This is a genomic window from Mycolicibacterium pulveris (assembly GCF_010725725.1).
Taxonomy (GTDB): domain Bacteria; phylum Actinomycetota; class Actinomycetes; order Mycobacteriales; family Mycobacteriaceae; genus Mycobacterium; species Mycobacterium pulveris.
The window spans coordinates 3,914,165-4,026,299 of the sequence record NZ_AP022599.1; the positions used below are offsets into that span (position 1 = coordinate 3,914,165).

Below are 112,135 nucleotides of genomic sequence, written 5' to 3' on the forward strand. Positions count from 1 at the left end.
CCCTGCCTGATCCGCGCGCGCGTCGCGTCCAGCGTGTTGTCTGCGGTGTAGACGTAGTCGATCCACCAGGTGGCACCCGCATCGGCGCACTGCCGAACCGTGGCGGTGTCGGACGGGCCAGCGGTCTGACCGAACGAAATGATATCGAAATTCGTTGTGGCATTCCGCTGTTGCTGAATATAGGTGCGCATGTCGTTGAGGTCGTCGGGCTCGACCTCGAGGCCGTACGGCCCGGTTGAAACCACGCCGTCCCAGCGCGCCGCGCGACGCAGCGGCTTCTTCGACGGCCACGTGGCCGCAACCCACACCGGGACTCTGGGCTTCTGCAGCGGTGGCTGAAACGCATCACATTCCACGTGGTAGTGGGTGCCCTGGTGGCTCACGGGGGCTCCGGCCCACAGCGACGTGAGCACGTCAAGCGCCTCATCGAGTTTGGCGGCCCGGCGCGTTGCGTCGCCATCGTCGCCGAACGCGGTGTAATCCGGTAGGTGTGGGTAACCCGCACCCACCCCCAGCACAATGCGCCCGCCCGAGAGGTGGTCGAGGGTGATCACCTCGCGAGCCAACTTGGTGATGTGCCGTCGCGGCACCGGGGTGACCAGCGGACCGAGCACGATGCGCTCCGTTCGCATCGCCATCGCGGTCAACGCGATCCATGGGTCGGCGGTCGGCTCTTCGAACTGAAGGTGGTCCCAGATGAAGAAGCCGTCCCAGCCGGCTTGTTCGGCGTCGAAGGCAAGCTCCGACAGGACTCGGGCGTCTCCGCAGAAGCCGAAGTTGGGTGTGTAGAAGCCGAACTTCATCGTTAGGCAGCATAATGTGAACGCAATTGCCGTGCGGGCCATATGCGTTATCTGGGGGTTGGCGCCCATAGCTGTGTCGGAGACGCACGGCCCCGCAGCAGCACCTCGTAACCCTGCGTCGTCCAATGGCGTTGCTCGTCTCGGCTGGCGCGCTGAAACACCGCGCCCGAACACAACACCCGGCCGTCGTACTCCTTGGCGAGATCGGCCAGCCGAGCCGCCTCGTTGACCGCATCGCCGACGACGGTGTACTCGTAGCGGTTCTCCGCGCCGATGTTCCCCGCGAACACCGGTCCTGCGGATACCCCGATACCGAAGTCGACTGGCAGCCTGCGCAGCTGTTGCCGCAGGGCGCGCGCGGTCGCCAGACCGGTCGTCGCCGGATCGTCGATCCGCAGCGGCGCGCCGAACACGGCGAGCGCGGCGTCGCCCTGAAACTTGTTGATCAGCCCGTGATGGGAGTCGACCTCGGCGACCACGATCCGGAAGAAGTCGTTGAGCACCTCGGCGACCTCGTGTGGTTCGCGCGACGCCGCCAACCGCGTCGACTCCACCAGATCGACGAACAGCACAGTGACGTCGCGCTCGTCGCCTGAATGCGAGTCGGTGTCGTCGAGGGCACGGCGCGCCACTTCCTCGCCGACGTGACGGCCGAACAGATCTCGCAGCCGGTCCCGTTCGCGAAGCCCGGCGACCATGGCGTTGAAACCTCGCTGCAGCCGGCCGATCTCCGACCACTCATAGACGTCGACCGTGTGGTCGATGCGTCCGCGCTCGACTTCGGCCATCGCGTCGACGACCTCTCCCACCGGGTCCGAGATCGACATCGACACCAGGATCATCGCGCGCAGCCCGAGCACGACGGCGACGAGCGCCAGCACCAACAGCGCCAGGTCGATCGAAGTGCTCTGCGCGATGATCCAGCCGCGAGACCGCATGATCAGCAACAACGCGATCGCCAAGCCCGGCAACGCCGTACAGACCGTCCACATCAGCACCAGCCGGGCACGGACACCGGGGGCTTTCAGTCCCCGTAACTCCGGATCCGGTGACACGCTGGCCAATATCGGACGCAGCGTGCGCAGCGTGAAGAGGAACCCGGTGGCCACGGTGGCGACGGCGCCGAACAGGATGGCCGATGCGATGACCACCTGCACCTCGGTTCCCGCGTCGAGGTTCAGCGGGATCAACACCGCCGCGGTGAGCACCCATGGCGCCACGGTGATCGCCGACTGACGCTGCAGTGTCTTGAGCGCCGTTTGCCGTTCGGGCTCGGTGGGCGCCCGCCCGGTGCTCAGCCAGCGCAGGGTGGGCGCGACGATGAGCACGGCACCCACGGCGGTGGTGGCCGTCCCGATGCAGATGAGCACCGCCGCGGTGACGATGTTCTCGGCGGTGGCGGCGCTTCCACCGCTGAGCGCCAAGACGATCGCGATGACCTCGGCGACCGTCAGCAGATAAGCCGACGCAAGGCCTGCCGCGTAGCGGGCGAGCAGGCGGCGTGGCCTCACAAGGTGGAAGGTATCAGTCGCTCGCGGGTAGCGGCTTGGCTTCCTTGAGAGACAACGGTGTGGTCCCCACGCTCAGCGTGCCCGCACCGGCCTTGGTGACGAGCACCTCGGCCCCGTTGTCGTCGACGTATCGCTTGCCCATCGCGTTGCCGTCCGCGAAGGCGGGGTCGAGGGTGGCGTTGGGATCCTTTTCGCCATCCAGCGGCACCATCGGTACTCCGCCGGCACGGAGATCGTCGAGGCTGTCGGCACTGCGCACCACGATCACCTGGGTGTCGCAGACCTGGCTCTGCAGCCGTGTGCCGTTCTTGATCATGTTCGGCTCCTTAGTTTTTCGCGCTTGTCCGCGAGAGTTCGTCGATCAGCTCGCGGCGCAGCACCTTGCCCGTCGCGTTGGTGGGCAGTTCGCTCCGGAAGACCACCCGGTCCGGGGTGCGGGATCCACGCAGCTGGCGTCGGACGAACTCGCGCAACTCCTCGGGATCCGGGTTCTCGCCTGAAGTATCGGTGGGCACCACCACCGCAACGATGATCTGACCCCACTCGGGATCCTCGGGCCCCACCACCACGCAGTCGCGCACCAACGGATGCTCGACGAGGACGTCTTCGATCTCGGCCGGAGCGATGTTCTCCCCGCCGCGGATGATGGTGTCGTCGGAGCGCCCGCCGATGAATAGGTAGCCGTCCTCGTCGACCATGGCGATGTCCTTGGTGGGGAACCAGCCGTCTTCGTCGAGCACCGAGCCGATCTCGGCGTAGCGGCCCGACACCTGATCGCCGCGGACGAACAACTCGCCCGTCTCGCCCGGCCCGAGCACATCGCCGGTCTCGCTGCGGATCTGCACCTCGATGCCCGGCACGGGTTGGCCGACCGAGCCGAGCCGGCGCGCGACGGCGGCGTCCGCGTCGAGGGCGGCGCGGTGGTCGTCGGGGGAGAGCACCGCGATTGTCGAGCTGGTCTCCGTGAGGCCATAGGCGTTGACGAATCCGACATTGGGAAGCAACCCAAGTGCCTTGCGCACCAACGGAAGCGCAACCTTCGAGCCACCGTAGGCCAGGTTGCGGAGGGTGGGCAGGTCGACGGGGTCGGTTTCGAGCGCCGTCACGATGCGGTCCAGCATCGTCGGCACCACCGTCGCAGTCGTGACGCCCTCGTCGCGCACCAGCCGCACCCACTCGGTCGGGTTGAATTGGCGCAGGTAGACCATCTTGCGGCCCGCGTACAGGTTCGACAGCGCAGCGCCCACGCCGGCGATGTGGTAGGGCGGCACGCAGATCAGCGCGGCGTCACCGGGTTCGGCCGACGCGAACTCCACGGTGCCGGTGACGTAGCTCGTCAGGTTATTATGTGTCAGCTCAACGGCTTTGGGCCGTGACGTCGTTCCCGAGGTGAAAAGCACGACGCCGACGTCGTCGGGATCGGGGAACGCAAGGATATCGGGGGCAGGTGCTATGGTGCGGGCGGCGGCGGCGAATTCCTCCGCGTCGATCACCTGCTTGCCCGCGCCGGCGATCACGTCGAGGTACTCACCGTCGGCCACCACCAGCGGTGCGGGCAACCGGTCGATCAGCTCGCGCAGGCCGTCGCCGCTGAGCCGGTAGTTCAGCGGCGTGAACGCGACGCCTGCTCGCGCCGAGGCGAACAGCAGCAGCGGCAACATGAAGCCGCCGGTGCCGACGTAGGCCACGTGGGATGCGCCCGACGCCGCGATCGCGCCCGCGCCACCGTCGGCGAGCGAGCTCAGTTCGGTTGTGGTCAGGCGAACTTCGTCGGAGACCACCGCCGTCCGATCGGGATCGCTCGAGGACGCCATCTCGAGCAGCAAAGAGATGCTCATTTGTCGACGAAGATATCAAGGATGGGATCGTTCCCGCCGCCGTAGGGGGACAGGTCGGTGACGCCGGCCTCGGCGAGCAGAGCGGAGTCGATGTAGCACTGACCGTTGACGTCGGCCGGCGGCCGCGACAGGATCTCGACGGCCGCATCGCCCATGATCTGCGGATCGCGCGATCGCGCCGCCAGGCTCGCGCCGTCGGCCAGGTTCGTCACCGCCGCCGTCGCGATATAGGTCTCGGGCCACAGGCAGGCGAAACCGATGGAGTCGTACTCCGCGGCCCACCCCAGCGACAACAGGGTCATCCCGTACTTCGACAGCGTGTAGGACGGGTGCGCGCCCAGCCAGTGCGGGTTCATGTTCAGCGGCGGCGCCAGGGTCACCACGTGGGCGTTGGCCGACGTGCGCAGATGCGGCAGCGCCGCCTTGGTGAGCAGAAACGTGCCCCGCACGTTGATGTCCATCATCAGGTCGAACTTCTTGGCGCTCAGCTGCTCGGTCGGTTCGGTGGCGATGGCGCTGGCGTTGTTGACGACGACGTCGACGCCGCCGAAGCGCTCGACGGCGGTGTCCACCGCGCGTTGCACGTCTTCTTCCTTGCGCACGTCGCCCACCACGGCGACGCCCTTGCCGCCCGCCGCCTCCACCTCGGCGACAGCGGTGTGCACGGTGCCGGGCAGTTTGGGATGGGGTTCGGCCGTCTTGGCCAGCAACACCACGTTGGCGCCGCGTTTGGCCGCGGCGGTCGCGATCGCCAAACCGATGCCGCGACTGCCGCCGGACACGACGAGCGTGCGGTCAGAGAGGGTGGACATGGACCTCCTCGGGATGGCCGCCTCGATGCTACGCGACGGGCTAACCCGGCGGTAGTGACGTTCTCATTTTACGCAAGTGCCATAACCGCTGTGTACGGGGTCGGCACTGCTCGCGGAACCCTGGACTGTCGGCCCCACTCCGTGCGTGTTTGCAGTGTTCGGTATTGGCATTCTCATTTTTTGCAAGTACGTTATCCAGTGATGAGCGAGCCAGTACAGACCCCGTCGGGGATCCCGCTCCAACCCGTCTACGGACCCGACGACCGGGCGGCCGACCCGCCTGCGCCGGGTACCTACCCGTTCACCCGCGGCAACTTCGCGAGCGGCTACCGCGGCAAGACATGGACGTTTCGGCAGTACTCGGGGTTCGGCACGGCTGAGGAGTCCAACCGCCGCTACCGCTATCTGCTCGAGCAGGGCGGCACCGGGCTCTCGGTGGCGTTGGACCTGCCGACCCAGTGCGGCTACGACTCCGATGACCCGGAGTACGGCGAGGAGGTCGGTCGCGTCGGTGTCGCCGTCGACACGCTGGCCGACGCCGAGATCCTGTTCGACGGCATCCCCCTGGACCAGATCAGCACGAGCTTCACCATCAACGGCACGGCCGCGATCCTGTTGGCGTTCTACGTCGCCGCCGCGGAGAAGAGCGGTGTGCCGCGCGAGAAGCTCACCGGCACCATCCAGAACGACATCCTCAAGGAGTACGCCTCGCGCGGCACTTGGATCTGGCCGCCGGAGCCGTCGTTGCGCCTGATCGCCGACACCATCGAGTTCTGCGCCGCCGAGGTGCCCAGATTCAACGCGATCTCGGTGGCCGGAGCGCACTTCCGCGACGCGGGCGCAAACGCCGTGCAGGAAATGGCGTTCACGCTCGCCGACGGGGTGACGTACTGCGACACGGTGATCGAGCGCGGTCGGATGACGATCGACAAGTTCGCACCCCAGGTTTCGTTCTTCTTCTACACCCACGGCGACTTCTTCGAGGAGATCGCCAAATACCGTGCCGGTCGGCGGCGTTGGGCCACCATCGTGCGCGAACGCTACGGCGCCACCACCGACAAGGCCTCGATGTTCCGCTTCGGCTGTGTGTCGGGCGGAGCTTCGCTGTACGCGCCGCAGGCAAGGAACAACCTGGTGCGGGTCGCCTACGAGGCGATGGCGTCGGTGCTGGGCGGCGTGCAGTCGATGTTCACCGCGGCATGGGATGAGCCGTTCGCGCTGCCCAGCGAGGAGTCGGCGACGCTGGCGCTGCGCACCCAGCAGATCCTCGCCTACGAGACCGGGGTGACCAAGGTGGCAGACCCGCTGGGCGGGTCCTACTTCGTCGAGGCACTCACCGACGCCACCGAGGAGAAGATCATCGAGATCATGCACGATCTCGAACAGCACGGCGGCATGGTGCGCTGCATCGAGGACGGCTATCTGCAGGGCCTGATCGCCGACGAGGCGTTCAAGCTGCACCAGGAGATCGAGTCCGGCGTGCGCCCCGTCGTCGGTGTCAACAAGTTCGTCACCGACGAACCGCCCCCGGAGATCGCCACCTACGAGCTCGACGCGGAGGGACGTGATCTCCAACTCAAACGGCTGAGCCAGGTGAAGGCGGACCGCAGTGACGTGGCGGTGAAGCAGGCCCTTGCCGCGCTTGCCAAATCGGCGGAAGGTGACGACAACCTGATGCACAAGCTGATCGACTGCGCCAACGCCTATTGCACCGTCGGCGAGATGGTGTCCACGCTCAAGTCGGTGTGGGGCGAGTTCCAGCAGCCGGTGGTGTTCTGATGGCCTCGGCTTCGGACAGCCCGGTGCGGGTGTTGGTCGCCAAACCCGGCCTGGACGGCCACGACCGCGGCGCCAAGATCGTCGCCCGCACGCTCCGCGATGCCGGGTTCGAGGTGATCTACACCGGGATCCGGCAGCGCATCGAGGACATCGTGTCGATCGCCCTGCAGGAAGACGTTGCGCTGGTTGGGTTGTCGATTCTCTCGGGCGCGCACGTCGCGTTGACCACCCGCACCATCGACGCGTTGCGTGCCGCGGATGCCGGTGACATCGCGGTCGTCGTCGGCGGCACCATTCCGCAGGGCGACGTGCCCAAGCTGCTCGACGCTGGTGCGGCCGCGGTCTTTCCCACCGGGACACCGCTGGACACGCTGGTCGACGAGGTGCGCAAACTGACGTCCCCCTTGCGCGAGGAGACGTGAAAACCCCTCGAAGTCGGCATTTTCGGGGGTTTTCACGATCCCCAGCTCTCGCGTGGGCCCAGCTCGCCGGGGGTGTTACATCACAACGCGATCGGGAGAGGGCCAAATGCGGCTGGGCGTGATGATCGGGGCCGAACGCGGCGACATGGCGCGCAAGGTCAAGAAGCTGCTCGACGACATCGAGTGGGCCGAGGCCGCCGGGATGGACACGGCATGGATGCCGCAGGTGCCCAACGATTTCGACTGCCTGACCATGGTCACCCTGATGGGTACCCGCACGTCGCGCATCGAACTGGGCACCGCCGTCGTTCCGCTGCAGGCTCAGCATCCCATCGCGCTGGCCCGCCAGGCGCTGTCGGTGCACGCCGGTACCGGCGGACGGCTGGCGTTGGGTGTCGGCCCGTCGCACCACTGGATCGTGCGCGACATGCTGGGCATTCCGTACGAGCGGCCGGCCGCCTATACCCGCGACTACCTCGAGGTGCTCAACGCGGCGCTGGCCGGGCCGGGTGACGTCGACGTCGAGAACGACACGTTCACCGTGCACAACCCCACGGTCCTCGGCGCCGCGTCACCGATGCCGGTGCTGGTGGCCGCGCTCGGACCGGTGATGCTGCGGATCGCCGGTGAACACGCCGACGGCACCGTGCTGTGGATGGCCGACGAAAAGGCCATCGGCGAGCACATCGCGCCGAAGATCAACAAGGCGGCCGCGGAGGCCGGCCGCCCCGCTCCGCGTATCGTCGCCGGCATTCCGGTGTGCCTGTGCGCGAACTCGGAGATCGACGCGGCCAAAGAGCGCGCCAATCGGATTCTCGCCGAAGCGGAAACGTCCCCGAACTATCAGCGACTGCTCGACCGCGGTGAGGCACGCAACGTCGGCGACCTCTGCGCGGCGGGCGACGAAGACGCCATCCTCGCGCGGTTCAAGAAGTTCGCCGACGCCGGGGTCACCGACCTGTCGGTGCGGCTGCTGCCCATCGGCGACAACCGCGACGAGCTGGTTGCCTCCAAATACCGGACACGTGAAGTCATCGCCGAGCTCGCCAAGGCGGTGCGGTGACACCTCCGCTGGACCCTGTTAGCGGCCCGCCGCTGGCTGGCATCCGCATTCTCGAGGTCGGGGTCATGCTGGCCGGGCCGTACGCGACGATGCTGCTGGCCGACCTCGGCGCGGAAGTGATCAAGATCGAGCCGCCCGGCGGTGAGATCTCGCGCCAGGTGTCCGACAGCTACTTCGCCAGTCTGAACCGCAACAAACAAAGCGTCGTACTGGATCTACGCTCGGACTCCGGACGCGAGCGGTTGGGGGAGCTGGTCGCGAGTTCGCATGCGCTGCTGGTGAATATGAAACCGTCGGCGATCAAACGGCTGGGCCTGACCTACGAGTCGTTGCGGCGGTTCAACGAGCGGATCGTGTGTGTGGCGATGACGGGCTTCGGTCTGGAAGGCGGCGACGACCCGGCGTTCGACTACGTCATCCAGGCGGCCACCGGGGTCGCGATGATGACGGGCGACCCGGCCGGCCCGCCGACGCTGCCCGGCTATTCGTCGGCGGACAATTCCACCGGGCTGGCCGCGGCGCTGGGCCTGCTGGCGCAGATCGTGTCGGGTCGCGGCGGCCAGGTGGACGTGTCGCTGCGCGATGTGATGCTGTCGCAGTTGAACTACCGCGCGTCGGCCTATCTCAACGACGGTGCGCCACCACTGCGCTATCCGATGGGTGCACATTCGTATTACGTTCCGGCGCAACTGTTCCAGACCGCCGACGGCTACCTGGCGCTGTTCATCACCCACGACGCGTTCTGGCAGTCCTTCTGCGCGGAGGCCGGCATCGAGGGATTTCCGACCATGGCCGAGCGCGCGGCCAAACGTGACGAGGTGCTGGCGGTCGTGTCGGCTGCCTTGGCCACCGACACCGCCACCGGATGGGAGGCGCGGTTGCGGCCCCTCGGCATTCCGGTGGCAGCGGTGCGCACGCTCCCCGAAGCGCTGGAGGCGACACCGGAGGCGGTCGTCACGGCCGGAGACTTCCGATTGGTGGGCAGCCCCATTCGAATCGGCGGCTACGAACCGGACTACCGGCCACCGCCACGGGTCGACGAGCACGGCAGCACGGGGCCGCTGGCGGCTCACTCGTCGTAGCTGACGCTTACCGACGGAGTCTCGGGAACGGCTTGGCAGGTCAGAATGTATCCCTCTTCGACCTCATCGGGTTCCAGCGCGTCATTCGCCCGCATGGTGGCGCGGCCCGCGAGCAACTTGCCCATGCAGGTGCCGCAGTTGCCCGCCTCGCACGAGAACGGTGGCGAGAGGCCGGCGCGGCGCGCGCTCTCCAAGAGGGTTTCGTTCGCCATCCGCGGCACCGAGACCTTCTTGCGCTCGAGGACGATCGTCACCTGTCCGTCGCCGTCGTCGGCGGGTGGGACAGGCATCGGATCTGCCGTCATCGAACCTCTCCTGGCACATGGATTCTAACTGGACGAGAATAGCATTCTCGTTAAATGATACGCTATTCTCCAAACATCGTAGAACTCGGAAGCGGCCAGTGAGGACAGGGTGTGAGTGAGGCGACCGCGCTCGTTTTCGAGGAGCGCGAGTACACCCTGCCGCAACTCGACGAGCTGGCCGCCGGACTGGCACGCACGCTGGAACGTCGCGGGGTTACGGCGGGCCAGCGCGTCGCGCTGATGTCGTCGAACCGGCCCGAGTTCGTCGTCGCGTTGCGCGCCATCTGGGGGCTCGGCGCCGCGGCCGTTCTGCTCAGCCCGGCATGGCGGCGCACGGAGGTCGAACATGCGCTGGCACTGACGACGCCGTCGCACGCCGTCGGCGACCATCCGGTGCTCGACGAGTTGATGCCGATGCTGCACCTGGATGAGCCGCTGACCCCGGAGCGGCATGCGCTTCCGCCGCCCGACCCCGATGCCGACGCGTTGTTCGTGTTCAGTTCAGGCACCACGGGGATGCCCAAGGCGGTGCGCCACACCCATCGCGGCTTCGCCGTCGCGGTGCGGCACTGGCGCGATGCCCTCGGGCTGTCGCCGGCCGACCGGATGCAGATCATGACGCCGCCGTCGCACATTCTGGGCCTTCTGAACATCGTGATGGCGCTGGAGACCGGGGCGTGGATCAGGCTGCACCGCCGATTCGACATCGATGCGATGCTGCAGCACATCGAAACCGACCGAATCACCATCGAGATGGCTGTCGCGCCGATCGCGCTGGCGCTGGCGGGCCATCCGAAGCTCGAGTCCTACGACCTGTCGTCGCTGCGCTACATCATGTGGTGCGCGACACCGGTCACCCGGAGCGTCGCCGAAACCGTCACCGACAGGGTCGGGGTGAACTGGGTCACCGCCTACGGCACCAGCGAATTACCGGTGATTTCATGCAACTCGCTGCACGGGGCGCGACTGGACACCGTGGGCCGGCCGGTTCCCGGGGTGAGCGTGCGCATCGTGTCGCTGGAGGACGGCGCGGTGCTGCCCCCCGATGGGGCGGGGGAGATTCAGGTCAGGGCCGACTCGGTGATGGGTGGTTACCTGCCGGACTCGGCGACGGCGCAGGCGTTCGCGGACGGCTGGTACCGCACCGGCGACGTCGGCTACCTCGACGACGACGGCTGGTTGCGCATCACCGATCGGGCCAAGGAGATGATCAAGGTCCGCGGCTTTCAGATCGCCCCCGCCGAGATCGAGGCGGTCCTGCACGGGCACCCCGGCGTGACGGACTGCGCGGTGTTCGCCGTCCCGCATCCCGTGGACGGCGAAGCAGTGGTCGCCGCGGTCGCGACCCGGGACGAGCTCGACACCCAGGAGCTGTGCGACCTTGTCGGCGAACGGCTGGCGTCCTACAAGCGGCTGAGCCGGGTGGTGGTCGTTCCGGAGATTCCCCGCTTACCTTCCGGGAAGGTATTGCGCCGAGTGCTGAAGGAGCAGCATGGATGTTCGACTGACGGCTGAACAGCAGCAGCTGCGAGAGGCCGCGGCCAAACTCGCCGACGACCTCGGTCCTGGCTCGGTGGCCGAACTCGAAGACGCGGACCGGCTTGCCCGGCTGGAGAAAGCGGTGGACGCCACCGGCTTTCGCGCGCTGCGTTCCGACGGCGGCTCCGGTGTCGAGGTGGCGATCGTCGCGGAGGAGTTCGCCCGCGGGCTCGTCGATGTGCCGTTCGCCGGGCCGGTGCTGGCCGATGACCTCAGCCGCCGACTCGGCCGCGAATACACGCCGATCGCCGCGCCGCCGGACGGCGTCGATCTGACGAAAGCGCTTGCGGGGGTGGTGGAGTCACCCGTCGAGCTTCGGGAATTGAGCGACGACGACGCCACCCGGTGGCGCGCGTTGGCGCTCACCGTGACCTGTGCGGACCTGGTGGGTGCCGCGCGCGGAACGCAGAACCTGGCGGTGGAATACGCCAAGGTCCGCGAGCAGTACGGCGCGACGATCGGGTCGTATCAGGCAGTGGGGCACATGCTGGCCGAAGGGCTCGCGCTCATCGAGGGCTCGATCAGCGTGCTGCGCCACGCGGCATGGGCGGTCGACGAGTTGCCCGCCGCCGCGGCGGTCGAGGCTGCCCGGGTTGCCAAGATCTATTGTGCGCGTGCGGCGCTGACGGTCTGCGAGACGTCCATCCAGGTGCATGGCGGCATCGGCAACACCTGGGAATGCCTTGCGCACGTGTACCTGCGGCGGGTGCTGACCGCCACCGAGACATGGCCCGTCAAGTTGGAGGAGCTGTCCATTGGACTTTCGTGATTCGCCGGAGGAGGCCGCGTTCCGCGCCCGGTTGCGCGACTGGCTGACCGAGCACAAGGGCAAGTTCCCGACGTCGGGGGACGAGTACTGGGCCGCTCAAGGCGCCTGGCATCAGGCGTTGTACGAGGCCGGGTTCTTCGGCACGTCATGGCCGAAGAAATACGGCGGACAGGATCTTCCGCCGGTGTACGACGTGATCGTGGACGAGGAGATCGCGAAGGCCGGGGCACCGGCCCGGCCGAGCCTGGGCTATCTGGTCGTCGGGCTGTCGCACCACGGCAGCGAGGAGTTGCGGCAGCGCTTCCTGCCCGGGATGATCAACGGCACCGAGCGGTGGTGTCAGGGCTTCTCGGAGCCCGGCGCGGGTTCCGACCTGGCGTCGCTGACCACCACCGCGACCCGCGAGGGCGACGAGTACGTCATCTCCGGCCACAAGATCTGGACCAGCTATTCCGATGTGGCCGACTGGTGTCTGCTGCTGGCCCGCACGGACAAGGACGTCCCCAAGCATAAGGGCATTTCGGCGTTCATCGTCTCCATGCATCAGCCGGGCATCGAGCAGCGGCCGTTGAAGATGATCAGCGGTGTCACCAAGGAGTTCGGCCAGGTGTCATTCGACGGCGCGCGGGTGCCGGCCGGCCAGATGGTGGGCCGGCCCGGTGAAGGTTGGAAGTTGGCGATGACCGTCGTCAGCCATGAGCGGGAGCCGTCGACGCTGGGCTTTTCGGCCCGGTATGGAAAGCTGGTGCGACAGCTGGCTTCTCAGGTAGAAGGCGTGACACCGCAGGAGCTGTCGTGGGCGTGGGTGCAGACCGAGATGCTGCGGTTGCACGTACGCAGGCGGTTGTCGGAGCAGCTCGACGGCATCACCCACGGCCCACAGGGCTCGCTCGACAAGCTGCTCATGACGTGGGTCGAGCAGTCCGTCGGACACGCGGCGCTGGCGACGGTCGGGACCAGCGACCCGGAGTTGTTTGGCGCCTACATGTACAGTCGCGCACAAAGTGTCATGGGCGGCACGTCACAGATTCAGAAGAACATCATCGCCTCACGGATTCTCGGGTTAGGAGCCTGATTTGTACGACCTGCCACCGGAAATCGACGTTCAAGCCGACGGCGCACTGCGCATCATCACGCTGAACCGGCCCGATGACCTGAACGCGGTCAACGACGCCCTGCACGTCGGGCTGGCGCGGCTCTGGGACGCGCTCAACGAGGACGCCGACGCGCGCGCGGCGGTGATCACCGGTGCCGGAAGGGCATTCTCGGCGGGTGGTGACTTCAATTACCTCGACGAGTTGCGCAACGACGAAGCGTTGCGCCAGAAGACGATCAAGCACGGTCGCGACATCGTGATCGGGATGGTGCGCTGTCGTATTCCGGTGGTCGCCGCGGTCAACGGCCCGGCCGTCGGACTGGGCTGCAGCCTCGCGGCGCTTTCGGATGTCGTCTACATCGCCGAACACGCGTTCTTCGCCGACCCGCACGTCACTATCGGGCTGGTCGCGGCCGACGGTGGTCCGCTGGTGTGGGGTTCACAGATCAGCCTGCTGCAGGCCAAGGAGTTCGCGCTCACCGGTGTGCGGATCAAGGCCCAGCGCGCTGTCGAACTCGGACTGGCCAACCATGTGGTCGAGGACCCGCTGGCCGAGGCCATCGCGTGCGCCAAGAAGCTCATCGAGCTTCCGCAGCAAGCCGTGGAGGCGACAAAGCGCCTGATGAACCTGCAGCTGGAGAAGGCTGTGCTGGCATCGCTGGATTACGCGAACCTCGCAGAATACGTGTCGTTCGGTACCGCCGATTTCAACAAGATCGTCGACGGGCTGATCGACAAGAAATAAGCGTGCTCGCGGACCGCCGAGATAGCGGCCATGGCTGCTGTGCAGTGAAAGCCGCGACCGGGAACGCTATTTCGCGGGAATGGGAGGGCGTGCGCTCGCCGACAACGTTGGTCAGAAGGTGAGGGCCTCGGAGCGCTGGATCGTGCCGGTGACGCCGCCGGCGTCCTGTTGGGCCAGTCGCACCGCGGCGTTGGCCATCGCCTCCGGCGGCTCGACCATCTCGGGCGGCACCTGCATCCCCCCGCCGCCTGCCTGCCAACCCTCGGTCAGCACCACCCGCGACGGGGACAGGCAGTTCACGGCGATGTTGTCGGGCCGCAGATCGTGTGCCAACCCCCGATACAGCCGCTCGACCCCCGCTTTGGACACCCAGTAGGCGTTGGAACCGTGTTCGATCATGTCGACGCCGGTGGTGGTGATCGCGATCAGCGAGCCACCACCGCGGGCGCGCACGTGCGGAATCACCGCCTTGGTCACCAGGAACACGCCGGTCAGGTTCACGTTGAGGCACAGCTGCCAGCGCTTGAGCGGTGTCGACTCGATCGGCCCCAGCCACAGCACGCCCGCGTTGGCGACCAGGACGTCTATCCCGCCGAATTCGGAAACCGTTGCGGCGACGGCGTTCTCGACCGACTCCTCGCTGGTGACGTCGCACGGCACCGGAAGCGCACGCCCACCTGCTGACGTGATGCGTTCGGCGACAGCATGAATGGTCCCGGGAACCTTGCCCTCTTGTTCCGAACGCGCCGCGACGGCGACTGCCGCGCCTTCACGAGCCAGCGCGGCCGCCACCGTCGCGCCGATGCCGCGGCTGGCACCGGCGACGAACGCGACCTTGCCCGTCAGCGTCACGGCCGGATCATTTCGGGGGGAACCGCAACGCTCCATCCAGGCGAATGATCTCACCGTTGAGGTAGTCGTTTTCGACGATGCTCTGCGCCAGCTGCGCGTACTCCGTCGACCGGCCCATCCGTTTGGGGAACGGCACCTGCGGACCCCAGTACTGCTCCAGCTGATCGGCCGCCTGGCCGTAGGCGGGCGTGTTGATGGTGCCCGGCGCGATCGTGACGACGCGGATGCCCAGCGGCGACAGGTCACGGGCCGCGTTCAGCGTCATGCCGATGACACCGCCCTTGGCGGCGGCGTACGGCAACTGACCGATCTGGCCTTCGTAGCCGGCGATCGAGGCGGTGTTCACGATGACGCCGCGCCCGCCCTCCTCCAGCGGTTCGGTCCTGCCGATCGCCGCCGCGCTGAGCCGCATCACGTTGAACACCGCGGTCAGGTAGTACTTGATCGTGGTCTCGAAGGCGTCGAGGCCCAGCGGTGAGCCGTCCTTGCCGACCAGCCGGCCACCGCCGGCGGGGCCGCCGTGGGTGTCCACCGCGATGCGCAGCGGGCCGAGGGCCTCCGCTTCGGCGATCGCCGCGAGCACCGACTCCTCGGAGGTGGCATCGGTGGGCACGTAGCGCACACCGAGTTCCTTCTCGAGCGCCTTGCCCTTGTCGTCGGCGAGGTCGGCGACCACGACCTTGGCCCCCGCACCCTGCAGGCGCCGAACCGTTGCTTCGCCAAGGCCGCCTGCGCCGCCCACCACGATCGCCGCGTTACCTGCGATTTGCATATGGTTCCCCTTCTTGCAACTGGCACTCTCGAACTGAGAGAATAACATTCTCGCCCTCGTTTGGAACGGAGACACCTATGCCTGAAGCCGTGATCGTTTCGGCGCTTCGCACGCCCATCGGCACCGCCATGAAGGGCACGCTTCGCGACACCGACGCCTATCAGCTCGCCGAGCACGTGGTGGGCGCCGCGGTCGGCGAGTTGGGCTCGCACCCGGTCGATGACGTGGTGCTGGGCGAGGGCCTGTACGGCGGCGGCGTCGTGGCTCGGCATGCAGCGATCACCGCGGGGCTGACCGCGGTTCCGGGGCTTGCCGTGAACCGGCACTGCGCGGCGGGGCAGGCCGCGGTGCAGGGTGCGGCCGCCAGCATCCGCGCGGGCATGGACCAGTTGATCATCGCCGGCGGGGTCAACTCCGCGTCCACGTCACCGCGGTTCAAGCGTCGGGCGGGGGAGGGCGCCGAACAAGACTGGGTCGACTGGTTTCCGCCCACCCATCCCGACCGGCCGGACGCACCGAACATGGACATGTCGATCACCGTGGGCTGGAACGCCGCGGTCAAGGCCGGGATCAGCCGCGCCGAGATGGACGAGTGGGCACTGGGCTCGCACCGCAAGGCGATCGCGGCCATCGACGAAGGCCGGTTCAAGCACGAGATCGTGCCGATCGAGACGCCGCACGGTCTGTTCGACACCGACGAGCACCCTCGCCGCGACACCAGCATCGAGAAGCTGGCAGCCCTCAAGCCGTTGCACCCCGAGATCGAAGGGTTCTCGATCACCGCGGGCAACGCGTGCGGCGCGAACGACGGCGCCGCGGTGCTCGCGATCGCCAGCGACCGCCTGGGGCTTCCCGCCCTGGCCACCGTGCGCTCATGGGCGTCGGTGGGGGTCGATCCGGCGTCGACCGGGCTGGCGCCCGTGGAGGCGATTCCGAAAGCGCTTGCCCGGGCCCGTCTTTCCCTTTCCGATGTGGACGTGTTCGAGATCAACGAGGCGTTCGCGTCGATGTGTGTGGCCACCATCAAGTTGCTCGACATCGACCCCGAACGCGTCAACGTCAGCGGTAGCGGCTGCTCGCTCGGCCATCCCGTGGCCGCCACCGGCGCGCGGATGATCGTCACGCTCGTGCACGAGCTGCGCAGGCGTGGCGGCGGCATCGGCGTGGCCGCGATGTGCGCGGGCGGCGGAATGGGATCGGCCACGGTGATCGAGGTCGCCGCACCGTAGACTGCGGAAGCGATGACCATCGACGAGCTCATTGCGGCGGCGCGCAGCGGATCCACCAGGGCTGCCGGTCGCCTGTTGACTCTGGTCGAAAGCCCCCGGCGCAACGAAGTTCTCGACGCGCTCGGCGCGGTCACCCCGCCACGTATCGTCGGCGTCACCGGCCCGCCGGGCGCCGGTAAGTCGACGACGGTTGGCGTGCTCGTCGGCGCCTACCGGGAGAAGGGCATGCGGGTCGCGGTGCTCGCCGTCGACCCGTCGTCGCCGTACAGCGGCGGCGCCCTGCTGGGCGACCGAATCCGAATGGCCGCGCATATCAACGACTCCGATGTGCTCATCCGCTCGGTGGCCGCGCGAGGTCACCTTGGCGGGTTGGCCGCGGCGGTTCCGGCCGCGATCAGATTGCTCGCCGCGCTGTCCTACGACCTGATCGTGCTGGAGACCGTCGGTGTCGGACAGTCGGAAATCGAGATCGCAGCCGTCGCCGACCCGACGGTCGTCATCCTCAATCCCGGTGGCGGTGACGCCGTTCAGGCAGCCAAGGCCGGGGTGCTGGAAGTCGCCGACATCGTGGTCATCAACAAGGCAGACCGCGAAGGCGCTGATCAAACCGTCCGCGACCTGCGCGGTGAGACCAGCGTGCCGATCCTGAAAATCGTTGCCACTCAGGGGCAGGGGATCGCCGAGTTGGTCGAGGCCGTCGAGGCCCATCACCGCGCGGACAATCCCGAACGACGCACTGCACGGGCCCGCGCACAGATTCTGTCGCTCGCCCAGACCCTGCTGCGTAACCATCCGGACCTGGACCGGCTCGCGCAGTCCGTCGCCGACGGTAGCGGCGACGCGTACACCGCGGCCGAGCGGTTGTTCGCCCTTGCCGTCGAGCGTTAGCGCCCGTCAGCCGATCGTCGGCGCGTCCGCGGGGAACGGCATTGCGGTCACCGCGCCGTCGGCGTTCCTGAGCAGCGCGTCGTAGCGGCGGCGCATGATGAGCCAGGTGTCGCCCCGGCGCCTGTACTCGTCGTGGTACACGCCCGCGATGTTCAGGCAGGTGCCTTCGCGGCGCTGGCCGATCTCCTGGACGAACCAGCGACCGGTCGCCCGATCGGGATCGGCGGGGTCAAGGACGACCACGCCAGACATCAGACCCTGAAGAAACGCGTTCCAGCCGCGCAGCATCGAGGTGAAGAAGGCCAGCATCGAGTCGCGGCCTTTGTATTCTCCCAACTCCGGCGACTGCCAGACCCCATCAACCGTGAAAGTTGCTGCGACTGCGGCGGGATCGCGACGCGACGCGGCATCGGCATACCGGTGGACTAGAGCGTGGATCGCGTGCTCGTTCGCCACGGTGTCGGGGCTCATCGGGAAAGCCCCAGCATCCGACGGGTCATCTGCTTCAACTGCGTGCGCAACGTCTCGTCGTCCAGATCGCCAAGGAGGGGATGCATGACGGCGACGCTGATCGCGCTCGAGAGTACCGCGGCGTGTAACCGCGCTTCGATGCCGGCCTGCTTACCCAGCAGCGCCCCATAGAGCCGTTCGATGAACTGCTGAAACGGTTCGTATTCGGCCTGCAGCCTGATGATGACGGGGTCGAACTGCAGCGCGCTGACGATGCCGCGGCGTTCGATGGCCTGGTCGATCATCCGGTCGAGCAACATGTCCCGCGCTCGCGGTCCGTGCCCCTCGGCCTCCTCCAAAGCGTCTTCCAGCGTGGCCATCTCGCGTTCGGTGATCGCGATGACGATCTCTTCCTTGGTCTTGAACTGGCGGTAGACGGCCGCCTTCGTCACACCTATCTCATCGGCGATCATCTGCAGCGACGTGCCGCTCACCCCGTGCTCGGCGATCAGCCTCAGCGCCGCGTCCATCACGCGGGTCTGCGCGGCGGTGCGGGTGATCTCGCTGAAGAGGCGGGGTTTCTGGATGGACGTCACAGCGACGAGGGTAGCCCAGTATTGACCGCAAAGTAGCCGATCGGCTACCGTGCGAGTTGCCGATCGGCAACCACGGCATCGGAGAGGAATCCGACGATGAGAAAAACCGATGGGGAGCTGATCCTCTTTTGGACTCTGCCTGCGGTGGCAGTCATCTGGATATCGGCGTTCTTCCTGTTTCCCGGCTTCGCTCACCCGATGTCGCCGACGATGCCCGTGGAGGAGGTCGCCGCGTTCTACCGTGATGAGACCGCGCGGATCCGCTACAGCATGATCCTGTTCAACTGGTTCGGCGTCGGGTTGATCCCCATCGTGATGCTCTTGGTGATGCAGGTGCGTCGCATGGCCCATCGCACGCCGATCCTGTCGTACAGCCTGATCGCTTGCGCCGCAGGGCCTCCCACGCTCTTTCTCATCGCCAACATGTTCTGGCTTCTCGGGGCGTTCCGCCCTGAGCGCGCCCCAGAGCTCACCCAGTTGTTCAACGACCTCGCGTGGATCACCTTCACCATCCTGGTGCCGTACATGATCGCCCAGTGCCTGCTGCTGGCGCTGGCCATCTACTGGGATCACCAGGAGCGGCCGATCTTCAAACCGTGGGTGGCGCACCTCAACATCCTGGTCGCGGTCGCGCTGATGCCCGCGGCGTTCACCGCGCTGTCCTTCGACGGGCCGATCGCCTGGGACGGCCTGCTGTCGTTCTGGGTCAAGAACATCGCGATCGCGGTATGGATCGTGGTGATGGGAGTCGTACTCGGCCAGACGATCCGGCGCCAACGGGCCCAGCAGCGGGTCACCGCATGAGCGCAGCCACCACGGAGCAGTCCGCGATGCCGCAGCCGCCCACCGGTTCGTCGGTGAGCCGCTTCATTTGGAACTTCCGCCACCACCCCAAGCGCGAGTTGTGGTTCGCGTGGTGGGTGATGGTGGTGTTCTACCAGCTCTACGGTGTGCTGTTCTTTCTGGTCACCCGGGTGCAGCCGCCGCCGAGCCCGGCATGGGACACCCCGTTGGTCGTCCAGTGGTTCAGCGAGCGGCACCTGGGCATCCTCGCCGGGTTCGGCGTCGTGTTCCTGATCACCGGCATGTGCGCGCCGATGAACGCGCTGCTTGCCTATTCGATGCGACGCATGTCGGTCAGCCCCATCTTCGGCTATTCCTACCTGGCCATGTACGCGCTCAGCGCCATACCCGGGATGCTCGTGATGGCCATCGCGATGACCGTCGCCGCGTATCGCCCCGACCGGGATCCCGCGCTGATCCAATGGCTTTACGACTTCGCGTTCCTGTCGTTCAGCGGCACCATGGGCGTCTTCCTGATCGGATCCCTGGTGTGGATGGTCGCGATCCTCATCGACAAGAACCGGGTCTTTCCGAAGTGGTTCGGGTACCTGGGTCTGTGCAATGCGCTGACCGAAGTCGTCGTCGCACCGGCATGGATCTTCCAACGCGGTGTCTTCGCCTGGAACGGCGCGATCGCCTGGTGGGTGAACATGTTCGTGTTTGTCACCTACACCGCCGTGTTCATCGTGTTGCTGCGCAAGATGATCGAACGCGAGGACTTCGGAACCGGCCCGCTGCCCGAGCTGCCGGACCGACACACCGAAGTTGTGGTGGGGGCGGCCCGATGACGAACCTTGCGGGCACCACGACGCGAAACACCGCTGAGCGGACGGTCAAGTCCGTGCCGGGACAACCCGACATGTGGTTCTTCGTCCTGTTCGAGATGGCTCTGTTCACCGCGTACTTCTCCGTCTATCTGGTCCAGCGCGCCCTCAACCCGGAGCTCTACCTTCAGTCCCAGGCCAACCTCGATCTGCGTACCGGTGTTCTCAACACCGTTGCGCTGTTGCTGAGTTCGTTGACGCTCGCGCGCTGCGTGCAGGCTTCGCGTGCCGGCGCAAACCGGCCTGCGTTGACAAACGCTTACCTGACGATCTTCTTCGGCCTGGTGTTCCTCGTATCCAAGGTGATCGAGTGGATCCGCGAGATCCGGATGGGTAACACCTTCACCAGCGACGAGTTCTTCCAGCACTATTACTTCTTGACTTCGATCCACTGCATACACGTGCTCATCGGATTTGTGGTGTTGGGCGTGGTGGTCTATCAACTGTGGAGTCCTGCCCGTCGTTCCCAGCAGATTGTCGAGACAGGAGCGACTTTCTGGCACAACGTCGACCTGCTGTGGATCGTGATCTTCGCGCTGCTCTACGTGGTGAGGTGAGCCGTGAGGGTGACATTCGGTAAGCGATTGTGGGTCGTGTGGTTGGTGCTTACGGCGATGACGCTGGTCTATGTCTGGATGGACACCACGACGGCCCAGAACGGGACGTTGAAGGCCAGCACAGTCGTCACGGTCAGCGCGATCGGAATCGCGCTCGTCAAGGTGCGCATCGTCTTTCGGGAGTTCATGGAGGTGCGCCACGCTCCGGCACTGTTGCGCCGCCTCACCGACGGGTGGGTGGTGTTGATCGGGGCGTGCCTGCTGGGCAGCTACTTCGTCGGCTCAGCGGTCGCCGGCTAGGAACGCGCCGAGACCGCCCGCCCCGCGCGGTACCCGAACACCATTGCCGGGCCCAGTGTTCCGCCCGCACCGCCGTACGCCTTGCCGGTGGCGCCCGCCATCGCATTGCCTGCGGCGTACAAGCCGGTGATCACCGAACCGTTGACGTGCAGGACCCGGCCGTCGCGGTCGGTACGCGGACCGCCCTTGGTGCCCATCGCCCCGATCGACACCGGCACCGCGTAATACGGTGGCGTATCGATGGGCCCCAGCGTCTTGCCCGCCGTCGTCGTTGCCTTGTCGTCACCCCAGTATCCGTCGTAAGCGCTTGCCCCACGGCCGAACTCCGGATCGACCTCCTGGGCGACGTGGTCGTTCCACGCGCGAAGCGTGTGTGCCAGGCCCTCGGCGTCGATACCGGTCTTGGCTTCGAGCTCCGCCAAGTCGGCCGACGGTGAGAACCAGTCCGGGGCCTGCCCGCCCGGCTCGATGCCGAGGAAGCCATACCGCTTGAGGTGTTGCGCGTCGAACACAATCCAGGCCGGGTCGTTGGCGTAGCCATGTTTCGGGTCGAGGTAGTGGAACGGCCCCGCCATCGAGTTGTACTCGCCTGCTTCGTTGACAAACCGCTTGCCCGCGCGGTTGACGATGATGCTTCGGGGCCGGGTGCGCTCCAGCCGGACACTGCGACTGCGGGGATGGCCCTGAAACGAGTCACCGGGCAACTGCACGATCGGCACCCACCAGGCCTCACCCATGTTGGCCAGATCCGCACCGTGCGCCATCGCCATGCGCAGGCCGTCGCCGGTATTGTTCGGCGGTGACACCGCGCCCCGCATCGGCCCGCGGAGATATGCGTCGACCAGCTTGGGATCCCACTCGAAACCACCGGTGCCCAGCACGACGCCGCGGCGGGCGCGTACGTCGATCTCCTTGCCGGCCTGGATGATTCGCACGCCGGTGATGCCCAGTGCGTCGGAGACCAGCTCGACGGCCCTGGCATTGGTCTGCGGCACCACACCACGGTCGAGCAGCCCTTTGAGCAAGCCGGCGATCAGCGCCGTGCCCGCCACGCAGTAATCACCCGAGTCGTCGTCCACCGACGCATGGATCCGGGCCCTGGTCTCGGCGTCGATACCGACGTTGCTGAAGTCGGCCGGAAACGAGGTGATGCGGTCACGCCACTGGTCGATCCGCGACAAGTCGAAGGGTTTGGCGTTCAAAGAGCGCCCACCGCCCGGCCGGCCTCCGGGCAGCTCGGGCTTGTAATCCGGGAAACCCTCGGCGATCTCGAAGCGCAACTCGCTGTTGGCCTCGACGAAGTCCAGCATCTCCGGACCGGTGCGCACGAACGTCTCCACCAGTTCGTCGTCCATGACCCCGAGCGACTGCGCCCGCAGGTAGGCCATCGCGTCCTCGACGGTCAATTCGCCGTCGGCGGAACGGGAATGTGCCGGAATCCAGATGATGCCACCGGAAACCGCCGTCGTACCGCCGACCGTCGTCGCCTTCTCGTAGACCTCCACCGACGCGCCGTTGGCCGCGGCGGTCAGCGCCGACGTCAATCCCGCGGCGCCACTGCCGAGGACGACCACGTCGACTTCATGGTCCCAGTCCGCCATCGGTAGCTCCTTTCGGCTGCCGCGGTCCTCAACCGAGGATCGCGGAGAGTTCGTTGGCCGCCCTGACAACTGCGTCCTTGCTGCCGATCAGGACGTCTTCGCGATGAGAGATGAGGTTGATGCAGGTGGGTGGCGACGGCGGCTGTCGTCGCACCGGAACGGCCAGACCGTACGTGTTGGGCTCGATCTCGCCGTGGGTGATCACCCAGCCCTGCTTGCGGGCCAGCGGAACGAGATCGCGTTCCCCCGGTCGCGGCGGCATGCTGGCCAGCAGCGCGATCCCGGCGGCGCCGCGCTCGAGCGGATAGCGACTGCCCTCGTGGAACGAGAGCTGGTAGAAGACGTTGGTCGGCACGATCACCGCGATCGCGACTTGTTGGTCGCCCTCGGCGACGAGCAGTGAAACGGTGCTGCCGAGTTCGTCGGCCAGCGCACGGAGCGTCGGCAGGCAGAGTTGGCGCAGGTTGTTGTCGAAGGACGCCCCCAGCACGGCGAGGGCCGCGCCCCCCCGATAGCGCCCGTCCTCGCCCTTGGCCACCAGCCGGAACTGCGACAGCGTGGCGAGCAGCCGGTACACGATCGTCCGGTGCACGCCGATGCTGTCGGCCACCTCCTGCGCGGTCAGCCCGGCCCGCGCGGTCGCGACCAACTGCAGCGCGGCCAACCCGCGGGCCAATGTCTGCGAGCCAGGGGCGTTGGGCACACCAGAACCGGGCTCCGCCTTACGGCTTCCCCCGCCCTTTTGTCGGGCTTCGCCCTGACCCGGCGCCATTACGGCCCCCTCCTGGGTTTCCCTTGACATTCGCCACTCGTGAGAGTGATGCTCTGACTATAGTGCACGTAGATGTGCGATAAATGAGCAAAGTGCTTACAAATTACGAGAATTCGACTTTCCCGGAGAGAGGGCCACGCGTGTCGGAGTTCGAGAGCATCTGGAGCGATCTTCAGGGCGTCCCGTTCTCGCAGGGCTACCTCGACGCCGGGGGAGTGCGCACCCGCTATCTGCACGCGGGCGACCCCGGCAAGCCCGCGGTGATGTTCCTGCACGGCTCCGGTGGCCATGCCGAGGCCTATGTCCGCAACCTCGAGGCGCACGCCGAGCACTTCTCGACGTGGTCGATCGACATGCTCGGCCACGGGTACACCGACAAGCCCGGGCATCCGCTCGAGGTCCACCACTATGTGAACCATCTGATCGCGGTGCTGGACGCGCTCGGCGTCGAGCGGGCCCACATCAGCGGTGAGTCACTCGGCGGGTGGGTGGCCGCCAGGGCGGCGGTCGACCACCCCGAGCGTGTCGACAAGTTGGTGCTCAACACCGCGGGCGGTTCGCAAGCCGATCCCGAGGTGATGAAGCGCATCATCACGTTGTCGATGGCGGCCGCGGAGAACCCGACCTGGGAGACCGTGCAGGCCCGCATCAAGTGGTTGATGGCCGACAAGACCAAGGATTACGACGACATCGTCGCGAGCCGGCAGCGCGTGTACCGGCAACCGGGCTTCGCCGCGGCGATGAAAGACATCATGGCGCTGCAGGATCCGGAAATCCGTGCCCGCAACCTGCTCGGGCCCCAAGAGTACGGGTCGATCACCGCGCCGACGATGGTGGTGTGGACAAGTGACGATCCGACGGCCGACGTCGACGAGGGGCGGCGCATCGCCTCGATGATTCCCGGCGCGCGGTTCGAGCTGATACCCGGCTGCGGACACTGGCCGCAATACGAGGACCCCAAGGCCTTCAACCGCCTGCACCTCGACTTCCTTCTGGGGCGACAGGGATGACCGAACAGGTGGATGTCGTGATCGTCGGCGCCGGCCCCTCGGGCTTGACGCTCGCCAACATCCTTGGGCTGCAGGGCGTTCGAACGCTCGTCGTCGAGGAGCGCGACACGCTCATCGACTATCCCCGCGGTGTTGGCCTGGACGACGAGGCGCTTCGCACCTTCCAGTCGATCGGGCTGGTCGACCGGGTGCTGCCCCACACCGTGCCGAACCAGATCCTGCGGTTCTTCGATACCAACCGGCGGCTGCTGGCCGAGATGGCCCCGCCCGATGCCCGGTTCGGGTGGCCCAAACGCAACGGCTTCGTGCAACCGATGGTCGACGCCGAATTGTTCGGCGGGCTGGCGCGTTTCGATCACGTAGATGTGCGATTCGGGCATCAGATGCAGACCTGTGTGGAGACCGACGACGGGGTCACGGTGAAGTTCGCGGGCGGGCAGGACGACGTGCACGCCCGCTACGTGGTCGGGTGCGACGGCGGCCGCAGCGCGACACGCCACCTGATGAGTGTGTCGTTCGACGGCACCACGTCCTCGACCCGTTGGCTGGTCGTGGACGTCGCCAACGACCCGCTCGGTCACCCGAACAGCGAGGTCGGCGCCGACCCGGCCCGGCCCTACGTCTCGATCTCCATCGCGCACGGCATCCGGCGTTTCGAGTTCATGATCCACCCCGACGAGACCGACGAGCAGGCCGACGATCCAGCTTTCGTCAGACGCATGCTGGCACAACGGGTTCCGTACCCGGACCGGGTCGACATCATTCGGCACCGGGTGTACACACACCACTCGCGCATCGCGGGGTCGTTCCGCAAGGGGCGTCTGCTGCTGGCCGGGGACGCGGCGCACCTCATGCCGGTGTGGCAGGGGCAGGGCTACAACAGTGGCATCCGCGACGCGGCCAACCTCGGATGGAAGCTGGCCGCGGTGGTGACCGGGCAGGCCGACGACGGGCTTCTCGACACCTACGATGTCGAGCGCCGCAAACACGCCAGGGCGATGATCGACCTGTCCACCATGGTGGGTCGGGTGATCTCGCCGACGAACCGGCGGGTGGCAGGCCTGCGCGATCGCCTCATCCACGCGGCGTCGGTGCTGCCCGCGCTCAAGCGCTACGTGCTCGAGATGAGGTTCAAGCCGATGCCGCGGTACCAACAGGGCGCGGTGTTCCACGACCCCAACCAAGCGGAGAACTCCCCGACGGGCACCCTGTTCATCCAACCCCGTGTCGACACCCGCGACCAGCAGAACGTGCTGCTCGACGACGTGATCGGCCCGGGCTTCGCGGTGCTGTGCTGGAGCAACAACCTGCGTGCCGTGCTCGGCGACAACGCCTTCGGCCGTTGGAAAGCGCTGGGCGCCAAGTTCATCGAAGCGCGCCCGATGACCCAGCTGTACTGGCCGGGTCACGACGATGCCGATGTGGTGGTGGTCGGCGACAAGACCGGCGCACTGAAAGGGTGGTTTGACACCTACACCGACGCGGTGCTGTTCCTGCGCCCTGACCGTTGCATCGCGGCCGCTTGCATCGCCCAACGTGCGGCCGAGACCAGCAGTTCGCTCTTCGAGGTCTTACGCCTGACACCGGAAGGAGGTTCAGGTTCGCATGACAACACTGGCTCTGTGCTGTATGTCGCACAGCCCGCTGCTGAATCTTCCGGGACCGTCGCGGGATCTCCTTGATGAGGTCGAATCCGCACTGGCAGACGCGCGACAGTTCGTCACGGACTACGATCCGGAACTGGTCGTCATCTTCTCGCCCGATCACTACAACGGGTTCTTCTACCGGACGATGCCGCCCTTCTGCATCGGCACCGCCGCACAGGGGGTGGGCGACTATGGCACCCACGCCGGCCCGCTCGACGTACCCGCCGATATCGCCAACGACTGTGCCCGAGCGGTTCTCGAGTCCGGCATCGACATCGCGATCTCCGCGAGCATGGACGTCGATCACGGCACGGTACAGCCGTTGCAGAAACTTTTCGGCGAGGCGACGGCGCGCCCGGTGATCCCCATCTTCATCAACTCGGTCGCCACCCCGCTGGGGCCGCTGCGACGCGTCCGCGCGCTGGGCGCCGCGATGGGCACGTACCTCGCGACCCTGGGTAAGCGGGTGTTGGTCGTCGGATCCGGTGGCCTTTCCCATGATCCGCCGGTTCCCACGTTGGCGAGCGCACCGCCCGCGGCGCTGGAACGCATCGTGCACGGTGCGCCGATGACCGCCGAGCAGCGCCACGCCCGCCAGGTCGCGGTGATGGACGCGGCCCAGACATTCGCTCACGGTGACAGCCCGTTGCAGCCGCTCAATCCCGACTGGGACGCCGCGTTTCTCGAGCTGATCGACGCCAACCGGCTCGCCGAGGTGGACGGTTGGTCAAACGACTGGATCGAAAAGCAAGCCGGTCACTCCGCACACGAAATCCGCACCTGGGTAGCGGCTTTCGCAGCGCTGTCCGCGCACGGTCCCTACCGGACCGGGCATCGGTTCTACCGTGCGGCACCCGAGTTGATCGCCGGCTTCGCGGTCAGGACGGCGGTGCCCGATGCCTGATCTGTTCGACCACTCGGTCGACGTGCTTGTCGTCGGGTCTGGCGGCGGCGGGATGACCGCCGCGTTGGCCGCCGACGCGTTCGGCCTCGACACGTTGGTGGTGGAGAAGTCAGCGCACTACGGTGGCTCCACCGCGTTGTCGGGCGGCGGAATCTGGGTGCCGGGGGCACCGTCGCAACGCAAGGAGGGCTATCACCCGGATCCGGACGGTGTCGTGCAATACCTGCGGCAGATCACCGGCGGCCTGGTCAGCGACGAGCGACTGCGCCAGTACGTGCACTCCGCGCCGGAGATGATGGAGTTCCTCGAAAAGCTCAGCCCCTGGTTCGAATTCGTCTGGAAACCCGGCTACGCCGACTACTACCCGGAACTCCCAGGCGGCTCCGCGCTGGGCAGCACCATCAACGTGCCCGCCATCGACCTGCGTAAGCTCGGTGACGAAGAGCAGAACCTGCTGCAACCCCTGGCGCTGGCGCCGAAAGGAATCTGGTTCGCGCCCAAGGACCTTCGACTGTTCTATCAGGTGCGCCAGAACTGGCGGGGCAAGGCCGTGCTGGTGAAACTGATCTGGCGGATGTTCCGGGCACGGGTGTTCGGAGATCGGATGGCCGCGATCGGGCAGTCACTCGCCGCCCGCATGCGGCTGGCCCTCAAGCAGCAGGACATCCCGCTGTGGCTCAACGCACCCATGACCGAACTGATCACCGACGCCGACGGCGCCGTGACGGGTGCGGTGATCGAACGTGACGGCCGCGCGCAGCGGATCGGTGCACGACGCGGCGTGATCCTGGCCGCCGGCGGCTTCGACCACGACATGCATTGGCGACGACAGCATTTGCCGGCGCTTGACCGCGTCCGCGAACTCTCCGGCGAGGGGAAAGACTGGAGCTTCGGCAATCCGGCCAACATGGGCGATGGGATCCGGGCAGGGGAGAAGGTGGGTGCGGCCACCGAACTGCTCGACGAGGCATGGTGGTTCCCCGCCATCTGCTGGCCGGACGGCCGGTTGCAGTTCATGCTCAACGAACGGATGATGCCGTCGCAGTTCGTGGTCAACGGCGCCGGCAAGCGGTTCATCAACGAGGCAGCGCCGTACATGGATTTCGCACACGCGATGATCGAAGGCCAAGAGTCCGGGATCACCCACATCCCGTGCTGGCTGATCACCGACATCCGCTCGTTTCACCGCTATGTCGTCGCAGGCCATTTGCCGATACCGAAGATTCCGTTCGCGCCGGTGCCCACCGGGTGGAAGGTACCCAAGGCGTGGTTGGAGTCCGGCGTCGTACACGAAGGCGCCAGTTGGGAAGAACTGGCAGACAAGATCGGTGTCCCGAGGGCACAGCTGCGCGAGACCGCGGAACGGTTCAACGAGCTGGCCCGCAACGGCCACGACGACGACTTCAACCGCGGTGATTCCGCCTACGACAACTACTACGGTGACCCGACGCTGCCCAACCCGAACCTGCACCCGTTGGGTAAACCGCCCTACTACGCGTTCCAGATCATCCTCGGTGACCTCGGGACGTCCGGCGGTTTGCGCACCGACGAGCACGCCAGGGTGCTGCGCGGTGACGACAGCGTCGTGAAGAACCTCTACGCGGTGGGTAACACGTCGGCGGCGGTGATGGGCCGCAGCTACGCCGGGGCGGGTGCGACCATCGGGCCCGCAATGACATTCGGCTACGTGGCGGCCAAACACATCGCCAACTCATCGACCGGCACCGGCATCCCGCCAGGAGCCAAGACCGATTCGACCGTCGACAAAGATCGAAAGGTAACCAAATGAAGATCTCGCTGTTCTACGAATTCCCGCTGCCGCGGCCGTGGAGTGACGACGACGAATACCAGCTTTTCCAAGACGGCCTCGACGAGGTCGAGCTTGCCGACAAGGCCGGCTTTTCGACCGTGTGGCTCACCGAGCATCACTTCCTCGAGGAGTACTGCCACTCCACCGCGCCGGAGATCTTCCTGTCGGCGGCGAGCCAGCGCACCAAGAACATCCGGCTCGGCTTCGGCATCATGCACCTGCCTCCGGTCGTCAACCACCCGGCCCGCGTCGCCGAGCGCGTCGCCACCCTCGACCTCGTCTCGAACGGCCGCGTGGAGTTCGGCACCGGCGAGTCCTCGTCGGTCGGCGAACTGGGTGGATTCGGCATCGATCCCGCCGACAAGCGCGCCATGTGGGAAGAGGCGCTTGAGGTGTCGATCCGCTGCATGATCGAGGAGCCGTTTACCGGATTCGAGGGTCAGCACGTCCAGATGCCGGCGCGCAACGTGGTGCCCAAGCCGCGGCAGAAGCCGCACCCGCCGGTATGGGTGGCCTGCACCCGGCCCGCGTCGGTCGCGATGGCGGCGCAGAAAGGCCTCGGCGCGCTGAGCTTCGCCTACACCGGCCCCGGACCGCTGGCCGAGCGGGTCGCCGGATATTACAAGGAGTTCGAGGAGAACGCCGTACCGGTGACCCCGCAGATGAACCCGAACATCCTTGCCATCGGCGGCGATCTGTCGATGATGGTGGCCCCGACCGATGAGCAGGCCATCGAGCGGCTCGGCAAGGGCGGCGGATTCTTCGCGTTCGGCATCATGCACTACTACATGACCGGTATGCACACGCCGGGCCGCACCGGTGTCTGGAAGCGCCACCTCGAGGAGATCGAGAAGGACCCGAGCATCGTCTACGGCCCCGGCCGCGGACCCATCGGCAGCCCTGCCACCGTGCGCGAGTTCCTACGCGGCTACGAGGAGAGCGGGGTCGACGAACTCATCCTGCTGCTGACCCCGCGCCGGCACGAGGAGACGATGGAGTCCATCGAGCTGATGGGCAAGGAGGTGCTGCCCGAGTTCATCGAGCGGGACGAAAAGGCCCGTGCGGAGAAGGCCAAACGTCTTGAGCCCGTCTTCGAGAAGGCGGAGGCCCGGCGGCCCGAGTCCACAGCGCCGGTGTTCGACGAGAGCTACGCGTTCGGCGGGCTGCCCACCGGCCGCCAGAACTACACGGCCAACGAAGTCGCGCTGGCGATGGACGAGATGACCGAGGGCATCGAGGAAGCGGCCAAGAAACTCAAGTCGGGAGAAGGGTGGGCCAGCCGCAACCCGGCTGCCGATCAAAGCTGATCCATGGCCGCGATTGACGACTTGTGGCGCTACGATGGCCGCCGAGTCGTGGTCACCGGCTGCTCGTCGGGCATCGGTGAGCAGGTCGCCCGCCAGGTCGCCGAACTCGGCGGCGAGGTGATCGGACTCGATATCCGCCCGCCCGCAGTGCGATCCGGTGAGTTCGTGGAGCTCGACCTGTCCGATCCGGCCTCGATCGACGCTGCGGTCGCGTCGATCGGTGGCCGGGTCGACGCACTGTTCAACGTCGCCGGGGTGTCGTCGGGCATCGGTGACCCGCTGCGGGTGGTCCGGATCAACTTTCTCGGCACCCGCCAGTTCACCGAGGCGTTGGTACCGGCGATGCCGCCCGGGTCGGCGATTGCGAACGTGTCGTCGCTTGCCGCGTCGGGCTACCGGGAGAACGCCGACGTCACCGCCGGGCTGGTCGCCACCGGCACGGTTGCTGACGGAATCGAGTGGTGCAAGGGCCATCCCGACGCGCTTGCCGACGGCGGCGGCTACCGGTTGTCCAAGGAGGCGATCATCCTCTACGGGATGGCCAACGTCACCGCGCTGGGGGCCAAGGGAATCCGGATCAACTGCACGGCGCCCGGCGTGACCGACACGCCGATCCTCGACCAGCTACGCAGCGCCTACGGCCAGGAGTTCCTGGATTCCTTCCGGACCCCGCTGGGCCGCACCGCCACACCGGACGAACAGGCCAGCGTGCTGGTTTTCTTGAACAGCCGCGCCGCCGGCTACATCACCGGTCAGGTGATCTGGGTGGATGGTGGCACAATCGGCGAAACCGACCTCGCCGGGTCGGTACCGCGACGATGAGCACGAGGGACGAGTAATGGCCACCATGAAGGACTTTCGGCGCGTCGCCGACGACGTCCGCAACTGGGGACGATGGGGCGACGACGACGAGCTGGGCACGCTGAACTTCATCACGCCCGAAAAAGTCGCCGAAGCGGCCGCCACGGTCAAGCAGGGCAAGGTCATCTCCCTCGGTGGTGACTTCGGCTCCTCGGGTCCTCAGGGTGCTTTCAAGTTCCGGCACAACCCTATTCATGTGATGACCGTCGATGGCGGCGATGCGAACACCCTGTGCCAGTACGCGCCCCAATGGCTGCGCAACTCCGTCGCTCGCGAGCTCAGCGCATACTTCGCCGACAACCCGTTCCGTTTCAACGACGACATGATCGTGATGCCGCTGCAGGCAGGCACCCAGTGGGACGCCCTGTCCCACGTCTACTACGAGGACAAGCTCTACAACGGCTTCCCGGCGGACTCGGTGACCAGCTTCGGTGCCTTCCACTGCGGCATCGACAAGGTCGACGTCAAAGGCATCACCTCGCGCGGTGTGTTGCTCGACGTGGTGGCGCACCGCGGTGCCGAGGTGTTCTGTGAACCCGGAAACCCCATCACCCCTGCTGAACTCGACGACATCGCGGCCAAGCAAGGGGTTCAGATCAAGCGCGGCGACATCGTCGTCGTGCACACCGGGTGGTGGACGCGGTTTCTGTCCACCGGCGACGGCGGAGAACCGGGCTCGGGTCTGCACTGGACGTGCGCGTCGTGGCTGCACGACCACGAGGTGGCCGCCGTCGCGGCCGACAACCTCATGGTGGAGGACCCCGACCCGGCCAACGGTGTGGAGGGCACATTCCTGCCGATGCACATGCTGTGCCTGCGCGACATGGGCCTGATGCTCGGCGAGTACTGGGACCTCACCGGCCTCGCCGCCGACTGCGCCGCTGACGGTGTCTACGAATTCCAGCTGATCGCACCGCCATTGAAGGTGGTGGGTGCGGTCGGCGCACCTGTCAGTCCGATCGCGATCAAGTAGGTGAGGTGATGACCGTAACTGCAACCGGCGGGGCACCGTTCGTCGTGGGCCTCGGTGGAACGCTGAGGGCCAACTCCTCGACCGAACGAGCCCTTCGCTACTGTCTGGGCGCGGTGGCGCGCCAGGGCGGGCGGACCAGGCTGTTCTTCGGTGAAGACCTCAACCTGCCGATGTACGCCCCGCATGAGCTGGAACGCACACCCGCTGCGCGCGAACTGGTCGGCGCGCTGCGCGACGGGGAGTTGGCCGATTCCGGGGTGCGGAGCCAGCTCGACATGCTCGCGACTCAGCTTATCGCGTTCGCCCGCGCTACGTGGGAGACCGCGTGACGGCCTTCGAGCGCAAGACCGTACTTGTCGACGGGCTGCTGACCAGCTATCTCGAAGCCGGGCAGGGTGATCCGGTGATCTTGCTGCACGGCGGGGAGTTCGGGGTCAGCGCGGAATTGGGCTGGGAACGCAACATCGCCGCGTTGGCCCGACACCACCGCGTGCTGGCGCCCGACATGCTCGGCTTCGGCGGAACGGCCAAGGTCATCGACTTCAACGACGGCCGCGGCATGCGGATCCGTCACATCGCGAGGTTCTGCGCGGAGATGGGTGTCGACTCCGCGCACTTCGTCGGCAATTCGATGGGCGCGGTCAACCTGTTCGTCGACACCACCTCGGACTCGCCGCGACTGCCGGTGCGCAGCATGGTGACGATCTGCGGCGGCGGCGAGATCCAACCCAACGAGTTCTCCGCGGCGCTATACGACTACGACGCCACGCTGGAGGGGATGCGCCGCATCGTCGGTGCGCTCTTTTACAGCCCGGCCTATCCCGCCGACGAGGCCTATGTGCAGCGGCGCTACCAGTCCAGCATCGCGCCGGGGGCCTGGGAGGCGTTGGCGGCGGCAAGGTTTCGGCGCCCCGGCCTGGAGCCGCCGCCGCTGCCGTCGAGCAGGCGTGCGTACGACCGCATCGCGGTGCCGACGCTGGTGGTGGAGGGCGGCGGTGACAAGCTGCTACCGCCCGGCTGGGCCGCCGAGATCGCCGGCCAGATCCGCGGTGCCCGCTCGGCCGTCGTGGCCGATGCGGGACACTGCCCACAGATCGAACAGGCCGACATCGTCAACGAGCTGCTGCTGGAGTTCTTGGCCGAGCACAAGGTCGCGTCCGGATGACTCTGACGTTGGCGCCGAGATCGATGTTTTGGCGAGATTCCTCGCACTTTGTGTGCGAAATGTCCCTTTGGGCGGAACACAACGAGGAGGGTCATGACGGGTGAGCTGCAGGGCAAGGTCGCGGTCGTCACCGGCGGCGCGTCGGGCCTCGGCGAGGGCTTGGCCCGCCGCTTCGTCGCCGAGGGTGCCAAGGTCCTGATCGGCGACATCGACCGCGAGGCCGGCGCCGCCCTGGCCGCCGACCTCGGGGCCGACGCACACTTCGTCGAGGCCGACGTCGCCGACATCGAGCAGGTCAGCGCCCTGGTGTCGACGGCCATCGACCGATTCGGCGGCCTGCACGTGATGGTCAACAACGCGGGCGTGTCGGGCACCATGCACCGTCGCTTCCTCGACGATGACCTGGCCGACTTCGACCACGTGATGAGGATCAACGTGCGCGCCGTCATGGCGGGCACCCGCGACGCCGCCCGGCACATGTCGCAGCACGGCGGCGGATCGATCATCAACCTGACCTCGATCGGCGGTATCCAGGCCGGCGGCGGTGTCATGACTTACCGGGCGTCCAAAGCCGCCGTCATCCAGTTCACCAAATCCGCGGCAATCGAGTTGGCCCACTACGAAATCCGTGTCAACGCCATCGCGCCGGGAAACATCCGCACCGCGATCGTGCGCAAGTCGGCCACAGGGGAGGACCTGCAGAAGCTCGAGCAGTTCGAGGCCGCGATCCGCGAGCAGATGCGCAACGACCGCCCGCTCAAGCGTGAAGGCACGATAGAGGACGTCGCCGAAGCGGCACTCTACTTCGCCACGGACCGATCGCGCTACGTCACCGGGACCGTGCTCCCGATCGACGGCGGCACCGTCGCGGGGAAAGCCATCGTGCGCAAACCGAAATCCGAAAAACCGAACTAGCCGAGCCGAGCATCGGCACGGTCGGTGTGCTCTCGAACCAGCCGCGGGAACCTGGCGCGATCCGGCCGGAAGATGTCATGCGGCGAGTCATCGAACTCGACGAGCCGTGCGTCCGGGAACTCTCGCCGATAGCGGGCCCACTGCGCGTCGGTGACCAGAAAGCGTTCACCGCTGCGCACCGCCAGCAGCGGAACATGCAGCCGGGCAAGCTCTTTCCAGAACGAGCGCGCACGGGCGGACCGAAACGTCCTCATCGCGGCCTGGCAGTCGAGGCGCTCCCGAACAGGAGTTCCGCGCCAACGTCCGTCGAGCAGGCGACGTGGCGCGCCATCCGGCAGCAGTCGTTCCTCGGGGATGTAGTCACCGATCGCAAGCGAGCGGACCCGCGCGGAATTGCGCAATGCCCAGTCCACCCCGTACGACGTGCCCCGCGAGAACGTCATCAGGTGTACGGGCCCGCGCGTCACCGCATCGACCACCGCCCCCACATCGGAGCTCAACGCGGCCAGGTCGTACCCGTCGGCCGGCGCGTCGCTGCGGCCGTGACCGCGAAGCTCAGCGACCACGGTCCGGCGGCCGAAGAGCGGCAGCACCTCGGCGTAATCCTCGGCGACGCAGGTCATTCCGGGCACGAACACGATCGGTGCGGCCCCGTCGTCACCACCCGAGTCAAGAAAGTGCAGGCGGACGTCGCCGTTGTCGGTGAAGCGGGATACCACCACGAGAACCGCACTCTAAGCGCTCGCCCTGGGTCTCGCACAGCGCAGCCGTCGCCATTGTGCGCATTCATACGCATCAACCGGTGCGTCGGGTACGAAACGGCACAGTCGCGGCGCGATCCGCAGGCATTTAAATCAATCGCTTGACTTAACGACGGCGTCGGGGTTGACTTGGTGACCGTGACCACAGCCCGCAGTGTTCGCGCCGAACGCGCCAGCGGCACGCGCGAGGCGATCCTGGCCGCGGCCGAACGGCTGTTCGCCGAGCACGGTGTGTACGCCGTGTCGAACCGCCAGGTCAGCGAGGCCGCCGGGCAGGGCAACAACGCCGCGGTCGGCTACCACTTCGGCACCAAGCTCGACCTGGTGCGGGCGATCGAGCAGAAACACCGCGTGTCGATCGAGCAGCTGCTCGAGCGGATGGTCGCCGAGACCGCGGACTCCACCGAGCTGCGCGACTGGATCGCCTGCCTGGTGTGCTCGCTCACCGAGCACCTCGACCAGCTGGGCAATCCCACGTGGTACGCGCGGTTCGCGGCGCAGGCCCTGGCCGACCCGGCCTACCAGAAGATCGTCGTGAAGGACGCGCTCGCATCGCCTGCGCTGCAGCGGGTGGTCGACGGCATCACCCGATGCCTGCCCAACCTGCCGATGGCCGTGGTCACCGAACGAAACATCATGGTGCGCAACCTGATGATGCACACCTGCGCGGACTTCGAGCGGGCGTTCGCCGAGGGTGCCGACATGTCGCGGACGAATTGGAGCTCGGTGGCGTCGGGCCTGATCGACGCGATCGTCGGGCTGTGGCGTGCGCCCATCACCGGGCGGGTCTGACATGAAGATCGTCGTCGACCAAGACAAGTGTGTGTCCTCCGGGCAGTGCGTGCTCAACGCCGCCGACGTCTTCGACCAGCGTGACGAAGACGGCGTCGTCGTGCTGCTTGACGCCAATCCCGTTGGCGGTCACGCCGAGAGCGTCCGCAAGGCCGCGGCCGCCTGTCCTGCACTAGCGATCCGAATCGAGGAGTGACGAGAGAGGCTTATGTCCGACACGTTGACCACAGGCGCGGCCGAAACGGCAGCCGACATCCCCGAGTACCCGATGGAGCGAGACGCGCGGTGCCCGTTCGCCCCGCCGCCTCAGATGCTCAAGATGAACGAATCCAGGCCGTTGTCCCGCGTTCGGATCTGGAATGGCACCACTCCCTGGCTGGTCACCGGTCACGCGGTGGCGCGCGAGTTGTTCGCCGACTCACGGGTCAGCGTCGACGACCGCCGCGACGGCTTCCCGCACTGGAACGAGCACATGCTCTCGACGGTATACAAGCGGCCCCGGTCGGTGTTCACCTCCGACGCCGAGGAGCACACCCGGTTCCGCCGGATGCTGTCCAAGCCGTTCACCTTCAAGCGGGTCGAGGGGCTGCGCCCGGCGATCCAGGAGGTGACCGACGAGTGCATCGACAACATCCTGGGCGGTGTGCAACCCGCCGACATCGTCGCCAAGCTGGCGTTGCCGGTGCCGACGCGTGTCATCAGCGAGATGCTCGGTGTGCCATACGAAGACCACGAGTTCTTCCAGCACCACGCCAACGTCGGGCTGGCCCGCTATGCCACCGCCGAACAGGGCCAGAAGGGCGCGATGAGCCTCGCGGGGTATTTGATCGACCTGATCAGGAAGAAGATGGAGAACCCGGCCGAGGACGCGGTGTCCGACCTCGCCGAGCGGGTCAACGCCGGCGAGATCAGCGTCAAGGAGGCCGCGCAGCTGGGCACCGGGTTGTTGATCGCCGGGCACGAGACCACCGCCAATATGATCGGCATCGGCGTGCTGGCGCTGCTGGAGAACCCCGAACAGGCTGCGGCGCTGAGGGATTCCGACGACCCGAAGTTCATCGCCAACGCGGTCGAGGAACTGATGCGTTACCTGTCGATCATCCAGAACGGGCAGCGCCGCGTCGCGATCGAGGACATCGAGATCGCCGGCGAGACCATCCGGGCCGGTGAGGGCATCATCCTCGATCTCGCCCCGGCGAACTGGGATGCCGCCGTCTACCCCGAACCCGACAGGCTCGACCTCAGCCGTGACGCGGGCCAGCAGCTGGGCTTCGGTTACGGTCGGCATCAGTGCGTCGGCCAGCAGTTGGCCCGCGCCGAACTGCAGATCGTGTTCCACACCCTGCTGCGTCGCATCCCGACGCTGCGCCTCGCCGTGCCGATCGAGGAGGTGCCGTTCAAACACGATCGCCTCGCCTACGGCGTCTACGAACTTCCGGTGGCCTGGTAGTCAGGTCCATCTCTCAGCCCGATTGGAGTGTCAACGATGTCAGCACCCACAGCTCTCTACCCGCCCGAAGGTTTCGGTGCGCCCAAGCACCGCAAGGGTCACGCCCGAGAGGGAGGCGTGACCGGACTCCCGAAGGGCACCGAGATCTTCTCGGCCGACAATCACATCTCGGTGGCCGACGACATCTTCTACGAGCGTTTCCCCGAGGAGCTCAAGGGCGCCGCACCCCGGATCTGGTACGAGGACGGCGCGTACATGGTGGGGATGAAGGGAAAGGCCTGGACCGGTGGTGATTTCGGCCGGGTACTGATGCAGTACGACGACCTGGCCGGCGCCACGAGCAACAACATCGAGGCCCGCGTCCGCGAGCTCAAAGAAGACGGCATCGACAAGGAGTTGGCCTTCCCGAACGCCGTGCTGGCGCTGTTCCACTACCCCGACAAGGCGTTGCGTGAGCGCGTATTCCGCATCTACAACGAGCACATCGCCGATCTGCAGGAACGCAGCAAGGGGCACTTCTACGGTGTCGGGCTGATCAACTGGTGGGACCCCAAGGGCACCAGGAGCACGCTGGAACAGCTGAAGTCGTTGGGCCTGAAGACCTTCCTGTTGCCGTTGAACCCCGGCAAGGACGACGACGGCAACATCTACGACTACGGCAGCACCGACATGGACGCGGTCTGGGACGAGATCGAGGATGCCGGGTTGCCGGTCAGCCACCACATCGGTGAGACACCGCCGAAGACGCCCTGCCAGCACAACAGCGTCGTGGTCGGGATGATGGTCAACGTGGACTCGTTCCGCGAACAGTTCGCCAAGTACCTCTTCTCCGGTATCCTCGACCGCCACCCCAAGCTCAAGATCGGCTGGTTCGAGGGTGGAATCGCCTGGGTGCCCACGGCTCTGCAGGACGCCGAGCACATGCTCGCCTCCTACCGGCACATGTTCAACCACGAACTCAGCCACCCGATTCGGCACTACTGGGACAACCACATGAGCGCGTCGTTCATGGTCGACCCGCTCGGCCTGCGGCTCATCGACAAAATCGGCGTGGACAACGTGATGTGGTCCTCGGACTACCCGCACAACGAATCCACCTTCGGCTACTCGGAGAAATCGCTGCAGACCGTCGTCGATGCGGTCGGCCCAGAGGACGCCGTCAAGATCGTCAGCACCAACATCAAGAACTTCCTGGGGATCGCGTGACCACCTTCGCATCACAGTCCACGCTGATCGACATCCCGGAGTTTCCGGACCGCGCCAGGATGTACCGCGAGTGCGGGGCCAGGTTGCGCGACTCGATGCGCGAAAAGGGCGTCGACGCACTGGTTCTGATCGGCAACGGCAATGTCGTCTACGCGACCGGGGTCAGCTGGCCGCTGCTCGACGCGGGCCTGTCCCATGTGGAGCGGCCGGTGGCGATCGTGCTCGCCGACGACCCGCACCCGCACCTGTTCATGCCGCTGCGTGAGGGGTCGTCGTCGCCATGCGAGGTGCCCGACGACCACGTGCACCCCGCGCTTTACCTCGAATTCGACGAGGGTGTACAGCAGTTCGCCAAGGTGCTGGCCGAACTGGTGCCCGCGGGCAGCACGGTCGCCGTCGACGAAATGACCGGCGCGATGCGCCGCGCGTCCAAGACCCTGTTTCCGTCCGGCCCGCCGTCGGACGCCGCGCAGGTGGTGGGCCCGGCCAAGCTGGTCAAGACGCCCGACCAGATCTCGTGTGTCCGCAACGCCTGCCGCATCACCGAAGAAGCCATGGTCGACGTGCAGAAGGCGCTCGCCCCGGGCGTCAGGCAGATCGACCTCTCGGCGGAGTTCGCGCGTCGCGCCTTCGAACTGGGCGCCACCGCCAGCATGCTCGAGGCCATCTGGCAGGTGATGCCCACGACGAAAACCAGTGGTTCAGTCTGGACCACCCACGGGGATCTCGCCTTGCCGCTGTTGACCACCGAACGCAAACTCGAACGCGGCGACGTGCTGTGGACCGATGTCAGCATCACCTACCAGGGTTACTGCTCCGACTTCGGCCGCACCTGGCTGGTCGGCGACGAACCGTCCGATCGCCAGCACGCCCAGTTCGAGAAATGGCAGGAAATCCTGTCCGCGGTGCTGGCGGTCACCAAGGCCGGTGCGACCAACGGCGACCTCGCGCGTGCGGCGATCGCGGCCAACGGGGGAACCAAGCCCTGGCTGCCGCACTTCTATCTCGGCCACGGAATCGGCACCAACGCCGCCGAGATGCCCATGATCGGAACCGATCTCGGCCAGGAACACGACGACAGCTTCGTCTACCCCGCGGGCATGCTGCTGGTGCTCGAACCGGTGGTCTGGGAGGACGGTACCGGCGGTTATCGAAGCGAGGAGATCGTGGTGATCACCGAGGACGGCTACCAATCCCTCACCGACTATCCCTACGCGCCCTACGGACGGAACTAAATGGCACTCGAGATCCTGCCCGACGCAGCCGATTTGCGCCGCGGTCGCCGCGAGCGGGCATTGACCCAGATGGAAGCCCACGACATCGACATCCTGGTGTTGGGCCGCCAGGCCAACGTGCGGTATGTGACCGGCGCCCCGCAGCTCTGGGTCGCGGGCACCCGGCCGTTCGGACCGATCTGTGAGGTTCTCAGGTCGGGGGAGATCTATCTCAACAGCACCTGGGATGAAGGCATCCCGGATGAGATCCCCCACGAGAACCTCTACGGGCTGGCGTGGAACCCGATGACGCTCATCGAGGTGCTCAAAGGGCTGCCCGGTGCCGACACCGTCAAACGGGTCGGGACCGACGCGCTGACACCGACATTCGCTCAGCTGCTGCCGATGGCTTTCCCCAACGCCGAGCTCGTCGACGCCGAGCCCGCGCTGCGGGCGGCGCGCCGGATCAAGACCCCCGACGAGATCGCGGTGCTACGCGGTGCGCTGTCGGTGGCCGAGAAGGCCCTCGACACCGCACGTTCCGAGCTGAGGGCCGGGGTCAGCGAGCGGTCCTTGACCGGGGCGTTGTTCGAGGCCATGGCCGCGGGCGGGGTGACCACACCGGCCACCCAGGACGGGGCGTGGGCGACGAGCAAGGACCATCCGTGGCGCCGGGCCCGCAGCGGTGGCGAGATCGAAAGCGGTGACCTGGTGGCGTTTTCGGCGGGGGTCTTGGCCGACGGTTACGTCGGTGAGGTGGGACGCACCTGGCCGGTCGGCGAGGTCGACGGGTCGGCGGCGCTCTTCGACCGCTGGCACGCTTTGCGGGACCGATTGATCGCGGCCTGCCGGCCAGGCTCGCCGGCCGGTGATCTGCTGGCGGTCTATGAGGCGGCTGGTGAGCAGCTGCCGGTGATGCAGGTCGCCCACGGCCTCGGTCTGGGATTCGACCCGCCGGTGGTGACCCCGCAGCTGAAAGCTACCTGCGCACGCGAGATCCTCGAACCTGGAATGGTGCTCGCGGTCACCAGCTATGTGTGGGAGAACGGGGTGGGCGCGGTGTTCGGACGCGACGCGGTGCATATCACCGCCGACGGGCCAGAGGTACTGACCAGCAGCCCTACGGCGATCGGCGCTCGGGCCGACAGCACGGGCAAGAACGCCGGCGTTGGTATCGGCTGAAGGGATATACATGTCTGAGAACGGGAATCGGCCCAAGCCCGAGGAGCTGATCCTCTACAGCAAGGACCCGAAGACCAAGATCGCCACCATCACGTTCAACCGGCCGGAATTCCTGAACGCGCCGACATCCGGGGCGCGGCTGCGGTACGCGGACCTGTTGCGGGCCGCCACGGTCGACAACGACGTCAAGGTGGTGGTGATCCGCGGTGTCGGCGACAACCTCGGCAGCGGCGCTGACCTTCCGGAGTTCATGGAGGGCAACGACAACACCGACCTGAGGCTGGCCGAATTGCGCCTCGAGGACGAGGGCGTCGGCGAGGTCACCTATCCGCCCAAGGGTTCGTTCCGGCACGGGGCGACGATCAGCGCCTGGTATGCCAATGTGCAGGCGGGCAACCGCCCGCTGCAGGAGCTCAAGAAGATCAGCATCGTCGAGGCCAAGGGCTACTGCTACGGCTGGCACTTCTACCAGTGCGCCGACGCGGATCTGGTGATCTCCTCTGACGACGCCCTGTTCGGCCACCCGTCGTTCCGGTACTACGGCTGGGGTCCGCGGATGTGGACCTGGGTGCAGATGATGGGGCTGCGCAAGTTCCAGGAGATGGTGTTCACCGGAAGGCCGTTCACCGCCGAGGAGATGTATGAGTGCAACTTCCTCAACAAGGTGGTGTCACGAGACCAGCTCGAGGCCGAGGTCGACAAGTACGCGCGGGCATGCGCCCGAAACCGGCCGGTGGACACCGTGTTTCAACAGAAGATCTTCTTCGAGGTGTTCAAGCAGTACCAGGGTGAATACATGGGTAGCCTGCTGTCGGCCTTCTTCGAGTCGATGGGCAGCGGCGTGGCCAACGACGACACCGACGACCTGGACATGTACGAAGCCATCGACAGCGGGCTGGCCGACGCGGTCAACGACAACGACATGAGGTTCCCGCCCGAGTTCCGGCTGAGCAAGTCCAACCGCAAGAAGAAGGACTAGTGGCAGCACCCGACCCGCCGCTGAACGGATACGTCGTCGTCGACCTCTCCACCGGCATCGCCGGTGCCTACTGCACCAAGCTGCTGGCCGACGGCGGCGCCCAGGTGATCAAAGTCGAACCCGCCGAAGGTGATTGGCTGCGCAGATGGTCCGCGTCCGGCGCGGTGATCCCACCGGGTGAGGACGGTGCGCTGTTCAGCTTCCTCGCCGGCGGCAAGCACAGCGTGGTCGCCGACCCGGACACCGGTATCGACTTCCTGAACGGGTTGCTTTCCGAGGCCGACGCGGTGGTGTGGTCGCGGGGCTCGTCGGTGGCCGAACACGTGCTGTGCACCCCGGCCGCCATCCGGTCGTCGCATCCGCATCTGACCGTCACCTCGATCACCCCGTTTGGGCTGCACGGCCCATGGAGCGACCGTCCCGCAACGGAATTCACCCTGCAGGCGTGGTCGGGAGGCATTGTCGGGCTGGGCCGCGGCTCCGCTGACCGCGCCCCGGTCTTCGTCGGCGGACAGGTCGGCGAGTATCTCGCCGGGGCGTACGCGAGTGCGGCGACGCTGGCGTCCCGCATGCGGGGCGGCGCCGAACTCGTCGACGTGTCGATGCTGGAAACCCAGATCCTCGGCCTCACTTACTACCCGGTGTCCTACTACGAGATGCTGGGCCGACCGTGGCGCGACGCCAGGCGGTTGACGGTGCCCGGGATCGCGCGCGCGAAAGACGGGCTGATCGACATCGGCTGCGGGACCGCCCAGCAGTGGTTCGACCTGTGCGCGATGACCGGCCACGACGACTGGATCGACGAGGAGTCCCCGCTGTCGATCACCGAGCAGGCCAACGAGAAGGCCGACGAGCTCTACACGTGGGTGCAGAGCCACACCGTCGACGACATCCGCGATCTGGCGACTGCGTTCCGAATCCCCAACGCCCCGGTGGCCAACGGTGCCAACGCCGCCGAGTTGGACCATTTCCGCGAACGCGGCTCGTTCGTGACCAACCCCCGCGACGGTTTTGTCCAGCCCTGCCCGCCGTATCGCATGCAGCCGGCCGTGCTGCGCGCACCCGCGGCCGCGCCCCGTCTCGGCGAGCACACCGCGTACTACCGTTCGCGAGAGAGAAGCCACGGTCGTGAGAAGGGCGAATTTGCGACCCCCAATGCTATTTCGGCGAGACTGCCGTTCGAGGGGCTGCGCGTGCTCGACATGACGACCTTCTGGGCCGGCCCGTCGTGCACCCACCTGCTGGCGATGTTGGGCGCCGACGTCATCCACGTCGAGTCGACCCGACGACCCGACGGCACCCGGCTGATCGCCGGAATCCCGGTCACCGAGGATCAGTGGTGGGAGAAGTCGCCGATCTTCTCGGGGCTCAACACCAACAAGCGGGGCGTGACGATCGATCTGCAGAGCACCGCCGGGCGCGAGCTGCTCAACCGCTTCATCGCCACCGCGGACGTGATCGTCGAGAACTTCACCCCCCGGGTGCTCGACCAGATCGGGCTGGACTTCGCTGCGGTGCAAGCCGTTCGGTCCGACGTCGTAATGCTGCGCATGCCCGGCTTCGGGCTGGACGGCCCGTGGCGGGACAACCCGGCATTCGCCTACGTCATCGAAGCGGCGTCGGGCATCAGCTGGCTGACCGGATACCCCGACCGCAACCCGTACGAGCCGTACTCGGTGGGCGACCCCAACGCCGGCATCCACGCGCTCAACGCGCTGGCGCTGGCGCTGGAACACCGTCGCCGCACTGGGCAGGGCGTGCTGGTGGAGGCCGCGATGGTCGACGCCGCGCTCAACGTCGCGGCCGAACAGGTCATCGAGTACTCCGCGTACGGGGCCCTGCTGCAGCGCGACGGCAACCGCGGCCCGACCGCCGCGCCGCAGAACCTCTACCGCACCAACGAGATCGACGAGTTCGGCCGCGAGGACTGCTGGGTCGCGGTTGCGGTGGCCGACGACCGGCAGTGGGCCGGCCTCCGCGCAGCGCTCGGCCACCCCGAATGGGCGTCGCACCAGGACCTCGACACCGCGGCCGGCCGTCGTGCCCGCCACGACACCATCGACGAGCATCTCGCGGCGTGGTGTTCCCAACGCACCGGCGACGACATCGTCGAAACCCTCTGGGGCCACGGCGTTCCGGTGGCCAAGGTGATGCAACCGCATCGCCAGACCGAACTGCCCCAACTGGCAGCCCGCGGCTTCTTCGAGGACGTCGGGCATCCGGTCAACGCCCGAACCCCGCACAGCACCCTGCCGTTCAAGCTGTCGCGTGGACCCGAGCGGGTCCACGTGCAACCCGCCCCGCTGCTCGGACAGCACAACCACGAGCTGCTGTCCGAACTCGGGCTGAGCGACCAGGAGATCGCCGACCTGCAGGCCGGCGGCGTCATTGGCGACGCCCCGGCGATGGGCCCGAGCAAGGCCAAGGCGTGACGGGATAACCTCAGACGTGGCCATCGATCCGTCCGACATCCTGCTCACCGGGCGCGTCGCCGTGGTGACCGGCGGGGGAGAAGGTATCGGCAGGGGCATCGCCGAAGGGCTCGCGGCCTTCGGGGCGTCGGTGGCGCTCTGGGAACGCAACCCCGACACGTGCGCCGCCGCCGCCGAAAGCATCGCCGGCGCGCTCGGCGTCGTCACCGACGTGCGCGACAGCGACCAGGTCGACGCCGCGCTGGCCCGCACCGAGAACGAACTCGGCGAGGTGTCGATCCTCGTCAACAACGCCGGCGGCACGTTCCACTCCCCGCTGCTGGACACCACGGAGAACGGCTGGGATGCGCTGTACAAGAGCAACCTGCGCCACGTCCTGTTGTGTACGCAGCGGATCGCGCGCCGTCTGGTCGACGCGCGACGGCCCGGCAGCATCATCAACGTGACGTCGATCGAGGGCGTGCGCGCGGCGCCGGGCTACGCCGCCTACGCCGCCGCCAAGGCCGGCGTCATCAACTACACCCAGACCGCGGCGTTCGAATTGTCGCCGCACAACATTCGGGTCAACGCGATCGCGCCGGACCTGACGCTGACCGAGGGCCTGATGCAGATGTCCGGGGGGACGTTGCAGGCCGACCACGCACCGGGTATTCCCATGGGCCGGCCCGGGCACGTCGACGAGATCGCCGGTGCTGCGGTGTTTCTCGCATCGCAGATGGCTTCCTACATCACCGGGCAGACGATCCACGTCGACGGCGGCACCCACGCCGCGGGCGGCTGGTATCACCACCCCCGGACCGGCAGGCCGACGCTGGGACCGCCGGCTCAGTGAGTCCAGCCCTGCGCGATCTGATCCTCGAACGTGCGGTCGATGCGCGCGAAGCGGCGCCGGATCGACTCCCGTGATGCCTTGTGCGGCAGCACATACAGCCGGTTGGCCAGTATCGCGTCGGCGGTGAGCCGGGCGACATCGTCGACGTTGAGCACCGAGTCGTCGTCGGGGGCCGACGCCAACTGCGCCACGGTCGACGCCGGCGACGGAGTCGGCGGGCCGTAATCCTCGCTGCGCACGCGTTCGGTGTTGGCCAGCAGGTTGGTCTCCACGATCATCGGGCACAGCACGGTCACACCGATGCCGTCGGCGCGCACCTCACGGGACAGGGTCTCGGCGAGCGCGACGACACCGTATTTGGCGACGCAGTACGGGCCCAGCCCGACGTTGGGGATCAGCCCGGCGAACGACGACGTGAACGCGATGTGGCTGTCGGCTTCCTGCGCGATCAGGCGTGGCAGAAACGCCTCGACCCCGTGGATCGGGCCCCACAGGTCCACGTCGATGACGAAACGCCAATCGTCGTGGCTGGTCTGCGCGATCGGGCCGGCATAGGCGATGCCGGCGTTGTTGAACACCAGGTGTACGTCGCCGAACACGCCGAACGCCTCGTCGGCCAGCCGGGTGACATCGTCGAGCTTGCGCACGTCGCAGGGCACGCCGTGGGCGTCGACGCCCTCGCCGCGCAGAATCCCCACCGCCTCGTCCAACGCGCTTTGGTCGATGTCGGCGAGCATGAGCCGGGCGCCGCGCCGGGCGAATTCTCGTGCGCAGGCGAAACCGATACCGCTGGCGCCTCCGGTGATGACGGCGGCGTGTCCCTCGTAACTGTCCACGGCGCGACCCTATGCGGTCAGGGTCGGTCGCGCGGCCGATCCCAGGCGGGATCGCCCATCTCGCGGCGGATCGCTCCCCACGGATCGGCGTATCGCCCGGGTTGTTTCCAGTAAGCCCCGCGGCGCTTCATCACCTCTCGCGCCAGCGGCGCGATCAGGCGGCCCGGATAGCGTTTCCACCCGGCCTGCGCCCGTATCTCCGCGAGCATGTCGGGCCACGAGTAGTGCTGGAACTGCAGGGCTTCCTGCGCGCGGGTGGTGTCCATCCAGTCGGTGACGAACCAGTCCTCGTCGCTGTCGGGGTCACCGAGCCGGCCCGGGGGCAGCGCGCCGGGTACCCCGACCGCTTCGGCCAGGCTCGGGCCGACATCGCCCTGACGCAGATGATGAGAGTCGTCACCGGCGATGAGCAGGATCTCACCCACGACGTCGGCCGTCGTCGCCGCCGCGCACGCCCACGCGACATCACGCACGTCGACGGTCTGCAGCCGCCCGTCGGTGGGCAACGCGCTCTCGAAGAACAACGCGTCGGAGCTGAACGGCAACGCCGACAGGTCGGTGCTGAGCACGCCGCCGAACCGCAACACCACCCAGTCCAGATCCGAGGACCGCACGATCTCCTCGCCCTCGGCCTTCTGTCCGCTGTAGACGTCGCAGGGCCGCATCGGGTCGTCGACCGTCAGCGGCGGCGTGGTGCGGTGCGGGTTGCGGGCGCCGAAGACCGCATTGCTCGAGGCGTGTACGAACCTCGGCGGGGCGGGTTGCGCCTCGGCCAGACGCACGAGGGTAGCCGTGGCATCCACGTTGACGCGGCGAGCCAGCTTCGGGTTGCGGTAGATCGGCGGGGCGATGATCGCGGCGAGGTGAATGATCGACTCGGGCGCGATGTCGGAAACCAGGAGCTGAGCCTGGGCGGGATCGGTCAGGTCGGCCCAGCGGACCTCGATCCCGGTAGGAAGCTTCGCCGTCGCTTTGCGGTTGGCGGGCGTGTCGAGATCGGTGGCCACCACGCGCCGACCCGACTCGGCGAGCCGGCGCACGGTCGCGGATCCGACGAGGCCGAACGCTCCGGTGACGAGCACCGCGTCGGACATGAAACTCCTGAAGGGTTATCGCATTCTCTTTTCCGGAAAGTACCATATTCAGTGGTGGCGCCCCGGCGCCTGCGAGGTTTGACCGGCCAGGAGAAGCGGGAACCAAACGACATGGCAAGCGACAGGCCGGCAAACGCAGAGCTCACCAAGTGGGATCCGGTGTTCACCCGGCGCATCACGAACTTGGTCGGCCCGATCGTCCGGCGCTACTTCCGCGCGGAGGTTCGCGGTCTGGCGTCGATGCCGCCGGCAGGCGGCGCGCTGGTGGTGTCCAACCACTCCGGCGGCATGTTCACCCCCGACGTGATGATCTTCGCGCCCGAGTTCTACGACAAGTTCGGCTACGACCGGCCGCTGTACACCCTGGCGCACTACGGTGTGTTCCTCGGCAACGTCGGTGACTGGCTGCGCCGCTCCGGCGTGATCGAGGCGAGCCGTGAAAACGCCGCTGCGGCACTGCGATCCGGCGGCGTCGTGCTGGTGTTTCCCGGCGGGGACTACGACGCGTACCGGCCCACCGTCACCGGGAACGTGATCGACTTCAACGGCAGAACGGGATATATCCGCACGGCCATCGAGACCGGGGTGCCGATCGTGCCGATGGTGTCGATCGGCGGGCAGGAAACCCAATTGTTCCTTGCCCGTGGCGATTCGATCGCACGCCTGCTGGGCCTGACCCGGGCACGCATGGAGATCCTCCCGCTGAGCGTGGGCTTTCCGTTCGGCATGTCCGTGATCTTCCCGCCGAACCTGCCGCTGCCCGCCAAGATCGTCATGCGCGTGCTCGATCCGATCGACGTGGTGGCGGAATTCGGCAGCGACCCCGACATCGAGGCGGTCGACCTGCATGTGCGTGCGGTGATGCAGGCTGCGCTCGACGAACTGGCCGCCGAGCGCCGGTTCCCGGTGTTGGGCTGAGGATTACGCCCGCTAGGCGATGGTGTCGAGGGCCGCTCGGGTGTCGAGGTCGACGAACGCCGCGGCGTAGCGTTGCGCCAACGCCAGGCAGACGTCGGCGCCCTGCCAGGCGTCCCCACCCGACAGCGTCGCCATCCAAATCGCCAACCCGTGCGCGACGGAGGCCCGGTAGCGCAACCAGATCTCGTCGGCCGTAGGCAGTTCGGTCGACGGCAGCGTCAGCGCGTCGCGGTACTCGCCAAGCAGGTCGCGCTCGGCGCGTCTGCGGTCTTCGATCGTCAACGCGCCCTGCAAGAAGTAGCCCACGTCCAGCGACCAGTTGCCGCGACGCACCATCTGCCAATCCAGAAAGCCGACGTCGTCACCGGGTAGCACGTAGGTGTTGCCGATGTGCGGATCACCGTGCAGCAGTGTCTGGTCCGAGTTGGTGAGCGTTCCGATGTAGCGCGCCCAGATGTCGACGAACAGTTCGGTGCCGCTGAGGGCGGGAACCTCGGCGGGAACCGAGTCGCCCAACCGTTCGTGGGCGATGTGCAGCGGCGCGTACTCGAGCCCTTCGAACGCGACGAACGGTTCGACCCAGCCCAGCGCGGGGTTGGTCGTCAGGCGCTCACCCCAGTACCGGCTGTGCATGCGCGCCAGCCCGCGTATTCCGTTGGCCGCCTGCTCGATTGTCATCGGCCGTGTGGAGTCACGAGGGTCGGCGCCGCGGGCGACGACGTCCTCCATGATCATCACGAAGTTGCGGGCATCCTCGTCGATGAGGGCGGTGTGGACCGCCGGGTGATCCAGCGGCAACTCGATCCCCGACGTGAACAGCCGGGGCTCGTGGTACAGCCCGCTGGTGAGCTCGACGAGATCGGCGTGCTCCGGGTCGACGGCCTTGGCGAACACGGTCGCCGGCCCCGAACCCGCCGAGTACGTCAACGCCAACCGGGCACGCCGGTTGGTGCCGTCGTCGCGAAGCGCCACGGTCACCGCGTCGACGACGGCACCCGGATGATCACGCGCCAGCGCGGCCGTCATCCAATCCGGGGTGATCTCTTCCCACTCCCGCGGCAGCGACAGCTCCGCGACCGTCACGGCCGGTCCTACTTCAGGCAGCTGCCGCCGTCGACCGGCAGCGTCACGCCGGTGACGAAGCGCGCCTCGTCGGACGCCAGGAACAGCACGGCGTTGGCGATGTCCTCGGGCTCGACCCAACCGATCGGCAGCGTGTGCATCATCTGGGCGACGACCTTCATGTCGTCGGGACCGGGGTTCTCCAGATCGGGGCGGAACAGCTTCATGGTGCCCTCGTTCATGAACAGCGGGGTGTTGACGTTCGTCGGGTGCACCGAGTTGACGCGGATGTTCTGGGCTCCGAGCTCGACGGCGAACGTCCGCATCAGGCCCACCACACCGTGTTTGGCGGCGACGTAGTGGCCGGTGTGCGGGTAGGCCTTCAGCCCGCCGACCGAGCTGGTGAGGATGATCGAACCGCCGCGACCGCCCTCGATGATGTGCGGAACCCCGGCCTTGACCGTCTTCCACACGCCGGCCAAGTTGACGTCGATCATTGCGGTCCAGTCGGTTTCGCTGGTCTTGTCCAGTGTCTGACCGCCGTTGCCGATACCGGCGTTGGCCACGATGATGTCGAGCCGACCCAGCTGTTCGACCCCGGTGTCGACCGCTGCCTTGAGCGCATCGAAGTCACGGACGTCGACCTCGGCGGTGTAGATCCGGCGGTTGAGGCCCTTTACCAGGTCCGCGGTTTCGGCGAGGTCTTCCGGGGTGGACGGCGCGATCAGCTCCACCGTGTCGACCTTCTTGCAGATGTCGACCGCGATGATGTCGGCGCCCTCCTGCGCCAACCGCACCGCGTGCGCACGTCCCTGCCCACGCGCGGCGCCGGTGATGAAAGCGACCTTGCCTTCAACGCGTCCAGTCATCGATTACCTCAATTCGTTGTCGTTGCCAAAGATTTCATGGGACTTCTCAAGAGATGAACGTGGGCATGGCTTCCCAGCCCCGCACCGCCGTGGTCTGCGACGGACGTGCGTTCTCCCAGTCGACCTCCCACGTCGGGAACCTCTTGAGGACCTCCTCGAGCGCGATCTTGCCCTCGAGACGGGCCAGCGCGTTGCCCATGCAGAAGTGTGTCCCCGCACCGAACGTCATGTGCGAGCGCTGTTCTCGGTGGATGTCGAACACATCGCCGTCTGGCGGGAAGCGGCGATGGTCGCGGTTCGCGGACCCGACCAGCATCAGCATCGCCGAGCCCTCGGGCACGGTCTGACCGTAGTACTGCACGTCGCGGGTGACATAGCGCGCGATCTGCAACGCCGGCGGTTCCCAGCGCAGGATCTCCTCGATGGCCTGGGGGATCAGGCTGGGGTCGGCCACCAACTCTGCCCGCTGATCGGGGTAGTCGGCGAGTGTCTTTCCCGCCCAACCAATCAGGCGCGTCGTCGTCTCACTGCCCGCGGTGGCGATCACGGTCAAATACATCAGCAGTTCATCGCGGCGAAGCTTGCGCCAGGTGCCGGTTTCGTCCTCGAACTCCGCGTTGAGCAGGTCGGTCATGATGTCGTCCGAGGGGTGTTCGGTGCGGTAGTCGATGAACTCGGCGAACACCTCACCGGTGGCCATCAGGTCGACCGTGTCGCTCTGCAGGGTGGCCTCACCGTGGTCGGTCACCCGGCGCTGATCTTCTTCGGGAATACCCAGGAGCATGCCGATGACCCGCATCGGCATCTGCTCACCGAGATCGTTGACGAAGTCGAACTTGTCCGAGCCGACCACCGGATCCAGGCAGCGCGCGGTGAACTCGCGAATCTGCGGTTCCAGCGCGAGCACCTTGCGCGGGGTGAACACCCGCGACAACAGGTTGCGGTGAATGTTGTGTATCGGCGGGTCCTCGAAAATCAGTGTGCCCGGCGGGATCTCCATCCCCGACTTGATGATCTCGAGCAGCGCGCCGCGCCCGGAGATGAAGGTCTCGTGGTCGATGACGGCCTTGTTGACGTCTTCGAACCGGCTCAACGCGTAGAAGTCGTGCTTGTCGTTGTAGTACAGCGGCGCCTCTTCGCGAAGGCGGGCGAACACCGCGTACGGGTTCATGTTGAGGTCGATGTTGTACGGGTCGTAATACAACTCGACGTCCGTGTCCGCTTTGTGGACGCCGGGGTTTTCAGCACTGATCGTCACGGGTTCGCCTCTCGCTGGACCAGGATTGCGTAAGACATCGCGCTGGATTTTGTCTCACAACTTTGGCATTCACCGTGCGCGGGTGTCAACCAGCCAATCGTTTTGAGCAATTTATACTCTCCGCTTAGTAGAACGTCCTTCTCGGTGGCGTTCGGGGAAGCGGAGCAGTGCCTCCTGGGCATAGGACGCCACCAGCGCGCCCTCGCGTGTCAGCACGTCACCGCGGCCGAAGCTGCGGCCGTGCGCCGACAGCGGGCTGTGTTGCCGCAGCAGCAGCCAGTCGTCGGTGCGGAAGGGCCGGTGAAACCACACGGTGTGTGAGGTGACGGCGGAGGTGAAGTCGGTGCCGTTGCCGCGTTGACCGACGCCCTCGATCGGGCGCAGCGCCGTGCCGATGAGGGTCAGATCCGTGGCGTAGGCGGTCAGTGCCGGCGCCAGGGCGGCTTCCGTCTTGGGTGTTCTCATCCAGAACTCGAACGACGGCGGCCCGGTCGCGGTGGTGTTGAGATCGACCGTCGCGCGCGTCTCCCAGGGGATCAGGTCGAGCTTCAGGTCGTGCTCGGGGCCGAGCACGGGCGGTACCGATTCGATCTCCTGATGCTGGGGCCCGGTTTCGTTGGCGTGCATGGAGATCGACGACGTCACCACCACGCCGTGCTGCTGGGTGGCAGTGATCGTCAAGGCGGCAAAGGAACGGCCCTCATGGTGGGGTTTCGCCAGAAACGCGATCGGCTCGTCGGCGCGGCCCTCGCTGGTGAACACCGCATGCTGGGACTTGATCGCCTTGTCCGGGTAGGTCAGCGATGCGATGCGGACGAACTGGGCAAGCAGTTGACCGCCGAACACCCGGTGATAGTTCAGCTGCTGGTTGCGGCCCTGATAGCCGACCCCGCCGTACTGGGACGGGGGCGCGACGCTCGGGGTGACATCCAGACACGCGAGCAGATCGCGCCAGAGATCGGGCACCCGATGAGTGTAAGTCAGGTTCTCGACGACGAGAACGCAATTCTCACGAGAACGTGGTTCTCAGGTTACGAGGCGGCAAAGCCGTGGGCGCAGAAGTCCCATACCTCGTCGGCCGTGATGGGGTGCGCGGTGCCGCTCTCGTCGGATTCGCCGCTGGACTGCGCGACGAACATCACGGTCTGCATGGTCATCGCGGCCATCCGCTTGGGGTTGATCCCCTCGCGCAGCTGTCCGGCGGCGGCGGCCTCCTCCATCAGCTCGGTGAGCAGCGCGAGCAGGGGAGCGTGGGCGATCTTGACCTCTGACGGATGGGAGACCAGCAGGCGCGGGGCGAAGTCGGTGAACAGCGGGCGCTTTGCGGTCGGATCGGGACGCGAGGACTCGAAGAGCAGCTGGACCGCGACCTTCAGGCGTTCGATCGGTTCGTCCTCGGTCGTGGTGGCCGCGCGGATCTGGTCCGCGGAGCGGCTCAACGCATCCTCGAACAGCGCGAGCAGAAGCTCGTGCTTGCCGTCGAACTGCAGGTAGAAGCTGCGCAGCGACTGCCGCGAGCGGTCGACGACCTCTTGGACCGTGAAGTCGGTGCTGCCCTTTTCGATGATGATCGCCTGGGCCGCGTCCAGGAAGCGCTGCACGCGTTGCGCGGCCCGCAGCTTCGCGGTTTTTATCGATCGCTCGACCGCGCGCTGCTTCCAGGCTGGTTCCTCGCTGGGGCTGGTCACCGGCGGCTCAGATGCGTGCCGATTCGGGAGAACATGGACTGACTGTACCGGAGAACGCCTTGCCATTGCGGTCCTCGACCCCCTCGCGGCCAACGTGTCAGAGATTGTAACTTTCTCACGATGAGAATAGTATTCTCATTTCGGAGATAACAGTAGGCCTTACCAAAAATTTGATCCAGCGGGAGTGCTGTGCAGCTCACCTTCGATGCTGACGTCGAGGCGTTCCGGGCTGAGTTCAGCGCGTTTCTCGACGAACATCTCCCGTCCGACGCCGACGCGCTCGCGCGGTCGTACTCCAGCAGTGACGTCCCTGGCTGGGCGCGCGACTGGCAGCGCCTCATGTTCGACAACGGCTGGCTGCTGCCCGGCTATCCACCCGAGTTCGGCGGCCGCAACGCCACGTTGTTGCAGCAGTACGTGCACCAGCTCGAGCTGGCGCGCCGACGCGTCTATCTGACCTTCAACCCGCAGGGCGTCGGGATCGTCTCGGCGTCGCTGATCACGTTCGGCACACCCGAGCAACAGCGGCGCTGGGCGGTGCCGATCCTGCGCGCCGAGATCACCGCCTCGCTGGGCATGAGCGAGCCCGGCGCCGGATCCGACCTCGCCTCCCTGCGCACGCGCGCCGAGTTCGTCCCCGACGCGGACGGCGGCCATTTCGTGGTCAACGGGCAGAAGGTGTGGACATCGGGCGCCCACGACGCGGACGTGCTGCTGACCTTCGTGCGCACCGATCCCGATGCGCCCAAACACAAGGGGATCAGCGTGCTGGTGATCCCGACCGACCTGCCCGGTGTGGTGCGACGGCCGTTCGCGTCGGTGTGTGATCAGCACGACCTGGACTTCAACGAGGTCTTCTTCAACGACGTGCGGGTGCCCGCCGAGAACCTCGTCGGCCCTCTCAACGAGGGTTGGCGGGTGGCCGGCGGTTCACTCGGACACGAGCGAAACATGTTGTGGCTCAGCTACGCCGACCGCCTCGCCGAGCTGGTCGAGGATTTCCGCCCGGTCTCGGTGATCGACCGGGACCGGTACGCGACGCTGGTCATGGACAACCAGGCGCTTCGGCTGCTCGGCTCGATTGCGCTGGCCAGGGCCGCCCGCGGGGAGGAAGACGCGTCCGCGCTGTCGGTGCTCAAGCTGATGGGATCGGAAGCCTCGCAGATGGCCACCGAATACGCGCTGAGCGCAACGGGCGTCGACGGCCTGGCGCACCCGAACATGTCCGGCCCGTACAGCGCGCAGCACCTCGACGCGTACCGGTGTGGCTGGTTCGAGCGCTACGTCCGGACCTTCGGCGGCACCATCGCCGGCGGAACCTCTGAAATCCAACGCAACATCATCGCCCAGCGGTTGCTGGGCCTACCCCGAAACTGAAGGACCCACCGTGTACATCGACTACGAGGTCGCCGACCGCATCGCGACCATCACGCTCAACCGCCCCGAGGCGGCCAACGCCCAAAACCCCGAACTTCTCGACGAACTCGACGCGGCGTGGACTCGCGCCGCGGAGGACAACGACGTGTCGGTGATCATCCTGCGGGCCAACGGGAAGCACTTCTCGGCCGGGCACGACCTGCGCGGTGGCGGGCCGGTGCCGGACAAGATCACCCTGGACTTCATCATCCAGCACGAGGCCAAGCGCTACCTCGAGTACACGCTGCGCTGGCGCAACGTACCCAAGCCGTCGATCGCGGCGGTACAAGGCAGGTGTATCTCCGGTGGCCTGCTGCTGTGCTGGCCCTGCGACCTGATCATCGCCGCCGACGACGCGCAGTTCTCCGACCCCGTGGTGCTGATGGGTATCGGCGGTGTCGAATATCACGGCCACACTTGGGAGCTCGGGCCGCGGAAGGCGAAGGAGATTCTGTTCACCGGTCGCGCGATGACGGCCGAAGAGGTGGCCAGCACCGGCATGGTGAACAAGGTGGTGCCGCGCGATGAGCTCGACGCCGAAACCAGGGCGCTGGCCGAGCAGATCGCCAAGATGCCGCCGTTCGCGCTGCGTCAGGCCAAGCGGGCGGTCAACCAGACCCTCGACGTGCAGGGTTTCTATGCGGCGATTCAGTCGGTGTTCGACATTCATCAGACCGGTCATGGCAACGCGCTGAGCGTGAGCGGTTGGCCGGTGCTGGTGAACCTCGACGAGATGAAGGCCAACATCAAGTAGGTCTTGTCTACCCCTCTTTTTGCGCGAGCGTGCGTGTCTGAGGGCGACACGCCGGGCGGAAGCAGGAGTTTGCGCACGCTCGCGCAACCGACCGCAAGACCGACGACGTGCCGTGAACGGCGCCCGCCATCGGCGCAGTTGTGCACGAGCGTGCGTGAAGTCGCGAGTTACGGCGGCGTGTCGCCCTCAGACACGCACGCTCGCGAAAAAGGTGCGCTCGCGCCGAAGGTGCGCTCGCGCCGAAGAAGAAGCTTACAGATCGGCGAGGCGCGGTACCGAGCCTCGGGCCCGTAGCCCGGCGCCCACCTTGCGGGTGAGTTCCTTTGTGTTACCGAGCAACCCGTCGAGCACCAGGGCCCGTTTCACGTGGCAATCCAGCTCATGCTCGGCGGTGAAGCCGATACCGCCGAGCACTTGTTGGCAGTGCCTGGCCGCCGTCAGCGCGGCCTTGCCCGCCGCGGCCTTGGCCAACATCGCGGTCAGGTCCGGGCTTTCGGTTCCGGGCAGGCCCAGCGTGGCCTCGGCGCCCTCGATGGCCACCAGCGTCTCGGCCAGCCGGTGCCGGATCGCCTGGAACGACGCGATCGGCTTGCCGAACTGCACCCGATCGAGCGCATGTTGGCGGGCCAGCGACAGCATCGCCCGTGCCGAGCCGACCAGCCACCAGCCGACCGCCCGTCGCGTCTCGCCCAGCCGCATCGTCTCCCCGTCGGGCACCCGCCGCAGCGGCAGCCCGCCCAGCGTCGGTGCGGCGTTCGCCGAGCGTTCCCACACCACCCAGCCGCCGCCGGCGTACGGCATCGGCGGGGTTCCGCCGGGCAGACCGCCGATGGTCTCCAACAGGACATCGTTGAGAACCGAGGCATGCGAACCGGTTTCGCCAAGCAGCCGGAATACCAGCGGAATGGCCATGTCGGGTATGTCGGAGAGCATCTCGGCCCAGCCGAGCTCGGCCAGCGCGGCGTCCAGCTCGGCCCCGGAGGTCGACAGCATCGTCTTGCGAAGGGTGTCTTCGAGCATCGCGAGCGACTCGGCGTCCAGAGTTTCCACGGTCACTCCTTTCCGAGGTCAAGCAGGCGACGGGCGATGATATTGCGTTGAATCTCGGCGGTGCCGCCGTAGATGGTGGCCGCTCGCGAGTAGAGGAACTCGGTACGCCATTCGTTGTCGTCGAGCTCGATGACGCCGGGCAGAAGATCACGGGCGGTGTCATAGAGCTGTTGTTCGGCGCCGGCCAGCAACACCTTGTCGATCGAGGTTTCGGCGCCGAGCTTGTGCCCGTCGGCCAGCCGGTGCTGGGTGGCCCGCGATCGGCACCGCAGCGTGTGCAGCGCCAGATACGTCTCGCCCAGGTCGGAATCCACCGCTTGGCCAACGCGTTTCACTTCATCGACGAGCGCGTCGAACCGTGAATACAGGTAGGCGATGCGCTGCCAGAAGCAGGTCGAGCGTTCGTAGGGAAGCAGATCCATGGCCAACCGCCAGCCGTCGCCCGGATTGCCGAGCATCCGGTCGGCGGGGACCGCGACATCGTCGAAGTACACCTCGCAGAATTCGTCGACGTCGTGCATGGTGCGCAACGGACGAACCGTGACGCCGGGTGTCTTCAGGTCGACGAAGAACGCGGTGATGGCTTCGTGATCGGGGGTGTCCGGCCCGCCGGTGCGGGTGAGCAGCACACACCGCGTGGCGAACTGCGCGAAGCTGGTCCACACCTTCTGGCCGTTGATGATCCACTGGTCGCCGTCCTGCACGGCGCGGGTGGTCAGCGATGCCAGGTCGCTGCCGGACCCCGGTTCGGAAAAGCCCTGGCACCACGACTCCTGGCCGGACAGCAGTTTGGGGACCATCTCGGCGGCCAGTTCGGGTCGCGCGTAGTCGATCATCGTGGGCGTCAGCACATCGAGCATCGAGTACGGCCCGGGATGGTCGAGCCCGCGTCCCACGACCTCCTCGCCGACGATGGCGCGCAGGATGTCGGGACCGCCCAGCCCGCCTGCCGATTCCGGCCAGCCGTAGCGCATCCAGCCGGCGTCGTAGAGCGCCTTGAGCACCCGAAGATGCTGGGCCTGGTGGGCCTCCAAAGAGTTGCCACCCGCCGGAGGCGTCAGGTCGTTGGCGTCGAGCCATTCCCGCAGCGCCGTGCGGAACACGGCGGGGTCGAAGAGCTCCTCGCTCATCCCGCCTCGGGCCTTCCGATGGCGTGCGGGCGGCCGGAGTCGTGGTCGCCGCTGCGCCGGATGAACGTCATCGCACGAGTTTTCAGCCGCCAGCCGTCCTCGGTGCGGACATAGGTGTCGTTGTAGTACCCGATGCGCATGTCGTGCTTGGAGTGTTCGATGAAGCACAGCGGCTGGGTGCCGGTGGCCTTGTCGGGATCGTCGGGGTCCAGGGTTACCAGCGACGTGCCCGTCATGAACAACCCCTTCGGCGCGGCGTCGACCAGTTCGGGGAAGCGGGCCAGCGTGTAGGTGGAGCCGAATGCGCTGTAGGTGCCGTCCGGGGTGAATACCGAGATGAGACCGTCGATGTCGCCCTGGGTGATGGTGACGGCGTACTTGGCGAGCAGCTGCTGGATCTCGACGAGGTCGTCAGTTCGTGTCGGACTACTGGTTGGCCTACTGGCTGGCGATGTCATTTCGGAAGACCTTTCCGCCCTTCATGACGAAGTTGACGTTCCGCGTGACGGTGATGTCACTCAACGGATCTGATGGCACGGCGATGATGTCGGCTAGGTAGCCCTCGGCGAGGCGACCCAGGTTGGGTTTGTTGATCAAGTCGGCGGCGACGACGGTCGCCGCGCGCAGCACCGCGGCAGGCGGCATACCCCACTCGACGAGCGTAACGAGCTCGTCGGCGTTCTTGCCGTGCGGGATCGCCGGCGCGTCGGTCCCCACGGCGATCTTCACCCCGGCATCGTAGGCCGCCTTGATCGACGTGCGGGCCTTGGGAAACATTTCGGCGGCTTTGTCCTGCAGCTCTTTTGGCGCCCTCGAGACGTCCATGGCCTCGGCCAGCCGTCGGGTGCTCACCAGAAACCGGTCGTTGTCGACGAGCATCCTGATGGCCTCGTCGTCCATCAGGAATCCGTGCTCGATGCAGTCGATGCCGCACGCGACGGCGTGTTTGACCGCTTCGGCACCGTGGGTGTGCGCGGCGACGCGCAGCCCACGACGGTGCGCCTCATCGACGATGACCCGCAGCTCCTCGTCCGAATAGTGTTGTGCGCCTGCTTCTCCGGTCAATGACATCACACCGCCGGAACAGCACACCTTGATCAGCTGTGCGCCGTGTTTGATCTGGTAGCGCACGGCTTTCCGGATCTCGTCGACGCCGTTGGCGATGCCCTCTTCGATCGTCAGCTCGAGCACACCGGGCATGAACGCCGCGAACATCGTCGGGTCGAGATGGCCCCCGGTGGGGGTGATGGCGTGCCCGGCGGGGATCACCCGGGGCCCCTCGATCCAGCCGGCGTCGATGGCCTTGCCCAGCGCGACATCGAGCAGATAGCCGCCCGTCTTCACGAATAACCCGAGGTTGCGCACCGTCGTGAAGCCCGCACGCAGGGTGCGTCGGGCGTTGCCCACCGCGCGCAGTACCCGCGTCGCTGGATCGTCCTGGACCTGGGACAGGCCGGGGTTTTCGCCCCGGCCGCCCATCAGGAGGTTGACCTCCATGTCCATCAGGCCGGGCAGCAGGATGGCATCACCGAGATCGATGACGTCGTCCCCCGATGCCGAAGCGCCGATCGCGGTGATCCGGCCGTCGTCGACCCGTAAAACCCCGGGCCGGACGATCTCGCCGGCGTCGACGTCGAGCAGACCTGCTGCTTTGAGGGTCGGCACCCCTAGACCACCGGCTCCCTTACGCAGGTGATGTAGGTGGCGCCGCTGTCGAGCACGCGCGGCTGCTTCCAGACCTCGACCGGGAACGACACGTTGACCAGTGACTGCATCATGTGAATGAGCGCCTTTGCGTCGTCGGGCATTCCGTCCAAGGGGAACCTGGCGTCGCAGTATTCCATGACGGCCTCGAGGCGGGGAAACGCGGTGTCATAGAAATCCTGCATCTCCTCCATCGTGGAGGACAGCCGCTTCTGATAGCGCTCTTCCTCGGTCGGCAGGCACCAGTCGGTGAACCGCTCGAGATCGGCGAACTCTTCTGGCAACTTAGGCATTGATCGCATCCTTCTGACCGGCCGACGACGAGGCCTTCCCATTGCCGGAGCCGTCGGTTAGACCTTTCTCCTTCTTGTACGCGTTCACGTAGTCCCACGCCGTCGTGTGCAGATGACGCAGCAGGATCTCCTGGTCGCACAACGGGAACTCCTTGACCACACCGGTGCTGATCATCGTCTGGGTGGCCTCCAGGGTGTTGGCGTCCTGGAACGCGTACTCCTTGAACGTCACCGCCGCCAATTCATGGGCAAGCCGTTCACGGGTGTTGGTCGCGGGCACGAAGTAGAGCGTGCACTCGAAGATGTGCTTGTCCACGTCGGTGGGCCAGTAGTGGTAGGTGAGGTACCAGCCCGGCGCCCACAGCAGCAGCGTGAAGTTCGGGAAGAACTCGAACGAGTCCTGACCCCAGGCGTGATGGCGCGACGGATTGACCGCCGGCGGCAACTCGTCGGGCAGGATGCCCTTGATCTTCGGGCGGTCCCACGGTCCGAAAAGCCCGCTGTGCAGCACACGTTCGATGGGCTTGACCATGTTCAGGTCCTTCGGCGGGCTCATGCCGCCCCAGGACGAGATCATCGAGTGCCTGCCCTTGATGTCGTAGTGCAGGGCCTCGTAGCCGAAGCTGGCCAGCTTCTCGGCTTCCTCCTTGACCGCCTGCTTCATGTGCAGCACCGGCGCGTGGTAGAACTCCGTGAACGCGTCGATGAACAGCTTCCAGTTGGCGTTGACCTCGGCTCGGTAGGAATAGGTTTCGGTCATCTCGTGGAAGGGATAGCCCTCCAGACCCTTCGCGAACTCGCCGAGGTAGTCGATCAGCGGTTCGGCGTCGTCGTCGAAGTTGATGAAGATGAAGCCTTCCCACACTTCGCATCGCACCGGCACCAACCCGTAGTCGGCCTTGTCGACGTCGAAGAACTCACCCTCCTGCTGGATGAAGGTGAGATCACCTTTGAGGTTGTAGCGCCACCCGTGGTACTTGCAGGTGAACTGGCGGCAGGTGCCTGCGACCTCTTCGCCCGGATAGTCGTTCCACACCAACTTGTTTCCGCGGTGGCGGCACAAGTTGTAGAAGGCGCGGACCTGGTTCTCGGTGTCCTTGACGATGATCACCGACGTGCCCTTGCCCGCGGACGGCATCTCCTTGGTGAAGTAGCTGCCCTTCTTGGGGAGCCGTTCGACCCGACCCACGTTCAGCCAGCACTTCCGGAAGATCGCCTGCTGCTCGAGCTTCCACTGCTCGGGGTCGATCGAGTCGGTGTAATCCACCGGTGCGGTGCCGAGTTCGGGCCAGTGCTCGGTCCAGCTGCCCTCAGCGGGTTTCGGGAAAAATGCCACTGTTCTACCTCTCTGCGAGTGTTTCGGAGTCGGGTTTCACGCCGAAAGTGTTGATCGCCATGGCAAGCGCGCCATAGCAGCCGATGGTGAAGACGAGATCCATGCGCTGACGCTCGTCGAGATGCTCGGACAGTGCCGTCCAGGTGGCATCGGAGATCTCGGACGTGTCCTCGAGTTCGTCGACAGCGCGAAGCACGGCACGGTCCAGTTCGTCGACGGCCTCCCCGCGCTGCACCCCCGCGATGACGTCGTCGGTCAGCCCAGCCTCAAGGCCCATACGCACGTGATGGCGCCACTCGTACTCGCAGTGGCGGCGGTGCGCCACCCGCAGCACCGCCAGTTCGCGTAACCGTTCGGGCAGGGTAGACGAGTACAGCAGGTGGTTGTTGAAACGGAGGAAGGCTCGCGTCAGCTTCGGGTGCCGCACCAGGGTGGCCAGCAGGTTGCCGGTCTTCTCCGGAGAGCGCCGGTCGGCGGGGATGCTCGAAAGGGCATGGTCGACGGCGTCATCCCACTGCTCGGCGGGCAGCGGCTGAACTCGCACCGATAACTTCCTCTCGCTCACGAGAATCAGGTTCTCATATTTGGCTAACAGATTTCCATCTTTACCGCCCGCGGTCAATCCCGAGGGGCAGATGCGCCGGTCACGGCGGTGGCGACGGTCGCCGAAACGGCCCTGCCAGGGGCCTCGCGGACCGTTTCGGACATTGATTCTCGCGATGAGAGAAGATAGTTTTCTCAGCTAGAGAACCTGGCCGGTCTAGGGTGGGTGTCAGTGACGACCCCGAAGAAGGGAACAGGCATGAACAAGGACGAGATGATCTTGGTCAGTGTTGATGATCACATCGTCGAGCCGCCGGATATGTTCAAGAATCATCTGCCCAAGAAGTATTTGGATGAGGCGCCGCGGTTGGTGCATAACGCCGATGGGTCGGATACTTGGCAGTTTCGTGATGTGGTGATTCCGAATGTGGCGTTGAATGCGGTGGCGGGTCGTCCCAAGGAGGAGTACGGCCTGGAGCCGCAGGGGTTGGATGAGATCCGGCCGGGGTGTTGGCAGGTTGATGAGCGCATCAAGGACATGAATGCCGGCGGGATTTTGGGGTCGATGTGTTTTCCGTCGTTTCCGGGGTTTGCCGGGCGGTTGTTCGCCACCGAGGATCAGGAGTTTTCGCTGGCGTTGGTCAAGGCCTACAACGATTGGCATGTCGAGGAGTGGTGTGGGGCCTATCCGGCGCGGTTCATTCCGATGACGTTGCCGGTGATCTGGGATCCGGTGCAGTGTGCCAAGGAGATCCGGCGCAATGCTGCGCGTGGGGTGCATTCGTTGACGTTCACCGAGAATCCCGCGGCGATGGGCTATCCCAGCTTCCACGACTTCGACCATTGGAAGCCGATGTGGGATGCGCTGGTGGACACCGAGACGGTGCTCAACGTGCACATCGGGTCTTCGGGGCGCTTGGCGATCACCGCCCCGGATGCGCCGATGGATGTGATGATCACGCTGCAGCCGATGAACATCGTGCAGGCCGCCGCCGATCTGTTGTGGTCGCGCCCGATCAAGGAGTACCCGACGCTCAAGATCGCCTTGTCGGAGGGCGGCACGGGCTGGATTCCGTACTTTTTGGAGCGGGTGGATCGCACCTTTGAGATGCATTCGACCTGGACCGGTCAGGACTTCGGCGGCAAGCTGCCCTCAGAAGTGTTCCGCGAGCACTTCTTGACCTGCTTTATCGCTGATCCGATCGGGGTGGCCACCCGCGACAGGATCGGGGTGGACAACATCTGCTGGGAAGCCGACTACCCGCACAGTGACTCGATGTGGCCCGGGGCCCCCGAACAACTGCACGAGGTGCTCAGCGCCAACCACGTCCCCGACGACGAAATCAACAAGATGACCTACCAAAACGCCATGCGCTGGTATCACTGGGACCCCTTCACCCACATCCCCAAAGACCAAGCCACCGTCGGCGCCCTACGCAAAGCCGCCGAAGGCCACGACGTCTCCATCAAAGCCCTGTCCAAGAAGGACAAGACCGGTGCGTCGTTCGCGGATTTCGCCGCGAGCGCCAAGCAGGTGACCGGCAACACGGACTGAACGGATTCACGGGCTGACTGTGCGCCGGTGCGGAAGATGGCTCGAACGCACCGGCGCACTCGGCTGTGCCGACGACGTAGTGGAGGAGTGAGCAGTGTCGAACGGGATGAGTTTCGAGCTGACCGAGGATCAGGAACTGATCCGCAAGGCCGTCGCCGAATTGGCGGGCAAGTTCGACGATCACTACTGGATGCAGAAGGACCAGGCTCACGAGTTCCCGCAGGAGTTCTACGACGCCATCGCCAAAGGCGGCTGGCTCGGCATGACCATCCCCGAGCAGTACGGCGGCCACGGCCTGGGCATCACCGAGGCCACCCTGCTTCTCGAAGAAGTCGCCCGCTCCGGGGCGGCGATGAACGGCGCCAGCGCCATCCACCTGTCGATCTTCGGGATGCAGCCCGTCGTCAAGCACGGTTCGGAGGAACTGAAGGCCGCGACGTTGCCCCGAATCGTCAACGGCGACCTCCATGTCTGTTTCGGGGTCACCGAGCCGGGCGCGGGCCTGGACACCTCGCGCATCACCACCTTCGCCAAACGCGAAGGTGACCACTACCGCGTCAACGGCCGAAAAGTGTGGATCTCCAAGGCGTTGGAGTCGGAGAAGATCCTGCTGCTGACGCGCACCACCCCCTACGACGAGGTCACCAAGAAGACCGACGGCATGACGCTGTTCCTCACCGACCTCGACCGCGACCGCGTGGACATTCGGCCGATCAACAAGATGGGCCGAAACGCGGTGAGCTCCAACGAAGTGTTCATCGACGACCTCATCGTTCCGGTCGAGCACCGGGTCGGCGAGGAGGGCAAGGGCTTCAAGTACATTCTCGACGGGCTGAATCCCGAACGGATGCTGATCGCCGCCGAGGCGCTGGGCATCGGGCGGGTGGCACTGGAGAAGGCCGTCAAGTACGGCAACGAGCGGGTGGTGTTCAACCGGCCCATCGGCATGAACCAGGGACTGCAGTTCCCGCTGGCCGACTCGCTGGCCCGACTCGACGCGGCCGAGCTGGTGTTGCGCAAGGCGACGTGGTTGTACGACAACGGCAAACCTTGTGGGCGCGAGGCCAATACGGCCAAGTACCTGTGCGCCGACGCCGGCTTCGCCGCCGCCGACCGAGCCCTGCAGCTGCACGGCGGGATGGGGTATTCCGAGGAGTACCACGTGTCGCGGTACTTCCGCGAGTCACGCCTGATGAAGATCGCACCGGTCAGTCAGGAGATGATCCTCAACTTCCTGGGCGAACACGTGCTTGGAATGCCGAGGAGCTATTGATGACAGACTATTTCGACCTCACCGGACGGTCAGCGCTGGTTACCGGCGCCGCGGGTGGGATCGGGATGGCCGACGCGGTCGTGTTCATGGCCTCTGACGCGGCGTCCTACATCACTGGACAGATGCTGCCGGTCGACGGCGGCATGGTGCTGTGATGGCGTCACAGCCGCAGGCACCGCTGTCCGGAATCACAGTGGTGACGCTCGAACAGGCGGTGTCGGCCCCGATGTGCACCAGGACGCTCGCCGACTTCGGCGCCCGCGTCATCAAGGTGGAGAACCCCAAAGGCGGGGACTTCGCGCGCCACTACGACGACGTGGTGAACGGCCTCGCAGCCCACTTCGTCTGGTGCAACCGCAACAAAGAGTCGGTGGCCATCGACCTCAAAACCACTGAGGGCCTGGATATTCTGCATCGCCTGCTGGACAACGCCGATGTGTTGGTGTCCAACCTCGCGCCGGGCTCAACCGGGCGGCTCGGCATCACCCCCGCAGAGCTGGAAGCGCGCCACCCCGGCGTCATCGCCGTCGAGATCGATGGCTACGGTCCCGGCGGACCCTTGTCACACAAGCGTGCGTACGACCTTCTGATCCAAGCGGAGTCGGGCACGTGCGCGGTGACCGGCCAGGCCGACGCACCCGCCAAACCCGGGCCGCCGGTCGCCGATGTCTCGGCGGGACTGCACGCGGCGCTGTCGATCATGGCGATGTTGTATTCGCGTGACACCGGCAGGCGATCCGGCGGAGGCAGCGTCGCGCTCAGCCTGTTCGACACCATGATGGACGTGATGGGCTATCAGCTCACCTACACCCAGCACTCCGGTGTGGACCAGGTGCCGCTGGGTATGGGCTCGCCCGCCGTTGCACCGTACGGCGCGTATCGCACGGCCGACAACCAGATGGTGGTCCTCGGCACCACCAACGACCGCGAATGGCAGCGTTTCGCCCGGGAGATCCTGCAACGCAATGACTTGGCCGACGACGACCGGTTCCGCACCAACGCCGACCGGGTCGCCAACCGGGCCCTCCTCGACGAGGCCATCGCCGACTGGTGCGGACAGCGCAAGCTCGTTGAAGTGCAGGAGATCGCCGACGCCGCGGGCATCGGCAACTCGCGGTACAACCTGCCGAGCGAGGTGGTTGCCCACCCGCACTTGACCGCGCGCAACCGGTGGCGCGAGGTCGACACCCCTGCGGGTCCGATCCAGGCGCTGCTGCCGCCGGCCGTCATCGCCGGATACGAGCAGCCGATGGGTGCGGTTCCGGGGTTGGGCCAACACACCGACTCCGTGCTCGCCGAACTCGGAATCGACGACGAGCAGATCGCCGTGCTGCGGAAGCGCGGTGTGATCGGCCCGGCGGACCAGTGATGTCCAGCGACATCGAGCCCGTGCTGCTGTCGACCGACACCGACGGCGTCCGCACGCTGACGTTGAACCGCCCGGCCCGCAAGAACGCGATCAATCCGAGATTGTGGGAGGAGTTGGCCGACGCGCTGCGCGCGGCGGCGCGAGACACCGAACTCCGGGCACTGGTGATCACCGGAGCCGGCGGGGCGTTCTGCTCGGGCGCCGACATCTCGACGCCGGAGGACATCCACCCGAGGCACAAGCTGCGCCGCCTCACCGAGGTCGCTCTCGCCCTGCACGAGCTGACGGTGCCCACCGTCGCGAAGGTGACCGGCGTGGCCGTCGGCGCCGGCTGGAATTTGGCCCTGGGCTGCGATTTCGTGGTCGCCACGCCCGAATCGCGGTTCTGCCAGATCTTCGCCGACCGCGGTCTTTCCGTTGACCTCGGCGGTTCCTGGCTGTTGCCCAGGCTGGTCGGTTTGCAGCAGGCCAAGCGGTTGGTGCTGCTCGCCGACACCATCGCCGCCGAGGAGGCGCGCGACCTTGGCCTGGTGACCTGGGTCAAGGCCGCCGATGAGATCGACGCGTTCGTCGCGGAACTGGCGGGCCGGTTGGCGGCGGGACCGCCGGTCGCCCTGGCGCAAAGCAAGGCGCTGCTCAACGACGGCGCGAACGTGACGCTGCGGGAGGCGTTGGCCAACGAGGCGCGTGCGCAACCGGGTAACTTCGCCACCGAAGACTCAATGGAGGCGTACGCGGCGTTCGCCGCGAAGCGAGCGGCGAAGTTCACGGGTCGGTGGGCGGTGCCAAGATCGGAGTGACAAGATGCGTGAAACCGTAATCGTCGAGGCGGTTCGCACCCCCGTCGGCAAGCGCAACGGCGGGTTGTCGGAGATCCACGCGGCAGACCTGTCGGCGATCGTGCTCAACGCGCTGGTCGAGCGGGCGGGTATCGAACCTGAGATCGTCGACGACGTGGTGTGGGGCTGCGTCTCCCAGGTGGGTGACCAGTCCAGCAACATCGGTCGGTACTCGGTGCTGGCCGCGGGGTGGCCGGAGCGTATTCCGGGCACCACGGTCAACCGGGCCTGCGGGTCCAGTCAGCAGGCACTGGACTTCGCCGTCCATGCGGTGATGTCGGGTCAGCAGGATGTGGTGATCGCCGGCGGCGTCGAGGTGATGAGCCGGGTGCCGCTGGGCGCCGCGCGGGCTACCGGCATGCCATACGGGCCGAAAGTCCTTGACCGCTATAAGGATTTCTCGTTCAACCAGGGCATCTCGGCCGAAATGATCGCGCAGAAGTGGGGGTTCTCGCGGATCCGGCTCGACGAGTACTCGGTGCGCTCACACGAACTGGCCGCCGCCGCGCAGGACAGCGGTGCGTTCGAGGCGCAGATCATGCCGGTGTTCACCGGGGGTGAGCCGGTGGTGGCCGACGAGGGCGTGCGGCGCGGCAGCACCGTCGAGAAGCTCGCCGGGCTCAAACCGGCGTTCCAGGAGGACGGCGTCATCCATGCGGGCAACTCGTCCCAGATCTCCGATGGGGCCGCGGCGCTGCTGGTGATGACGGCCGAGAACGCCATCGCGCTGGGGTTGAGGCCGTTGGCGCGTTACCGCGCCGGGGCGGTCACCGGCGCCGATCCGGTGCTGATGCTGACGGGCCCGATCCCGGCCACGGAGATGGTCCTGCGCAAGGCAGGCGTCGCGCTCGATGAAGTCGGCGTGTTCGAGGTCAACGAGGCCTTCGCCCCCGTGCCGCTGGCCTGGCTTGCGGAAACCGGTGCCGACGAAGACAAGCTCAACCCGTTGGGCGGGGCGATCGCCCTGGGCCATCCGTTGGGTGCCTCGGGTGCGGTGCTGATGACCCGCATGCTCTATCACATGCGCCACAACGGGATTCGGTTCGGCTTGCAGACCATGTGCGAAGGCGGCGGTACCGCCAACGCCACCCTGGTAGAGCTCATCGCGTAGCGGTGGGGCGAGAACTCATCGCGTAGGAAGGACACCGCGTGCGCAGAGACCTGTTCACCGACGACCATGAGGCATTCCGCGAACTCGCACGCGATTTCGTCGAAAAAGAGGTCGTCCCGCACTACCCGGAGTGGGAGAAGGGCGGCCGGATGCCCCGCGACGTCTTCAAGCAGATGGGCGCGCTGGGCATGCTCGGGATGGCCATCCCTGAGGAGTACGGGGGCGGAGGCGCCCCGGATTACCGCTACAACGTGGTGCTGCAGGAGGAGGCGGCTCGCGCGCTGGTCACCCTGTCGACGGTGCGCACCCAATTGGAGGTGATCCTGCCGTACTTCTTGCACTACGCGAACGACGAGCAACGCGAGCGGTGGTTTCCCGGTCTTGCGGCAGGCACGTTGTTGACCGCCATCGCGATGACGGAGCCCGGCACCGGGTCGGACCTTGCGGGCATGCGCACCACCGCGGTGCGTGACGGCGACGAGTGGATCCTCAACGGCGCCAAGACGTTTATCACCGGGGGCATGCAAGCCGATCTGGTGATCGTGGTGGCGCGCACCTCGACGGACCCCGACAACCGGCGCAAAGGCCTGACATTGTTCGTCGTCGAGGACGGCATGGAGGGGTTCACCCGCGGCCGGGAACTGGAAAAGATGGGCTGCAAGGTCCAAGACACCGCGGAGCTGTCGTTCGTCGACGTGCGGGTGCCGGCCGCCAACATGCTGGGGGAGGAGGGCGAGGCGTTCGGCTATCTCGGCCATAATCTGCCCCAGGAAAGGTTGACGGTCGCCGTCGGATCGGTGTGTCAGGCGCGGTCGGCGATCGCCGCGGCCATCGACTACACCAAGAACCGCAAGGCATTCGGCACCCCGGTGGCGTCCTTCCAGAACACGAAGTTCGAGTTGGCGGCGTGTTCGACGGAGGTCGAAGCCGCCCAGGCGATGCTGGACCGCGCGGTGAGCCTGCATGTCGAAGGTGAGCTCTCGGGAGCCGACGCCGCACGGGTGAAGCTGTTCTGCACGGAGATGCAGGCCCGTGTGGTCGATCGGTGCCTGCAGCTGTTCGGCGGCTACGGCTACATGATGGAGTACCCGATCGCGCGGCTCTACACCGATGCGCGGGTGGCCCGCATCTATGCGGGCACCAGCGAGGTGATGAAGGTGATCATCGCCAAATCGCTGGGGCTTTGACCCATCTCTGACGGCGAACGGAGCGGAATGGATCAGCACACCTTCGACAAGGGGGCCAGAATCCGCGCCGAGGTGCTGGGCACGGACTACGTCACCGACGCCACCCGCGACGCCGACGACTTCAACAAGCCCCTGCAGGACTTGGTCACCGAATACTGCTGGGGGGCGGTATGGGGACGGGATGAGTTGCCCCGCAAGACGCGAAGCATGCTCAATCTGGCGATGATCTCGGTGCTCAATCGACCGCACGAGCTGCGCACACACATCCGTGGTGCGTTGAACAACGGTGTGACGCGCGAGGAGATCCGCGAAATATTCCTGCAAGTCGCCGTCTACGGCGGCGTCCCCGCGGCCGTCGACAGCTTCCGGCAGGCCCGTGAGATGTTCGCCGAATTGGACGACGAGCAAGGGAAATAGCGTGCAGCTGGGGTTTATCGGCTTGGGCCACATGGGGTTACCGATGGCCCGCCGCCTCATCGAGGCCGGCCACGATCTCGTCGTGTCCGACACCCGCGGCGAAGCGGTACACGCCGCCGCCGAGTTCGGTGCGCGGCCGGCATCCTCACCTCGTGAGGTCGCCGACGTCGCCGACACGGTGCTGGTGAGCCTGCCGTCTCCGCAGGCCTCCGTGGAGGTGGCGCACGGGGTCGCGGAGGGCGCCCGGGTGTCGCGGTTCGTCGACCTGTCGACCGTCGGCAGCGAGGTCTCCCGCACCATCCATCAGGTGTTGCAGGCGAAGGGCATCGCAGCTCTGGACAGCCCGGTCAGCGGCGGGGTGGCCGGAGCGACCAACGGGACCCTGACGCTCATGGTGTCCGGGTCACGCGCCGAGTTCGAGGCGTTGACACCGGTTTTCGAAACCCTGGGCCGTGCGATCTATGTCGGTGACAAGCCGGGTGCGGCTCAGACGATGAAGCTGGTGAACAACCTCATGGCGGCAGCCGCGTTGGCCGCGACCTCAGAAGTCGTCGTCATGGGCGTCAAGGCCGGCCTTGATCCCCGGGTGATGATCGACGTGCTCAACGCCGGCTCCGGCGGGACCCACGCCAGCCGGGACAAGTTTCCCCGGTCGGTGCTTCCCCGCACTTTCGACTACGGCTTCGCCACCGGTCTGATGGTCAAGGACGTCCGGCTCTACCTCGAAGAGGCCGAGCGGCTCGGCATCGTCGGCCCGATCGCGGCGGCCGTCGCCGAGCAATGGGAGGCCACGCTGCGTGCCGAGGGCGCGGACTCGGACTTCACCGCGGTCATCAAGCCCATCGAGCGCGCGGCAGGCGTTGTCGTCGACGGCCGATGACCGCCGCGATTACTTGAGCATGCTGCCGGCGTCGACCGTGACGGGAAGGCCGGTGATGTAACGCGATTCGTCGGAGGCCAGGAACAGCACCGCGTTGCTCACATCGCGTGGTTCGACCCAGCCGACGGGCAGCACGTGCATGAACTGCGCTGCGACGGCGAGATCTTCGACGCCGGGGTTCTCCAGGTCCGGGCGGAACAGCTTCATCGTTCCCTCGTTCATGAACAGCGGTGTGTTCACGTTGGTGGGGCAGACCGCGTTGACCCTTATCGAGTGCTGCCCGAGCTCGACGGCGAAGGTGCGCATCAGCCCGATGACGCCGTGCTTGGCGGCGATGTAGTGACCGGTGTGCGGATACGGCTTGAGGCCGCCGACCGAGCTCGTCAGGATGATCGAGCCCCCACGTCCACCGGAAAGGATGTGCGGTACAGCGGTTTTGACGCTCTTCCAGACGCCGGACAGGTTGACGTCGATCATGTCGCGCCAGTCGTTTTCGCTGGTCCTGTCGAGCGTGTTGCCACCGTTTCCGATGCCGGCGTTGGCGACGACGATGTCCAGCCGGCCCAACTGTTCCACGCCGCTGTCCACCACTGCCTTCAGCGCGTCGTAGTCGCGGACGTCGACCTCGGCGGTGATGATGCGGCGATTCAGATTCTTGACGAGGTCGGCGGTCTCGGCGAGGTCGTCGGGTGTCGCCCACGGGATGTCGCTGTTGCTGCTGATCTGCTTGCACACGTCGACGGCGATGATGTCGGCGCCTTCCTCGGCCAGGCGGGCCGCATGGCTTCGGCCCTGCCCCCGTGCCGCCCCGGTGATGAACGCAACCTTGCCCTCGACGCGCCCGCCCATGATCACTCCTCGGTTCCGACCCTTTATTGGTCGATCGATCAGGAGCTTGTCACCGACTGGCGCCGGGTGTCAACCGTCGTCTTCCACCGCGGTGACCCGGACATCGGCGAATTGCCGCAGCCGGGTCGGCTGGCGCCTAGCCCTGACCCGTCGCCGCTGGTTTCGTGGTGGGTAATGCGGCCGCGAGAAGATCCAGCTGCCGTTCCATGAACGCGCGCAGCTCGTCGTGGCCCAGGTGGACGCCGACGGCGCTCTCGTTGCACAGGCTGCGCGCGGTCTGCGCGATGAGCATCGAAACCGCGACGGGCGGATACTCGTCGAGGTCGACCCCCCGGGCGCGCAGCGCGACGGTGACGGCCGCCGTCTCGATGTCGCGCACCCGCTCCGCATACGCTTTGAGCTCCTTGCGAATTACCTTGCGGTGGTTGGCCAACGCCATGAACTCGGTGTTGAGTCCCGTCAGCCGCAGGTCGCTGTTCATCGACCAAAGCGTGCGCAACGGGTCCGAATCGGTGAGGGCGGCGCGCATGCGTTGCAGCGAGGCCTCCGCACCGGCGCGCAGTACCTCGACGTACAGGTCGTCCATCGTCGGGAAGTAGTAGTAAACCAGGGCCTGCTTTACGCCGGCCGCCGCCGCGACGCGACGAGAGGTCGCCGCGGCGTAGCCCTCCTCGCGCATGATCTGCGCGGTCGCCTCGATCAACCGTTGCCGCGCGCCGGTGTCGGCGGCTTTGGCCTTGCTCGGCATTGCGCTAAACCCCCGAGTCTTCGCTTGACCGTCCGTCGCGGCCCGTGGTACGCATAGCGCATCGTAGCAGTTTTATCGATCGACCAATATTTGGCGGTGGGCGCGGAAAGGACCGGTCCGTGACAGATTTCGCATCCGTCGACTACTTCTCCGACCAGTCGGTCAGCCAGGATCCCTACGACTACTGGGATTACCTGCGCGCGCAGGGCCCGGTGGTCCGTGAACCCCACCACGGAGTGGTCGCCGTCGTCGGCTACCAGGAAGTGCTTGCGGCGTTCAAGGATCACGACTCCTTTTCCGCGGTCAACGCGATCGGCGGACCGTTCCCGCCGCTGCCGTTCGAGCCGCGCGGCGACGACATCACCGACCAGATCGAGGCGCATCGCCACCTGTTCCCGATCCACGAGCACCTGGTCGTGATGGATCCACCCGCGCACACGCGGGCCCGGTCACTGCTGACCAAGCTGCTGACCCCGAAGCGGCTGAAGGAGAACGAGGACTTCATGTGGCAGCTGGTCGACAGCCAGATCGACCAGTTCATCGGCAACGGGCGATGCGAGTTCCTCGCCGAGTACGCGAAGCCTTTCGCCACCTCGGCGATCATCGACCTGCTCGGCGTTCCCGAAGAGGATCGGCCCGATTTCCTTGCCGCGCTCGGGGTCGAGCAGCGCTACGGCACTCAGGTAGGGGCACTCGACGGCGCGCCGGTGGGACGGGATCCCTTGCAGTACCTGGATGACAAGTTCGCCGGCTACCTCGCCGACCGACGCCGCGAACCCCGCAACGACGTACTGTCCTCGATGGCGACCGCCACCTACCCCGACGGTTCGACACCGGAGTTGATCGAGGTGGTCAAACCGGCGACCTTTCTGTTCGCGGCGGGCCAGGAGACGGTCACCAAACTGTTGAGCGCCGCCGTGCAGACCCTGGCCGACCGCCCGGAGTTCCAGCAGCAGCTGCGCGAAGATCCCAAACGCATACCGACCTTCATCGAAGAGGCGCTGCGGATGCACGCTCCGACGAAGGTCGACTTCCGCCTGGTCCGCAAGACCACCACGCTGGGCGACATGCGCCTACCTGCGGGCACGATCGTGATGCTGTGCCTGGGCGCGGCCAACCGCGATCCGCGCAAGTTCGAGAACCCGCACGAGTTTCGGCTGGACCGAAAAAACGTGCGCGAGCACCTCTCGTTCGGCCGCGGCATCCACTCCTGTGCCGGGGCGCCGCTGGCCCGCGTCGAGGGGCAGATCACCGTTCGGCGCCTCCTCGACCGGATGGCCGACATCAGGATCGACGACACCATGCACGGTCCCGCGGGCGATCGGCGATACGCCTACGAACCGACGTTTCTGCTGCGCGGCCTGACCGAACTGCACCTCGAGTTCACGGCGTCGGCGCCCGACAACGCGGGTTGACCTGCGGTGTGACGGCGGCCCAGAGCTGATTTCGCTGAGACCCTTGTCACAACCGACAAACCTACCTACTGTGTGTTCACTAGGTTGGTTGGACCGAAGGGTTTAGGTGACACCGGAGTCAGGCTCGCGGCCATACGAGACGCTGCTCGCCAAGGGCGAGGACCGTCGGCAGCGGATTCTTGCCGTGGCCGAGCGACTGCTGGCGCGCAACGGATGGCGCAACACGTCGTTGGCCCAGATCGCGAAGGAGGCGGGGGTCACCCCGGCCGGTCTCCTGCACCACTTCGAGTCGAAGGAACAGCTGCTCAACGCCGTGCTGGACGCGCGTGACGCCGACGATGCCATCCATGCCGACTACCGGTCCGGGGACCTCGTCAGCGAGCTCAGCCGGGTGCCGGAACGGTTCGAGCGCGCGCCCGACCTCATCGGCACCTACACCGTGTTGCTCGTGGAGAACATCGCGCCCGATGCGCCGCTGCATGACCGGCTGCAGACGCGTTACCGCGACGCCATCGACATCATCACCAAGATCATCAAGCGCGGTCAGCGCGACGGCATCTACCGCGAAGACGTCGAAGCGGCCAACAAGGCCGTGGAAATTCTCGCCTTCATCACCGGAATGGAGACCTCATGGTTGCTCGATCGATCAATACCGCTGAGCGAGGTGTTCAAGGAGTACGCGGAGTCACTGGCCCGCGAGCTCGCACCCAGGGACCCGAAATGAGGTACCGGCTCGACGTCGTTGCCCCCACCGTCCTCGACGCGGTGAGGTACGCGGGCGGCTGGGTATACGACCGGGCGATGGCCGGGTGGGATGTCACCGTGCTGATCGCCAACCCCGGCGACGTCCGACCGCTGCACATTCTCGGCGCCGAGACACTCGATTTGGACTCCGTGCTCAACGCATGGGAAGACCGGCCCCACCCGCAGACCGTCGCCGTCGCCGCCGATCTCTTCGACCGCGACCCGCGGGTGCTGACCCATGTCCGCAACGCACTCGACCAGCACGCCGCCGAGGTGACGGTCTGGGGCGAGCGGCTGCCCGCCGAACTGGACAGCAGCGTCGATTCCGTTGAGCACCGGTTGAGCGCGGCCGCGCGCGCCTTCAAGGCCAAGGCGCTGTCGGCCGCCGACCAGACGGGCGCCGCCGTCGGACACACCGAGACCTTCCGCAGCGGCGTGATGGCTTCGGTTGCCGCGGATCTGATCCCGGCCAGCTGACCCCGGATCGGCGTCCGAACCCACGCCCACCCGCGATTGTGCATCCTCATACGCGGTTTCCGGCGTGTCGCGGATGAAACCGCACAATCGACGTGAAGGTCGTCAGCCCACGTCCTACGTGAGGTCGATGAGCACCTTGCCTACGGCGCGGCCGTCTGCGACATGGCGCAGCGCCTGCGCCGTCTCCTCCAACGGGTAGACCGCGCCGATGTGCGGACGGACGCGCCCGCTGGCGAGGTGTTCGCGCAGTTCGGCTTCGTTTCGGTCGAACTCGTCGGGCGGCACGTCCTGGAAGTGGAAGCCGAGCACGTGTACTCCCTTGACCAACACCAGGTTCAATGGAATCCGGGGGATGACGCCCGAGGCGTAGCCGACCGTGACGAACCGTCCACCCCGGCGCAGCGAGCGCAACGCCGGTTCGGCGAGCTCGCCGCCGACGGGGTCCACGACGGCGTGGGCGCCGTCGGGTACGGCGCCGCGCAGCGCGCCGCGGAGGTCGCCCGATCGATGGTTGACGAGGTGCACCGCACCGTAAGACTGTGCGGCGGCTAGCTTTTCGCCCGAGGAGGCGACCGCGGTGACCGATGCGCCCAGCAGCACGCCGAGTTGCACGGCGGCCAGCCCGACGCCACCGCCTGCACCGAGGACGACGACCTCGTCACCGGACCGCACCCGCGCCATCGATCGCAGCGCGTGGTAGGCGGTGCGGTATGCCACGCCGAACGCGGCGGCGGCGCGGTCGTCGACGGCCTCTGGCGTGGGGGACAGGCTCGCCGCGGGCACGACGACCTCCTCGGCGAACGCGCCGAACATGCCGGTGCCGGTGACCCGGTCGCCGACGCGGAACCCCTCTGCGCCGGATTCCACGACGACGCCGGCGAACTCGCTGCCGGGCACGAACGGCGGGGGCACGCTGACCTGATACTGGTTGGCGATCAACAGCACGTCGGGGTAGTTGACCGACGCGGCGTGGACGCGGACCTTGACCTGGCCCGCGTGCACCGGAGGTGACGGGCGCTGTTCGATACGGACCACTTCGGGCGCCCCGTAGTCGGGGCACACGGCGACGCGGATCATCTGTAGTCGCTGGATTCGGCGAGCTCGGCGGCCGAACGCATCAACTCGACGATGACCGGTCCGTAGGCGAGCAACTTCTCGTTGTCACCGGCGCGCTGGAAGCCTTGCTCGAGCACGATCGCCAGCTTCCACTTGGCCAGCACCAGATAGTAGTCGAGGTCGTCGACCTGGCGCCCGGACAGCTTCGCATAGTGCTCGACCACCTGTGTGCGCGACGGCATACCGCGCATATCGACGTAGCCCATCTCGGATTCCGTTGGCGCGTCGGTGTTCTCCGGCCAGCTCTGCACCATCCAGCCCAGGTCCAACTTCGGGTCCCCGACCGTGCCCATCTCCCAGTCCACGATCGCCGCGAGCCGCGCCGGAGCCCCGTGCCGGTACATCACGTTGGCGAACTGGTAGTCGCCGTGCATCAGCCCCGGGATGTAGTCCAGCGGTCGACGCGCTCGCAGCCAGTCGGTGGCGACGTCGAGGCCCTCGATCTCGCGCCCCTTGATGCGCTCGAAAAAGGCTGTCCACCGGTCGACCTGGCGTTCGTGGAAGCCGTCGGGACGCCCTAAGTCATGCAGCCCCTTGGCCTTCCAATCGACCTTGGACAGCAGCGCGATACCTCCGGCGAGCTGATAGGCCAATTCCCCGCGCGCGGAGAGGTCCGAGTCGAACGGTTCGGGCCACTTGCGGCCCTGAAGGTCCATCGGCGACCAGCCGTCGACGTAACCCATCAGGTAGAACGGCCGGCCGAGCACCCCCGCGTTCTCACACACGGCGACCGCCTCGGTGTGCGGCACCTCGGTGCCGTCGAGCGCCTCGATGATGCGCCACTCGCGCAGGATGCCCTTGTCGCGGTCGGGCGGGGCGCCGGGCGGTGGCATCCGCAGCACGCAGCTGTGTTCGCCGCGGCGCAGTTCGTAGATGACGTTCTGGGTGCCGCCCGACAGGAACCGGGTCTGCAGCGGCTCGCCCTTGCCGGGCAGTTCGGCCGCATCCATCCAATCGGTCAGGCGCGCAACGTCGATCGCGTCCTCACTCACAGGTTTCCCACCTCGTTCTCGAGGTACTCGGCGAACTTCGCCCGCGCGGCTTCGCGTTTGCGGGGCGTCCACTCCGTCGGCCACATGTCATCGGTCGGCTGATAGTCGCGCAGCACCTGCTTGGCGACCGTTGCCTTGTGTACCTCGGTGGGCCCGTCGGCCAGGCCCATGACCGCGGCGCCGGTGACCATACCCATGAACGGCATCTCGTTGGTGACACCGAGTGCACCGTGTACCTGCATTGCCCGCCAGGCGATGTCGTGCAGCACCGAGGGCATGACCACCTTGACCGCGGCGATGTCCTTGCGCACCTTCTTGTAGTCGTCGTATTTGTCGATCGCCCATGCGGTGTAGAGCACCATCAGCCGGAACTGCAGCAGTTGGGCATACGAATCGGCGATGTAACCCTGCACGAACTGCTTCTCCGACAAGCGGCTGCCCTGGGTCTCTCGGCTCAGCGCACGCTCGCACATCATGTCCAGGGCCTTGCGTGCCAGCCCGATGGTGCGCATCGCGTGATGGATACGCCCGCCGCCGAGGCGGGTCTGTGCGATCACGAACGCCTGGCCCTCACCGCCGAGCAGCGCGTCGGCGGCCACCCGCACGTTGTCGTAGTGGATGAGGGCGTGCGAGCCCTCGCCCTCGGGTTCCCCGTAGAGCCCGACGTTACGCACGATGTTGACCCCGGGGGTGTCGGTCGGCACCAGGAACATCGACATGCCCTGGTAGGGGCTGACATCCGGGTTGGTCACCGCCATCACGATCAGGAACGACGCCGTCTTGGCGTTGGAGGAGAAGAACTTCTGGCCGTTGATGACCCAGTCGTCGCCGTCGCGGACCGCGCTGGTCTTGAACAGGGTGGGATCGGCGCCGGCGTGCGGCTCGGTCATCGAGTAACAGGAGAACAGCTCACCGTCGAGCAGCGGACGCAGATACCGCTGCTTCTGGTCCTCGGTGCCGTAGTGCGCGAGGATCTCGGCGTTGCCGGTGTCTGGTGCCTGGCAGCCAAAGATGATCGGCGCCCACTGTGAGCGGCCCAGGATCTCGTTGAGAAGGGCGAGCTTCAATTGGCCGTATCCCTGGCCGCCGAGCTCGGGGCCCAGGTGCGTCGCCCACAGCCCACGCCGACGCACCTCGTCCTTGAGTGGTTCGATCACCTTGCGGCGGTTGGCATCCAGCGGCACGTACTGCTGGTCCGGGAAGACCAGGTCCAGCGGCTCGACCTCCTCGCGGACGAACTCGTCGGCCCAATCCAGCACCTTCTGGTATTCGGGATCGGTCTCGAAATCCCATGCCATGGCGGTCTCCCTTCGATGTCCAGGCCCTTATCGGCCCGCTCGGGTGTTGAATCCGGTGATCAGCGCGACGATGTCGGCGGTGACGACCTCGGCGAATGACTTGTCGCCGAAAGTTCCTGCGGCCCAGTGCCGCACCCCTTCGCTCACATGTATTCCGGCGAGATGGGACAGGTGGACGACGTCGACACCCGAGGCGAGTTTGCCGTCTTGCTGCGCCTTGGCGAACAACTCGCCGAACATGTCGGCGTCGCGGCCGTCCGAACGTTCTCCGGCCAGGATGCGGTGGTGTTGGCGGTAGCCTTCCAGGATCGTCTCGATGATGAGCTCACGCGGGTTGCGGGCCATCGACCGTTCCAGGCTGCGCAGCGCCGCACCGATCACCGACTCCACGTCGTAGTCGCCACGCAGCGACGACCGCACCGCCTGCTGGGCGGCGCGGGTGGACAGCAGGCCGACCTCGAAAAGGATGTCCTCCTTGGCCGGGAAGTAGAAGTAGAACAACGCCCTGGATACGCCGGCGGCCCGGCAGATGTCGGCCACGGTGGTCTTCGCGTAGCCGTTGGTGCGCCACAGCGCCATCGCCGCCTGCACCAACGACCGCTTGGTTTCGTGTGAACGCGCCCGCTGAAACGACGCGCGTCGCTGACCACCGTCAGCAACGGCAGTCGACACACGCTTGGACACCCACGCAGTGTAACCACTGGTCCCGGCTATGGAAATAGTTGACGCTCGTCTAACTACCCAATTCCGATACCAGCGACGCGACAAATTCCTGGGTGCGCCGGCGGGAGGCCTGGCGCTGGGTCGCGTCGGCGCCGAGCGGCACCACCCTGGCGGCGAGGTCGGTCACGCCGGCGTCGCGGTAACGGCGCAGCCGCGCCAGAATCGTGGCCTCGTCGCCGGCCGCCATGGTGTCGCCGACGTCCTCGGCGTCGCCGTGCTCGAGCAGCCTGACGTAGTTGGGGGAGAAATCGGCATGGCCGAGTACCTCGCTGGCGTATGCCCGCGCGTCGTCGACGTCATGCTCGGCGCACAGCGCGACGGGCACTCCGGCGACGACGCGAATTCCGCTGCGCCCGGCCGATTCCGCCGCTTCGCTGATGCGTGGGACGACGTAATCGCCGATCGCCCGCTCGTCGGCCATCCACAGGATCGTGCCGCCGGTGCGCTGTCCGGCGGTGCGCAACATCGTGGGTCCGAGCGCCGCCAACAGCACCGGCATGTCGACCGTGTCGGTGACGTCCACGGGACTGTTCACCCGATAGCTGTCGTTGGCGACGACGACCTGCCCTGGCCCGGCGAAGGCCGCCTCCAACACGTCGAGGTAGTCCCGCACCAGCCGGGCCGGCCGGTCATAGCTCAGCCCGAGCTGGTCGGCGACGATCCAATGGTGTGACGGGCCGATGCCGAGGGTGAACCGGCCCGTGCACGCGACCTGGGTCGTCAGCGCCTGCTGGGCCATGATCAACGGGTGACGGGTCTGGACAGGGACGACGGCGGTGCCGATCTCGATCCGGTCGGTGACCCTGCCGAGCAGCGCGACGGCCGTCATCGCGTCGAGGTAGCCGGGCACCTGCGGAATCCAGAACGACGCGAATCCGTCGCTCTCCGCGGCTTTCCCGTCGTCGAGCAGGCCGCTCAGACGGTCGGCGCGAGACCGCTCCTTGTCCGAGCCGATCATCAGGCCGATTCTCATTGGCGCTCCCTAGGGCAGATAACGGTCCCACTCGTATGGAACGACTGGGTAGAACGGTGCGGCGAGCAGCGGTTCGACATTGCCCTGGCGCCACCGCCTCTCCAACGCGGGTCGCAGTCGGTCGGCGACGCGCACCGGGTCCTCATCGAGGAAGCAGTAGGAAATCGTCTGGCCCGCAGGGGCACTGGCCAGGTTCGCGTGCACCGAGTGGGACCCCGCCGACCAGACGCCGGCCACGCCGTCGACGTCGACCAGGTGTGTCGGTGCCGGCGCATCGGTCTCCAACAGCACATACACCCCGCGGACCGGCCACCACGGCAGCACGTCGGCGCCGACCTTCACCCGCGGCGCCGCCACCTTGGTGTGCACGGTGTAGACGCCGCGCTGCACCGGGGGCAGCAGCGGCAGCTTGCGATCGGCGTCCCCCAGCGCCGTGGACAGTTCGTTGAACCCCGTCAGCCCGCTTCGGTCGGTGAAGAAGTAGGTCATCACATGGTCGATGGTGTCGAATTGGTCGGGTGTCGAGGTGCGCGCGGCCCGGCACGCCGGTGTCGACACCAACCGCAGCGAAGCCCGCACTGCCGAAAGCCGGTGTTGTTCGGGCCGGTGGTCCAGGGTGTGCCAGCGCAGGTATTCGGCGTCCGCCCCGTCGGGATGACGTCTTGCCATCGAGACGAACAACGTGGTGACGTCACCGCGTCCGGTGGCGAGCACGCCGTCGACCTGGTCTGATGGGGTGCCGGGCAGCGGGTTCACAGGCGTCCTTCCGACGTCACTGAATCGTCTGGGGCAAGCGGGATTTCGGGGTGGCGGGCCCGGAGCATCCGGCGGAACCCGTCGCGCCACGGGACTTTCGTTCGCCCCAGGACCTGATGCATGCGGGTGACGTCGGGCCACAGCGGCGTGTGGGCATCGGGGGTGTAGGCGAAGACCGGCTCGACACCGACCAGCGTGCCCATGTAGGTGCAGTACTCTTCGGCGCTGACCGTCTCACTGCCCGCCCAGTTCACCACCACCGGCGGCGTGTCGGCGACCTCCATCGCCCGGATGCCGAGTTCGACGTAGTCGTCCTCGTAGATCGGGTTGAAGTTGTTCGGTCGGTCCGGATGAAGCTGAATCGGCTTGCCCGCCAGAATCCTTTCGAGACGGTCGGCGGGTGCTCCGCCTTCGGGTCCGTACGTCGAGCAGATCCTGATGATCGTCAGCGGGATCTGGTATCGGGTGGCGATCCACGTGCACACGGCTTCGGCGGCGACCTTGGAGAAGCTGTAGTTCGCCCGGGCCGGAACGCCGGGGGGATCCGATTCGGTCAGCGGGCGCCGGCCCTGGTAGGCGTAGATCGAGCCCGTCGAGCAGAACACGAATCCCTTCGCCCGGCGCTGTCGATACAGCAGATCGCCGGAGTGGGTGGCGTTGGTTTTCACGCAGGTGGCCCAGTCGGTGGTACCGGGGTCTACGGCGGCGTGGAACACGTAGGTGAAATCGTCGGGCAGCGAGGAGAAGTCGCCCGAGCTCATGTCCAGTGTGACCGGGGTGACGCCCGCGTCGGCCAGTCGACTGCGGTCGGCAGGGTCACGCAGTCGGGCCGCGCCCCACACCTCGTTGCGCTGCGCCAGCGCACGGGCGATGGGAAAGGCGATCTTGCCGGTCGCGCCGGTGATCAGGATCTTCTCCGCGTCGAGCATCCCACTAGTCATAGCGCACGACGAACCAGATGTTAAGTACTTGATATGGCTGGGCGGATGTCGTCACCGGGCGCTGGACCGGTGGGAAAGCGGCGCGGCGAGCTCGGCGAGGGACGACAGGAACAGCTCGTCCATCCGCGGGCTCAGCTCGGCCAGGGTGGCCGCGCCGGCGTGGCTGGCGGAACCGAAGACGCGTTCCAGTGCATCGGTTGTGGTGGCGGAACCGACCGAAAGGCAAAGGCATGCAACGCCGTCCGCGCGCAACTCGGCAAGCGCCCGGTTGGCGTCGGCCTCCGCGTAGCGGCCCTCATAGCCGTCGTCGTAGGGATGCCCGTCGGACAGCACGAGCAGTAGCCGGTTGGGGGTGCCCGCCTCGGCCCTGAGGATCTCGCCGGCACCGCGGATCGCCGCCCCGAGACGGGTGTAGTTGGCGGGTTGCAGCCGGTTGAGCCTGGCTCGGCTGAGTGCGTTGAAGCGCTGGTCGAAGGTCTTGATCGCGGGCAGGTGAACGGCTTGCCGTCCCTGGGACCGGAAGGCGTACACCGCGACGCGGTCACCGAGGTCTTCCAAGGTGACGGCGAGGGTCGCCGCCGCTCGCCGCTGATGGTCGTGCACCGCCAGGCCGGCCGGGTCGACGTCGGTGGCGGATCCGGAGGCGTCGAGAAGGATCAACACCCCCAGGTTTCTGGCGATCTTGCGGTGCTCGCGGTAGATGTGTTCGGGCGGCGAATGGCCGCAGCGCAGATCGACGGCCAGTTCGACGAGTGCCTCGGTGTCGAGCTCCTCACCTTCGGCGCGGCGCCGCAACACCTTTGGCCCCAGGCCGATCCGGGACAGCCGTCGGCGCAGCACGTCGTCGCGTTCGACACCGGCGGCCGAGATCTCGGCGTGCGTCGTCAACGGGTAATCGATGACGCGGCACCAGTCGGGCCGGTACCGGTTCTTGTAGGTGTCCCACTCCGGGTACAGCGCCCCGCCGACGCCGACCGTGCCGCCGGGACGGGCGTCGTCGACGAAGCGGATCGGCGTGGGCAGTGGACGGGCCAGCGGACCGGATGCGCGGGCCCGGCGGACGGCGCCGACGGGCAGTTCAGCGCCGCCGCTGCCGTCTCCGGACGACTTGGCCGTGCCGAGCAGTTTGCGCAGGAAGTCGCCGACCGCCTGGGAGTTGAAGAGTGGGTTGTCGAAGAGCTTGAGGATCTTGCTTTCCTCGTTCGGGCCGTCATCGTCCTCGTCCGGTTCGTCGTCTGCGGCGACGTCGGCGCTGAACTGCAGGCGCCCGTCGTCATGGGCAGCCTGACCGCCGGTCACTGCCTCCGCGCGCAGCAGCTGGGCCGGTTTGATCACGCCGAACCAGTCCGGGGCGTCGGTTATTTTGCCTCGCCCCCTTGCTGTTTCGAGAGACTCGGCGGGCGACGCCGTAGTGGGCGATTCGCCGGAGTGCAGCGTGGCGGCAAGGGGGAGGCGATGTGCGAGTTCGGCAAGAACCCGGCGTCCTTCCAGGGCGAGGTATCGTCGGGCCAGTCCCGGCCGCGCCCGCAATCCCCTGATCAGGTCCGGATCCAGGCTGCCCGCTGCCAGCAGCGCGCTCTGCAACACCACCTCGCGACGTTGCCGGCCGGTGGAGGCGCCCGCGGAAGTGAAGATCACCCCCCCGTTGGTGTAGGCCGATCCGTCGGATGCCTGGGCGACGTCGACCGAGCGACCGGCGACGAAGCAGGCAAGAAGCCGAAAACGTTCGGGGCCTTGTGGATCGGAACCGGTCACGTGCCCGGAAGCACCGCGTCGACCAGTTCGCCGAGCGCGCGGACGACGTCACGGTCGTCGGACAGTGCTTCGACGACCGCCGCCTGCACGGCCCTGCGCAGACCGAGGCCCTCGGCGGCCAGGCCGCCGGCCAGGATGAGCATCCGCGTCGACGACGCCTCGCGCAGCGGTGAGCCGTCGATGTTGCGGATCGCGTTGCCCACGGCCACCAGTGCGCGGGCGGTGTCGGCATCGACACCGGCTTCGTGCGCGACGATCTCGGCCTCGGCCTCCGGCGGCGGGAAGTCCAGTTCGATCGCGACGAACCGCTGCCGCGTCGACTCCTTGATGTTCTTCAGCACGCTCTGGTAGCCGGGGTTGTAGGAGATCACCAGTTGAAAGCCGGGCGCGGCCGGCAGGGTGGTGGCGAGCCGATCGACCGGTAGCTCGCGGCGGTGGTCGGCGAGCGGGTGGATGACCACGGTGGTGTCCTGGCGCGCTTCGACGATCTCGTCGAGGTAGCAGATCGCGCCGGTGCGCACCGCCCGCGTCAACGGCCCGTCCACCCAGACCGTTTCACCGCCCTTGAGCAGAAACCGGCCCACCAGGTCCGCCGAGGTCATGTCCTCGTGACCGGCGACGGTGATCAGGTCGCGGCCGAGGTCGTGCGCCATCGCCTCGACGAAGCGGGTCTTGCCGCAGCCCGTCGGTCCCTTCAACAGCACCGGCAGGCCGCGCCGGGCGGCCGCGCGGAACACCTCGACCTCGTCTGTAACCGGCCGATAAAACGGTGCCTGCGAACGGCTTTCGACCGCTGCGACGTGGTTGTTGGTCGACAACTCATTCGCTCCGTTCATGCGGCACGACTTCGGGCATCTGCACACCCTCCGGTAACACGAGTTCGCCGTCGGTGTTGATGTAGCCGGAGTGCCTGGTCGGGATGGGCAGCGACGGGTCAGGGCACGGCCGGTCGGTGCCGTCGCCGCACAGTCCCGAGGTGAAGTAGGAACGCTTCTGCACGTCCTCGGGCCACGGGTCGGCGTGGGTGGCCATGAACTGCGCCGGGATGATGTAGAAGACGAAGAACGACGCGCTGATCGCGGCGAAGATCGCCAGGAACCGAACGAACTGCTGCTTGGCGAAACCGCCTCGGACGTCGTCGAGCCCTTTTTCGACGACGGTGCGGCCGCGGTCGTCGGTGAAGAACCGCAGGCAGCACAGCGCGGCCTGCACACCGCCCCACATCAAGCCCTCATAGATCGGCCACTGGTAGTAGGTGCCGGCATTGATCGACAGCGACTGGATGGCGCCGGGGAAGGTGTACATCCCCAGCGGCATCAGGACCAGGCCTTCCATGACGAAGTCGAAGAAGAACGCCCACACCGCCGCGACGGCGATCAGCCCCTTGGTGCCCAGGTTCGGCCAGCGGTTCTTGGCCTTGCGCATGACCCAGCAGCCGAGGATCGTGCACAGCAGCACGCCGAATGCGTAGCCGGAGACGTTGATGCCCAACGGTTCTGCGACCTGAGCGCCCGGTCGCTCGGGGGAGAGCCAGCCCGGAACGTGCGGAGCCCACGAACCCATGTTGAACGCCCACGCGTTGTAGGTGCACCAGGTGTTGATGTAGTTGAGCAGCGGATCCTGGAAGAAGAACAGCCCGGTGGACACCATGATCATGCCGTCCAACGTGATTCGGCGTTCGCGTCGCCACGGCCGGATGATGAACCACCAGATGGCCACCGGGAACAGCGCCGGCGAGCCGATCTGCCACATCATCAGGGCGACCTTCATGAACGTCGGCGGGTCCGTCGGACCGGGGTCGACCGGCGTGAAGTACGGCCCGGTGATCCAGCGGATCCAGACGTAGATCTGGAAGACCAGGATCAGCCCGCCTGCGGTCGCCCAGATCTTGACCCGTCTCGACGGCCGCGCCGTCGGCTCCTCGAGTCGGCCGACCGCGCTCAGCGATTCGGTGGCCGGGGCCTTCTTGTTCGACAGTTCGCTCACCACGCCTCCTCGATCGCGCCTCGACGGCACGATCCGAGTGAATATACCGACGAGTATCCGGCGAACTCAATGGTTTCTCAGAAACTTGTGGCAGACTTTCGACATGGTCGAGCGGTGGACACGGGAACGGCGCCTCGAGCACACCCGTTCCCTGCTGTTGGATGCCGCCGAGAACGTTTTTGGTGAAAAGGGTTTCACGGCAGCGACTCTCGATGACATCGCGTACGCGGCCGGCTACACCAAGGGCGCCATCTACAAGCACTTCGACACCAAAGAGGAGTTGTTCCTGGCGGTCAGCGACCGGTACTGGCGGCGCTATTTCGACAACTTCGCCGAGGTGATGTCGGCGGCGAACCAGGTCGGGGCGCGCGAGCGCGACGAGATCGCCACGCGGTGGCGTGAACTCAGTCGCGACCGTGGCGCCGAGCATGCCGCGCTCGGGCACGAGTTCACGCTGTACCTACTGCGCAACCCCGAGGCGCGGGAACGGGTGGCCGCCAAACGGTCCGAAGTGGTCGAGGCGCTGGCGAAGTTCATCATCGACGGGGTCAACTCGCTCGGCGGGACGTTGTTGATTCCGCCGTTGACGTTCGCCCAGGTGCTGATCGCGACCAGCGACGCGATCGTGCTCGGCAGCGAGCTCGACGACGTCGACCTGTACCGGCCAATCGTCGATATGTACGTCTCGGCGATCAAACTGCCCTGACGTGCCGTCGAGATCGACGTTTTGGTGGTTTTTACTCGCACTTCCCGCCCATCTGTCCCTTTGGGCGAACAACATGCCCGCGGGAGTATCAACTACTTGCGATTGAAGATCCGAACAGATACGGTCAGCGCTGCAGGCTTTGTGTACCGCGATCCCGAGTCGACAGGAACAAGCGATGGCTCGATTTCCCAAACCTTCCGAGGGCAGCTGGACACAGCACTACCCGCAACTGGGCACCGAGCCGGTGTCCTACGAGGATTCCATCAGCCCCGAGTTCTACGAGGCCGAACGCCAAGCGGTGTTCAAGCGGGCGTGGCTGAATGTCGGCCGGACAGAACAGCTTCCGCGCAAGGGTAGCTACTTCACCAAAGAGCTGAAGGTCGCCAACACCTCGATCATCGTGGTGCGCAACTCCTCCGGCGAGGTCAAGGCCTTCCACAACGTCTGTCGGCATCGCGGTAACAAGCTGGTGTGGAACGACATGCCGCTGGAGGAGACCTCCGGCTTCTGCAAGCAGTTCACCTGCAAGTACCACGCCTGGCGCTATGACCTCGACGGCAACCTGACCTTCGTTCAGCAGGAGGAGGAGTTCTTCGACCTCGACAAGAGCCGGTACGGGCTGGTGCCGGTGCACTGCGACGTGTGGGAAGGGTTCATCTTTGTCAACTTCGCGCCCGAACCCGAGCAGTCGCTGCGCGATTTCCTCGGCCCGATGGTCACCGGCCTGGAGGGTTATCCCTTCGGTCAGATGACCTCTCGGTGGCAGTACCGCTCAGAGGTCAAGGCCAACTGGAAGCTGTACATGGACGCGTTCCAGGAGTTCTACCACGCGCCGATCCTGCACGCGAACCAGTCGCCGTCGACGTACTCCAAGGCGGCCGCCGAGGCGGGCTTCGAGGCGCCGCACTATCGGATCGACGGACCGCACCGACTGGTCAGCACGTCGGGGGTCCGCGCGTGGGAGCTGGACCCCACCATGCGCAAGCCGATCGAAGACATCTGCCAGAGCGGTCTTTTCGGCCCGTGGGACAAGCCGGAACTCGGGCCGATGCCCGACGGTGTCAACCCCGCCAAATGCGATCCGTGGGGCCTGGACTCCTTCCAGCTGTTCCCGAACTTCACCATCCTGATCTGGGGCCAGGGCTGGTACCTGACCTACCACTACTGGCCGACGTCGCATAACACCCACATCTTCGAGGGCACCCTGTACTTCCCGCAGCCGCGCACCCCGCGTGAGCGGGTGGCCCAGGAACTGGCGGCGGTCTCGTTCAAGGAGTACGGGCTGCAGGACGCCAACACCCTCGAAGCCACCCAGACCATGGTGGAGAGCCGGGCGGTCGACAGGTTCCTGCTGTGCGACCAGGAGGTGCTGATCCGGCACCTGCACAAGGAGACCGCCGCGTGGGTGGACGACTACCAGCGCAAGACGGCGGGGGTGTGATGCCGGTGACCGCGATGCTGCCGCCCGAATTCGCCGACCTGGAACGCTTCTCGGATTGGTGCCTGGCCACCGAACCCGAGCGTTACCAGAAGCGGATGGCCAGTTCGATGACCGAGATGCAGGCGTTCTACGACGCGATCACCCCCCGCGCCGAGGAGGCGATCGCCTACTGTGACAAGTTCTCGCTGGACGACCTGCCCGAGGACGTGCTCAACCTGATGCGCCTGCTGTACGCGATGATCACGGTGTCGTTCCCCGTCGAGTGCTGGAAGCAACCCCGCGTACCCGACTCCGGAGCCACGACGCTGGACTGTGTGTCTGAACCCGTTCCATGACGGGGCGCACCGTCCTGCGCGCGCAGCGCTGGGCCGACGTGGCGGCGGGCGAGGTGCGCTCGCCCGCGGTGCTGGTCGTCGAGGACGACCGGATCGTCTCGGTCAATTCGGCTGAGCCGCCGCCTGATTCGGCCGTCCAGCTCGATCTCGGCGACGTCACCCTGCTGCCCGGCCTGATGGACATGGAGCTCAACCTGCTCATCGGTGGGCCGGGCGGACCCGAGGGGTTGCCGAGCCCGATGCACGGCGTGCAGGACGATCCGGTGTTTCGGACCCTGCGCGGCGCGGTCAACGCCCGCAGCACGCTGAACGCCGGGTTCACCACCGTGCGCAACCTGGGGCTGATGGTCAAGACGGGTGGCTATCTGCTCGACGTCGCGCTGCAGCGCGCCATCGACGCCGGCTGGCACGACGGCCCGCGGATCTATCCCGCCGGCCACGCCGTCACGCCGTACGGCGGACACCTGGACCCCACCGTCTTTCAGCGGTTGGCGCCAGGCATCATGCCGCTGTCGGTCGCGGAGGGCATCGCCAACGGGGTCGACGATGTGCGGGCGTGTGTGCGCTACCAGGTTCGCCACGGCGCCAAGTTGATCAAGGTGTCGGCATCGGGCGGCGTGATGTCGCACAGCACCGCGCCCGGCGCCCAGCAGTACTCGGACGAGGAGTTCGCCGCGATCGCCGACGAGGCGCACCGGGCCGGCGTGCGGGTCGCCGCACACGCGGTGGGGGACAGCGCCATTCGCGCTTGCATTCGCGCCGGCATCGACTGCATCGAGCACGGCTTCCTGGCCAGCGACGACACCATCAAGTTGATGGCCGACACCGGCACGTTCCTGGTCTCGACGACGTATCTCACCGAGGCGATGGCCGTCGACCGCATCGCGCCGGAGCTGCGGAAGAAGGCCAACGAGGTGTTTCCCCGTGCGCAGGCCATGCTGCCGAAGGCGATTGCCGCCGGGGTGCGCGTCGCGTGCGGAACCGATGCCCCGGCGATTCCGCACGGGCAGAACGCCAAAGAGCTCTGTGCGCTGGTCGACCGCGGTATGACGCCGATGCAGGCGCTTCGGGCGGCGACGGTGACCAGCGCGGAGCTCATCGACGCCGACGACGAACTGGGCCGTCTCGCCCCGGGGTACCTCGCCGATATCATCGCCGTTCCGGGCGATCCTTCGGTTGACATCTCGACCACCCTTGACGTGCGATTTGTGATGAAGGGCGGCCGCGTCTACAAGCACGACGGGAGCTAACACAGTGGCACGACAGACGAGCATGGAACTGGTCGACAACACGCTGTGGCATCTCAAGCAGGCGTGGTACTTCGCGCTGACGGCCGTGAACGACGCGATCAGCGGCCACGGTGTCAGCACCGCGCAGATCGGTGTGCTTCGCCAGCTCGCCAACGAGCCGGGGCTCTCCGGCGCCGAGATCGCCAGGCGGCTGTTGATCAGCCCGCAGGGCGTGCAGCTGGCGCTCAAAGCGCTCGAGCAACGCGGCCTGGTCGAGCGTAAGCCCGACGCGCAGCACGCGAAGATCCTTCGGGCCTACCTCACCGAGGAGGGCGGCCACGTGGCGGCCGCGGCGGTCCGGGACGCGATCGCCGCGCACGACGCGGTGTTCGACGTGCTGACCCCCGAAGAGCAGGAAACGCTGCGAGATCTGCTGGCGCGCGTGGTGGAGAAGGGCACGGGGCACACGCTGTTCAACGACCACATCGGCGAATGAGGCCTCATCAGCCGGCGACACCGCTGAGCACGGTGCGGGTGATGGCCTCGGCGCGGGTGCGCCGAAACGCCCTGCCCTCGTTGAGGATCGCGTAGACGATGCCGCCGACGATCGCGTCGGCGGCGGCACGGGCGGTTGCCTCGTCGAGGCCGTCGGCGGCCAACCGTGATCGCACGCTGTCGTGCAGCGGCACGCTGAACGCGGCATACATCCGCGCCTTGGTGTCCTCGTGTTCCAATCCGGCCACGGTGAGGATCCGCAGCATCGCGTTGCCGCGCGCAGTGGTGAGCGTGGTGGCCAGCCTGACCGACCATCGGGTGAGATCGCCGACGAGATCGTCGGTGTGCTCGACCGGGCGCAGGATCTTGTCGGCGTCCTCGAGCAGAACGTCGGCGACGAGCGCGGGCCTGCTCGGCCACCAGCGGTAGATCGTCTGTTTTCCGACCCCGGCGCGGGCCGCCACGGCTTCGATGCTCAGCCCGTCGAAACCGCGCTCCAACAACAGCTCCTTGGTGGCGGTGACGATCGCCACGCGCGACTTCTCGCTGCGACGGCGTGGAGCGCTCGCGGGGCTGGTCAATGGCCTTCTCCACATCTGTCCGGAGCTGTCCGGTCTTTACAGATGGTGCCAGCGGGATTAGTCTTTGGCAAGACGAGACGGTTCGTCTCGTATGACCGAGGTGAATCGAGCATCGTGACAACGGGTGAATGAAGCCGACTCCGAAGAAACTCGTCATCGGTGCCAGCGGGTTCTTGGGCTCGCACGTCACCAAACAACTGGTCGCGCGCGGCGATGACGTCCGCGTGCTGATCCGTGCCACCAGTTCCAGGCGCGGTATCGACGGGCTACCCGTCGACGTGCGATACGGCGACATCTTCGACCTGGAAAGTGTCGAGGCGGCCATGCGCGGCTGCGACGTCGTGTACTACTGCGTCGTCGACGCCCGCCCGTGGCTGCGTGACCCGACCGCGTTGTGGCGCACCAATGTCGAGGGGCTGCGCGGGGTGCTCGACATCGCGGCACAGGCCGACCTGCACCGATTCGTGTACACGAGTTCCATCGCGACCATCGGCTTGGCCCGCAACGGGCCGGCCGATGAAAGCACCGAACACAACTGGGCCGACATCGGCGGCTACTACGTGCGCAGCCGGGTGGCCGCCGAACGGCTGGTGTTGAGCCACGCCACCAAGAAAGGGCTTTCCGCCGTGGCGATGTGCGTGTCGAACACGTACGGTGCCGGTGACTGGTTGCCGACACCGCACGGCGGGCTCCTGTCGGCGGCGGTGCACGGCAAGATGCCCTACTACATCGACGGTTACGCGGCCGAAGTCGTCGGTGTCGAAGATGCCGCCCGCGCGATGGTGCTGGCCGGCGAGGTCGGCCGCATCGGCGAACGCTACATCGTCTCCGAGCGGTGGATGAGCACCCGCGAGATCCACGAGATCGGTTGCCGAGCAGTGGGTGTGGAGCCGCCCCAACGTCGTGTTCCGATCCGGCTGATGTCGGCGATGAGCTATCCGAACAGCTGGATCGCCCGCCTGCGGGGCCGCGACACCCGGCTCACCCCGTTGAACATCCGGCTGATGCACATCATGACGCCGCTCGACCACTCCAAGGCCGTTCGCGAACTCGGCTGGAATCCCGCGCCGACGCCGGAGGCGATCGTGGCAGCCGCGCATTTCTTCAAACACGCCCGGCGCACCGCCAAGGAGACACTGTGACAGTGGCGCTCACCCCGGAGCAGCGCGAACTCGCCGGCGCCGTCACCCAGTTCGCCGCGCGGCGCGCCCCGATTGCGTCGTCGCGGGCGGCGTTCGACTCACTGGCGCAGGGTCGTCTGCCTGCGTGGTGGGACGAGTTCACCGCGACCGGGTTTCACGCCGTGCACCTGCCGGAGCACCACGGCGGTCAGGGTGGGGAACTGCTCGACGCCGCCTGTGTGCTCGAGGCGGCCGGCAAAGCGGCGTTGGCCGGGCCGCTGCTGCCCACCGTCACCGCGGGAGCGGTCGCGCTGCTGGCCGACCCGTCGCCGACGACCGACGCCGTGCTCACCCGGCTGGCCGCCGGCGTTCCGGCCGCCCTGGTCCTGCCGCAGGACGCAAACCTCAGCGCCCACGCCGACGGCGACGGCTGGCTGGTAACCGGCACATCGGAGGTGACGGCGGGAATCTGTTCGGCCGGAGTCGCTTTGGTCGGCGCGCACACCGACGACGGCGAGACGGTGTGGCTGGCCGTCGACACCAGCGAGCCCACGGTCGCCGTCGAACCCGTCGCCGGCACCGACCTGCTCACCGACCTCGGCGCCCTCCGGCTGGCCGGACACCGGGTGTCCGGCGCGCTGGACGGCATCGACGGCGATCGTGCGCTGTTCGTCGCCGTCGCGCTGACGGCGTGCGTGGCCGCGGGCATCGCGCAGTGGTGCGTCGAGGCCGCGACCGACCACCTGCGCACCAGGGAACAGTTCGGCACGCCGATCGGCACCTTCCAGGCGTTGCAGCACAACGCGGCGATGTTGCTGGTCAACACCGAACTGGCGAGCGCTGCGGCCTGGGACGCGGTACGCGCGGCAACGGAGCCCGTCGAACAGCACGCGATGGCCGCGGCAGGCGCCGCCCTGATGGCCGTCACCGGTTGCCCGGACCTGGTTTTGGACACGTTGACGATGTTCGGCGCCATCGGTTTCACGTGGGAGCACGATCTGCACCTGTACTGGCGACGCGCCACCAGCCTGGCCGGGTCGATCGGCACCAGAAGCGGCTGGGCCCGGCGGCTGGGGGAGGCCACGACGACCCGCACACGCAACTTCGCCGTCGACCTCGGCGACGCCGAGGCCGGTTTCCGGGCCCAGGTCGCGGCGACCCTGGACGCGGCCGCCGCCCAGCACAACGACGGACCGGGACGGCAAGGCGACTACGAGCACTTCGCGACCGGCCCGCAGCGCACGACCATCGCCGAGGCCGGCCTGATCGCCCCGCAATGGCCGGCCCCGTGGGGACTCGACGCCACTCCGCTGCAACAACTCATCATCGACGAAGAGTTCACCAAGCGCCCTGGATTGGTTCGGCCCTCGCTGGGCATCGCGGAATGGATTCTGCCGTCGGTGATCCGGGCCGGCTCCCCCGCGCTGCAGGAGAAGCTGATACCCGCCACGCAGCGCGGTGAACTGGTCTGGTGCCAGCTGTTCAGCGAGCCCGGCGCGGGATCCGACCTGGCCGCGCTGGCCACGCGCGCGACCAAGGTGGACGGCGGGTGGCGGATCAACGGGCACAAGATCTGGACCTCCTCGGCACACCGAGCCGACTACGGCGCGCTGCTGGCCCGCACCGATCCGGCCGCGCGTAAACACCGCGGGATCGGCTATTTCATCGTCGACATGGCCGCAGACGGGATCGAGGTCGCCCCGATCAAACAGGCCAGCGGCGACACCGATTTCAACGAGGTGTTCCTCACCGACGTGTTCGTGCCCGACGAGATGCTGCTCGGCGAGCCGACCGGAGGATGGGGCCTGGCCATCGCCACGATGGCCGAAGAACGCTCGGCGATCAGCGGATACGTCCAATACGACAGGGCCGCGGCCCTGCGGCGCCTGGCGACCACGCCCGGCCACCGTGAGGACATGGTGCGCGAGCTCGGGGAACTCGACGCCTACGCACACGCCATCAAGGCGTTGGGCGTGCGTGAGACGCTGCGACTGCTCGACGGCGAGAGCTCGCCGGCCACGTCGAGCGTCGCCAAGGTCGCGATGAATGTGCTGCTGCGCCGCACCTTCACCGCCACCCTGGGATCGACCGGCCGACTGGCGATGGTCGCCGCCTCCGAGCCCTCGGTCGTCGAGCCGTATCTGCGGGTGCCAGCCGAGCTCATCGGCGGCGGCACCAAGGAGATTCAGCTGAACATCATCGCGCAGATGATCCTCGGCCTGCCACGCAAGTAAGCATCACAGTCGAAACAGGGGACAACACATGGGGTTACGCGGAGAAGCAGCCATCGTCGGTTACGTCGAGTGGGCGCCCGAACGGATGAACAAGGCGGGGCCCGCGCCGTTCACCATCGAACAGTGGGCCGAACTGTCCGCCGCCGCGCTCGCCGACGCCGGGCTGTCGGCTGAGCTGGTCAACGGCATCGTCACCTCGCATCTGGGGGAGTCGGAGATCTTCGTGCCCTCCACCGTCGCCGAATACCTCGGCGTCGGCGCCAACTTCGCCGAGCTGGTGGACCTCGGCGGTGCCAGCGCGGCCGCCATGGTGTGGCGGGCGGCGGCCGCCGTCGAACTCGGGCTCTGTGACGTCGTGCTGTGCGCACTGCCCGCGCGCTACATCACCCACATGTCGGAGAAGAAGCCCAAACCGCTCGTCGACGCCGTGTTCTTCGGCTCCTCGAGCAACCAATACGGTTCTCCGCAGGCCGAATTCGAGATCCCCTACGGCAACCTCGGCCAGAACGGGCCGTACGGGCAGGTCGCGACCCGATATGGGGCGGTCTACGGGTACGACGAGCGCGCGATGGCCAAGATCGTGGTCGATCAGCGGGTCAACGCCAACCACACCGAGGGCGCCATCTGGAAGGACACGCCGCTGACCATCGACGACGTTCTGGCCAGCCCCGTCATCGCCGATCCGCTGCACATGCTCGAGATCGTGATGCCGTGCGTCGGCGGCGCGGCCGTCGTGGTGGCGAACGCCGACATCGCCAAGCGGGCGCGGAACCGGCCGGTGTGGATCAAGGGATTCGGCGAGCACGTGCCGTTCAAGACGCCGACCTATGCCGCCGATCTGCTGCACACCCCGATGGCTCAAGCCGCAGAGACCGCGTTCGCGATGACCGGTCTTGCCCGCCAGGACATGGACATGGTGTCGATCTACGACTGCTACACGATCACCGTGCTGCTGTCGCTGGAAGACGCCGGCTTCTGCGAGAAGGGCAAGGGCATGCAGTTCGTCGCCGACCACGACCTGACCTTCCGCGGCGACTTCCCGCTGAACACCGCGGGCGGCCAACTCGGGTTCGGCCAGGCGGGCCTGGCGGGCGGAATGCACCACGTCTGCGATGCCACCCGCCAGATCATGGGCCGTGCGCAGGCCGCGCAGGTCGCCGACTGCAACCGCGCGTTCGTGTCCGGCAACGGCGGAATCCTGTCCGAGCAGACCGCGCTGATCCTCGAAGGAGACTGACAACCGTGACGACCTTTGACCGACCGATGCCGGTCAAGACCCCTACCACCGCACCGTTTTGGGACGCGCTGACTCAACACCGCATCGTCATCCAGTACTCGCCGTCCTCGGACTCCTACGTGTTCTATCCGCGGGTGCGCGCGCCCCGCACGCTCGCCGACGACCTGGAATGGCGCGAGATCTCCGGCGTGGGGACGCTGTACTCGTACACGGTGGCGCGCAGGCCCGTCGGGCCACACTTCGCCGACGCCGTGCCCCAGTTGCTGGCCATCGTCGAATGGGACGAGGGTCCGCGGTTCTCCACGGAGCTGGTCAACGTGGACCCCGCCGATCTGCGCGTGGGCATGCGGGTGCGGCCGGTGTTCTGCGACTACCCCGAACACGACGTCACGATGCTGCGCTACGAACCGGCGCCGACCACCTGACCGGAAGCCCCGAGGTCCACGGACCGCGCCGGTCTTGAGTCAGTAACAAGTACTTGATACTGTAGCGGCGATGTCCGACGAGCTGGCGTTGAGCGACACCGCTGTGGTCGTCGACGTTCCCGACGCCGCGTGCACCACGCAGGAAGTGATGATCGAACTGGACCGCCGCACCACCACCGTGAGCTACCGCCGAGGCGACACCCTGCTTCAGTGCGCGCGCTCGGCGGCGTTGCGAGCGCCCTATTCATGCGAAATCGGTTCCTGCGGTACGTGTATCGCGCGCCTCCTCGAGGGCAGCGCCCGTATGGTCAACAACGACGTGCTCGATGACGACGAGGTCGCTGAGGGCTACATCCTGACGTGTCAGGCGTTGCCGACCAGCAGATCTGTTCGAGTGGTCTACGAGTAAGAGCGAAGGACAGCGATGAGCCGCGTGGCAGTGGTGACCGGTGGGGCATCCGGGATGGGCGAGGCGATCTGCCACGAGCTCGGCGCGCGTGGGCACAGCGTCGCCGTGCTCGACGTCAACGACCAAGCCGCACAACGGGTAACCGAAGACCTGCGGCAAAAAGGCGTGCGGGCGCTCGGGCTGGGCACCGACGTCAGCGATCGCGCCGCGGTGGAGGACGCCTTCGCCGCCGCCCGAGCCGAACTCGGTCCGGTGCACATCCTGGTGACCAGCGCGGGCGTCGTCGACTTCAGTCCGTTCACCGACATCACCGAGTCGGCCTGGAACCGGCTCATCGCGGTCAACCTCACCGGCACGTTTCACTGCTGCCAGGTGGCGCTGCCCGACATGATCGAGGCGGGCTGGGGCCGCATAGTGATGATCTCGTCCTCGAGCGCCCAGCGCGGCTCACCGGGCATGGCGCACTACGCCGCATCCAAGGGCGCGCTGCTGTCGCTGACCAAATCGCTTGCCCGCGAATACGGACCGGTCGGGATCACCGTGAACAACATCCCACCGTCGGGCATCGAAACACCGATGCAGCATCAGAGCCAGGCGGCCGGACATCTGCCGGCGAACGACCAGATGGCCGCCAGCATCCCGCTGGGCCATCTCGGCACCGGCGACGACATCGCGGCCGCGGTCGGATTCCTGTGTTCGGAACAAGCAGGCTTCATCACCGGGCAGACCCTCGGGGTCAACGGCGGCTCGGTGATGTGAGATGAGTGTGCGATGAGGAGGTCTCATGGGGCGCTGGCCTAAACCACCAGAAGGCAGTTGGACAGAGCACTATCCGGAGCTGGGAACCGGCCCGGTGTCGTTCCGCGACTCGACGTCACCGGAGTTCTACGAGCTCGAACGCGAGGCGGTGTTCAAGCGGGCCTGGCTCAACATCGCCCGCGTCGAAGAACTGCCGCGCGTCGGCAGCTACCTCACCAGGGAGATCGACGCCGCCAAGTCGTCGGTGATCGTCGTGAAAGGCAAGGACGAGAAGATCCGCGCCTTCTACAACGTCTGCCGTCATCGCGGAAACAAGCTGGTGTGGAACGACTTTCCCAACGAGGAGGTGAAGGGCACCTGCCGCCAGTTCACCTGCAAGTACCACGGCTGGCGCTACGACCTCAAAGGTGAGCTGACCTTCGTCCAGCAGGAGGGCGAGTTCTTCGAACTCGACACGTCGCAATACGGGCTCAAGCCCGTCAACTGCGACGTGTGGAACGGCTTCGTCTTCATCAACTTCGATCCCGAGCCGAGGTGGAGCCTTCGGGAATACCTCGGCCCGATGATCACCGCGTTGGACGACTACCCCTTCGAGCTGATGACCGAACGCTACGAGTTCGAGGCGCACAACAACAGCAACTGGAAGATCTTCGCCGACGCGTTCCAGGAGTACTACCACGTGCCGTCGCTGCACTCGCAGCAAGTGCCCAGCGCGGTGCGCCAACCCAACGCGACCTTCGAGTGTGGGCACTTCCAGATCGACGGGCCACACCGGCTGGTGTCCACCGCAGGAACCCGGCGGTGGAAGCTGGCGCCGGAGTACATGTATCCCGTCGAGAGGGTCACGCGCAGTGGACTTGTCGGCCCGTGGCGCACCCCCGAGACGCACTTCTCGGCCGGCCTGAACCCAGGCGGGATCGAGCCGTGGGGCATCACGAACTTTCAGATCTTTCCGAACCTGGAGATCCTCATCTACCACGGCTGGTACCTGCTGTACCGGTACTGGCCGACGTCGCACAACACCCACAAGTTCGAGGCCTACACCGCGTTTCACCCGGCCCGCACCGTGCGCGAGCGCGTCGAGCACGAGGTGGCGGCGGTGGTCCTCAAGGAGTTCGCGCTACAGGACGCGGGCATGCTGGGCGGCACCCAGGCCGCGCTGGAGTACGGTGTCGTCGACGAATTCCCGCTCAGCGATCAGGAGATCCTGGTGCGCCATCTGCACAAGGTGGCTGTGGACTGGGTCGAGGAGTACAAGGCCGCACACGCACCGGTGGGGGTGTGACGTGACCGAACCACGCCTACCGAGCGCCTTCGCCGAGTTCGAACGGTTCGCCGAGAAATGGTGCCTGGCAACCGAACCCGAACGCTGGCAGGCGCGGCTCGACACCCCGATGACCGAGCTACGCGAGTTCTACGACGCGTTCACCCCGCGTTTCGAGGAAGCGATCGACTACTGCGACAAGTTTCCGCTCGACGACGTGCCCGAGGACGCGCTGAACCTGCTGCACCTCATCTACTCGATGATCATGGTGTCGATGGCCATCGAGGTCTTCGGCCAGCCCAAACCCACCGACTCCGCCGACGCCATGCTCAACCGCGTCAGCGCGCCGGTGCCATGACGAAAGGTTCAGCCATGAGCCTGCTGACCATCACCAAGCTCACCGCGTCGGTCGGCGCCGAGGTCACCGGGCTGGACCCGGCGGCGTTGGGCGCAGACGACGCGTTGGGCGCTGCCGTGCTGGAGGCGTTGGAAGACAACGGCGTGCTGGTGTTTCCGGCGCTCAACCTCGACCCGCAGGCGCAGGTCGCGTTCTGCCGGCGGCTGGGGGAGATCGATCACTCCTCCGACGGCCACCATCCGGTCCCGGGGATCTATCCGGTCACCCTCGACACGTCGAAGAACTCGTCGGCGGCGTATCTGCGCGCCACCTTCGACTGGCACATCGACGGCTGCACCCCCACCGGCGACGAGTACCCGCAGAAGGCCACCGTGCTGTCCGCGAAGCAGGTCGCCGAGCGCGGCGGGCAGACCGAGTTCGCCAGCACCTACGGGGCCTATGACGCGTTGAACGACGCCGAGAAGGAGCGGCTGGCGTCGCTGCGGGTCGTGCACTCGCTGGAGGCCTCGCAGCGCCGGGTCACCCCCGACCCGACCCCCGAGGAACTGGCGCGGTGGCGCGCACGGCCCACCCACGAACATCCCCTGGTGTGGACCCACCGCAGCGGGCGCAAGTCGCTGGTGCTGGGCGCCTCGGCCGACTACGTCGTCGGGATGGACCTCGAGGAGGGCCGGGCGCTGCTGGCCGACCTGCTGAACCGCGCCACCGAAGCCGACCGGGTGTACAGCCACGACTGGTCGGTCGGCGACACCGTCATCTGGGACAACCGCGGCGTACTGCACCGGGCCACCCCGTACGACGCCAACTCACCCCGCGAAATGCTGCGCACCACCATCCTCGGCGACGAGCCGATCCAGTGACGGCGGCGCGACGCTGAGCGGTTGCACAGCCCCGTCGTTGACGACGGCGTCCCGCTATGGAAATCTAATACTTACCTGGCGAGAATCACGTTCTCCAAGGCAGAAATCGTGTGAAACGGAGCAGCGCATGGCGGAGGACCTCACCGCGGTCGACTTCTTCCGGGACGGTCGCCTGACAGACGACCCGTACCCGTTCTACGCGGCACTGCGTGACAAGTGCCCGGTCACCCGCGAGGACCACTACGGCGTCACGATGGTGACCGGATGGCAGGAAGCCGTCGACATCTACAACGACGCGGAGTCGTTCTCCTCGTGCATCTCGGTGACCGGGCCGTTCCCCGGGTTTCCGGTGTCGCTGGAGGGCCGCGAGAACGAGGACCTCACCGCGCTCATCGAGAAACACCGCGACGAGATCCCGTTCAGCGATCAGCTGCCGACGCTGGACCCCCCGACGCACACCAACCACCGTGCGCTGCTGATGCGGCTGATCACGCCCAAGCGCCTCAAGGAGAACGAGGACGCGATGTGGCAGCTCGCCGACGACATCCTCGACGACTTTTTGGCGCCGGGACAGGGCGAGTTCATCAAGGGGTTCGCCGGTCCGTTCACCCTTCGCGTCATCGCCGACCTGCTCGGCGTGCCCGCCGAGGACCGCCCAGAGCTTCTCGAGCGGCTTGCGCGCGGCACCCACGGCAGCGGGCTGGGCAACGCCGAAAAGACCCTGGCCAAAACGCCGCTGGAATACCTCTACGACGTGTTCGCCGACTACGTCGAGGACCGTCGCCGCGAGCCCCGCGACGACGTGCTGACCGGGTTGGCGACGGCGACGTTCCCGGACGGCACGGTGCCCGAGGTCGGCGACGTCGTGCGGGTGGCCACCAACGTGTTCTCGGCCGGCCAGGAAACCACGGTGCGGCTGCTGAGCACGGCGCTGAAGGTGATCGGGGACAACCCCGACATCCAGCGCAGGTTGCGCGACGACCGCAGCCTGCTGCCGAACTTCATCGAGGAGTGCCTACGCATCGAGAGCCCGGTCAAGGGCGACTTCCGGCTGTCGCGGGTGCCGACCACCGTCGGCGACCAACCGTTCGGCGCCGGGTGCACGGTGATGGTGATCAACGGCGCGGCCAACCGCGATCCGCGCCGCTTCGAGGACCCGGACCGCTTCGACCCGGAGCGCAAGAACGCCCGCCAACACCTGGCGTTCGGCCGCGGCATCCACAGCTGCCCGGGTGCGCCGCTGGCCCGCGCGGAGACCCGCGTCGGGCTCGAGCGGCTGCTGGATCGCACGTCGGAGATCCGGATCAGCGAGGCGCACCACGGCCCGCCCGGAGACCGTCGCTACCAATACATTCCGACCTACATACTGCGTGGGCTCACCGAGTTGCATCTGGAGTTCGATGTGGTGGATGGCCCGGAGAAGGCGTCAGCCCGATGAAGGTCACCGTCGACGAGGACCGCTGCCGCGGCCACGGGATGTGCCTGACGTTGTGCCCCGAGGTGTTTCAGATGCACGACGACGGCTACGCGGTCGCCGACCCGTCGGAGGTACCCGCCGGGCTCGAGGAGTCGGCCAAGGAGGCGATCGCCAACTGCCCGGAACAAGCCATCAGCCAAATCGACTGAAACCCAAGGAGAATCGATGCCCAAGGCGTACATCCTCATCACCGAGGACGTCAAGGATCCGGCCGGGATGGCGGAGTACGGCAAGCTGGCCAGCCAGGCGATGGCCGGCGCGACGGTGTTGGCGTTCGACCAGAAGGTCGAGGTGATCGAGGGCACCTGGCACGGTACGCAGACGGTGCTGCTGGAGTTCGAGTCCGAGCAGGCGGCCAAGGACTGGTACAACTCCGATGCCTACCAGGCCGCGGTGAAGTTGCGTCAGGCCGCGGCGGACTGCAACGGCATCATCCTGCATGGCATTGGCTGAGTTTGCGGCGAAATAGCATTCCGGGCAGTAAATTCGCCCGATCAGCGACCTGGAATGCTATTTCGCGGGGATGTCAGCGCGGCTGTAGCGGGCCGACGGGTGTCGTCGTGGTGGCGTGCACCAGTAACTCGGCCAGCTCGCGCGGGCGGCTCAGAAACGGCGAATGCGACGTGTCGATGGTCAACTGTTCGACGCCGAGGCGCTGGGTCACCGTATCGGCCAGCCACCGCGGCATCGACCGATCCTGAAGGCAGCGGATGAAGCTGCGCGGGAGGTCGGCGGCCCAGTAGTCGGGCACCGACACCGGCGTCACCGTCGTGTCGCCGAACCGCTCGGGGCCGAGGCGCTCGAACGCCCAGCGGGCGGTGGCCTCGTCGCAGTCGTGGTAGAAGTACTCCCGGGCACCCTCGAAATCGGCGAACCACATCGCGCCGTCGTCGTCGAACTTCAAGTAGCCCAACATCTTTCCAGTATCGGCATCGAACTCATCGGTGGGGACGTCGTCGGCGTCGCGCATCACCATCGCCTCGGGATAGGTGCGGCCTTCACGCGGCAGCGCCGCCGCGAGGTAGGTGATGTGGCCGACGAGATCCGGCGCGGCGTCGGCGGCCAAGGTGGCGTCGAACCCGCCGCCGGAATGCCCGACGAGGACGTCTCCGGGTTGCAGCGCGGCGACGATCGCGTCGCGGCGGTTGGCCAACGTCGACTCCTCGTCGATCCGCGCGCCGTGCCCCGGCAGGTCGACGGCGACGCCGTCATGGCCCATCGACTGCAGTTCGGCGATCGTGGGTTGCCAGCACCACGCGGCGTGAAAACCGCCGTGCACGAAGACGAAACGCATCTAGGCGTGCGTCACTCGTCGACGATGGAGATGGCCTGCCGCGGACATTGCCGGACGGCTTCCTTGACCTGCTGCTCGTTCTCCGGGGTCACTTCTTCCTGTAACACGTGCAGATAATCTTGCTCGTCGAGGTCGAACACCTCCGGGATGATGCCCATGCAGACGCCGTTCGCCTCACACAGGCCGAAGTCGACGACGATTTTCTGGCTCACTTCAGCACCCTCACAGGCACGCGGTGGTATCCGGCGACGTTCTGCATGTGCACGCGTTCCAACCCGCCGAAGTCGACCTCGTAGCGCGGCATGAAGTCGAGCAGGTGCTCGAGTGCGATCGTGGTCTCCAGCCGGGCCAGCGCCGCGCCCAGGCAGCTGTGGATGCCGTATCCGAGGCCGAGGTGCGGCGACTGGGTGCGGTCGCGGCTGATGTCGAACGTCTCGGCGTCGTCGAAGGCGCGGGGGTCGCGGTTGGCCGCGGCCTTCATGAGGAACACCGGCTTGTGTGCCGGGATCGTGCCGCTGGGCACCTCGGCCTCTTTCAACGTGTAGCGCACGTTGTACTGCACCGGCCCGACGTAGCGCAGCAACTCCTCGACGGCGGCGGGCACCAGGCTGCGGTCGTCGAGCAGCATCTGCCACTGCTCGGGGTGACGGGCGAACTCCACCACCGCGCTGCCGACCAGCTTGGTGACGGTCTCCGCGCCCGCGCCGCCCAGCAGCGCGAGGAATCCCGTGATCTCCAGGTCGTCGAGCTTGCGCAGCTCGCCGTTCTCACCGGGGATCTCCGCGCGGATGAGGCGGCCGATCATGTCGTCCTGCGGGTTCTCCCGCCGTTCCTGAACGAGGCCGTAGTAGTACATGCCCGAGTCGATGTTGGCCTGCATGTTCTCTTCGGACAACTCGATCTGGCCGGGCTTGCGTTGCAGGCTGATGTCGATCCAGTGCCGGACCTTCTGGCGGAACTCCTCGGGCACCCCGGCCATCCGGGTGATCACCTCGACCGGGAACGGACCGGAGAAGTCCTGCACCACATCGAAGTTGTCGGGATCGACCTTGGACAGATAATGCTCGACGAGTTCGATGATCGTCTCGCGCTGGGACTGGATGGCCCGCGGGGTGAACGCCTTGTTGAGCAGGCTGCGCATGTGCCGGTGTTCCGGCGGGTCCATGAAGATGATCGACTTCTGCGGGCCCTCCTCGGAACGCACCATCGCGAGGTCGCAGCCGCGCGTCGAGGAGAACGCCTCGTGGTCTTTGAGCGCCGCGGCCACGTCGGCGTGTCGGGTCAACGCGTAGAAGTCTTCGTCCTCGTCGTAGTAGATCGGCGCTTCGTCGCGCATCCGCTGGTAGATCTCGTACGGGTTGTCGAAGTACTCCTGCGAAACCGGGTTGAACACCAGTTTTGGCTTGGTCATGGTCTCCTCTTTCGCGGCGGGGCTGGCGACCGCTTCCGTTACGCGAGGGCGCACTTATGTAACGCCTATAGTATGCCTCACGGGAGGGCTTTCATAGTCGAAATCGCCGGTACTCATTGCCGAATTCCTGTGTTGATGACGTCATCGAGAATGCCGAGTTGACCGCCCAGTTCGGCGGCGATCTCGCGCACCACCTCGACGTCCTTGCCGATGAACTCGGCCGTGTCGTCGACGAATGCCGCCGCCGACCCGCGCATGGCAATGAACTCACCGACCCGGCTCGCCCCGCTGCCGTGCGTGAGCGACGTCAGCAGGTTCTTTTCGTCCACGCCGAAGCGCTCTCCTAGCGCGACGGCCTCACGCAGCAGGCCGATCTGGGCGGCGAACAGGGCGTTGTTGACCAGCTTGACGCCCTGGCCGGCGCCCAGCGGTCCGACGTGCAGGATCGGGTCGCCGTAGCTGGCCAGCACCGGCTGGGCGCGGGCCACCGCGTCGTCGGATCCGCCGACGAACAGGGTGAGTGTGCCCGCGGCGATGTTGTGCGGGCCGCCGCTGACGGGTGCGTCCACGACGTCGACGGCGGGGTTGCCGGCGGCGACGGTCTGCGCGGTGCGGGGGCTGCCGGTGGTGTGGATGACCAGGAGCGCCCCCGGCGGCATGGCCGACACCAGATCGGACGACGTGCAGACCTGGCGGACCTGATCATCGGTGAACACACACACGATGACGACGTCGGCGCCCGCACCGACCGCGGTCAGGTCGGTGACGGCGTGCGCGCCGAGATCGCGTACCGCCTGGCATTTCTCGGCGGTCCTGCCGAGGGCGGTGACCTGATGGCCGGCTTCGACGAGACGCCGCACCATGGGCGCACCCATTCGACCCGCCCCGACGAACCCGATGCGCGTCATCTGGACCTTCTGCTCTTCGCGCAAGCGCTCATCGCGGAAACTCCATGGACTTCAACGCGGCGTCCGCGGCGGTGAACACCGCCCCCTCGGGCGCCGACGCCTGCGCGGCGATGCTGGCCGCGTGCCGAACATCCTTCTGCAGCAGCGCACCTGCGATGGGGGCCAGCCCCTCCGCGGTCCCGCCGAACATCGAGATGCTGCCGAGCGCCTTGCTGGTGGCCGAGCCGCCGTTGAGCACCTCGGCGAGCCGGTCGCGGGGGATGCCCAGGGCCACACCGAGGTCGAGGGTGCTCAGCGCGCTGCCGAGGTTGGCGGTGAACAGCAGGTTGTTGAGGATCTTGGTGACCTGACCGCTGCCCAACGGGCCGAGGTGGACGATCGGGTCGGCGTAGGTCGCGAACACGGGCCTGCACCGCTCGACGACGTCCTCCTCGCCGCCGACCATGACCAGCAGTTTGCCCTCCTCGACCGCGGGACCGCCGCCGCTGACCGGTGCGTCGATCACCGAAACCCCCTGCGCGCCGGCCTTTTCGGCGACCTCACGGCAGGTGTCGGGATGTACGGTGCTGTGAATCGCGACGACGCCGCCCGAGGCCAGCCCGGCCAGTACGCCGCTCTCGCCGTACAGCACCTCCCTGACGTCGTCGTCTCCGACCACGCACAAGCACACCAGATCACTTGCCGCGGCCAGTTCGGCGGGCGAGGCCGCCGTCTTGGCGGCGGTGTCCGCATACGGCTCGAGGCTGGTCTGCCTACGTGCCCACAGTGTCGTCTCGAAACCGCCTTCGACGATCCGCCGCGCCATGGGTCCGCCCTGGCTGCCGAGCCCGATGAATCCGACGCGCATCAACACGTCTCCAATCCTTGTTGTGCAAGAACACATTCCTCGACGAAGGCCAACACCTTTGCGTGGTATGCCGCGCCGTTGACCGACAGCGACAGGTTATGCCCCGTACCGGCCTGTTCGTTGATCACGAACCGCGGCGACGACGTGAACATCGCACCGATCTGCGCGAGCATCTCGCGATCCGACCGCCACACCCGCTCGAACTCCGCGACGCTGAACTGCACCGGCACGCCCACCTGCGGTGCGAGCGCGGGGAAGTCATGGCGAGGCCAACTACTGGTCACCTCGACCTCGTAGCGCGCCCCGCCCGAGGAGTTCGTCATGCCCGACAACACATCGGGCGGATACAGATCCGCGGGCTGCCAGAGCACTTCGCGCAGCCCGGCGGGCCGATGGTCGGCCGTCGTGGCCCTCATGATGTCGGCCATCACGTCGCTGTAGTGCAGCCCGGTGCCGGCCAGCTCCAAGCCGATGACGTCGGAGCCGCCCACGGCCATGCGCACCGCCAGCTCGCATCCGGCCGAGTGGCCCATCAGAAAAACCCCGGCGCCGCGCGGTTGATCGCCGAGAACCTTGTCGAGTGCCCCGTAAGCCAGTGCGACGCGCTGTTCGGGCCGGTCCATCGCCTCCGGGTACGGCGCCGAACTGCCGTAGCCGGGTCGGTCCAGCGCCACCATCGTGTAGCCCGCCGAAGTGCCTGCGCGCAGCAGCGACAACTGCGGATGGCCCGGGCAGTCGAAATACGCTGCGGTGCTGGCCCCTCCGTGTAGCGCGACGACGACCGCACGCGGCTCGTCGACCGATGCCACCAGGCCCGACATGGGCACACCGTCGACCAGCACCACGCGCGGGCGCGGGGCGCTCACGTGTCCGTCCGCATCAGCAGGACCCCGCTGGGGGTGAGACCGCCGCTGCTGGCCACCGCCACCTTGGCCCCGGGAACCTGGCGTTCACCGCCGTCACCGCGCAACTGGGTCACCGCCTCGTGGATCAAACCCATGCCGTGGGTGCGCCCGTGCGAGAGCTGACCGCCGTGGGTGTTCAACGGGATGACCCCGTCGCGCGCGATGGCCTTTCCGCCGTCCAAGAAGTCCTTGGCTTCGCCGATGTCGCAGAAGCCGAGCGCCTCCAGCCACGACAGACAGTTGAACGAGAAGCCGTCGTACAGCTGCGCGACATCGACGTCTTTGGGCCGCAGCGAGGTACGCGTCCACAGATGCGCCGCCTGACCGAGAACCTGGGGTTCGTGGGTCAGCGTGGACTGGTCCCAGTCGGTGCGCTCGATGATCTGCGTGCCGACGGCTTCGAACAGTACGGGCTTGTGCGGCATATCCTTTGCGGCGTCGACGGCCGACACGATGACCGCGACCGCTCCGTCGCAGGGCACGTCGCAGTCGTACAGCCCGAACGGTGTGGTGATCATCCGGGCGTTCAGATAGTCGTCCATGGTCATCGGATCGCGATAGATGGCCGTCGGGTTCAGCGCGGCGTTCGCGCGCTGGTTCAACGCGATCCAGCCCAGCGTTTCCCGCGTGGTGCCGTAGCGGTCGAAGTGGCGCTGCGCGTTGAGTGCCAACGTGTGCGCGGCCGAGATCGCCCCGAACGGCATCTGCCAACTGTTGGTGCGGGCGCCGCCAGGCGGGGCCGCCTTGCCTTCCTTCATCAGCTGCTGGAACGTCGCCTCCCACAACGTGCGGAAGCACAGCACGTGGCGGGCCATGCCGGTGGCCACGGCCATCATTGCGGCGATGACCGACCCGCCGGGCCCGAAGGTGTCCATGCCGCCGTTGATCCACGTCGGCCGCAGCCCCAGCGCGTTTTCCAGCGCGGTGACCCCGCCCTCGCCCATGCCTGCGATATCGAGCCCCGGATACGTGGACAGGCCGTCGATGTCGGCGAAGGTCAACCCGGCGTCGGCGACGGCCGCCTCGCAGGCCTCGATGGTCAGCGACAATGGCGGCACCATCAACCGCCGCCCGAGCCGCGACGCGCCGATGCCGGTGATCGCGGACTTCTCTTCGAACCGCTCGGTGGTCAACGGCGCGCGCACGTAACGGCCGACGTCCTCGGGTGCGACGTCGTCGACGGCGGCGGGCCCGGCCTGCTTGTCCGCTGTTGGCCGGAAGACGGGCAGCCACACGGTTCCGGCCGGGTCGTCGAACTTCTGGAAGTCGACCTCGACGGTCTGGCCGAGGGTCAGTTCATCGGGGTCGCAGTCGATGATGTTGGTGGTCAACCGAACTCGCGGATCCTCGACGACGGCGACCTGCGCCACCACATACGGAGGGGGCAGGTCGGGAAAGCCGAACCGGTGGTTGACGGTGAAGGCGCTCAGCGTCGCCTTGCCCGATACGTCGCGAACCCCCATGTTGCGGCCGCGGCAGTACCGGCACACCGGTTGCGGCGGATGGATCAGCGCCCGACAGTCTTGGCATTCCTGAATACGCAGCACCCCGTCCCCGCCGGCGGTCCAGAAGAACTCGTTCTGAACGGTCAGCTCAGGTAGCGGCCTCGTCACCGAACGAACCCCGAAATCGCCTCGTTGTCCTCGGTTTTGGGCGCCGGCTCGAGTGTCTCCGTGACGTCGGGCCGGTCCTGTTGGTTCTCGGATGGCCGGTGTTCGCCCATGTAGATGATCGCGTGCGCGGGGCAATCCAGCAGCGCCCGCATCACCGCGTCGCGGTCCCTCTCGGGTACCGTGCCGTCGCCGACCAGCGACGCGTAGCCCCAGTCGTCGAGCGAGAAGTAGTCCGGTGCGTGCTTGGCGCAGATACCGAAGCCGTCACACAACGTCCGATCGAGTCGAATCCTCAAGCCGTCACTCATGTCTGAGCCACCGCCTCCACTTCGTAGGGCCGCACGGCGGTGAACGCCGCGGTTCGGCATGCCGGGCAGTCGTCGCCGAGATGGCGGCTGACCACCTGGGGGAACTGGCGTAGCAGGCTGGCGGCGATGTTGGTGGCACCGTCGAGCGTGCCGCACGCCCCGCGCCCGCGCAGCACCACCGACCAGCGCTCCAGACGTGTCACGTCGTCGTCGGTGGCCACACCGTCACGCAACGCGCAGATCACCGCGGCCATCGCCGCCGTGCCGTTGAAGCATGACCCGCACTGGCCGGCGTTCTCCCGGTCGAAGTAGGACATCACCGACGCCGCGACCGCGACCGGGCAGTCGTCGGTGAGGATCGAGATCGCACCGCATCCCAGGCCGGCGCCGAGGCGGCGAATCGATTCGTTATCGAGGGTGGCGTCGAGGATGTCGGTGTTGAGCAGTCCGGCGAAGTACCCGCCCATCAACGCCCCGTGCACCGACTCCGGGTCCACACCATGCACCTCGAGCAGGGTGGAAAACGATGCACCGTACGGGATCTCGTAAAGCGCGGGCGGACGCCCTGCGCCCGTGATCGTCGCCAGGAAGGTGCCCGGCGACATCGGCGTGCCGACGGCGCGGAACCGCTGGGCGCCGTGCTCGTGAATGAACGGCAGGTTCGCGAGCGTTTCGACGTTGCTGACCATCGTCGGAAGGCCCAACACCCCTTCCTCGAAGGGCCGCGGCGGTTTGTCGGTCGGCTTGGCCGGGCCGCCGTTGATGCGCCGCACGGCGGCGGTTTCCTCACCGGCGACGTAGCCCGGTTCGACGGTGATCACGGTGACCTCGGTGTCGCCGAACACCTGCGGCGCGAGCTCGGTCAGCGCGTCGGTGACGGCCGCCGCCGCCCTGTCGTCGGACACGTACACGTACGCGCGCCCGGCGCCCGCCGTCGCAGCGGCCAGGCGCAACCCGTCCAGCACCAGATGCGGCCGCGAGCGCAGCAGCCACCGGTCCTTGACCGAAGCGGGTTCGCCCTCTTCGCCGTTGGCCACCACCACGGTCTCGGAGCCGCGCAGGCCGGCGTCGCGCACCGTTCGCAGCTTGGTGCCGAGCGGAAACGCCGCGCCGCCGCGGCCCAGCAGCCCCGAAAGATCGACCTGTTCCAGGAGCGCACCGGCATCCGACAGCTCCCGGTAGCCCCCGGCCTGGGTGTACTCGGCGTAGCTTTCCGGTGCCACCTGTCCCGGCCGCAGCAGCCGAGGCGGGCAATCCGGCCACGCCGTGACGGTGAGATCGGTTGTCGTGGAGGTCATGACACGTCCTTCCTGGGCCCGGCTAGGCTGACGCACATGAGGACCGCGGTGGTGCGTGTCGGCGTCGACAAAGCCGGCGAGCTGACACCGGAACAGCTAACCGATGGCATGGCACGCCTCCGTGAGATGGCCGCGGCGGCGGGTATCGAGGTGGTGGAGAACAACCTGGCGATGCTGCCGCCGCAGCGCCGTGAGGTGGAGGTGCTGATCGCCGGCGAGGATCCCGCCGCGCTCCAGCAGCGCGCGGTTGAACTGTGCGCCAAGGCGTTCGGCACCAAACCCGTGCCCGGGGTACTGACCTATATCAGCCGGGGCACCGACGCCGACGCCCACGGCGTGCTCGCCGGGTTCGGGCTCACCGGCGACATCGAACGGGTGCCGGGGGAGGACGGCTGGGACGTGGTGCACGTGACGCTGCGCAGTTCGGATCTGGAACGGGTGCCCGAGAGCCGCATCCACACCGCGCTCGAGGCGTCGCTGAACTGCGAAGTGCGCATCCACATGGTCTGACCCCGCCGCGCTGACGGCGTCGATGTGCGGTTTCATCCGCAACACGCCGCCGGGCGCGGATGAGACCGCACACTGGCGGGGCACCTTGCAGCGCGTCATCTAGTCGTCCAGGAATTTCAGGATCGCGGGTGCGGCCTGCACCCACGTGTCGAACATATTGAAACGCTTGACCTTTCCGGAGGCACGCGCTTCACCGGCGCGCTCCCAGGCGTCCTCCGGCCACGGCGGGTCGATGAGCGTGGATCCCTTGATCAGGCAGTGGACCTCCAGCGACGTGCGCTTGGGGTGGTCCAGATCGTTCTCCCCGCCGCGGATGATCAGCGTCGGCACCTTGATGTTGTCGAACATCTCGTCTTCGACTCCGGGGATCGTCTGACCCGGCTTCGGCACAAAGGCGTTGAGCCACCGCAGCATCAGCTTGAGAAACTCGTCGGGGTCCATCGCGAGGAACCGCTCGCGGTTGGCGGGGTTCTCCGCGATCCGCTGCTTCCATTCGTCGACGGCGATCACGCCCTTCATGCCGGCGCCGCGAACCGCCAGGATGCTCGGCACGATGTAGTAGGAGCCCAGCACGAACGACCCGTACACACCGCCGACGATGTTCCACACCACCAGCTTTCGCACGATCTCCGGATAAAGCATCGCGGTCAGCATCGAGTCGCGGGCGCCGCCCGAGCCGCCTGCGATGATGCACGGACCGATGTCGAGCCCGGTGATCAGCGCGTGCAGCGTCTCGGCACGCATGTGCGATTCGCTCTGGCCGTAGAACTGGACATCGGACTTGCCGCAGTTCGGCCGGTCCCACAGCAGCACCCGGTAGCCGCCCTTGACGAGCTGCTGGGCGAGGGGTCGCAGCCCCTCGATGTCCTTGCTGAACCGGCCACCCGGTGTCAACGCGATGAAATCGCCTTCCTTGCCGAGGATCTCGTAGACGACGTTGCCGCCGTTGACCTCGAAGGTCTTCTCGCCGCGCTTGAGCTTGGGGCCGGACTGCTTTTCGGTTGTGGTCATGCCTGTACGAGTACCTCGTTGCCGACGACCCGGACAGGATAGGTCCGGATGCTCCATTCGGGTTTGACTGCGGTGGTGCCGGTGGCCAGTTCGAAACCCCACTGGTGCCACGGGCAGTAGATGAACTCGAGGTCGCGGACCATCACCGCGTCGCCCGGGACGCTCTCGTCGACGATGTTGCGGCCGCGCGGGCGTCCCGAACACAGTGGACCGCCCTCGTGCGGGCAGTAGTTCGCGATCGCATAGAACGTCCCGTTGACGTTGTAGACACCGACGCCGTGCCTACCGATGGGCACCAGTTTATGTGTGCCAGGCGGAATCTCGTCGACCGTGGCGACGACGTGCTCACGCCCCTGGGCCAACCGGGGCGTCTTCTTCTGGTCGCTCAACTCAGAACACCCGCACCTGGCCCTCTAGGGCCGGAACCGTCTCTGGCAGCTTGTAGGTCGCGATCCCGTTGCGGAACATCACGGCCTCACGCGCATGCGGGGGCAGGTGCTTGACCAACCAGCGCGGATCGTCGAACGTCCAGTGAGGGTAGTCCGAGGAGAACAGCAGGATCTTCTCGCACTCCATCCACTGCAGCGCGCGGGTCAGTTCGGTCTTGTCCTCGGGGTAGTCCAGCGGCTGGGTGGTGAACTTGATGTGGTCCTTGACGTACTCCGATGGTTTGCGCTTGATGTCCAGCCACGACTTGCGGGCCTCGTAGATGGCGTCCATCCGCCACATCAACGGCAGGATCCAGGTGAACGCGTGCTCGACGAACACGATGCGCAACGTCGGGAACCGGTCGAACACCCCGTCGAAGATCAGGCTCATCAGCTGGTTGGCCGCCAGCAGTGAGTAGGTGACCATGAAGTCGTGGTTGTAGCTGGGCATGCCGACCGGTGGCATCGGCAGCTCTTCGTGGTGGCTGCGGGACAGATGGCAGCTCACCGTGATGTCGTGCTTGGTGGCGGTGGCCCAGATCGGGTCGTACTTCGGGTCGCCCCATGACGGCCGCGGTTCGGCCTTGATCAGGATCTGGGCCATGTACGGGTGGTCGGCCCAGCGCTCGATCTCGCGTGCGCTGGATTCGGGGTCTTCGATCGCCAGGCAGATCGACCCGCGCCACCGTTCGTGCCAGTTGTTGTGGCTGTCGAGCCAGTGGTTGGCCTGCCAGTCGTTGAGCGCGACGGACATGGCGTGCTGGGTCTCGGGGGTGCGGGCCGGGTACGCGGCGGGTTCCAGGATCGCGATGTCGGCGCCCGCCTCCATGATCAGTTGCTTGAACGCCAGATCGGGGTCGCTGCAAGCGAACTCGCCGTCGGGTGGGAACGTGTCGACACGCATAGCGTAGGAGTGCGCGTAGTCGGGGGCGTCGTAGTAGATCTGCTCGCCGACCTTGCGGGTCAGGAAGTACTTGCTGCGCCAGGGCTCCGGGATGTACTGGACCAACTCGCCGCGCCGCGGGGTGGGATGTACATCGGAGTCGACACAACGAACGGCGATGTGTTCGGCTGCCGGCTTGCGCTCTGTCACTGTGACCGTCATCGTGGCCTCCCCTTCAGAAGTCTTCTATCACTTTGCGCCGACGCTGGCCTCGACGTCTATGCCATAGAGTTCCGCGGCGTTTCGCCAGCACAGCTTGTCGCGCTGCTCGGCGGTGTACGAGCTGGGCACCGTGAGCTTGTTGAGCTGCCAGTGTGGATAGCTGGAGCCGAACATCACCATGTTGTCCTTGCCGGTGAAGCCGAACCACTCACCGGCGAATTCGGTGTCGCCGGGTCCGTCGAGCGCACCCTGGACGAAGTAGACGTGGCCGGGCAGGTAATCGCTCGGCATCTTCGGCGCCCACGGCGTCTGCTCGAGATGTGGTCGCCCGAAGCAGTCCATCCGCCAGATGAACGGCGTGAGCAGGTCGGCGGCTCCGTCCGCCCAGACGAACTTGAGCGCGGGCATCCTTTCGAATACCCCTTCCGCGATCATGTTCATCAGGTGATACAGGTAGTTCAGCGCCATGAACCCGACGTACTGCTCGTAGGTGCGGGTGTTGCCGGACGGGGTCGGCGCCGCGGCGATACCGGCACCGACCTCGATGTGCACCGCGACCGGCAGGTTCGCCTCGATGGCGGCCTCCCACAGCGGCCAGAACTGCGGCTTGCCGTACAGCTCGCGCGACTGCAGCGGAACACCGAGCTGGACGACGCGGGGATGATCCTTGTACTTGGCGATCTCGCGCAACGAGCCCGCGATGTCGTCGGGGTTGATCCTGATCGTGCCGCGATAGCGCTCGGCATACGGATTGTCCTCGAGCCAACGCGTCACCAGCATCTCGTTGTGGGCGGCGGCCAACGCCGTGCCCAGGTGCCGGTCCGGCATGATGCCCCGGGTCATCGGGTGCAGTACCGCGAAGTCCACGCCGCCGTCGTCGAACAGATGCTTGCCGACCAACTCGGGGTCGGACCCTGGATACTGGCGGTCGGGCCCCTCGGTCCCCGGGGCGTATTCGCCACCGGGAGCGCCGTACCAGTCCATTTCGTAGTCGGGGAAGCCGCGGCTCTTGAACGGCTCGCGAAGGATGCTCCGCAGGTCTTTGTTCGACTTGCAGAAGATGTGCACGCTGGCATCGATGACGGGTGTCTTTCCGCCGTCGGGATGTTCGATCACCAAGGCCTCCGAGGTTCGGCCCGGACTGAACGACGGCACGTGCAGGAGCCGGGCATACAGCCATAGTAAAGCCTTGTTCTTCAAAGGCAAGAATTGTGTTCTCCAGCGGTTCGCTTACTTCTGCGCAGGTCAGAGTGTGCGCTGGTCAGTTGCTTAGTGTCCGATGAACGAAACGTCGTAGTCCTCAGCCGAGAACGGTTTCAGCACC

Annotated in this window: 116 protein-coding genes and 3 pseudogenes (1 of these 119 only partly in view); 66 read left to right on the forward strand and 53 right to left on the reverse strand. The window is 66.7% G+C overall.

Annotated elements, in window-relative coordinates:
- The 5 genes in view from G6N28_RS18970 to G6N28_RS18990 are tightly spaced (at most 47 nt apart) and all read right to left on the reverse strand, a layout consistent with a single transcriptional unit that may run on beyond the window.
- Positions 1 to 803, reverse strand: the 5' portion of a protein-coding gene (locus tag G6N28_RS18970; protein WP_163902935.1) for an LLM class flavin-dependent oxidoreductase. The gene continues 16 nt to the left of window position 1, outside the view; only the first 803 of its 819 coding nucleotides appear in the window; the start codon lies at positions 801 to 803; the stop codon falls past the left edge of the window.
- Between the two features lie 47 nt (positions 804 to 850).
- Positions 851 to 2,314: an adenylate/guanylate cyclase domain-containing protein gene (locus tag G6N28_RS18975; RefSeq protein WP_163902937.1), complete on the reverse strand. Its 1,464-nt coding sequence runs from the start codon at positions 2,312 to 2,314 to the stop codon at positions 851 to 853.
- Between the two features lie 13 nt (positions 2,315 to 2,327).
- Complete coding sequence (locus G6N28_RS18980; protein ID WP_046750207.1) at positions 2,328 to 2,630, reverse strand: hypothetical protein; 303 nt, start codon at positions 2,628 to 2,630, stop codon at positions 2,328 to 2,330.
- Positions 2,631 to 2,640: 10 nt separating this feature from the next.
- Positions 2,641 to 4,152 carry a class I adenylate-forming enzyme family protein gene (locus tag G6N28_RS18985; protein ID WP_163902939.1) on the reverse strand — a complete coding sequence of 504 codons (1,512 nt, stop codon included), beginning with the start codon at positions 4,150 to 4,152 and terminating at the stop codon, positions 2,641 to 2,643.
- On the reverse strand, positions 4,149 to 4,964 hold the full coding sequence (locus tag G6N28_RS18990; protein ID WP_163902941.1) for an SDR family oxidoreductase: 816 nt from the start codon (positions 4,962 to 4,964) through the stop codon (positions 4,149 to 4,151). Before G6N28_RS18990 ends, G6N28_RS18985 begins: the two co-directional genes overlap by 4 nt.
- A 201-nt stretch (positions 4,965 to 5,165) precedes the next feature.
- On the opposite strand from G6N28_RS18990, the gene G6N28_RS18995 reads away from it, so the two are divergent.
- From G6N28_RS18995 to G6N28_RS19010, 4 genes are all read left to right on the forward strand, one after another.
- The gene (locus G6N28_RS18995) at positions 5,166 to 6,743 is read left to right on the forward strand and encodes a methylmalonyl-CoA mutase family protein (protein WP_163902943.1); all 1,578 of its coding nucleotides are present in this window, start codon (positions 5,166 to 5,168) and stop codon (positions 6,741 to 6,743) included.
- Positions 6,743 to 7,165 carry a cobalamin B12-binding domain-containing protein gene (locus G6N28_RS19000; protein ID WP_163902945.1) on the forward strand — a complete coding sequence of 141 codons (423 nt, stop codon included), beginning with the start codon at positions 6,743 to 6,745 and terminating at the stop codon, positions 7,163 to 7,165. The genes G6N28_RS18995 and G6N28_RS19000 overlap by 1 nt, the downstream gene beginning before the upstream one ends.
- A gap of 106 nt (positions 7,166 to 7,271) precedes the next feature.
- Positions 7,272 to 8,228: an LLM class F420-dependent oxidoreductase gene (locus tag G6N28_RS19005; protein ID WP_163902947.1), complete on the forward strand. Its 957-nt coding sequence runs from the start codon at positions 7,272 to 7,274 to the stop codon at positions 8,226 to 8,228.
- The gene (locus tag G6N28_RS19010; RefSeq protein ID WP_407664977.1) at positions 8,225 to 9,310 is read left to right on the forward strand and encodes a CaiB/BaiF CoA transferase family protein; all 1,086 of its coding nucleotides are present in this window, start codon (positions 8,225 to 8,227) and stop codon (positions 9,308 to 9,310) included. The genes G6N28_RS19005 and G6N28_RS19010 overlap by 4 nt, the downstream gene beginning before the upstream one ends.
- Here G6N28_RS19010 and G6N28_RS19015 read toward each other — a convergent pair.
- Positions 9,298 to 9,615, reverse strand: a complete 318-nt coding sequence (locus G6N28_RS19015; protein ID WP_163902949.1) for a 2Fe-2S iron-sulfur cluster-binding protein — start codon at positions 9,613 to 9,615, stop codon at positions 9,298 to 9,300. The genes G6N28_RS19010 and G6N28_RS19015 overlap by 13 nt on opposite strands.
- 111 nt (positions 9,616 to 9,726) lie before the next feature.
- Here G6N28_RS19015 and G6N28_RS19020 point away from each other — a divergent pair, with 111 nt between their 5' ends.
- From G6N28_RS19020 to G6N28_RS19035, 4 genes are read left to right on the forward strand one after another with little or no spacing between them, the layout of a single operon-like run.
- The gene (locus G6N28_RS19020) at positions 9,727 to 11,130 is read left to right on the forward strand and encodes a class I adenylate-forming enzyme family protein (RefSeq protein WP_163902952.1); all 1,404 of its coding nucleotides are present in this window, start codon (positions 9,727 to 9,729) and stop codon (positions 11,128 to 11,130) included.
- On the forward strand, positions 11,108 to 11,923 hold the full coding sequence (locus G6N28_RS19025) for an acyl-CoA dehydrogenase family protein (protein ID WP_163902954.1): 816 nt from the start codon (positions 11,108 to 11,110) through the stop codon (positions 11,921 to 11,923). The genes G6N28_RS19020 and G6N28_RS19025 overlap by 23 nt, the downstream gene beginning before the upstream one ends.
- On the forward strand, positions 11,910 to 12,998 hold the full coding sequence (locus tag G6N28_RS19030) for an acyl-CoA dehydrogenase family protein (RefSeq protein WP_163902956.1): 1,089 nt from the start codon (positions 11,910 to 11,912) through the stop codon (positions 12,996 to 12,998). Before G6N28_RS19025 ends, G6N28_RS19030 begins: the two co-directional genes overlap by 14 nt.
- Position 12,999: 1 nt before the next feature.
- Positions 13,000 to 13,764, forward strand: a complete 765-nt coding sequence (locus G6N28_RS19035) for an enoyl-CoA hydratase/isomerase family protein (RefSeq protein WP_163902958.1) — start codon at positions 13,000 to 13,002, stop codon at positions 13,762 to 13,764.
- 111 nt (positions 13,765 to 13,875) lie between these two features.
- On the opposite strand, the gene G6N28_RS19040 is transcribed toward G6N28_RS19035, so the two are convergent.
- Positions 13,876 to 14,616 carry an SDR family NAD(P)-dependent oxidoreductase gene (locus G6N28_RS19040; protein WP_163902960.1) on the reverse strand — a complete coding sequence of 247 codons (741 nt, stop codon included), beginning with the start codon at positions 14,614 to 14,616 and terminating at the stop codon, positions 13,876 to 13,878.
- A 7-nt stretch (positions 14,617 to 14,623) separates the two neighbouring features.
- Positions 14,624 to 15,388, reverse strand: a complete 765-nt coding sequence (locus G6N28_RS19045; RefSeq protein WP_064891910.1) for an SDR family NAD(P)-dependent oxidoreductase — start codon at positions 15,386 to 15,388, stop codon at positions 14,624 to 14,626.
- A 77-nt stretch (positions 15,389 to 15,465) separates the two neighbouring features.
- Here G6N28_RS19045 and G6N28_RS19050 point away from each other — a divergent pair, with 77 nt between their 5' ends.
- Together G6N28_RS19050 and meaB are read left to right on the forward strand one after the other, a co-directional pair.
- Positions 15,466 to 16,617 (forward strand): thiolase family protein, encoded by a 1,152-nt coding sequence (locus tag G6N28_RS19050; RefSeq protein ID WP_163902962.1) that lies wholly within the window; start codon positions 15,466 to 15,468, stop codon positions 16,615 to 16,617.
- 12 nt (positions 16,618 to 16,629) lie between these two features.
- The gene (gene meaB, locus G6N28_RS19055) at positions 16,630 to 17,505 is read left to right on the forward strand and encodes a methylmalonyl Co-A mutase-associated GTPase MeaB (RefSeq protein WP_163902964.1); all 876 of its coding nucleotides are present in this window, start codon (positions 16,630 to 16,632) and stop codon (positions 17,503 to 17,505) included.
- Positions 17,506 to 17,511: 6 nt separating this feature from the next.
- On the opposite strand, the gene G6N28_RS19060 is transcribed toward meaB, so the two are convergent.
- Positions 17,512 to 17,976: a nuclear transport factor 2 family protein gene (locus G6N28_RS19060; RefSeq protein ID WP_163902966.1), complete on the reverse strand. Its 465-nt coding sequence runs from the start codon at positions 17,974 to 17,976 to the stop codon at positions 17,512 to 17,514.
- Positions 17,973 to 18,485, reverse strand: coding sequence for a TetR/AcrR family transcriptional regulator (locus G6N28_RS19065; RefSeq protein ID WP_163906420.1), 513 nt, complete (start codon positions 18,483 to 18,485; stop codon positions 17,973 to 17,975). Before G6N28_RS19065 ends, G6N28_RS19060 begins: the two co-directional genes overlap by 4 nt.
- Positions 18,486 to 18,647: 162 nt before the next feature.
- Between G6N28_RS19065 and G6N28_RS19070 the strand changes: the two genes are divergently transcribed.
- The 4 genes from G6N28_RS19070 to G6N28_RS19085 are packed head-to-tail and all read left to right on the forward strand — an operon-like array spanning position 18,648 to position 21,075.
- Complete coding sequence (locus G6N28_RS19070; protein WP_163902969.1) at positions 18,648 to 19,355, forward strand: hypothetical protein; 708 nt, start codon at positions 18,648 to 18,650, stop codon at positions 19,353 to 19,355.
- The gene (locus G6N28_RS19075; protein WP_407664978.1) at positions 19,352 to 20,182 is read left to right on the forward strand and encodes a hypothetical protein; all 831 of its coding nucleotides are present in this window, start codon (positions 19,352 to 19,354) and stop codon (positions 20,180 to 20,182) included. The genes G6N28_RS19070 and G6N28_RS19075 overlap by 4 nt, the downstream gene beginning before the upstream one ends.
- A complete protein-coding gene (locus G6N28_RS19080; protein ID WP_163902971.1) occupies positions 20,179 to 20,775 on the forward strand; it encodes a cytochrome c oxidase subunit 3 in 597 nt (198 codons plus the stop codon). The genes G6N28_RS19075 and G6N28_RS19080 overlap by 4 nt, the downstream gene beginning before the upstream one ends.
- Positions 20,776 to 20,778: 3 nt before the next feature.
- A complete protein-coding gene (locus G6N28_RS19085) occupies positions 20,779 to 21,075 on the forward strand; it encodes a cytochrome C oxidase subunit IV family protein (RefSeq protein ID WP_163902973.1) in 297 nt (98 codons plus the stop codon).
- Here the strand turns inward: G6N28_RS19085 and G6N28_RS19090 are convergent.
- A complete protein-coding gene (locus G6N28_RS19090) occupies positions 21,072 to 22,676 on the reverse strand; it encodes an FAD-dependent oxidoreductase (RefSeq protein WP_163902976.1) in 1,605 nt (534 codons plus the stop codon). The genes G6N28_RS19085 and G6N28_RS19090 overlap by 4 nt on opposite strands.
- Positions 22,677 to 22,704: 28 nt before the next feature.
- Positions 22,705 to 23,379, reverse strand: coding sequence for an IclR family transcriptional regulator (locus G6N28_RS19095; RefSeq protein ID WP_407664979.1), 675 nt, complete (start codon positions 23,377 to 23,379; stop codon positions 22,705 to 22,707).
- A 209-nt stretch (positions 23,380 to 23,588) separates the two neighbouring features.
- On the opposite strand from G6N28_RS19095, the gene G6N28_RS19100 reads away from it, so the two are divergent.
- The 10 genes and pseudogenes from G6N28_RS19100 to G6N28_RS19145 all read left to right on the forward strand — a co-directional run bounded on the left by G6N28_RS19100 (position 23,589) and on the right by G6N28_RS19145 (position 34,039).
- Positions 23,589 to 24,458, forward strand: coding sequence for an alpha/beta fold hydrolase (locus tag G6N28_RS19100; protein ID WP_163902980.1), 870 nt, complete (start codon positions 23,589 to 23,591; stop codon positions 24,456 to 24,458).
- The gene (locus G6N28_RS19105) at positions 24,455 to 26,140 is read left to right on the forward strand and encodes a bifunctional 3-(3-hydroxy-phenyl)propionate/3-hydroxycinnamic acid hydroxylase (protein ID WP_163902982.1); all 1,686 of its coding nucleotides are present in this window, start codon (positions 24,455 to 24,457) and stop codon (positions 26,138 to 26,140) included. Before G6N28_RS19100 ends, G6N28_RS19105 begins: the two co-directional genes overlap by 4 nt.
- On the forward strand, positions 26,064 to 27,008 hold the full coding sequence (locus G6N28_RS19110) for a 3-carboxyethylcatechol 2,3-dioxygenase (protein ID WP_163902984.1): 945 nt from the start codon (positions 26,064 to 26,066) through the stop codon (positions 27,006 to 27,008). Before G6N28_RS19105 ends, G6N28_RS19110 begins: the two co-directional genes overlap by 77 nt.
- Positions 27,001 to 28,797 (forward strand): FAD-binding protein, encoded by a 1,797-nt coding sequence (locus G6N28_RS19115; protein WP_163902986.1) that lies wholly within the window; start codon positions 27,001 to 27,003, stop codon positions 28,795 to 28,797. The genes G6N28_RS19110 and G6N28_RS19115 overlap by 8 nt, the downstream gene beginning before the upstream one ends.
- Complete coding sequence (locus G6N28_RS19120; protein ID WP_163902988.1) at positions 28,794 to 30,125, forward strand: LLM class flavin-dependent oxidoreductase; 1,332 nt, start codon at positions 28,794 to 28,796, stop codon at positions 30,123 to 30,125. Before G6N28_RS19115 ends, G6N28_RS19120 begins: the two co-directional genes overlap by 4 nt.
- A gap of 3 nt (positions 30,126 to 30,128) precedes the next feature.
- On the forward strand, positions 30,129 to 30,947 hold the full coding sequence (locus G6N28_RS19125; protein WP_163902990.1) for a coniferyl-alcohol dehydrogenase: 819 nt from the start codon (positions 30,129 to 30,131) through the stop codon (positions 30,945 to 30,947).
- Between the two features lie 25 nt (positions 30,948 to 30,972).
- On the forward strand, positions 30,973 to 31,959 hold the full coding sequence (locus tag G6N28_RS19130) for a cyclase family protein (RefSeq protein WP_163906424.1): 987 nt from the start codon (positions 30,973 to 30,975) through the stop codon (positions 31,957 to 31,959).
- An 8-nt stretch (positions 31,960 to 31,967) separates the two neighbouring features.
- Positions 31,968 to 32,201: pseudogene (locus tag G6N28_RS19135) on the forward strand (NADPH-dependent FMN reductase); the annotation flags it as partial.
- 83 nt (positions 32,202 to 32,284) lie between these two features.
- Complete coding sequence (locus G6N28_RS19140) at positions 32,285 to 33,124, forward strand: alpha/beta fold hydrolase (RefSeq protein ID WP_163902994.1); 840 nt, start codon at positions 32,285 to 32,287, stop codon at positions 33,122 to 33,124.
- Between the two features lie 93 nt (positions 33,125 to 33,217).
- Entirely contained in the window at positions 33,218 to 34,039 is an 822-nt protein-coding gene (locus G6N28_RS19145; protein ID WP_163902996.1) for an SDR family NAD(P)-dependent oxidoreductase, read from the forward strand.
- On the opposite strand, the gene G6N28_RS19150 is transcribed toward G6N28_RS19145, so the two are convergent.
- The gene (locus G6N28_RS19150) at positions 34,036 to 34,761 is read right to left on the reverse strand and encodes an alpha/beta fold hydrolase (RefSeq protein ID WP_163902998.1); all 726 of its coding nucleotides are present in this window, start codon (positions 34,759 to 34,761) and stop codon (positions 34,036 to 34,038) included. The genes G6N28_RS19145 and G6N28_RS19150 overlap by 4 nt on opposite strands.
- Positions 34,762 to 34,938: 177 nt before the next feature.
- Here G6N28_RS19150 and G6N28_RS19155 point away from each other — a divergent pair, with 177 nt between their 5' ends.
- From G6N28_RS19155 to G6N28_RS19195, 9 genes are read left to right on the forward strand one after another with little or no spacing between them, the layout of a single operon-like run.
- On the forward strand, positions 34,939 to 35,592 hold the full coding sequence (locus G6N28_RS19155; protein ID WP_163906426.1) for a TetR/AcrR family transcriptional regulator: 654 nt from the start codon (positions 34,939 to 34,941) through the stop codon (positions 35,590 to 35,592).
- Position 35,593: 1 nt separating this feature from the next.
- Entirely contained in the window at positions 35,594 to 35,788 is a 195-nt protein-coding gene (locus G6N28_RS19160; RefSeq protein WP_163903000.1) for a ferredoxin, read from the forward strand.
- Between the two features lie 12 nt (positions 35,789 to 35,800).
- A complete protein-coding gene (locus tag G6N28_RS19165; protein ID WP_163903002.1) occupies positions 35,801 to 37,042 on the forward strand; it encodes a cytochrome P450 in 1,242 nt (413 codons plus the stop codon).
- 36 nt (positions 37,043 to 37,078) lie between these two features.
- Positions 37,079 to 38,248, forward strand: a complete 1,170-nt coding sequence (locus tag G6N28_RS19170) for an amidohydrolase family protein (RefSeq protein WP_163903004.1) — start codon at positions 37,079 to 37,081, stop codon at positions 38,246 to 38,248.
- Between the two features lie 59 nt (positions 38,249 to 38,307).
- Complete coding sequence (locus G6N28_RS19175; protein WP_179962220.1) at positions 38,308 to 39,483, forward strand: M24 family metallopeptidase; 1,176 nt, start codon at positions 38,308 to 38,310, stop codon at positions 39,481 to 39,483.
- Complete coding sequence (locus tag G6N28_RS19180) at positions 39,484 to 40,644, forward strand: M24 family metallopeptidase (RefSeq protein ID WP_163903007.1); 1,161 nt, start codon at positions 39,484 to 39,486, stop codon at positions 40,642 to 40,644.
- 10 nt (positions 40,645 to 40,654) lie between these two features.
- Positions 40,655 to 41,623 carry an enoyl-CoA hydratase/isomerase family protein gene (locus tag G6N28_RS19185; protein ID WP_163903009.1) on the forward strand — a complete coding sequence of 323 codons (969 nt, stop codon included), beginning with the start codon at positions 40,655 to 40,657 and terminating at the stop codon, positions 41,621 to 41,623.
- Positions 41,623 to 44,055: a CaiB/BaiF CoA-transferase family protein gene (locus tag G6N28_RS19190; RefSeq protein WP_163903011.1), complete on the forward strand. Its 2,433-nt coding sequence runs from the start codon at positions 41,623 to 41,625 to the stop codon at positions 44,053 to 44,055. The genes G6N28_RS19185 and G6N28_RS19190 overlap by 1 nt, the downstream gene beginning before the upstream one ends.
- A 16-nt stretch (positions 44,056 to 44,071) precedes the next feature.
- Entirely contained in the window at positions 44,072 to 44,887 is an 816-nt protein-coding gene (locus G6N28_RS19195; RefSeq protein WP_163903014.1) for an SDR family NAD(P)-dependent oxidoreductase, read from the forward strand.
- Here G6N28_RS19195 and G6N28_RS19200 read toward each other — a convergent pair.
- Together G6N28_RS19200 and G6N28_RS19205 are read right to left on the reverse strand one after the other, a co-directional pair.
- Complete coding sequence (locus tag G6N28_RS19200; RefSeq protein WP_163903016.1) at positions 44,881 to 45,723, reverse strand: SDR family NAD(P)-dependent oxidoreductase; 843 nt, start codon at positions 45,721 to 45,723, stop codon at positions 44,881 to 44,883. The genes G6N28_RS19195 and G6N28_RS19200 overlap by 7 nt on opposite strands.
- A gap of 17 nt (positions 45,724 to 45,740) precedes the next feature.
- Positions 45,741 to 46,817, reverse strand: coding sequence for an NAD-dependent epimerase/dehydratase family protein (locus tag G6N28_RS19205; protein WP_163903018.1), 1,077 nt, complete (start codon positions 46,815 to 46,817; stop codon positions 45,741 to 45,743).
- Positions 46,818 to 46,928: 111 nt separating this feature from the next.
- On the opposite strand from G6N28_RS19205, the gene G6N28_RS19210 reads away from it, so the two are divergent.
- Positions 46,929 to 47,735 (forward strand): lysophospholipid acyltransferase family protein, encoded by an 807-nt coding sequence (locus G6N28_RS19210; protein ID WP_163903020.1) that lies wholly within the window; start codon positions 46,929 to 46,931, stop codon positions 47,733 to 47,735.
- 12 nt (positions 47,736 to 47,747) lie between these two features.
- On the opposite strand, the gene G6N28_RS19215 is transcribed toward G6N28_RS19210, so the two are convergent.
- The 5 genes from G6N28_RS19215 to G6N28_RS19235 form a co-directional block, all read right to left on the reverse strand.
- The gene (locus G6N28_RS19215; protein WP_163903022.1) at positions 47,748 to 48,818 is read right to left on the reverse strand and encodes a phosphotransferase; all 1,071 of its coding nucleotides are present in this window, start codon (positions 48,816 to 48,818) and stop codon (positions 47,748 to 47,750) included.
- Between the two features lie 8 nt (positions 48,819 to 48,826).
- Entirely contained in the window at positions 48,827 to 49,666 is an 840-nt protein-coding gene (locus G6N28_RS19220; protein ID WP_163903024.1) for a mycofactocin-coupled SDR family oxidoreductase, read from the reverse strand.
- Positions 49,667 to 49,712: 46 nt separating this feature from the next.
- Positions 49,713 to 50,837: a cytochrome P450 gene (locus G6N28_RS19225; RefSeq protein ID WP_276001741.1), complete on the reverse strand. Its 1,125-nt coding sequence runs from the start codon at positions 50,835 to 50,837 to the stop codon at positions 49,713 to 49,715.
- A 198-nt stretch (positions 50,838 to 51,035) separates the two neighbouring features.
- Complete coding sequence (locus G6N28_RS19230) at positions 51,036 to 51,890, reverse strand: acyl-CoA thioesterase (RefSeq protein WP_163903028.1); 855 nt, start codon at positions 51,888 to 51,890, stop codon at positions 51,036 to 51,038.
- A 65-nt stretch (positions 51,891 to 51,955) separates the two neighbouring features.
- Positions 51,956 to 52,678 carry a TetR/AcrR family transcriptional regulator gene (locus tag G6N28_RS19235; RefSeq protein WP_163903030.1) on the reverse strand — a complete coding sequence of 241 codons (723 nt, stop codon included), beginning with the start codon at positions 52,676 to 52,678 and terminating at the stop codon, positions 51,956 to 51,958.
- 123 nt (positions 52,679 to 52,801) lie between these two features.
- Between G6N28_RS19235 and G6N28_RS19240 the strand changes: the two genes are divergently transcribed.
- Complete coding sequence (locus G6N28_RS19240) at positions 52,802 to 53,989, forward strand: acyl-CoA dehydrogenase family protein (protein WP_163903033.1); 1,188 nt, start codon at positions 52,802 to 52,804, stop codon at positions 53,987 to 53,989.
- 10 nt (positions 53,990 to 53,999) lie between these two features.
- Entirely contained in the window at positions 54,000 to 54,782 is a 783-nt protein-coding gene (locus tag G6N28_RS19245; protein WP_163903035.1) for an enoyl-CoA hydratase, read from the forward strand.
- A gap of 252 nt (positions 54,783 to 55,034) precedes the next feature.
- Here G6N28_RS19245 and G6N28_RS19250 read toward each other — a convergent pair whose 3' ends face one another.
- From G6N28_RS19250 to G6N28_RS19280, 7 genes are read right to left on the reverse strand one after another with little or no spacing between them, the layout of a single operon-like run.
- Complete coding sequence (locus G6N28_RS19250; protein ID WP_163906428.1) at positions 55,035 to 55,802, reverse strand: acyl-CoA dehydrogenase family protein; 768 nt, start codon at positions 55,800 to 55,802, stop codon at positions 55,035 to 55,037.
- A 32-nt stretch (positions 55,803 to 55,834) separates the two neighbouring features.
- Positions 55,835 to 56,962 (reverse strand): acyl-CoA dehydrogenase family protein, encoded by a 1,128-nt coding sequence (locus G6N28_RS19255; protein WP_163903037.1) that lies wholly within the window; start codon positions 56,960 to 56,962, stop codon positions 55,835 to 55,837.
- Complete coding sequence (locus G6N28_RS19260; RefSeq protein ID WP_163903039.1) at positions 56,959 to 57,420, reverse strand: nuclear transport factor 2 family protein; 462 nt, start codon at positions 57,418 to 57,420, stop codon at positions 56,959 to 56,961. Before G6N28_RS19260 ends, G6N28_RS19255 begins: the two co-directional genes overlap by 4 nt.
- Positions 57,401 to 58,627 carry a metal-dependent hydrolase family protein gene (locus G6N28_RS19265; protein WP_163903041.1) on the reverse strand — a complete coding sequence of 409 codons (1,227 nt, stop codon included), beginning with the start codon at positions 58,625 to 58,627 and terminating at the stop codon, positions 57,401 to 57,403. Before G6N28_RS19265 ends, G6N28_RS19260 begins: the two co-directional genes overlap by 20 nt.
- Positions 58,628 to 58,629: 2 nt before the next feature.
- Complete coding sequence (locus tag G6N28_RS19270) at positions 58,630 to 58,959, reverse strand: hypothetical protein (protein WP_128108795.1); 330 nt, start codon at positions 58,957 to 58,959, stop codon at positions 58,630 to 58,632.
- A complete protein-coding gene (locus tag G6N28_RS19275; protein ID WP_163903043.1) occupies positions 58,952 to 60,295 on the reverse strand; it encodes an aromatic ring-hydroxylating oxygenase subunit alpha in 1,344 nt (447 codons plus the stop codon). The genes G6N28_RS19270 and G6N28_RS19275 overlap by 8 nt, the downstream gene beginning before the upstream one ends.
- Before the next feature lie 4 nt (positions 60,296 to 60,299).
- Complete coding sequence (locus tag G6N28_RS19280) at positions 60,300 to 60,839, reverse strand: carboxymuconolactone decarboxylase family protein (RefSeq protein WP_163906430.1); 540 nt, start codon at positions 60,837 to 60,839, stop codon at positions 60,300 to 60,302.
- A gap of 258 nt (positions 60,840 to 61,097) precedes the next feature.
- On the opposite strand from G6N28_RS19280, the gene G6N28_RS19285 reads away from it, so the two are divergent.
- The 9 genes and pseudogenes from G6N28_RS19285 to G6N28_RS19325 all read left to right on the forward strand — a co-directional run bounded on the left by G6N28_RS19285 (position 61,098) and on the right by G6N28_RS19325 (position 69,469).
- The gene (locus tag G6N28_RS19285; RefSeq protein ID WP_163906432.1) at positions 61,098 to 62,393 is read left to right on the forward strand and encodes an amidohydrolase family protein; all 1,296 of its coding nucleotides are present in this window, start codon (positions 61,098 to 61,100) and stop codon (positions 62,391 to 62,393) included.
- Between the two features lie 106 nt (positions 62,394 to 62,499).
- Positions 62,500 to 63,666, forward strand: a complete 1,167-nt coding sequence (locus tag G6N28_RS19290; RefSeq protein ID WP_163903045.1) for an acyl-CoA dehydrogenase family protein — start codon at positions 62,500 to 62,502, stop codon at positions 63,664 to 63,666.
- 65 nt (positions 63,667 to 63,731) lie between these two features.
- Positions 63,732 to 63,821: pseudogene (locus G6N28_RS26865) on the forward strand (SDR family oxidoreductase); the annotation flags it as partial.
- The gene (locus tag G6N28_RS19300; RefSeq protein ID WP_163903049.1) at positions 63,821 to 65,035 is read left to right on the forward strand and encodes a CaiB/BaiF CoA transferase family protein; all 1,215 of its coding nucleotides are present in this window, start codon (positions 63,821 to 63,823) and stop codon (positions 65,033 to 65,035) included. The pseudogene G6N28_RS26865 and the gene G6N28_RS19300, both read left to right, overlap by 1 nt.
- Positions 65,035 to 65,835: an enoyl-CoA hydratase/isomerase family protein gene (locus G6N28_RS19305; RefSeq protein ID WP_163903051.1), complete on the forward strand. Its 801-nt coding sequence runs from the start codon at positions 65,035 to 65,037 to the stop codon at positions 65,833 to 65,835. The genes G6N28_RS19300 and G6N28_RS19305 overlap by 1 nt, the downstream gene beginning before the upstream one ends.
- A gap of 4 nt (positions 65,836 to 65,839) precedes the next feature.
- Positions 65,840 to 66,985: a thiolase family protein gene (locus tag G6N28_RS19310; protein ID WP_163903052.1), complete on the forward strand. Its 1,146-nt coding sequence runs from the start codon at positions 65,840 to 65,842 to the stop codon at positions 66,983 to 66,985.
- Positions 66,986 to 67,023: 38 nt separating this feature from the next.
- Positions 67,024 to 68,172: an acyl-CoA dehydrogenase family protein gene (locus tag G6N28_RS19315; RefSeq protein WP_163903054.1), complete on the forward strand. Its 1,149-nt coding sequence runs from the start codon at positions 67,024 to 67,026 to the stop codon at positions 68,170 to 68,172.
- Positions 68,173 to 68,199: 27 nt separating this feature from the next.
- On the forward strand, positions 68,200 to 68,589 hold the full coding sequence (locus tag G6N28_RS19320) for a carboxymuconolactone decarboxylase family protein (protein ID WP_163903056.1): 390 nt from the start codon (positions 68,200 to 68,202) through the stop codon (positions 68,587 to 68,589).
- 1 nt (position 68,590) lies between these two features.
- Entirely contained in the window at positions 68,591 to 69,469 is an 879-nt protein-coding gene (locus G6N28_RS19325) for an NAD(P)-dependent oxidoreductase (protein WP_163903058.1), read from the forward strand.
- 9 nt (positions 69,470 to 69,478) lie between these two features.
- Here G6N28_RS19325 and G6N28_RS19330 read toward each other — a convergent pair whose 3' ends face one another.
- Together G6N28_RS19330 and G6N28_RS19335 are read right to left on the reverse strand one after the other, a co-directional pair.
- Positions 69,479 to 70,318 carry a mycofactocin-coupled SDR family oxidoreductase gene (locus tag G6N28_RS19330; protein WP_163903060.1) on the reverse strand — a complete coding sequence of 280 codons (840 nt, stop codon included), beginning with the start codon at positions 70,316 to 70,318 and terminating at the stop codon, positions 69,479 to 69,481.
- Positions 70,319 to 70,454: 136 nt separating this feature from the next.
- A complete protein-coding gene (locus G6N28_RS19335; protein WP_163903062.1) occupies positions 70,455 to 71,066 on the reverse strand; it encodes a TetR/AcrR family transcriptional regulator in 612 nt (203 codons plus the stop codon).
- A 119-nt stretch (positions 71,067 to 71,185) separates the two neighbouring features.
- Between G6N28_RS19335 and G6N28_RS19340 the strand changes: the two genes are divergently transcribed.
- The 3 genes from G6N28_RS19340 (at position 71,186) to G6N28_RS19350 (ending at position 73,702) form a co-directional block, all read left to right on the forward strand.
- Positions 71,186 to 72,481: a cytochrome P450 gene (locus tag G6N28_RS19340; RefSeq protein ID WP_163903064.1), complete on the forward strand. Its 1,296-nt coding sequence runs from the start codon at positions 71,186 to 71,188 to the stop codon at positions 72,479 to 72,481.
- 106 nt (positions 72,482 to 72,587) lie between these two features.
- Positions 72,588 to 73,205 carry a TetR/AcrR family transcriptional regulator gene (locus tag G6N28_RS19345; protein WP_163903067.1) on the forward strand — a complete coding sequence of 206 codons (618 nt, stop codon included), beginning with the start codon at positions 72,588 to 72,590 and terminating at the stop codon, positions 73,203 to 73,205.
- Positions 73,202 to 73,702 (forward strand): hypothetical protein, encoded by a 501-nt coding sequence (locus tag G6N28_RS19350; protein ID WP_163903069.1) that lies wholly within the window; start codon positions 73,202 to 73,204, stop codon positions 73,700 to 73,702. Before G6N28_RS19345 ends, G6N28_RS19350 begins: the two co-directional genes overlap by 4 nt.
- A 114-nt stretch (positions 73,703 to 73,816) precedes the next feature.
- Here G6N28_RS19350 and G6N28_RS19355 read toward each other — a convergent pair whose 3' ends face one another.
- From G6N28_RS19355 to G6N28_RS19400, 10 genes are all read right to left on the reverse strand, one after another.
- Positions 73,817 to 74,776: an NADPH:quinone oxidoreductase family protein gene (locus tag G6N28_RS19355; RefSeq protein WP_163906434.1), complete on the reverse strand. Its 960-nt coding sequence runs from the start codon at positions 74,774 to 74,776 to the stop codon at positions 73,817 to 73,819.
- Positions 74,776 to 75,768, reverse strand: coding sequence for a phosphotransferase family protein (locus G6N28_RS19360; protein WP_276001748.1), 993 nt, complete (start codon positions 75,766 to 75,768; stop codon positions 74,776 to 74,778). Before G6N28_RS19360 ends, G6N28_RS19355 begins: the two co-directional genes overlap by 1 nt.
- 38 nt (positions 75,769 to 75,806) lie before the next feature.
- Positions 75,807 to 77,108 (reverse strand): acyl-CoA dehydrogenase family protein, encoded by a 1,302-nt coding sequence (locus G6N28_RS19365; RefSeq protein WP_163903073.1) that lies wholly within the window; start codon positions 77,106 to 77,108, stop codon positions 75,807 to 75,809.
- Between the two features lie 27 nt (positions 77,109 to 77,135).
- A complete protein-coding gene (locus tag G6N28_RS19370; protein ID WP_163906436.1) occupies positions 77,136 to 77,699 on the reverse strand; it encodes a TetR/AcrR family transcriptional regulator in 564 nt (187 codons plus the stop codon).
- A 142-nt stretch (positions 77,700 to 77,841) separates the two neighbouring features.
- Positions 77,842 to 78,804 carry a TIGR03564 family F420-dependent LLM class oxidoreductase gene (locus tag G6N28_RS19375; RefSeq protein WP_163903076.1) on the reverse strand — a complete coding sequence of 321 codons (963 nt, stop codon included), beginning with the start codon at positions 78,802 to 78,804 and terminating at the stop codon, positions 77,842 to 77,844.
- A gap of 9 nt (positions 78,805 to 78,813) precedes the next feature.
- Positions 78,814 to 79,560, reverse strand: a complete 747-nt coding sequence (locus G6N28_RS19380; protein WP_407664980.1) for a hypothetical protein — start codon at positions 79,558 to 79,560, stop codon at positions 78,814 to 78,816.
- Positions 79,557 to 80,489: an NAD-dependent epimerase/dehydratase family protein gene (locus tag G6N28_RS19385; RefSeq protein WP_163906440.1), complete on the reverse strand. Its 933-nt coding sequence runs from the start codon at positions 80,487 to 80,489 to the stop codon at positions 79,557 to 79,559. The genes G6N28_RS19380 and G6N28_RS19385 overlap by 4 nt, the downstream gene beginning before the upstream one ends.
- A gap of 63 nt (positions 80,490 to 80,552) precedes the next feature.
- Entirely contained in the window at positions 80,553 to 82,256 is a 1,704-nt protein-coding gene (locus tag G6N28_RS19390) for a nitric oxide reductase activation protein NorD (RefSeq protein WP_163903078.1), read from the reverse strand.
- Positions 82,253 to 83,092, reverse strand: coding sequence for a CbbQ/NirQ/NorQ/GpvN family protein (locus tag G6N28_RS19395; RefSeq protein WP_163903081.1), 840 nt, complete (start codon positions 83,090 to 83,092; stop codon positions 82,253 to 82,255). The genes G6N28_RS19390 and G6N28_RS19395 overlap by 4 nt, the downstream gene beginning before the upstream one ends.
- Positions 83,076 to 84,242, reverse strand: coding sequence for a spirocyclase AveC family protein (locus G6N28_RS19400; RefSeq protein WP_163903083.1), 1,167 nt, complete (start codon positions 84,240 to 84,242; stop codon positions 83,076 to 83,078). The genes G6N28_RS19395 and G6N28_RS19400 overlap by 17 nt, the downstream gene beginning before the upstream one ends.
- Positions 84,243 to 84,345: 103 nt before the next feature.
- Here G6N28_RS19400 and G6N28_RS19405 point away from each other — a divergent pair, with 103 nt between their 5' ends.
- The 5 genes from G6N28_RS19405 to G6N28_RS19425 all read left to right on the forward strand — a co-directional run bounded on the left by G6N28_RS19405 (position 84,346) and on the right by G6N28_RS19425 (position 88,449).
- A complete protein-coding gene (locus G6N28_RS19405) occupies positions 84,346 to 84,948 on the forward strand; it encodes a TetR/AcrR family transcriptional regulator (protein ID WP_163903085.1) in 603 nt (200 codons plus the stop codon).
- A gap of 175 nt (positions 84,949 to 85,123) precedes the next feature.
- On the forward strand, positions 85,124 to 86,389 hold the full coding sequence (locus G6N28_RS19410; protein ID WP_163903087.1) for an aromatic ring-hydroxylating oxygenase subunit alpha: 1,266 nt from the start codon (positions 85,124 to 85,126) through the stop codon (positions 86,387 to 86,389).
- Positions 86,389 to 86,724 (forward strand): hypothetical protein, encoded by a 336-nt coding sequence (locus G6N28_RS19415; RefSeq protein ID WP_179962117.1) that lies wholly within the window; start codon positions 86,389 to 86,391, stop codon positions 86,722 to 86,724. The genes G6N28_RS19410 and G6N28_RS19415 overlap by 1 nt, the downstream gene beginning before the upstream one ends.
- Entirely contained in the window at positions 86,721 to 87,974 is a 1,254-nt protein-coding gene (locus G6N28_RS19420; RefSeq protein WP_163903092.1) for a metal-dependent hydrolase family protein, read from the forward strand. Before G6N28_RS19415 ends, G6N28_RS19420 begins: the two co-directional genes overlap by 4 nt.
- Positions 87,975 to 87,996: 22 nt before the next feature.
- Positions 87,997 to 88,449 carry a MarR family winged helix-turn-helix transcriptional regulator gene (locus tag G6N28_RS19425; protein WP_163906442.1) on the forward strand — a complete coding sequence of 151 codons (453 nt, stop codon included), beginning with the start codon at positions 87,997 to 87,999 and terminating at the stop codon, positions 88,447 to 88,449.
- Between the two features lie 7 nt (positions 88,450 to 88,456).
- On the opposite strand, the gene G6N28_RS19430 is transcribed toward G6N28_RS19425, so the two are convergent.
- Entirely contained in the window at positions 88,457 to 89,044 is a 588-nt protein-coding gene (locus G6N28_RS19430; RefSeq protein ID WP_179962118.1) for a TetR/AcrR family transcriptional regulator, read from the reverse strand.
- 113 nt (positions 89,045 to 89,157) lie between these two features.
- Here G6N28_RS19430 and G6N28_RS19435 point away from each other — a divergent pair, with 113 nt between their 5' ends.
- From G6N28_RS19435 to G6N28_RS19490, 12 genes and pseudogenes are all read left to right on the forward strand, one after another.
- Entirely contained in the window at positions 89,158 to 90,171 is a 1,014-nt protein-coding gene (locus tag G6N28_RS19435; RefSeq protein WP_163903096.1) for an NAD-dependent epimerase/dehydratase family protein, read from the forward strand.
- The gene (locus G6N28_RS19440; RefSeq protein ID WP_163903098.1) at positions 90,168 to 92,384 is read left to right on the forward strand and encodes an acyl-CoA dehydrogenase family protein; all 2,217 of its coding nucleotides are present in this window, start codon (positions 90,168 to 90,170) and stop codon (positions 92,382 to 92,384) included. Before G6N28_RS19435 ends, G6N28_RS19440 begins: the two co-directional genes overlap by 4 nt.
- Positions 92,385 to 92,412: 28 nt before the next feature.
- Positions 92,413 to 93,621 carry a thiolase family protein gene (locus G6N28_RS19445; RefSeq protein ID WP_163903100.1) on the forward strand — a complete coding sequence of 403 codons (1,209 nt, stop codon included), beginning with the start codon at positions 92,413 to 92,415 and terminating at the stop codon, positions 93,619 to 93,621.
- 5 nt (positions 93,622 to 93,626) lie between these two features.
- Complete coding sequence (locus G6N28_RS19450; RefSeq protein ID WP_163903102.1) at positions 93,627 to 94,046, forward strand: Zn-ribbon domain-containing OB-fold protein; 420 nt, start codon at positions 93,627 to 93,629, stop codon at positions 94,044 to 94,046.
- Between the two features lie 136 nt (positions 94,047 to 94,182).
- Positions 94,183 to 94,455: pseudogene (locus G6N28_RS19455) on the forward strand (2Fe-2S iron-sulfur cluster-binding protein); the annotation flags it as partial.
- A 15-nt stretch (positions 94,456 to 94,470) separates the two neighbouring features.
- Positions 94,471 to 95,214, forward strand: a complete 744-nt coding sequence (locus G6N28_RS19460; RefSeq protein WP_163903104.1) for an SDR family NAD(P)-dependent oxidoreductase — start codon at positions 94,471 to 94,473, stop codon at positions 95,212 to 95,214.
- A gap of 25 nt (positions 95,215 to 95,239) precedes the next feature.
- The gene (locus tag G6N28_RS19465) at positions 95,240 to 96,499 is read left to right on the forward strand and encodes an aromatic ring-hydroxylating oxygenase subunit alpha (protein WP_163903106.1); all 1,260 of its coding nucleotides are present in this window, start codon (positions 95,240 to 95,242) and stop codon (positions 96,497 to 96,499) included.
- Position 96,500: 1 nt separating this feature from the next.
- Entirely contained in the window at positions 96,501 to 96,836 is a 336-nt protein-coding gene (locus G6N28_RS19470; protein WP_163903108.1) for a hypothetical protein, read from the forward strand.
- A gap of 14 nt (positions 96,837 to 96,850) precedes the next feature.
- On the forward strand, positions 96,851 to 97,696 hold the full coding sequence (locus G6N28_RS19475) for a TauD/TfdA dioxygenase family protein (protein ID WP_163903110.1): 846 nt from the start codon (positions 96,851 to 96,853) through the stop codon (positions 97,694 to 97,696).
- A gap of 127 nt (positions 97,697 to 97,823) precedes the next feature.
- Positions 97,824 to 99,134 carry a cytochrome P450 gene (locus G6N28_RS19480; RefSeq protein ID WP_163903112.1) on the forward strand — a complete coding sequence of 437 codons (1,311 nt, stop codon included), beginning with the start codon at positions 97,824 to 97,826 and terminating at the stop codon, positions 99,132 to 99,134.
- Positions 99,131 to 99,322 (forward strand): ferredoxin, encoded by a 192-nt coding sequence (locus G6N28_RS19485; RefSeq protein ID WP_163903114.1) that lies wholly within the window; start codon positions 99,131 to 99,133, stop codon positions 99,320 to 99,322. The genes G6N28_RS19480 and G6N28_RS19485 overlap by 4 nt, the downstream gene beginning before the upstream one ends.
- A gap of 16 nt (positions 99,323 to 99,338) precedes the next feature.
- Entirely contained in the window at positions 99,339 to 99,626 is a 288-nt protein-coding gene (locus tag G6N28_RS19490) for a DUF1330 domain-containing protein (RefSeq protein WP_163903116.1), read from the forward strand.
- Between the two features lie 73 nt (positions 99,627 to 99,699).
- Here G6N28_RS19490 and G6N28_RS19495 read toward each other — a convergent pair whose 3' ends face one another.
- From G6N28_RS19495 to G6N28_RS19535, 9 genes are all read right to left on the reverse strand, one after another.
- Positions 99,700 to 100,467, reverse strand: coding sequence for an alpha/beta fold hydrolase (locus tag G6N28_RS19495; RefSeq protein ID WP_163903119.1), 768 nt, complete (start codon positions 100,465 to 100,467; stop codon positions 99,700 to 99,702).
- Positions 100,468 to 100,478: 11 nt separating this feature from the next.
- Positions 100,479 to 100,679, reverse strand: coding sequence for a ferredoxin (locus G6N28_RS19500; protein ID WP_163903121.1), 201 nt, complete (start codon positions 100,677 to 100,679; stop codon positions 100,479 to 100,481).
- Positions 100,676 to 101,878, reverse strand: coding sequence for a cytochrome P450 (locus G6N28_RS19505; protein ID WP_163903123.1), 1,203 nt, complete (start codon positions 101,876 to 101,878; stop codon positions 100,676 to 100,678). The genes G6N28_RS19500 and G6N28_RS19505 overlap by 4 nt, the downstream gene beginning before the upstream one ends.
- A 113-nt stretch (positions 101,879 to 101,991) precedes the next feature.
- On the reverse strand, positions 101,992 to 102,810 hold the full coding sequence (locus tag G6N28_RS19510; RefSeq protein WP_163903125.1) for an NAD(P)-dependent oxidoreductase: 819 nt from the start codon (positions 102,808 to 102,810) through the stop codon (positions 101,992 to 101,994).
- A 4-nt stretch (positions 102,811 to 102,814) separates the two neighbouring features.
- Positions 102,815 to 103,633, reverse strand: coding sequence for an NAD(P)-dependent oxidoreductase (locus G6N28_RS19515; RefSeq protein WP_163906446.1), 819 nt, complete (start codon positions 103,631 to 103,633; stop codon positions 102,815 to 102,817).
- Positions 103,633 to 104,454: an alpha/beta hydrolase gene (locus G6N28_RS19520; RefSeq protein WP_163906448.1), complete on the reverse strand. Its 822-nt coding sequence runs from the start codon at positions 104,452 to 104,454 to the stop codon at positions 103,633 to 103,635. Before G6N28_RS19520 ends, G6N28_RS19515 begins: the two co-directional genes overlap by 1 nt.
- A gap of 41 nt (positions 104,455 to 104,495) precedes the next feature.
- The gene (locus G6N28_RS19525) at positions 104,496 to 106,151 is read right to left on the reverse strand and encodes a thiolase C-terminal domain-containing protein (protein WP_163903127.1); all 1,656 of its coding nucleotides are present in this window, start codon (positions 106,149 to 106,151) and stop codon (positions 104,496 to 104,498) included.
- On the reverse strand, positions 106,148 to 106,447 hold the full coding sequence (locus G6N28_RS19530) for a ferredoxin (protein WP_407665018.1): 300 nt from the start codon (positions 106,445 to 106,447) through the stop codon (positions 106,148 to 106,150). The genes G6N28_RS19525 and G6N28_RS19530 overlap by 4 nt, the downstream gene beginning before the upstream one ends.
- Positions 106,448 to 106,455: 8 nt before the next feature.
- On the reverse strand, positions 106,456 to 107,757 hold the full coding sequence (locus tag G6N28_RS19535) for an NADH-ubiquinone oxidoreductase-F iron-sulfur binding region domain-containing protein (protein WP_163903131.1): 1,302 nt from the start codon (positions 107,755 to 107,757) through the stop codon (positions 106,456 to 106,458).
- 36 nt (positions 107,758 to 107,793) lie between these two features.
- Here G6N28_RS19535 and G6N28_RS19540 point away from each other — a divergent pair, with 36 nt between their 5' ends.
- The gene (locus G6N28_RS19540; RefSeq protein ID WP_163903133.1) at positions 107,794 to 108,267 is read left to right on the forward strand and encodes a hypothetical protein; all 474 of its coding nucleotides are present in this window, start codon (positions 107,794 to 107,796) and stop codon (positions 108,265 to 108,267) included.
- A gap of 99 nt (positions 108,268 to 108,366) precedes the next feature.
- Here the strand turns inward: G6N28_RS19540 and G6N28_RS19545 are convergent, their stop codons facing one another.
- The 4 genes from G6N28_RS19545 to G6N28_RS19560 are packed head-to-tail and all read right to left on the reverse strand — an operon-like array spanning position 108,367 to position 111,927.
- Positions 108,367 to 109,278, reverse strand: coding sequence for an alpha/beta fold hydrolase (locus G6N28_RS19545; RefSeq protein ID WP_163903135.1), 912 nt, complete (start codon positions 109,276 to 109,278; stop codon positions 108,367 to 108,369).
- Positions 109,275 to 109,667: a Rieske (2Fe-2S) protein gene (locus G6N28_RS19550; RefSeq protein ID WP_163903137.1), complete on the reverse strand. Its 393-nt coding sequence runs from the start codon at positions 109,665 to 109,667 to the stop codon at positions 109,275 to 109,277. The genes G6N28_RS19545 and G6N28_RS19550 overlap by 4 nt, the downstream gene beginning before the upstream one ends.
- A gap of 1 nt (position 109,668) precedes the next feature.
- Positions 109,669 to 110,811: an amidohydrolase family protein gene (locus G6N28_RS19555; protein ID WP_163903139.1), complete on the reverse strand. Its 1,143-nt coding sequence runs from the start codon at positions 110,809 to 110,811 to the stop codon at positions 109,669 to 109,671.
- 27 nt (positions 110,812 to 110,838) lie between these two features.
- Entirely contained in the window at positions 110,839 to 111,927 is a 1,089-nt protein-coding gene (locus G6N28_RS19560; RefSeq protein WP_179962120.1) for an amidohydrolase family protein, read from the reverse strand.
- Positions 111,928 to 112,135 lie beyond the last annotated feature (208 nt).

Bases quoted from the DNA above. Each gene is read 5' to 3' on its own strand.
- G6N28_RS19075 (WP_407664978.1), top strand. From the start codon at position 19,352: ATGAGCGCAGCCACCACGGAGCAGTCCGCGATGCCGCAGCCGCCCACC.
- G6N28_RS19160 (WP_163903000.1), top strand. From the start codon at position 35,594: ATGAAGATCGTCGTCGACCAAGACAAGTGTGTGTCCTCCGGGCAGTGC.
- G6N28_RS19120 (WP_163902988.1), top strand. From the start codon at position 28,794: ATGAAGATCTCGCTGTTCTACGAATTCCCGCTGCCGCGGCCGTGGAGT.
- G6N28_RS19205 (WP_163903018.1), bottom strand. From the start codon at position 46,817: ATGTCCGACGCGGTGCTCGTCACCGGAGCGTTCGGCCTCGTCGGATCC.
- G6N28_RS19005 (WP_163902947.1), top strand. From the start codon at position 7,272: ATGCGGCTGGGCGTGATGATCGGGGCCGAACGCGGCGACATGGCGCGC.
- G6N28_RS19445 (WP_163903100.1), top strand. From the start codon at position 92,413: ATGGGGTTACGCGGAGAAGCAGCCATCGTCGGTTACGTCGAGTGGGCG.
- G6N28_RS19045 (WP_064891910.1), bottom strand. From the start codon at position 15,388: ATGCAAATCGCAGGTAACGCGGCGATCGTGGTGGGCGGCGCAGGCGGC.
- G6N28_RS19430 (WP_179962118.1), bottom strand. From the start codon at position 89,044: ATGTGGAGAAGGCCATTGACCAGCCCCGCGAGCGCTCCACGCCGTCGC.
- G6N28_RS19260 (WP_163903039.1), bottom strand. From the start codon at position 57,420: ATGACATCGCCAGCCAGTAGGCCAACCAGTAGTCCGACACGAACTGAC.
- G6N28_RS19425 (WP_163906442.1), top strand. From the start codon at position 87,997: ATGGAACTGGTCGACAACACGCTGTGGCATCTCAAGCAGGCGTGGTAC.
- G6N28_RS19170 (WP_163903004.1), top strand. From the start codon at position 37,079: ATGTCAGCACCCACAGCTCTCTACCCGCCCGAAGGTTTCGGTGCGCCC.
- G6N28_RS18990 (WP_163902941.1), bottom strand. From the start codon at position 4,964: ATGTCCACCCTCTCTGACCGCACGCTCGTCGTGTCCGGCGGCAGTCGC.
- G6N28_RS19515 (WP_163906446.1), bottom strand. From the start codon at position 103,633: ATGCGCGTCGGATTCATCGGGCTCGGCAGCCAGGGCGGACCCATGGCG.
- G6N28_RS19145 (WP_163902996.1), top strand. From the start codon at position 33,218: ATGACGGGTGAGCTGCAGGGCAAGGTCGCGGTCGTCACCGGCGGCGCG.
- G6N28_RS19065 (WP_163906420.1), bottom strand. From the start codon at position 18,485: ATGGACGCGGCGCTGAGGCTGATCGCCGAGCACGGGGTGAGCGGCACG.
- meaB (WP_163902964.1), top strand. From the start codon at position 16,630: ATGACCATCGACGAGCTCATTGCGGCGGCGCGCAGCGGATCCACCAGG.
- G6N28_RS19465 (WP_163903106.1), top strand. From the start codon at position 95,240: ATGGGGCGCTGGCCTAAACCACCAGAAGGCAGTTGGACAGAGCACTAT.
- G6N28_RS19555 (WP_163903139.1), bottom strand. From the start codon at position 110,811: ATGACGGTCACAGTGACAGAGCGCAAGCCGGCAGCCGAACACATCGCC.
- G6N28_RS19025 (WP_163902954.1), top strand. From the start codon at position 11,108: ATGGATGTTCGACTGACGGCTGAACAGCAGCAGCTGCGAGAGGCCGCG.
- G6N28_RS19480 (WP_163903112.1), top strand. From the start codon at position 97,824: ATGGCGGAGGACCTCACCGCGGTCGACTTCTTCCGGGACGGTCGCCTG.
- G6N28_RS19235 (WP_163903030.1), bottom strand. From the start codon at position 52,678: ATGGCAAGGCGTTCTCCGGTACAGTCAGTCCATGTTCTCCCGAATCGG.
- G6N28_RS19520 (WP_163906448.1), bottom strand. From the start codon at position 104,454: ATGTCGGGCCTGGTGGCATCGGTCGACGAGCCGCGTGCGGTCGTCGTC.
- G6N28_RS19335 (WP_163903062.1), bottom strand. From the start codon at position 71,066: ATGCCGAGCAAGGCCAAAGCCGCCGACACCGGCGCGCGGCAACGGTTG.
- G6N28_RS19125 (WP_163902990.1), top strand. From the start codon at position 30,129: ATGGCCGCGATTGACGACTTGTGGCGCTACGATGGCCGCCGAGTCGTG.
- G6N28_RS19105 (WP_163902982.1), top strand. From the start codon at position 24,455: ATGACCGAACAGGTGGATGTCGTGATCGTCGGCGCCGGCCCCTCGGGC.
- G6N28_RS19185 (WP_163903009.1), top strand. From the start codon at position 40,655: ATGTCTGAGAACGGGAATCGGCCCAAGCCCGAGGAGCTGATCCTCTAC.
- G6N28_RS19375 (WP_163903076.1), bottom strand. From the start codon at position 78,804: ATGAGAATCGGCCTGATGATCGGCTCGGACAAGGAGCGGTCTCGCGCC.
- G6N28_RS19000 (WP_163902945.1), top strand. From the start codon at position 6,743: ATGGCCTCGGCTTCGGACAGCCCGGTGCGGGTGTTGGTCGCCAAACCC.
- G6N28_RS19115 (WP_163902986.1), top strand. From the start codon at position 27,001: ATGCCTGATCTGTTCGACCACTCGGTCGACGTGCTTGTCGTCGGGTCT.
- G6N28_RS19305 (WP_163903051.1), top strand. From the start codon at position 65,035: ATGTCCAGCGACATCGAGCCCGTGCTGCTGTCGACCGACACCGACGGC.
- G6N28_RS19535 (WP_163903131.1), bottom strand. From the start codon at position 107,757: ATGACCTCCACGACAACCGATCTCACCGTCACGGCGTGGCCGGATTGC.
- G6N28_RS19385 (WP_163906440.1), bottom strand. From the start codon at position 80,489: ATGCTCGACGCGGAGAAGATCCTGATCACCGGCGCGACCGGCAAGATC.
- G6N28_RS19545 (WP_163903135.1), bottom strand. From the start codon at position 109,278: ATGACCACAACCGAAAAGCAGTCCGGCCCCAAGCTCAAGCGCGGCGAG.
- G6N28_RS19270 (WP_128108795.1), bottom strand. From the start codon at position 58,959: ATGCCTAAGTTGCCAGAAGAGTTCGCCGATCTCGAGCGGTTCACCGAC.
- G6N28_RS19250 (WP_163906428.1), bottom strand. From the start codon at position 55,802: ATGCTCGAAGACACCCTTCGCAAGACGATGCTGTCGACCTCCGGGGCC.
- G6N28_RS19180 (WP_163903007.1), top strand. From the start codon at position 39,484: ATGGCACTCGAGATCCTGCCCGACGCAGCCGATTTGCGCCGCGGTCGC.
- G6N28_RS19050 (WP_163902962.1), top strand. From the start codon at position 15,466: ATGCCTGAAGCCGTGATCGTTTCGGCGCTTCGCACGCCCATCGGCACC.
- G6N28_RS19090 (WP_163902976.1), bottom strand. From the start codon at position 22,676: ATGGCGGACTGGGACCATGAAGTCGACGTGGTCGTCCTCGGCAGTGGC.
- G6N28_RS19320 (WP_163903056.1), top strand. From the start codon at position 68,200: ATGGATCAGCACACCTTCGACAAGGGGGCCAGAATCCGCGCCGAGGTG.
- G6N28_RS19225 (WP_276001741.1), bottom strand. From the start codon at position 50,837: ATGAACCCGTACGCGGTGTTCGCCCGCCTTCGCGAAGAGGCGCCGCTG.
- G6N28_RS19285 (WP_163906432.1), top strand. From the start codon at position 61,098: ATGAACAAGGACGAGATGATCTTGGTCAGTGTTGATGATCACATCGTC.
- G6N28_RS19350 (WP_163903069.1), top strand. From the start codon at position 73,202: ATGAGGTACCGGCTCGACGTCGTTGCCCCCACCGTCCTCGACGCGGTG.
- G6N28_RS19490 (WP_163903116.1), top strand. From the start codon at position 99,339: ATGCCCAAGGCGTACATCCTCATCACCGAGGACGTCAAGGATCCGGCC.
- G6N28_RS19070 (WP_163902969.1), top strand. From the start codon at position 18,648: ATGAGAAAAACCGATGGGGAGCTGATCCTCTTTTGGACTCTGCCTGCG.
- G6N28_RS19505 (WP_163903123.1), bottom strand. From the start codon at position 101,878: ATGACCAAGCCAAAACTGGTGTTCAACCCGGTTTCGCAGGAGTACTTC.
- G6N28_RS19415 (WP_179962117.1), top strand. From the start codon at position 86,389: ATGCCGGTGACCGCGATGCTGCCGCCCGAATTCGCCGACCTGGAACGC.
- G6N28_RS19485 (WP_163903114.1), top strand. From the start codon at position 99,131: ATGAAGGTCACCGTCGACGAGGACCGCTGCCGCGGCCACGGGATGTGC.
- G6N28_RS19300 (WP_163903049.1), top strand. From the start codon at position 63,821: ATGGCGTCACAGCCGCAGGCACCGCTGTCCGGAATCACAGTGGTGACG.
- G6N28_RS19130 (WP_163906424.1), top strand. From the start codon at position 30,973: ATGAAGGACTTTCGGCGCGTCGCCGACGACGTCCGCAACTGGGGACGA.
- G6N28_RS19495 (WP_163903119.1), bottom strand. From the start codon at position 100,467: ATGCGTTTCGTCTTCGTGCACGGCGGTTTTCACGCCGCGTGGTGCTGG.
- G6N28_RS19410 (WP_163903087.1), top strand. From the start codon at position 85,124: ATGGCTCGATTTCCCAAACCTTCCGAGGGCAGCTGGACACAGCACTAC.
- G6N28_RS19540 (WP_163903133.1), top strand. From the start codon at position 107,794: ATGAGGACCGCGGTGGTGCGTGTCGGCGTCGACAAAGCCGGCGAGCTG.
- G6N28_RS18995 (WP_163902943.1), top strand. From the start codon at position 5,166: ATGAGCGAGCCAGTACAGACCCCGTCGGGGATCCCGCTCCAACCCGTC.
- G6N28_RS19330 (WP_163903060.1), bottom strand. From the start codon at position 70,318: ATGGGCGGGCGCGTCGAGGGCAAGGTTGCGTTCATCACCGGGGCGGCA.
- G6N28_RS19460 (WP_163903104.1), top strand. From the start codon at position 94,471: ATGAGCCGCGTGGCAGTGGTGACCGGTGGGGCATCCGGGATGGGCGAG.
- G6N28_RS19290 (WP_163903045.1), top strand. From the start codon at position 62,500: ATGAGTTTCGAGCTGACCGAGGATCAGGAACTGATCCGCAAGGCCGTC.
- G6N28_RS19015 (WP_163902949.1), bottom strand. From the start codon at position 9,615: ATGACGGCAGATCCGATGCCTGTCCCACCCGCCGACGACGGCGACGGA.
- G6N28_RS19060 (WP_163902966.1), bottom strand. From the start codon at position 17,976: ATGAGCCCCGACACCGTGGCGAACGAGCACGCGATCCACGCTCTAGTC.
- G6N28_RS19360 (WP_276001748.1), bottom strand. From the start codon at position 75,768: ATGGATGCGGCCGAACTGCCCGGCAAGGGCGAGCCGCTGCAGACCCGG.
- G6N28_RS19435 (WP_163903096.1), top strand. From the start codon at position 89,158: ATGAAGCCGACTCCGAAGAAACTCGTCATCGGTGCCAGCGGGTTCTTG.
- G6N28_RS19310 (WP_163903052.1), top strand. From the start codon at position 65,840: ATGCGTGAAACCGTAATCGTCGAGGCGGTTCGCACCCCCGTCGGCAAG.
- G6N28_RS19080 (WP_163902971.1), top strand. From the start codon at position 20,179: ATGACGAACCTTGCGGGCACCACGACGCGAAACACCGCTGAGCGGACG.
- G6N28_RS19220 (WP_163903024.1), bottom strand. From the start codon at position 49,666: ATGACTGGACGCGTTGAAGGCAAGGTCGCTTTCATCACCGGCGCCGCG.
- G6N28_RS19420 (WP_163903092.1), top strand. From the start codon at position 86,721: ATGACGGGGCGCACCGTCCTGCGCGCGCAGCGCTGGGCCGACGTGGCG.
- G6N28_RS19210 (WP_163903020.1), top strand. From the start codon at position 46,929: ATGGCAAGCGACAGGCCGGCAAACGCAGAGCTCACCAAGTGGGATCCG.
- G6N28_RS19165 (WP_163903002.1), top strand. From the start codon at position 35,801: ATGTCCGACACGTTGACCACAGGCGCGGCCGAAACGGCAGCCGACATC.
- G6N28_RS19405 (WP_163903085.1), top strand. From the start codon at position 84,346: ATGGTCGAGCGGTGGACACGGGAACGGCGCCTCGAGCACACCCGTTCC.
- G6N28_RS19475 (WP_163903110.1), top strand. From the start codon at position 96,851: ATGAGCCTGCTGACCATCACCAAGCTCACCGCGTCGGTCGGCGCCGAG.
- G6N28_RS19110 (WP_163902984.1), top strand. From the start codon at position 26,064: ATGACAACACTGGCTCTGTGCTGTATGTCGCACAGCCCGCTGCTGAAT.
- G6N28_RS18985 (WP_163902939.1), bottom strand. From the start codon at position 4,152: ATGAGCATCTCTTTGCTGCTCGAGATGGCGTCCTCGAGCGATCCCGAT.
- G6N28_RS19395 (WP_163903081.1), bottom strand. From the start codon at position 83,092: ATGAACGGAGCGAATGAGTTGTCGACCAACAACCACGTCGCAGCGGTC.
- G6N28_RS19255 (WP_163903037.1), bottom strand. From the start codon at position 56,962: ATGAGCGAGGAGCTCTTCGACCCCGCCGTGTTCCGCACGGCGCTGCGG.
- G6N28_RS19175 (WP_179962220.1), top strand. From the start codon at position 38,308: ATGTACCGCGAGTGCGGGGCCAGGTTGCGCGACTCGATGCGCGAAAAG.
- G6N28_RS18980 (WP_046750207.1), bottom strand. From the start codon at position 2,630: ATGATCAAGAACGGCACACGGCTGCAGAGCCAGGTCTGCGACACCCAG.
- G6N28_RS19365 (WP_163903073.1), bottom strand. From the start codon at position 77,108: ATGGCATGGGATTTCGAGACCGATCCCGAATACCAGAAGGTGCTGGAT.